This window comes from Mesorhizobium sp. B2-4-15 (genome assembly GCF_006658505.1).
Taxonomy (GTDB): domain Bacteria; phylum Pseudomonadota; class Alphaproteobacteria; order Rhizobiales; family Rhizobiaceae; genus Mesorhizobium.
Window position 1 is genome coordinate 1 of the sequence record NZ_VFUZ01000022.1, and the last position, 100,737, is coordinate 100,737.

Here is a 100,737-nt window from a genome sequence, read left to right on the forward strand (position 1 = left end):
AACCGACCAGAGCTTCGCAGCCATCATCCTTCTCGCAGCCGCCGTCATCAACTCGCGATGAATCTCAACAAGCCTTAAAGCGCGTCGCGTCGAAACGGATTCATGCGACGCGCTTTAGGTCTTTGTTGATGCATGTCGTTCTCCCAAAACCGAGGTCACTTTTGGGGGACTTGCTTCAAACCACAGCCATGATCACATGTGCCTGAATTTTGGCGGCAACCTCGCCGCTGCCATGTCTGTCCGCAATCGCGGATGCGGCATAATCCGTTGCAGCGTCCAGTTTCCCCGGATCCCTGGCCTCGATTTCGGTGCGAAGAACAGTTCCCTGGCAATAGGCAACGGCCGGAAGGCGCGGCGAGGATGCACGGCTTTGTTCGGCTCTCGTCTCGATCACCACTTGGGAAAAACCGGCGTCCTCCAGCTCACTGCGGATGAGTGCCTTATCGTGGTAGCCGTGTGGCGTGCGTGCCAGAAAGCGCGGCGGATCGTCGGGAAAAATCCCTGCCAGCGCATTGGTGACATCATCGGCAAACACATTCTCCTCGATGCGATCCCAGACATTGAACAGAAAATACCCACCGGGCTTCAGGACCCGCTTGGCCTCGCGATAGGCAGACAGGCGGTTGGGGAAGAACATCGCGCCGAACTGGCAACAGACGAGATCGAAAGCCGCATTTTCAAACGGCAGCGCCAGCGCATCGGCCTGGCGCCAGTGGATACGGCCGTCGGGAGCCTGTCGCGAAGCGGCATAGTCTAGCATCGGCTGGTTGAGGTCGGTCACGACATAGCTCGCGCCAGGGGGCAGTTTTGGCGCCAATGCGCGGGTGACGACCCCGGTGCCCGCCGCGACTTCCAGAACGGCGCTGGGTGACAAGGAGGCCGCTCGTCGTGCAAGGTCCGTGGCGAACGGCTCGAAAATCAACGGCACCATGTAGCGGTCGTAGTTTTCCGGAATCGAGCCGGAAAAGAGCTTGTCGGCTTCGTGCATGACGATCACCCACCATGTCTATGGCGCACAGCCTAGCACATGCTTGCAGGTCCTTGGACACGATTTCCGAAAAGAGCGGCTACCGCTCTTCCGCGATCGTGGTGACCTTGAATTCCGGCAGCCAGTGCAGGGCCGAGCGATGCCATATCTGTTGTGTCGGGACGAGATCCTCGCGTTGCCGCGCGGTTCCCGCCCTGATCCCATACACCTTCGGACCGTCGCCGACCGACGTCGCGTAAAGATGCGAACCGCAGTCGCCGCAAAAGGCCTGGGCGCGCTTGGCGCCACTTGCTCCGGTCTTGATATAGATTCTTGGCTTGCCCCGAGTGATCCGGTAGTGATCCTCGGGTGCGGGAACGGTGACGCGAAAGGCGGTCCCGGTCAGTTGCTGGCAGTCCGTGCAGTGGCAGATCGAGGTCTTCTCCGGGTCGACCTCCGCTTCATAGGTGATGGCGCCGCAATGGCACCCGCCGTCGATCCTCATCGTTGCTCCTCCAAAATTCATCCACTGATCTTAGCGGAGCAGGGCGGTGGGGCAACGGCGGAATGCTGGTGTAAGGCCAATGTCGCCCAGAACTGACCTCGGCTTTGGGAGAACGACCAGGCATGAAAACAAGGAATCTAAAGCGTGTCGCAGAATCCGTTTCCACGCGACGCGCTTTAGTCGGACGCGGATTCGATCACCTTGCGCCGCTGCTCCCAGGTGCCGGTGGTCTGCGGTTTGACGAACAGCCGCGTGATCTCCGGCATCTCCTTCTTCAGCCGCGCCTCGATGCGTTCGACACAGGCTTCGATCTCGGGTGCGGTCAGATGGTCCTCGAACTCGATGCTGAGGCCAGCCACGATCTCTTCCGGCCCCATGTGGACGGTCAGGACTCCGTTCGCCCGTTGCACCGCCTGGTCCTGCTGGACGATCTCCAGCACGCGTCTCTGCACTTCGGGTGAAGCCGGCTCGCCGATGAGCAGCCCCTTGCTTTCACGGGCCAGGAAAATCGCCGTCGCGCCGAGGATAAGCGCGATGCCGATCGAAGCCACGCCGTCGAGTTCCGGCATCTCCAGCAGCTCCGCCGCCAATATGCCGGCAAAGGCGACGGTCAGGCCGAGAAGGGCAGCGCTGTCCTCGAACAGAACGGTATAGACGCTCGGATCCTTGCTCGATTGCGCGGCCTCCAGCCAGCCTTCTCCGCCCTTGTGCCGGCGAAATTCCCTCAGCGCCACCAGCCAGGAGGTGCCCTCGAACAGGAAGGACAGGCCGAGAACGATATAGTTCACCTTGACGTTGGCGGCAGGCTCGGGCGCCATGATGTGGATGATGCCCTCGTAGAGCGAAACGCCGGCGCCCAGCGCGAAGACGAGAAGAGCGACGATGAAGCTCCAGAAATAGAGCTCGCGGCCATGTCCGAGCGGATGCGTGCGGTCGGCCGGGCGCGCGGCACGGTGCATGCCGTAGAGCAGGAGGCCGCCATTGCCGGTATCGACCAGTGAATGGACGCCTTCCGATAGCATCGCCGAACTGCCGGTGAAGAAGGCGGCGCCGAATTTGGTCAGCGCGATGGCCAGATTGCCGGCCAGCGCCGCATAGATGACCGTTTTTGAGCCGCCGTGCCCGGCCATCGTTTCCTCGCGGTTGCCGATGCCTGAGCTTAGCTCCCCGTCCGCCGAAGCTCCACACTATCCTGAACGCACGAACAGCCGATGCGTTCAGGCCGCCCGTCGCCGGGCCTCTCAAACCGGTTGACAGGCATCCGCGGGGCGCAAGGCCGCAAACAGCCCTCTTGCTTAGAGGCGTTTCTCTTGTTTCACTTCACTTCCCACAATTGGAGGAACGAATCATGGCTAAAGGTGCGATGAAGGCGGGCAAGGAAGCCCGCAAGCCGAAAAAGGACGCCAAGAAACCCGCAGCCGCTCCGGCCCTCAAGGCGCCGCCGGTCAAGGCGATGCGGATCAAGGAAAAGTAGGTCTCGGCCAGCCGGCGCGGCGAGATCTCGCCGGCGGTATTCGACGATGCCGCCGGGCAGATGTTGATCGGGCGTCTGGACAACCCTATGTTTCCGGCGCGGGGACGACCCCGCGCCTCTCCGAAAATTCGGTCGGGACGACCCGCCCATTGTTTGATTGAGCATCCGAGGCAGGACTCTGTTTCCCGCCTAGTGCTCTGATGGAGGGTCTCCGATGTCCTGGACTTTTCTGTTTTTCGCCGGCCTGTTCGAAATCGGTTGGGCGATCGGCCTCAAATACACCGACGGCTTCACCAGGCTCGTTCCGACCGTGCTCACGGTCGCGTCGATGATCGTCAGCCTCACCCTACTCGGCCTGGCGCTGAAGGCGCTGCCCGTCGGCACCGCCTATGCGGTGTGGACCGGCATCGGCACCGTCGGCACGGCGCTGCTCGGCATCTGGCTGCTCGGCGAGCCGGCCACCGCGATCCGGCTCGCCTGCATCGCGCTGATCGTCTGCGGCATCATGGGGCTGAAATTCGCGGCCTGAGGGTGTTCCCTCGCCTCAGGGCCTGGCTCGAAAGTGAACTCGCCTGACATAGATGCCGGGCGACAGGATCGACAAACGCGAAAAAGGGCCGCGCCGTGGCGCGTCCCTTTTCCAGTGTACCTCGAGGCGATGCCGCGCTTAGCGGCCGGTAAAGCCGGGGGGGGCCCTGCCGGTGCGCGCCTTGCGCGCCGCGTAACGCGCGTCGCGCTTGGCCTTGCGTTCGGCCTCGTCGGCGAGCAGCCGGGCGATGCGCTCGGTCTCCTCGGCTTCGCGGATCTTCGCTTCAGCCGCGGCGGCTTCCTCGGCGGCGATGCGCGCCGCTTCGGCCGTGGCCTCGCGTTCAGCCTTCTCGGCCGCTTCGCGCGCCAGCTTTTCCTGCTTCAGCCGGGCCTTCTCGGCCTCACGTATTTCACGGGCCGCAAGGATCGCCTTGCGTTCGGCCTGTCGCGCCAGCACCGCGGGATCGTCTGCTGCCGGCTTTGACTTGAAGCGCTCCAGAAGCGCCTTCTTTGCCTCGTTCGCGGCATTGCGCCGCTCGAAAATATCTTTTTCCCTGTAGATAGCCAAGTCCACTTCCCTGAAGTCAATTCGCGAGGCTTACATACGCGCGAAAACCGAGAGTTCAAGCGCCAAATCGGTATGGCAGCCATGAATTTCTGGGCTGTTGCGCGCGGGAGACGCCTTTCCTTCGGAAATCGGCATGCACTGTTCATCGTCCGCCCTCTGGCGACGGGGCTGGCGGATCGCTACCTCTGAAGCGAAACGGAAAGCGGCGCGGTGGTTCTCTTCCCACGCCGCTTGCACTCTCGCGAACTCCGAATTCGCCGAACCAGGATGACATTGACATGGAACTCGGTCTTTACACTTTTGCCGACGTCAGTCCGCAGTCCGGCCCGGGCGCCATCGGACCACATGAGCGCTTGCGCAATCTGATCGAGGAGGTCGAACTGGCCGACCAGGTCGGTCTCGACGTATTTGGTCTTGGTGAGCATCACCGGCCAGATTATGCCACGTCCGCGCCGGTCGTCGCCTTGGCGGCGGCTGCCGAGCACTCCAAACGCATCAAGCTCACCAGCGCTGTCACGGTGCTGTCTTCCGATGATCCGGTGCGCGTCTTCCAGCAATTTGCCACGCTCGATCTTCTCTCGGGCGGCCGCGCCGAGATCATGGCCGGGCGCGGTTCGTTCATCGAATCCTTCCCGCTGTTCGGCTACAATCTGGAGGATTACGACGAGCTCTTCGCCGAAAAGCTCGATCTGCTGCTTGCCATCCGCGATCAGGTGAAGGTCACCTGGTCCGGCAATCTGCGCGCGCCGATCAACGATCGCGGCGTCTACCCACGGCCCTTTCAGGACAAGTTGCCCGTGTGGATCGCCATCGGCGGCACGCCGCAGTCCGCCGCGCGCGCGGGCGCGCTCGGCCTGCCCCTGGCGCTTGCCATCATCGGTGGCGAGCCGGCGCGGTTCGCGCCGCTGTTCGACCTCTACCGTGAGGCTGCCAGGCGTGCCGGCAGTGATCCGGCGGGCCTTGCCACCAGCATCAACGTGCATGGCTTCGTCGCGGACACGACCGAGCAGGCGGCCGATGATTTTTACGGTCCGCAGGCCGAAGTCATGAACCGCATCGGCCGCGAGCGCGGCTGGGGCCCGACATCGCGGGCGCATTTCGACCAGTCGCGCGGAACGAACGGCGCGCTTTTCGTCGGCAATCCCGAGCAGGTAGCCGAGAAAATCGTCGCCCAGCACAAGATCTTCAACAATGACCGCTTCTTGTTGCAGATGGCGATCGGCACCATGCCGCATGCCAAGATCATGAAGGCGATCGAGCTCTACGGCACCAGGGTGGCGCCAATCGTGCGCAAGGAAACGGCGAAATCAACGCCGGCGGTGGCGTCGCCCGTCGCCTGAACCCGCCAACTCTCGCCCGGGTGGCGCCCCGCTTCGCTTGGACCCTACGCGGTTGTCGCGCGACGATCTCGCGGCCATCCGAAGCCGGCTTATGGAACCTTGCCCGCAACTCCGCGTTTTGGCAGCGCCCGCCATGCGTCCATTGCCGGGTGGCAGGCAAGGGGAAATATGAAGACCGAGTCCGCCGCTTCGGGCGCAGGCACAGCCGCATCAGATGATCCGCGCGTCGAGGCCCGCGCCGACACGCATCTGATGCGATCGCTGCTTGTCGGCATCTTCATTTTCATGACCGTCTATGCGCTTTATTTCGCCCGCGCCTTCTTCATGCCCGTCATTCTGGCCTTCCTGCTGGCGCTGACGCTGACGCCGATCGTCCGGCTTTTGCGCAAGCACGGCATTCCCGAGGTGGCCTCGGCGACCCTTCTGGTGCTGCTCTCGATCTGCGTCTTCGCCAGCGCCGGTTACCTGCTGTCCAGCCCGATCATCGACCTCATCAACAACACCTCGTCCATCGGTCAGCAACTGGCCGAACGGCTGGCGCAGTTGCGCCGTCCATTCGAAAAAGTCATGCAGATCTCGCATCAGATCGAGCAATTGACCGAGACTTCCCAGGAACCCGACATACAAAAGGTCGCGGTCGCCCAGTCCGGCATTCTGTCGTCCGCCGCCAGCAACATCCTGTCGGCGGGAACCAGCCTCACCATCATCTTCGTCCTGTCGTTGTTCCTGCTCGCCTCGGGGACCATGTTCTACGAGAAGATCATCCAGTCTTTCGCCAGCCTCACCGAGAAGAAGCGGGCGCTGCGCGTCGTCTATGACGTCGAGCGCGAAATCTCGCACTATCTGCTCACCGTCACCATCATCAACGGGGGTCTCGGCACCGTCATCGGCCTTGGCCTGTGGGCACTCGGCATGCCCAACCCGCTGGTCTGGGGCGTCGCGGCGGCGCTGCTCAACTTCCTGCCCTATGTCGGTGCGCTGCTGACCATCGTGCTGGTCGCGGTGATGGCGCTGATCAGCTTCGACAGCATTTCCTACGCGCTTCTGGCGCCGGCCTTCGTGCTGCTCTGCGACATCGTCGAAGGCCAGTTCGTGACGCCGATGGTGGTCGGCCGGCGTCTGGAGATCAACGCGGTGGCGATCTTCATCGCGATTGCCTTCTGGTCGTGGCTGTGGGGCTTCGTTGGCGCCCTGATGGCTGTACCGCTGCTGGTGGTCATCAAGGTGTTCTGCGATCATTTCGAGGGGCTCGGTCATGTCGGCAATTTTCTCGCCGCGCAACAGACCGCCGTGGTGGAGGACGAACCCGAGGAGGAGGACAGCAAGGCCGCTGCATGAGCGGCACGCTGTGTTTGCGGCATCCTGACTGAATGCCTATATCCGCTCTGACAATGGCCGGTGCCCTTCCGATGAGTGATGTTTCCTTCGACCTCGACGCCTATTTCGCACGCATCGGCCATGCCGGGTCCAGGGATGTCTCGCTGGACACGTTGAAGACGCTCCATTTCCTCCACCCGCAGGCAATCCCCTTCGAGAACATCGATCCGTTTCTTGGCCGCCCGGTCCGTCTGGATCTTGCAGCGCTGCAGGACAAGATCGTCGTTGGCGGGCGCGGCGGCTATTGTTTCGAGCACAATCTCCTCTTCATGCATGCCCTGAAGGCGCTGGGTTTCGAGGTCGGCGGGCTAGCGGCGCGCGTGCTCTGGGGTCAGAACGAGGACGCCATCACGGCGCGCGGCCATATGCTTTTGCGGGTCCAGCTTGCTGGCAAGACCTACATCGCCGATGTCGGCTTCGGTGGCCTGACCCTGACGGCGCCCCTGCTGCTGGATCACGGCACGGAACAGAAAACCCCGCATGAGACGTTCCGCATCGCCGAAGCGGACGATCATTTCCGATTGCAGGCCGCCATAGGCGGCGACTGGCGCTCGCTCTACCGCTTCGATCTGCAGCCGCAATACGAGGTCGACTATTCCGTCACCAACTACTTCCTGTCGACCAACCCGACATCGCATTTCCTCACCTCCGTCATGGCGGCGCGCGCCGCGCCCGACCGGCGTTTTGCGTTGCGCGGTGCCAAGCTGTCGATCCATCACATTGACGGCCGCAGCGAGCAGAAGGACATCGCCACCGCCGCCGAACTCGCCGACACGCTGGAAGGCCAGCTCGGCATCATCATTCCCGACCGCGCGGTCTTCGAGGCCAGGGTGCGCAAGAAGAAGATCGTGGAGACCTCTGCATGACCGCACTGTCCGTTCTCGACCTGTCGCCGATCGTCGAAGGCAGCGATGCCTCGCACTCGCTGGCCAACTCGCTCGATCTCGCCCGTCATGCCGAGCGGCTGGGCTACAAGCGCTACTGGCTGGCGGAACATCACAACATGCCGGGCATCGCCAGTGCCGCCACCGCCGTGGTCATCGCCCACATCGCCGGTGGCACTAGGGCCATCCGCGTCGGCGCTGGCGGCATCATGCTGCCCAACCATGCGCCGCTGGTCATCGCCGAGCAGTTCGGCACGCTGGCCGCCTTGTTTCCCGGCCGCATCGATCTCGGTCTTGGCCGGGCGCCCGGCACCGATATGAATACGGCGCGCGCCTTGCGCCGCAATCTCGAGGCCGGCGTCGACAATTTCCCGCAGGATGTCGTCGAGCTTATGGGCTATTTCCTGCCTGCCGAGGAAGGCCAGCGCCTCAGGGCGGTGCCTGGCGAAGGCCAGAACGTGCCGATCTGGATTCTCGGATCGAGTCTCTACGGCGCGCAACTCGCCGCCATGCTCGGCCTGCCCTACGCCTTCGCTTCGCATTTCGCGCCGGCGGAGCTCGATCACGCACTGGACATCTACCGTTCGCGCTTCCAGCCGTCGGAGCAGCTCGACAAGCCGCATGTCATGCTCGGCCTCAACGTCTTTGCAGCGCCCACCGACGCGGAGGCACGATTGCTGTTCACCTCGCTGCAACAGGCCTTCGTCAATCTGCGCACCGGCCGGCCGGGAAGATTGCCGCCGCCGGTCGAGAACTATGACCGCGATCTCGACCCGATGGCCAAGACCATGCTCGGCCAGGCGCTGTCCTGCGCCGTCGTCGGCTCGCCCGAAACGGTCCGGCAAGGCATCGATGCGTTCGTGCGCCGCACCGGTGCCGACGAACTGATGGTCACCGCGCAGATCTTCGATCATGCCGCTCGCCTGCGGTCGTTCGAGATCCTGGCCGACGCCCACAAATCCTTGTCGCAGGCGGCCTGACTCCTTGTTTTCGTGCAATTCCGGACGGGAGCAATTGCACTGTTTTCCCGGAATTGTTCTTGGACACTTTTGCGGACGGCATTCTTTTGCTAAGGCGGGCCGTCTCCCTCAGGATCGAGCGTCGCCCCGTGAAAAATGACCATGACGCGCGAATGCAATTCGCCATCGAGCTGGCGCGTCGCGCGGGCGAACTTGGCCTCAAATATTTCCGCGATCTGGAAAGCCTGACCATCGAAAGCAAGGGCCATCAGGACCTGGTCTCGCAAGCCGACCGCGAGGTCGAACTGTTCATCCGCGCCGCCATTGCCGCCGACTATCCGCAAGACGGCATCGTCGGCGAGGAGCATGCCCCGGTCGACGGCGCGACAGGCTACGTCTGGGTGATCGACCCCATCGACGGTACCGCCAATTTCGTGCGCGGCATTCCGGCCTGGTGCGTGGTGATCGCCTGCGCCCGAGACGGAGAGACGGTTGTCGGCGTCATCCACGAGCCTTCGACCGGCGAGACGTTTCACGGAAAGCTCGGCGGCGGCGCCTTCGTCAACGGCAGGCCGATCAGGACGAGCCTGGCGACCAGCCTGGAGGAAGGGTCCGTGGGGGCCGGCTTCTCGAATCGGGCCGAGGCCGAGAACATCGCCGTGCTGATCAAGAAGATCCTCGCCGAAGGCGGCGTTTTCTTCCGCAACGCGTCCGGCGCCCTGATGCTTGCCTATGTGGCGTCGGGCCGGCTGCTTGGCTATGTGGAAGAACACATGAACGCTTGGGACTGTCTGGCTGGCATGCTGTTGATCGAGGAGGCCGGCGGCACGGTTCTGAAGGCGGATCCGAAGACGGTGCTGCGGAGCGGAACGCAGATCATCACGGGCGGCAAGGGCGTCTTTTCGAAGCTGCAGGCACTTTGTTCCGGCGTCTTCTAGCCCGATGCGCTGACGTTCGTTCAGGCACTCACGCTCTGCACAACCGCCCCCAGTGGCCGGCACGAATTGCGGATCATCAGCCGGCCCTTGAGCACCAGTTTGCGCGGCGGTGCGTCACGGTTGCCGGCGAGACGGTCAAGCAGCAGATTGGCCGCCTGTTCGCCTATCGCCTGCACGGGCTGCGCCACCGTGGTCAGCTGCGGCTGGAACACATCGGACCACGGAAAATCGTCAAAGCAGGCAACCGAAATGTCCTCGGGGCAGGAGAGGCCGATGTCACGGATCGCCTTCATGGTGCCGATCACCATCGGGTTGTTGGCCGAGAAGATCGCGCTCGGCCGGTCGTGCAGCGAAAGCAGCTGCATGGTCGCGTTATAGCCGTCGATCTCGTGGAAATTGCCGGAGCGGACCAGCTCTTCGGCCACCGGCAGTCCGGCGGCCTCGAGCGCCCCACGGTATCCCGTCATGCGGTCGTGCATGGGCGAAATGTCCGAAGTGCCGGTGATGTAGCCGATGCGCCGGTGACCGAGATCGATGAGATAGGTGATGGCGTCGAACACCGCGCGCTCGTTGTCGAGCACCACCGTATCGGTATCGACGCCCTCGCAGATGCGGTCCAGAAGCACCACCGGCACCTTGGCGTCGTCGACGATCCCCTTGAGGATCGCGCCGTCGCCGACACGCGCCACGATCAGCCCATCGACCATGCGGTCGAGCAACAGCCTGATCTGGTCGTCCTGGGTGTTCAAATCCTCGTCGGTGCAACACAGCATGACCGCATAGCCGGCGCGGTCGAAGGCCTGCTGGATGACCGAGACGACATCGGTGAAGAACGGGTTGGTGATGTGCGGCACGGTCAGCCCGATGGTGCGCGTCGTGCCCATCTTGAGGCTGCGGGCGATCGCATTGCGCTTGTAGCCGATATCGCGGATCGCCTGTTCGATGCGCTGGCTGAGCTCCGGGCTGACGGTCGCCGTGCCGTTGATCAGTGCCGAAACGGTGGCGACCGAGACACGCGCGGCTTCCGCCACGTGCAGCATCGTCGGTGCCGTGGATTTCCGCTGCCGCGTCCGCTTGGATGATGCCATTTTTCGAAACGTTTCGCCCGTGCCTGTTCGCTATACCTACGGAGTATCAAGGTTTTTCGCAAGAATTGAAAGGAGTCAATCCTGCCTTGTCAGATAGCGGCTTGACATGATCGAAACGTTTAGATTAGCGTTCGGGTCGAATTTGACGAAGACGGAAGGGAGGCCGCCATTGTCATGGAGCACAGCAGTTCCCTTTCCCCCGGGCATAACGCGCCAGCGGACCAGCCAGATACGGTTCTGAGCGCGGAGCATATTTCCAAGAGCTTCGGCGGTATTGCAGCGCTTAGCGACGTCCGCTTCGACCTGCGCGGCGGCGAGGTCCACGCCTTGATGGGCGAAAACGGCGCCGGCAAGTCGACGCTGATGAAAATCCTCTCCGGCGTCTATACCGGCTATGAAGGCACGGTCAGCATCGATGGCCGGCCGGTCGGCTTCGCCGGCGTGCGCGACGCCGAGGATGCCGGCATCGCCATCATTCACCAGGAGCTCAACCTGGTGCCGGAGCTCAGCGTCGCCGACAACATCTTTCTCGGCCGCGAGAAGCTGATCGCCGGGTTGATCGTCGACCGCAAGGCGAGCAGCCGTGCCGCCGGCGCCCTGTTGCAGCGGCTCGGCATCGAACTCGATCCCGAAGCCCGCGTCGGCGCCTTGCGCGTCGGTGAACAGCAGCTGGTCGAGATCGCCAAGGCACTGTCAATGTCGGCGCGCATCCTGATCATGGACGAGCCGACCTCCGCGCTGTCGCAGGCCGAATGCCAGCGGCTGTTCCGCATCATCCGCCAGCTTGCCGACAGCGGCGTCGCCATCGTCTACATCTCGCACCGCATCGACGAGGTCATGCATCTGGCCAGCCGGGTCACCGTCTTCCGCGACGGACGCCATGTGCTGACCAGGCCGATGGCCGAGCTTGACGAGAATGCCATCATTTCGGCGATGGTCGGCAGGGACCTGCTCGCATCCTCCCAAGAGGAGCGGGATATCGGCGGCGGGACTGTGCTTTCGGTCAGCGATCTGTCGCTGTCGAAGCCCGACCGCCAGGGCTGGCGGCAGGTGATCGACGGCGTCAGCTTCGATCTTGCCGCAGGCGAAATCCTCGGCATTGGCGGTCTGCTGGGCTCCGGCCGCACCGAGATCATGGAGGCGATTTTTGGTTCGGGCGATGGCCGGACCGGCGGCGAAATCCGGCTCGACGGCGCCCCCGTGAACATCCGCTCGCCGCGCGACGCAAGGCGGCTGGGCATCGCGCTTGTGACCGAGGATCGCAAGACGCAAGGCCTGCACCTGCAGGCCTCGATCACTGACAATGTGGCGCTGCCGCTGGTCGGATCGCTGGCGCGCTTCGGCATCCGCTCGCTGGCCGGCGAACAGGGGCTGGCGCGGCAGGCGGTCAAGGCGCTCGGCATCCGCTGCCAGGATATCGACCAGCCGGCCGGCACGCTGTCAGGCGGCAATCAGCAGAAGGTCGTCATCGGCAAGTGGCTGGCGACCAGGCCACGCGTGCTTTTGCTGGACGAACCGACGCGCGGCATCGATGTCGGCGCCAAGCGCGAAATCTATGACCTGATCTTCAGGCTGGCGCGCGAAGGCCTAGCCATCGCCGTCATCAGCTCCGAGCTGCCGGAACTGCTGCATCTCTCGGATCGTATCCTGGTGATGGCCGACGGCCGCCAGACCGGCATTCTTTCCCGCGAGGCGGCAAGCGAGGAGGCCATCATGCGCCTCGCTGCGCCGCGCCGTGCCATTTCGAGACCAGCCGCATGACTGCCCTGAAGCTCCTGTCCCGGACCAAGCTCTACTGGGGCTTGATCGCTATCTTCCTGATCGGCGTGCTGGGCTCGCCGGTGAGTTCCAAGGGCAACAACATCTTCCTGTCCTACGGCAACCTGCTCGACGTGCTGCGCCAGGTGTCGACCACCGGGCTGATCGCCACCGGCATGACGGCGGTGATCATCACCGGCGGCATCGATCTTTCCGTCGGCTCGCTGATGGCCATCTGCTCGGTGGTTTGCGCCATGCTGCTGACGGTTCCGGGCGTGACGCCGGGTGTCGTGCTTGGCGTGCCGACCGTTGCCCTGGTGGCGCTTTGCCTTGGCTTCGTCATCACCCGCTTCATCTTCCTCAACCTGGAAAAGTCCCGCGCCGGTCCGGATGCCGCCGCGCGCGATATCCGACTGAACAGCGCTCGGGGGCTGGTCACGCCGGCCATCGTCGGCATCGTGCTGTGCTGCTTGTCCCTTTGGTATCTGCTGTCGCAGATCGAGCCCAGATTCGGCGTGCTCGGCGTGCTGCTGGTGGCGCCCTGCGTCGGCCTGCTGTTTGGCGCCGTCAACGGCTTCATTATCGTTGGCGGGCGCCTGCAGCCCTTCATCGTCACCCTGGCGATGATGGTGACGGCACTCGGCATCGCCCGGCTCACCGCCGGCCAGAACAATGCGGTGCTGCCGGTCTATACCGGCTCGAACGCCACCGCGGATTTCGAAATGCTGCGCTCGCTGGTGTTCGGCGTCATCCCTATGCCCGGCCTGTTCTTCCTGGGCGCGATCCTGATCTACGGCGCGGTGCTGCGCTTCACGCCGTTCGGCCGCTATGTCTATGCCATCGGCGGCAATGAGGAGGCGGCCCGGCTCTCCGGCATCGCCGCCGGGCGCGTCAAGATCGCCACCTATGCAGTTTCCGGCCTGCTCGCCGGCATCGCCGCCGTGCTCTATGTGGCGCAGTACCGGCAAGGCAAGCCGGATGCCGGCGCCGGGCTGGAGCTCGACGCCATCGCCGCCGTGGTCATCGGCGGCACCAGCCTGATGGGCGGCCGCGGCAGTCTGACCGGCACCTTCTGCGGCGTGCTGATTTTCGGGCTGCTCTCCAACATATTGCAGCTCCACAATATCAACTCGAACCTTCAGCTGGTGCTGAAGGGAATGATCATCATTGGCACCGTGCTCGTCCAGGAGCGAAATGCCGGTGATCTCCTGGCCTATCTGCGCCTCGTACCTGCGTCCGTCAGGCGCGGGCAACCGGCGCGCAAGGAAATGGCCGCGGTCAAGCGGCCGTCGCAAGAGACCCCGTCTCTCAATCTCGGAGGAAACAAGAAATGAAACGACGTGACATGCTGAAGCTTGCCGCCCTCGGCGCGGCAATGCTGACCACCACCGCGCTGCTCTCCACCGGCCATGCCTTCTCCCAGGACAAGAAGTGGAAGATCGGCTTCTCGCAAGTGACGACCATCGAGCCCTGGCGCGCCCAGTTCAACAAGGACATCCTGGCCGAAGCCGCCAAGCATCCGGACGTCGAGCTGATCGTCACCGATGGCGAGGACAAGACCGAGAAGCAGGTCGCCGATGTCGAGAATCTGATCCGCCAGGAAGTCGACGCGCTGCTGGTGTCGCCGAAGGAATCCGCCGGCTTGACGGGCGTCGTGCAGCAGGCCATCGGCGCCAAGATCCCGGTCTTCGTGCTCGACCGCAATGTCGACACCAAGGACTACACCCAGTTCGTCGGCGGCGACAATAAGCTGATCGGCCGCGCGGCCGGCGAATATGCCGTCGAGCTGCTCGGCGGCAAGGGCAAGGCGGCGGGCAATGTCGTCGAGATCTGGGGCGGCATGGGCACCCAGCCGGCGCATGACCGCCATGACGGCTTCCACGAATTCACCGACAAGGAGCCGGGCATCAAGTATCTGCTCGACCAGCAGTCGGGCGACTGGAAGCAGGACCAGGCCTACAACATCATGGCGACCGCGCTGCGCAACAACGAGAAGATCGACCTCGTCTACGGTCACAACGATCCGATGGCCTACGGCGCCTATCTCGCCGCCAAGGACGCCGGCCGCGAGAAGGACATCAAGTTCATCGGCATTGACGGTCTGCCCAATGAAGGCGTGCAGCTGGTCAACAAGGGCGAGCTGACGGCGACCTTCACCTATGTGACTCCCGGCGCCGAAGGCCTGCGCCAGGCGATCAAGTTCCTCAAAGGCGAGAAGGTCGAAAAGACCATCACGCTGCCCACCGAGAAGATCACCAAGGAAAACGCCGCCAAGGTGCTGAAGGATAACGGCCTCTGAGGACTTGTGTGATGGGTTGGCGCTGCCCTCATCCACCTGCCGGGTGTTCGTCGTTCGAAAAGCCAAGCAATTGGCTTTTCGTCCGCTGCGCGGACCACTTTCTCAACTCCCCCGTCACCATACGGGGAGAAGTGTCCGGTGTCCGACCGGAAACATAGGTAACAGAATAGACCGATTGCATGGGTGCACGGACGCCGACAGCATGACGCGGATGCGCCAACTGCCTCGTCCAACCAACCTCTGCAGCCTGTAAGTCTGCTCTCAAGCCAGTTTCGCCAGCAGCTTCATGAATATGGCGATCTCCTTTGCCGAGAGCGGCGCCAGCGTTTCCCTGGTGATCTCGCGGGCCAACGGGATCAGGCGATCGATCGCGTCGCGTCCTTCCGCGGTCAGGTTGACCAGCAGCCGCCTTTTGTCGACCTCATGCTTGGAGAGTTCGACCAGGCCGCGCGCCTTCAGCCGGTCGATGACGCCCTTCACCGTCGCCGCATCCATGGCGATCAGCGTGCCGAGCTGGTTCTGCGAGGTCTCGCCGACATCGCGCAGCTTGGCCAGTGCCGCGAATTGCGGCGGCGTCAGGTCCGCGATATGCGCGGCGAAGATCGAGACGTGCCGCTGATGCGCCTTGCGCAGGATGAAGCCGACCTGCTCCTGCAGGCGGTAATCGTGATCGTCGGCCTCTTCGACCTCGACCAGCTTGAGCAGATTGTCCTCGCCGCTCACCGCAGCCCGTCCCAGGCCTTGATGTCTTCGGCCGCCAAGCCTCCCATACGATCGTGGACGCGCGGGCCGCAGGTCATGGCGAGGCAGAACAGGATTTCGTCGGGGCGCGGCCCGTCGCTGACGCCGACCTCCATGGCGTCGAAATGGCTGCGCACATAGGCGGCGTTGATATGGCCGAGCGGCACGTCGAGCCTTGACCCGAAGGCGCCGACCTTCTTGGCCGACGGCACGATCGCCTTCGCGTCGCCGAGCCGCTCGCGCATGGCGTAGCCGCCCGGCACATGCCAGAGCGCGCCGTGTTCCAGTTCGCCCGCGGTGCCGACAATCGCCCCCTTGCCGTAGCCGTCGATCTGTTTCACGTCGCCGCCGAGGGCTGCGATCAGCCGATCGGCGAGCAGCAGCCCAAGCGGCTTCAGATCGTCCATGGCGCTCTGCAAATCCTCGACATAACGCCCGGCGAACGGGTTCTTGACCACGGCCATTGCCGCGGCACGCCGGCGCGGCACTTCGGCCACCGGCCCGCCATCATGAAAGATCTCCTCGCTCAGCACCGCGATCTTGCGGACTGGAAACTCAGGCATGGGCAACTTCCTTCCGTTCATCCTTGTTGGGTGCGGCTAGCGCGACGGAGCCAGCGATACGGGCCTCACCGCCAAGAAAAAGCGCCGATCCGGCAATCAGGCCGCGCCGGCGAAAATCTTCGGCGACGGCAAGACCACTGTCCAGCGCCCGCGCCACCTCGCCAGGTGCAAGCGCGCCGACGCCTTGCGTCACCAGCCGCGCGCCAAGATCGCTGTCGGGCGACAGTTCACGTGCGGGCACGCGGCTGATGGCAGGATTGCCCGGCAGGTCCACCGCGTTGGCAATGAGCGTCGCCGCCGCATCGGCCTCGGCGCCGGTCCGCGCGAGCACTGTGACGGCGTCGGCAATGCCGAGCGAGAAGGAACGACCGCGCCAGCCACTGGTGGCGACGCCGTGAACGCCATCTTCCGCGCGAATGGTGATCCGGTCGGCCATGCCATTGCCGGTGCCGGCGACGGCCAAGCCCATAGACCGGCCCTTGCGGATGTGGAGAGCGCTGTCCCCGCCATTGTTGACATAGGCGCGATCGAGCCTGCGGCCGGCAAGCAGTGCGGCGAGCATTTCGTCGGCTACCGATCCTGCAACGGCGGCCATCGGTGTTATGAAGCACTCCGCCAAGGGTATCACGGCCGCTTCCATGCGGCGCGCCGTCGGACCATCAAAGGCGCGTGGCCGCAGGAAGAAGGCCGGAAGCCGCAATTCGGGAAGCTCTCTGACCAGCTCGATCAGGATCGTCTGGAAACGCGCGACGGCCTGCTCATAGGCCAGGCGGCATTCCTGCGCCTCACCAAACGCCTCGACGATCAGGTCGATCGGTCCATGGTGGAGATGCAGCCGCTTGCCGTCCTGCAGCCAATGCGCTTGCGGACCGTCCATCATCCGGCCCCGTTCGACGCGGCGCGCCGCAATTGCGCCAGTGGCGGCCAGGGATTGCTGCCCGGCGCGCCGGTGCCACGCCGGGGATTGAGATACTCGCCGCCCTTGGCGACGATATCCTCGACACTGCGGATTTCGGCCTCGTAGCCGCCGAGCCTGATGTAATCGTCACGGCGCAAGGTGAACTCGATCGGCGCCACCAGCGCCGGTGTCGGCACATAGCCGAAGGCGCCTTCGGGCACCCTGGTGACATCGACCATCAGCGTGATGCCGCCGCCAGGCCAGACATAGACCGGCGCGCCGCCGACCGTCACATAAGTCTTCAGGCCTTGCACCGAGCGGGTGAGGTTGACCGGGTTTTCGGTGACGCCGGCGCGCAGCGAACCGCCGGCGCCGCCAATGAACAGGACGGTGCACAGCGCCGGTTCGCAATTGTCCTCGATCAGCTCGACCGACTTCCGCAGTCGTTCGGGAAACGGTTTTTCGACCGGCTTCAGATCGTCGTCGAGTTCGTAATAGGCGAACTGCTCGCCGGTGGTCGAAACCATCAGCAGCGACAGGCCCGGCCGTGCGCCCTTCTTGCCGTTCCACGCGCCGAGGATCGACAGCGGGTCGGAAATGCTGGTGCCGCCCCAGCCGAGACCGGGCTCGGAGACCTTGAAGTAGCGGCCGGGCGTCGAACGGCGGCCGATGATCTTTATCCCGGTATCCTGCCAGCCCAGCACCTTGCCGGCCTGGTGCTCGGAAACGACGCCGGTGATGTGGTCGTCGACCACCACAACCTCGTCGACCAGCCCGCGCCACTGCGTGGCGAACATGCCGATGGTGGCCGAGCCGCAGCCGACGCGCATGCGGTGTTCCTGCTTGCCGTCGATGACAGGTGGTCTGCCGGCTTCGACGATGATGGTGGCGCCGCCGTCGATGGTGAGTTCCACCGGTTTGCGGTTGCACAGATTGAGCAGCGCGTCACACGTGGCGCGGCCCTCCGCTTTGGAGCCGCCGGTCAAATGATGCACGCCGCCCAGCGACAGCATCTGCGAGCCGTATTCGCCCGTGGTGACATGGCCGATCGCCTCGCCTTCGGCCCGAACAGTCGCGGTTTCCGGCCCGATATGCCGGTCGGTGTCGATCTTCACCTTGACGCCGCAGTACGAAAAAATGCCTTCGGTGACGACGGTGACAAGGTCGACGCCCTCGACCTCCTGGCTGACGATGAAGGGGGCCGGCTTGTAGTCGGGATAGGTGGTGCCGGCGCCGATTGCGGTGACGAAGCGGCGGCCGGTGTTGAGCAACTCGCCATTCCATGCTTCGCCCTCGGCGACGAACGGAACCATGGCGCCGCCGATCTCCGCCGCATGGTCGAGGATGGTCAGCGGGTCCATGCGCAGGATGCGGCCGCCGACATTGCCGTAGCGATCGCAGGCGCCGGTGCGGCCATCCGCGATGTAGCACATGACCGGGCAGGCATCGCAGCGGATCTTCTCCGCCACCTGCTTCTCGCCGGGATCATGGGTTTCGAAGCGTTCGGCAAGCTCGCTCATGGGCGTGCCTCCTTTTCGCGGATGGCGGCGCGGATACGCGTCGGCGTCGCCGGAATTTTTGTAACCAGAACGCCGGTGGCGTGGCGGATGGCGTTCAGGATCGCCGGCGCCGTCGGGATCAGCACATGCTCGCCTAGGCCCTTGGCGCCGAACGGCCCTTCGGGATCGGGGACCTCGACCAGGATGGTCTCGATCGGTGGCACGTCGCCGATCGTCGGGATGAGATAATCGTGGAGGTTCTCGGTGCGGCCGGGAATGTATTCCTCCATCAGCGCCATGCCGATGCCTTGCGCGATGCCGCCCTCGATCTGGCCTTCGACCAGCAGCGGGTTGATCGCCTTGCCGACGTCGTGCGCGGCGGTGATGTTGATCAGCTTCACCGTGCCGAGCTTGAGGTCGACCTCGAGCTCGGCGATCTGCGCGCCATAGCCGTAGACGGCATAGGGCTTGCCCTGGCCCTTGGCATCCAGCGGCAGTGTTGGCGGATCGTAAGTTTCCTCGGCGCGGAAGACGAAGCTATCGGCATCGACGTCGAGGGAGGCGAGGTCGATACGGCGGGCGGCGTCACCCTCGAGGATGAGGATGGCGGACCCGTCCAACTGGAGCGAAGCGTTTTCGGAGACATTGGCGTAGCGCAAAATGGTTTCGCGCAAGGCGCGGCCAGCCTTTTCGGCCGCCTTGCCGGTGACGAAAGTCTGGCGCGAGGCTGAAGTCTTGCCGGCGTCGGGGCTGATCGCCGTGTCTGCGCCCTTAAGCCGGAATTTTTCCAGCGGCAGTCCAAGCGCGTCGGCGCAGATCTGCGTGATGACGGTGTTCGAGCCCTGGCCGATGTCGACGGCGCCCTGGTGCAGGATCACATCGCCCGAAGCCGCGATGCCGACCCGGATCGTCGACGGATTGGGCAGCGAGGTGTTGCCGCAGCCATACCAGCAGGACGCCAAGCCAACGCCGCGCTTAATGTCCGCGTGGGTAGTGTTGAAGGCGTCCGCGTCCGCCGTCGCACGCCGCCAGTGGGGCCGCAGCGCCTCGAGGCATTCGGCGATACCGACACCGGACTCCAACCTCTGTCCGGTAACCGTTTCGGAGCCGTTCCGAAGGCAGTTTATCAAACGAAAATCGAGCCGGTCGACGCCGAGCTTGCCGGCCAGCTCATCATAGAGCGTCTCCTGCATGATGGTCGCCTGCGGCACGCCGAAGCCACGGAAGGCGCCCGAGATCGGACCATGCGTATGGATGGCGCGGCCCTCGGCCCGGTAGTTCGGCGTCGCATAGGGGCCGGATGCATGCACGGGCACGCGGTTGGCGACGGTCGGCCCCCAGCTTGCATAAGGGCCGGTGTTGAAATCGCCGGCAAAGACCATGCCGGTGACATGACCATCGGTGTCGGCGCCTATGGTCGCTTTCATCTCGGCCGGATGGCGCTTGGTGGTCGACATCATCGATTCGTTGCGGGTGTAGGCCAAGGCTGCCGGGCGTCCCGTCTTCAATGCGACAAGGCCGATCAGCGGCTGCAGCGAAACGTCGAGTTTCGAGCCGAAGCCACCGCCGGTCGCGGTCGGCACGATGCGCACCTTGTCGACGGCAAGGCCAAGCACCTTCGCGGTATCGTCGCGGTCCATGTAGGGCGCCTGCGTGCAGGCGACGACGACCAGCGTGTCGTCGTCCATATAGGCATGGCCGGCCTCCGGCTCAATATAGGCGTGCTCGACATAGGAAGTGTCGATCGCGCCCGACACGGTGACGGCTGCATTGGCGAGTGCGGCTTCGGGATCGCCGCGTTCGACGAAGCCCTTGGTCAACAGGTTGGCGGGGCGGTTGTCATGGATCAGCACCGCACCTTCGGCTTGCGCTTCGCCGACATGCAGCACATGCGGCAGCTCGGTCCAACGGATGGGGAAATCCGACAGGTCGAGATCGAGGATCGCCTCGCGCTCGCCCGCGACCAGCGCCACCGCCTCGCCGCGCAGCCGGGCAAAGCCTTCGGCCAGGGCCGGCTGGTCGGCGAACGGGCCAATCACACCGAAACAGTTCTTTCCCGGAATATCGGCAGCCGTGAAGACACCGACGACGCCGGGATGGCTCTTTGCCCAGCCATCGAGATCGCCGAAGACGAAGCTGGCATGATAATGCGGCGAACGGACCACCAGAACGGCAAGCGCATCGGCAGGGAATGAATCGCCGCCGAATTTTTCGTCTCCAGTGACTTTCGGCACACCGTCGAGCCGGATCGGCGAGGAGCCGACGGCCTTGCCCGAGGCCGGCATCCTGCGATCGAGGGCGAGATCCAACGATTGCTGTTGGCGCTGCCCCTCACCCTTACCCTCTCCCCGTGAAAAACGGGGAGAGGGGGTCGCCAGCGATGCGGCCATTCCCTTCTCCCCGTCACTTGACGGGGAGAAGGTGCCGGCAGGCGGATGAGGGGCAGCGCCTGCATTCGAAAACTGTTCAGCATTCATTACCGCCGCGATGATCTTCCGGTATCCGGTGCAGCGGCACAAAATGCCGCCCAGCGCGTCCTGCACCTCGGTCTCGGTCGGTCTGGGTTTCGTCTCCAGCAGCGCCGTCGCCGCGACCAGCAGCGCCGGCGTGCAGATGCCGCACTGCGCCGCGCCATGCACGAGGAAAGATGATTGCAGCGCCGACAGCCGGTCATTGGCGAGGCCTTCGACCGTGGTCACCGCCGTGCCGGCGACGGATGCCGCCGGCATCAGGCAGGCGCAGACCGGATCGCCGTCGACCAGCACAGTGCAGGCGCCGCAATCGCCGGCGTCGCAACCGACCTTGGTGCCCGTCAGGTGCAATTCGTCGCGCAGCACCAGGGATAGTCGGCGCAATGGGGGAACATTGACAGAGACGGCAGCGCCATTGACCGCGAAGGCGATGTCGGAGCGTTCAAGGCCGAGGCCCGGTGGAACTCCGCCCGGATCGGTCCGGGTTTCGCTGACGTCAGGCAGGACCTGGCTCATGTCAGGCTGAGCTTGTCTCATGCCGCCGCCACCATGTGGCCGCCCATCGGTCCGGCTGCCGTCAGCACGGCCCGCGCGACGATCTCACGTACCGCTTCGATCCGATACTCGGCGCTGCCGCGCACATCGGCGATCGGCGACAGCTCAGTCATCGGCGCGGACTGCACCGCAGCCGCAAGCCCGTCATCGGCCCGTCGACCACGCAAGGCCTGCTCAACACCGGCAAGGCGCTTGGCAACCGCTGAACAGGAGCCAACGGCGACCGCTGCTTCCGTGACCGTACCGTCTTCAACGACCAGGCGCGCCGCCGCCATGGCAATGGAAATGACGAGATAGCGCCGTGCGCCCAGCTTGACGAAAGCTGACGTGCCGGCCGGTTTCGGCACGCGGATGGCCGTTACCATTTCGTCAGGTTTCAGAGCGATGCGGCGGTTGCCAAGAATGAAATCCGGCAGGGGCAGATGACGCGTCGCGGCTGTCGAACTGAGCTCGACCTCGGCGTCGAGGATCAGCAGGCCGGGTACGCCGTCGGCGGCCGGCGAGGCGTTGCAGAGATTGCCGGCGACGGAGGCAACATTCTGGATCTGTGGCGAACCGACCTCGCGCGCGGCCTGTTTCAGCGCGTCGAAGGCCGACGGCAAGGGATGGTGGATGATGTCGGTCCATGTCGTGCGTGCGCCGATGACGAAGTGGTCATCCGTTTCAAAGATACCGCGCAACGAAGTGAGACCGTTGATGTCGAGGACATTGTCGCGGAACGGTTTGGCGCCCTGTGCCGGATAGAAATCCGTGCCACCGGCCAGGATACGCCACGCACCCTCGCCAAGCAAAGCGAGAGCCTCGTCGACCGTGGTGGGTTTCGCGTAACGGATCACGCTTTGCCTTCCCAGAGAATGAGCCTTCCCGAATTTGGCCCGCCCAGGGTGTCTTGCCTGGAGTTTCTTGCCGGTTTCCGAAACCGGAAATTCATTCGTATGCAAATGATATCAAGCCGGTGGAAATTGTCAAAGCCAGAGTTTGCACCGTTGCCGGCGCCGGGTGAGCCGAAACGCATTTGTTATGGCATGGGAGGTTGACGCGGCCGGCCATCTGGTCAAGTTTCTGCGTCCAGTCGCGTCAGCGGCATCTTTCTGCTGTAGCCTGAGCCACATGACAGAGAAGAAGGAGGCCCCATGGCCGACGAAGCGCTTGTTGTCATCGACCTGCAAAATGACTTTTGCCCGGGCGGCGCGCTGGCCGTGACCGGTGGCGACGAGATCGTGCCGCTGGTCAACGATCTGATCCGGCGAGCCGACCATGTCGTGCTGACGCAGGACTGGCATCCCGCCGGCCATTCGAGCTTCGCCTTCAGCCATCCGGGCGCACAGCCCTTCACGATGATCGACATGCCCTATGGCCCGCAGACGCTGTGGCCGGACCATTGCATCCAGGGCAGCCTGGGTTCGGATTTCCACTCCGGCCTTGCCTGGACCAAGGCCGAGTTGGTTGTCCGTAAGGGATTTCGCCCTGACATCGACAGCTATTCGGCCTTCTTCGAGAATGACCATACGACGCCCACCGGTCTCGCCGGCTATCTCAGGGAACGGGGCATCGACACGCTGACCCTGGTCGGCCTGGCGACCGATTTCTGTGTCGGCTTCTCGGCCCTGGATGCTGTCAGCCAGGGGTTCAAGACCACCGTCCGGCTCGATGCCTGTCGCGGTATCGACCTCAACGGATCCCTCGACGCGATGCTGCAGCGCATGCGCGAAGCCGGCGTGGCGCTTGAAGACAGTTTGACGGACTGAACAGTGGGACATCGTGGGGACTTTTTGCGGATCACCGCAGGCGTGATGACGGGTGCGGCCATCGCCATGACGGTGATGATCCCGGGCGCGGCCTTCGCGGCCGAGGCACACGGATTGCCGGGTGAAGTGATGTCGTTGTGGTGGGTGCTGCCATTCGCCGGCCTGCTGCTGTCGATTGCCACCGGACCGCTGCTGTTCCACCATGTCTGGGACCCACACTACGGCAAGATCGCGGCCCTCTGGGCCGCCCTTGCGGTCGTACCGCTGGCGCTTGCCTTCGGCGTCCCATCGGCGACCGAGGCAGTGCTGCATGCGCTGCTCACCGAATACATGCCGTTCATCATCCTGCTGTTCGCGCTGTTCACCATTTCGGGCGGCATTCTGGTCGCCGGCAACATCCACGGCACGCCGCTGGTCAATGCCGGATTGCTGCTCACCGGCGCGCTGCTCGCTTCGGTCATCGGCACGACGGGCGCCTCGATGATCCTGATCCGGCCGGTCATCCGCGCCAACGACGCCAGGCCGTTCAACGCCCATGTCGTCGTCTTCTTTATCTTCCTGGTGTCCAACATCGGCGGCTCGCTGACGCCGCTCGGCGACCCGCCGCTGTTCGTCGGCTTCCTGCGCGGCGTCGACTTCTTCTGGACGACCACGAACTTGTACCGGGAGACGCTGTTTACCGGCGGTGTCGTGCTTGCGGTATTTCTCGCCATCGACATCATCCTGCATCGGCGCGAGGCCGGGGCGCCGAAGATCAAGGACCCGACACCGGATTCGAAGGTGCGCATTCGCGGCCTGCCCAACATTCCGCTGCTGGCCGGCGTCATCGGCGCCATCCTGCTGTCGGCCAGCTGGAATCCCGGAGTGAGCATCTCCATTCAAGGGGTGACCCTTGAGCTGCAGAACCTGGTCCGCGACGCCATCATCCTGATCTTCGCCTTCGTTTCGCTTGCCGTCTCGCGCAAGGAGTACCGCCAAGCGAACGGCTTCAACTGGGGGCCGATCGCGGAGGTGGCAAAATTGTTTGCCGGCATCTTCATCTGCATCGTGCCGGTCGTCGCCATCCTGAGAGCCGGCCACGACGGCGCGCTGGCGCCGTTGGTCGCGCTCGTCACCTCGGGCCATGGCACGCCCAACGATCTCGCCTATTTCTGGCTGACCGGAGCATTGTCGTCCTTCCTGGACAATGCGCCGACCTATCTCGTGTTCTTCGAGCTTGCCGGCGGCGATCCACGACACCTGATGACCGAGCTTGCCTCGACGCTCGCCGCGATTTCGGCCGGCGCGGTGTTCATGGGCGCCAACACCTATGTCGGCAATGCGCCCAACTTCATGGTCTATGCCATCGCCCGGCAGCACGGTGTGAAGATGCCTGGCTTTTTTGGCTACATGCTTTGGTCAGGGCTGGTGTTGATCCCGATCTTTTTGGCCGCGGGCTTTTTGTTCTTTGGTGGGTGAATTGGTGCTTTTTGAATCGTACCGTTTGCGCCGCCCTTCATCGCCCTGCCGGGCACTTCTCCCCGTATGGTGACGGGGAGGAGAGCGCCTTTGCCAATGGTTTCGCCAATCATCAACGTTGTCGGAAGGGCGCCGTCGTTGCTGCCCTCTCCCTTCTCCCCGTCACCATACGGGAAGAAGGTGCCGGCAGGCGGATGAGGGGCTGCGTTATCGTTTGCAAAGTGTCATTGCCGTTGCAGTCTCAGCCCACGCCCACATAGCGCCTCACCGCCGACGGGTCGGCACGCAGGTGCTCGACATCCACCGTCTCGCGGTTGCGGCCGTTTTCGATGAACGAGACGCGGTCGGCCACCGACAGCACCGCATCGACGCGCTGCTCGACCAGGATGGTGGAGACGCCCAACTCGCGCAGCGTCGACACGGTCTCGCGGATTTTTGCGATCATCGACGGCATCAGGCCCTCGGTCGGCTCGTCGAGCAAGAGCACCCGCGGCTCGAGGCACAGCGCGCGGGCCATCGCCAGCATCTGCTGTTCGCCGCCCGACAAGGTGCCCGAGCGCTGCCGCAGCCGCTGGCGCAGCAGCGGGAAGAGGTCGAGCACGCGCTCTCGCGTCGCCTTGCCCTTGCCGCGCGCCATCAGCCCGATCTCGATGTTTTCCGCCACCGTCATCTCGGCGAACAGCCGCCTTCCTTGCGGCACATAGGCGACACCTGCCCTCGGCACTTCATGCGCCGGCAAACCGGTCAATTCCTGGTCCCCGAGCCGGATCGAACCGGCGCTGGCTGGAATCAGGCCCATGATCGCCTTGAGCGTCGTCGTCTTGCCGGCGCCGTTGCGGCCGAACAGGCACAGCACCTCGCCCTTGTTCAGCACGAGATCGAGCCCGTAGAGCACTTGGACCTCGCCATGGAAGCAGTCCAGCCCCGAGACCGCCAGGGCTTGCGTCTTGCCTATGTCCGTCATGGGGCGGTCCCCAGATAGGCGTCCTGCACCGCCGCATTGTCGCGGATCGCCTCGGGCGTGCCTTCGGCCAGGATCTTGCCGGCGTTGAAGATCGTGATGCGGTCGGCAAGCTGCATGACGACAGGCATATTGTGCTCGATCAAAAGCACCGTGGCGTTCGTGGCGATGTCACGCACCAGCTCCACGAAATTGTCGATCTCGCTGTCGGCCAGCCCCTGCGTCGGCTCGTCGAGGATCAGCAGACGCGGCTTCAGGGCCAGGCCCATGGCGACCTCCAGCAGGCGCTGGTGACCATAGGACAATTGCCCGGCTGGCATATGGGCGCGGTCGGCCAGGCCGGTGTGTTCGAGTGCCGCCATGACCGCGGCCTGTATCGCGCTCTTGGAATGGCCATGCCGCAGCGTCAGCTGCACGGGCAGCGCGACGTTGGCGTAGACGGTGAGGTTGGCATAGATGCTGGTGATCTGGAACGTATAGGCTATACCCTGGCGGACGCGGGCATAGGCCGGCAGGTCAGTGATGTCGGCGCCGTCGAAGATGATCGTGCCGGATGTCGGCCGGATGCGACCGCTGACCAAGCTGACAAAGGTGGTCTTGCCGGCGCCGTTGGGGCCGATGACGGCGCGGATTTCTCCGGGCATCAAGGTGAAGTCGACGCTGTCGACGGCGCGCAGGCCGCCAAAGCTGCGCGATAGGCCTTTCGTCGTCAGCAGTGGCGTCATGGCAGCCATCCAAGCCAGCGCTGGCGAATGGTGCCGAGAATGCCCTTGGGAAAGAACAGCACCAAAAGGATGAGTGCGATCCCGACGATCAGCAGATAGGCCGATGTGTAGCCGCTGGTGACGTCGATGACATAATACATGAACAGCGTGCCGAGCAGCGGCCCGAGCGTCGTGGCGGCACCCCCGAGCAGCACCCACAGCAGCGGCAGGATCGAATATTGCACCGAAGCGAAGCTCGAGCCGACATAGCCGAACAGCAGCGCATAGGCGGCGCCCGAGGCCGCGCAGATCGCGCCGGACACGACGACGGCCATGAGCTTGTTGGAGAAGGTGTCGTAACCCAGCATCTTGGTCCGCTCCTCGTTCTCGCGGATGGCGACCAGCACGCGGCCATATCGGGAGCGGACGATGGCTAAAGTGATCAGCAGCACGATCGTGAATAGCGCCAGCGCACTCATGTAGCGCACGGTCGGGTTGGTGAGATCGAGCGAGGTCGCGCCGAATTCGAGAACGCGCGCCGGCTGCGGCACGACCTGGCCCTGATCGCCCCCGGTCCACGTCGCGAAGTAGAGGATGAGCAGATAAAAGACCTGCGCGAACATCATCGTGACGATCATGAAGGCGACACCCGTGGTGCGCAGCGCCAGCAGGCCAATGATCAGGGAAACAACAACACCGCAGCCGAGGCCAGCCGCGAATGCCGCCGGCACGCTCCAGCCGAGTTGGATGATGGCGAGCCCGGCGCCATAGAGCCCGGCGCCGAAGAACATGGCGTGGCCGAGGCTGAGCAGGCCGGCATAGCCGAACAGCATATTGTAGCCCATGGCGAACACCGCCAGCACCATGATGCGGGCGAGCAGGCCGTGATAGTAACCCGGCAGCACGAAACTCAGCGCGAGAAGCAGCGCGATGACGCCGAGATGCAGCGCGTAGGCCTTTGCCGGCGAAGCTTCGCTCATCGCGATGCCGTTCCAAACAGGCCCTGCGGCCGGAACACCAGCACCATGGCGACCAGCAGCGTGGCGATGATCTTGGCCAAGGTCGGCGAGAAGAACATCGAGATGATGCCGTCCGACAGGCCGATCAGCACGGCGGCGACCACGGTGCCGCGCAGCGAGCCGAGGCCGCCAATGATGACGACGATGAAGGAGAGCAGCAGCGGATCCTGTCCCATCAGATAGTGCGCCTGGCTGATCGGCACGATCAGCACAGCGGCGATGGCCGCCAGCATGGCGCCGAGCGCGAAGACGCCGCCATAGACGCGGTCGACGGGGATGCCGAAGGCCTGCGCCGTTTCGCTGTCATACTGCGTGGCGCGCATGATGAGGCCGATTTTCGTGCGCGTCAGCACCAGCCATGTGGTGATGAGCAGCAACGCGGAAGCAGCGATAACAGACAGTTTGTAGCCGGAATAGCCGAACCAGGGCAGCAGGATACGGTAGCTGAACGGCGGCTCGACGGGCCGAGCCTCGGGGCCGTAGAAGGTCAGCGCCAACTGCTGGATGATATAGAGCATGCCGATGGTTGCGACGATCGTGGCTTCCGGATTGTAATTGAGCCGGCGCAGCACCAGCCGCTCGGCAATCAGCGCAATGGCGCCGACGATCAGCGGCGCGATCACCAGTGCCGCCAGGAAGCCGAGCGCCGGGTGGCCCGATATCGCCGTCGAGATCGCCCAGGCCAGCACGGCGCCCAGCATGAAGAACTCGCCATGCGCGACATTGACGACGCGCATGACGCCAAACACCAGGGATAGGCCCAGAGCCGTCAGCGCCAGCACGGCGGAGGTGACGAGCCCTTCGAGGGCGGCGAGGAGGAGATGCGGACCGAAGTGCATGGACTAGACGCCTGCGGATGCGCGAGGCACCCCCCTCTGGCCTGCCGGCCATCTCCCCCGCAAGGGGGGAGATTGGATGTCGCCACCGGTTTCGCTAGATGCCGAGGCTGGCGAATAGATGCCGTCGCACGAACTGCCGATCTCCCCCCTTGCGGGGGAGATGTCCGGCAGGACAGAGGGGGGTGGCTGGGCGCTCACGCTGCTAAGCTAAAGCGCCTGGGTCGTGTAATCCCCTTCAGCCTCGTATAGCCCATCCTCGATCTTGGTCTTGTGCACGACCTTGAGCTTGCCGCCCTCGACCTTGGAGATGTTCTGGATGCCGAAACACTGGTGGATCTTGCCGTTGAAGGTTTTTGGACCCTGCGGATGCTCAGGTCCCTCGGCGAAGGCGGTAAGTGCCTCGGTTGCCTCGACCAGCTTGGCGCGGTCTTCCGGCCCCTTATAGCCGGCGTCCTCCATCGCCTTCTTGACGACGTAGAGCGTTTCCCAGCAGCCGAACATATGCGCGGCGGTGGATACGTCCTTGGGGTCGCCGACGGCCGCGCCATTGTCGTCGATGCCGACGGCGGCGCGGTAGGCTTTCTGCGCGGCGGAATCATCGGGTTGCGCATAGCGCGGCGAGCCTTCCCAAAAATGGCTGCCGTCGAGGAATTCGAGCCCGGGGCTGTTGATGTCGACGGCTTCCAACGAATCGATAAAGCCGAACAGCTGCGGCCGGTTGGAGCCGTAGAATTCGCCGAGTTCCTTGACGAAGGTAAGCACCGCCGGGCCGACCATGACGTGGTAGATCACCTCGGTCTCGGCCGGGATCTGCGGGAAGTACTTGGTGAAGGAGGATTCCGTGGGTGGGATGGCGATCTGCGCGATCACCTCGGCGCCTTGCGCCTTCAGCGCCGGCGGCAGGTAATCGCGGTGGTCGTAGCCGAAGGCGAAATCGGGGAAGATCTGCGTCACCTTCTTGCCGGCATTGGCCGCGATCCACGGCGCCATCGACTGGATCTGGCTCTTCACATCGGTGATGCCGGGCTGGAAGACATAGCGGTTGAGCTTGGTCGAGGCGACGTGGTGGCCTTCGCTGACGACGAAATAAGGCATCTTGGCTTCGCCGGCGGCGGGAGCCGAGCCGATGACGACATGCGAAAACAGCGTGCCGAAGACGATGTCGGTCTTGTGCTGGGTGGCGAACTTGCCGACCACTTCGGCGCCTCGGCCGGGATCGGTGCCGTCATCCTCGATGATGACCTCGACCGGACGGCCATTGATGCCGCCGGCGGCGTTGATCGCCTTGATCGCCGCGGCGGTGGTCTTCTCGTACCAGCGGCCATAGGCAGCGCCAATGCCGGTGCGGTGCGACTGGAAGCCGATCTTGATCGGCGCCGAACTCTGCGCCTGGGAATAGCGGACGAAACCTGGCGCCATGGCGAGGCCGGCGCCACCGGCCAGACCTTTCAGCGCCGTGCGGCGGCTGAGACCGGTTCTCGGGAGGTTGAAGGTCTTGCTCTTGTCCATATGCCGTTCCCCTTGTTCAGCGTTAGGAGCGCGAAGTCCGCTCATGTCCGGAAGTCGAAAAATTGCATGTGTACAAACTAAATCACCAAAGTCCGGACACGGCAATGCCGCTTCCCTAGGGGAATCCCGGTTTATTTTCCAGCGCCAATGGCTTCAAGGCATGTCGCCCGAAGGTGGTACGCACCTAACCGACCGTCGGCGTCGCGAGCAGCCAGAGGCCGAAGACGGTGTAAGCGATCATCAGCACGGTCAGCGGGAACTGGCCGAGCGCGGCGCGGGCAGGTCGCGGATGCAGGCGCCAGGCGCAGCCATGGGCGACGAGAACGGCGAGCACATGGCCTGTTATGATGGCGCCGGCCTGGATATTCCACAGCCACCAGGCTGAGCTGGCTCCGGCAACGATCCCGGCCTCGATCTGCATGTCGGCGGTGCCGAACAGGTTCCAGCCCAGCGCGAACGGATCGGAGAGGGAGGCCAGCGCATACTGGCCGTCGACCAGCAACGCCGTCAGATAGTGCGCGACATGATAGGCGAGTGCGATCGGCACGATCGACCACACCAGAAGGCCAATTGCCTGGCTGAAGCGCTGATCGCCGCCGGCAAGGCGCTGGCCGAGGAAAACGGCGAAAAGAAACACCGCCGCCAGCAGCACGAATGTCAGCACCAGTCCGAAAGTGCCGCTGCCGATCACGGTGGTGCGTCCCGGGAATTCGAGCGGATTGACGCCGAACAGGCCGAGCCAGAAAAAGGTTTTCGACAGGCCATCGAACGAGACCGAGGACAGCGCCAGCAGCAGGAAGGCCACGCCGCTGGGCGGCAATGGCTCGGCCGTCAGCAGCTTGGCCCCTGGCCAGCACAGAGCAAGCCGGCCTTCGCCGTCGCGCTCGACCGGCGCGAAGCGCGCCACCATCGAGAAGAAGACCGTCAGGAACTCGCCGCCGCGGCTCCACTCCCGATAGCCGAACACCAGCATGGCGAGGAAGGCGAGCAGCCAGTAGAGGCCGGCGGCCCAAGCGAGACGAGCCGGGTCGTCGGGAGCCGGATCGATGAGTTCGAACCAGGCAAAGGCCAGGAACAGGATGACGGCCGGCCAGCGGCCGAGCCATCGGGGGAGGCGCCACGGTCCCTTGTCGCTCATGCTGAACAAGCGCGAGACCAGGCGCCACGCCCCGTGCCAGGGGTTGAGCCATGACCAGAGGTCGCCGAAGAGGCCCTGCAGCAGCGTGACGCCGGCCCACAGCAGCGTCCAGACCACGAGCGGCAACGGGTTGGAGAGTGGGTCGCGGCTGCCAAAAAGGCCGGCGGCGATGAGGATTGAAAAGCCGGCAAAGGAGATCAGACTGATGGCCGTGCGAGCGCCGTCGCCGAAGACGAAAAGCGGCAGGCGCCGGCGCCAGAATTTGTCCAGAGCCGCCGGCGGCAGCAGCGCCAGCACGAGGAAGCTGACAGACACGGCGAAAGCGCCGCCAGCCAGGTAGTAGCCGGTCGGGAGAAGCAGGACGTGGCCACGGTCGGAGGCATGGGCGAATGCGGTGGTGGGCGAGGCGCAGATGAGGGCCAAAAGAATGAGGACGGGAGCACATTTTCGCCAGTCGAGATACTTCCCACCCCCCTCTGTCCTGCCGGACGTCTCCCCCGCAAGGGGGGAGATCGGATGTCGCCGCGGCTTTCGCCAAACTTCTACGCCGCAGAATAAGGTGGCACGACAGAAGCTGCCAATCTCCCTCCCTGCGGGGGAGATGTCCGGCAGGACAGAGGGGGGCGCGAAGGAACTCATACTTGTCAAAGAGTCCCCCGCCACCTCTCACACCTTGACCAGCTGCTCCACGCGATCCTTCTCGCCAAAGATCCGCAGATAACGCTGGATCTCCTTCTCGTCGCCGGTCGCCTTGGCTGGATTATCGGAGAGCTTGACCGCCGGCCGGCCATTGGCCTCGGTGACCTTGCAGACCAGCGATATGGCATCCAGGCTGTTGGTTTCCGTTGGCGCGCAGCCTTCGAAATCGTTGGTCAGATTGGTGCCCCAGCCGAAGGACATGCGCACCTTGCCCTTGAAGTGGCGGTACGTCTCCTCGATGGTTTCCACTTCGAGCCCATCGGAGAAGATCAGCAGCTTCTGCTTGGGGTCCTTGCCCTTCTCGCGCCACCACGACAGGATCTTTTCGCCGCCCTCGATCGGCGGCGCGCTGTCGGGGCGGAAGCCGGTCCAGTCGGCCACCCAGTCCGGCGCGTCGCGCAGGAACGACGCCGTGCCGAAGGCGTCAGGCAGCACGATCAGCAGATTACCGCCATAATAGCGCTGCCAATCCTGCAGCACTTTGTAGGGCGCTTGCCGCAATTCCTTTTCCGAGTTTGCGAGGGCCGCGAACACCATCGGCAATTCATGTGCGTTGGTGCCGAGCGCTTCGAGGTCGTTGTCCATGGCCAGCAGCACGTTGGAGGTGCCGGTGAAGGCCTCGCCGATGCCTTCCTTCAGCGCTTCGACGCACCAGCGCTGCCACAGGAAGGAATGCCGCCGGCGCGTGCCGAAGTCGGAAATGCGGATGCCGGGCAGCGCCTTCAGCCGCTCGGTCTTGTCCCACATCTTGGCCTTGGCGCGGGCATAGAGCACGTCGAGCGTGAACGGCCCGAACGCCCGCATCGCGGCCCGCGAACGCAATTCGTTGATGATGGCGAGCGCGGGAATTTCCCACAGCGTGGTGTACATCCATGGGCCGGGAAAGGTCAGTTCGTACTGCCCGTCATGCTTGGCAAGCTCGTAGTCGGGCAACCTGAAGCCTTCCAGCCAGGCGAGGAATTCCGGCTCGAAAATCTGCTTGCGGCCATAGAAATTGTTGCCGCCGAGCCAGATCATCTCCTTCTTGGAGAAGCGCAAGGTGCGGGCATGATCGAGTTGTTCGCGCAACTCGCCCTCGTCGATCTCGTCGGCAAGCCGCACCGAGGTGGTGCGGTTGATCAGCGAGAAGGTGGCGTCGACCTTGGGGTACATGCCCCAGATCATCTGCAACATCAAAAGCTTGTAGAAGTCGGTATCGAGCAGGCTGCGCACGATCGGGTCGAGCTTCCAGGTATGGTTGTAGACGCGCCGCGCAATATCGGTCCTGGCCATGTCTCGTTGTCGCCTTCGCTGCCTGCCATCCACAATCGCGACAGGCCTCATAGCATCGAATTAGCCAAAACGCTGCCCGCTTTCAGGCTGGCCCGACAAAAAGAAGGGCCTGCATGCGGCCGGGCCTAGGCTGCATCAGCTCGCGGGTTTGCCGCCCACCACCTTGAGCGCCGGACGTTTGCGTCGGGTCACGAGGCGGCCCGCGACCGGGGCGTCGGCGCGGCTGTCATCCTCGGCCTTCTCGGCGAACAGCCAGTCGATAAACACCTGTACGATCGGCGTCGTCCGCATCTCGTTGCGGCAGACGACATAGAAATCATCGACCGCCGGCACCGACAGGCTGAACGGCGCGACCAGCATACCCCTGGCCAGCAACGCGCTTGCCGTCACGGAATCGCCCAGCGCCACGCCGTGACCGTGCACCGCGGCCTCGGCCGCCATGCGCGCATCACCCAGATGATGGCGGCGGCCGCGTTCGAGGTCCAGCGCATCGGCTGCCGCCAGCCAGGTGTGCCATTCGCGGCCGTCGTCGCCATGCAGGAACACATGGTAGGCGAGGTCGCGAACAGTGCGGATCGGGCGATTGTTGATCAGTGTCGGGCTGACCACCGGGAACAGTTCGAGGCCCGACCATTTGCGCATCCAGCAATCGGTCCAGCTGCCATTGCCATAGTGCACGCAGACATCGATATGCGGCGCCCGGATATCCCTGGGATCGTTGGAAGGGATGAGCGTCAGCTGAATGTCGGGATACTGCGCGGTGAAGCTGCCGAGCCTTGGCGTCATCCACAAAAGCAGCAACGCCGGCACGCAGGACACCGAAAGCGCGCCGCTGCTTGCCGGCCGCGTCAGCCGCTGCGTGGCGGCGGCGATGCCGTCGAAAGCCGTTGACACCGCCGGCAAAAGCTCCGCGCCATGCGGCGTCAGCTTGACCCGCTGGCCAGATCGTTCGAACAGCCTGACGCCGAGCGACTGCTCCAGCGCCTTGATCTGGTGGCTGACGGCGCCATGCGTGACATTGAGCTCACTCGCCGCCTTGGTCAGCGAGCCATGGCGCGCCGTTGCCTCGAAGGCGCGCAACGGGTTCAGAGGGGGCAGGCGCTTGGCCATGGACGCTCGGCTCACTGTGAGATTTTCTCACAGAAAACATCCTAACAATATCAATTGCTTTTTCAATGCGGCTGCCGGACACTTTGCCTGCAATCGCATCGAGACCTGAAATCTGCGGGCAGCGAGCGGGACAGGCGACCCGGCCGGATGATGGTCGGTTCGCCCGAGGTCCCGCTGGTCGGCGACACCATCGAGGAGGAATGGATATGGGTTATAACAGCGGCAAGCTCGACGCGTTGCGTCGCAAATATGGCGAGAGCCATGGCGGCGAGATGTTCGACCCGAAATTCCGCAAGGTCGCCGACAAGATCTTCTCCAAGAGCGGCACAAGGCTGGCGCCCTATTCCGGCATCCCGACCTTCCTCGCCGCGCCCTACCGCGAAATATCAGCGGAGAACCCGGATTTCGGCGACCTGCAGGTGGCCATGATCGGCGTGCCCATGGACCTAGGCGTCACCAACCGGCCGGGCTCGCGCTTTGGGCCGAGGGCGCTGCGCGCCATCGAGCGCATCGGCCCCTACAATCATGTGCTGGAATGCGCGCCGACGCACGAGCTGCGCGTGGCCGACATCGGCGACACGCCGTTCCGCAGCCGCTACCGGCTGGAGACCAGCCATGAGGACATCGAGCGCCGCGCCAACCAGATCGTCGATGCCGGTGTCATCCCGCTCTCGGTCGGCGGCGACCATTCGATCAGCCATCCGATCCTGAAGGCCGTCGGCAAGAAGGCTCCGGTGGGGCTGATCCACATCGATGCCCATTGCGACACCAGCGGTCTATTCGACATGACCAAGTTCCACCACGGCGGGCCGTTCCGCAACGCGGTGCTCGATGGCGTGCTCGACCCGACGCGCACCATCCAGATCGGCATCCGCGGCTCGGCCGAATATCTCTGGGAGTTCACCTACGAGTCAGGGATGACCGTGGTGCATGCAGAGGAGGTGACCGGGCTCGGCATTCCAGCCATTATTGAAAAGGCGCGCAGAATAGTCGGCGACGGCCCGACCTATGTGTCCTTCGACATCGACAGCGTCGACCCGGCCTTTGCCCCAGGCACCGGAACGCCGGAGGTCGGCGGTCTGACGACGCGCGAAGTGCTCGAACTGCTGCGCGGCCTCAAGGGTCTCAACATCGTCGGCGGCGACGTCGTCGAGGTGGCACCGCAATATGACGCGACCACCAACACCGCGCATGCCGGCGCCCAGGTGCTGTTCGAGATACTGAGCCTGATGGTGTTCAGCCCGGCCGTGATCGGCAAGGGAGCCTGACGCCTGAAATCCAAGGCGGCCGCCGCGCTGGAGCCGGCGACCGCCTCAAACAATCAAAAGCTTCCAGAAGGGGAACGACAATGACAATCCACTCGACACTGAAATCATCGATCGCCGCCGTCCTGATGCTGGGCGCGGGTCTTGGCATTGCCACGCAGGCCGCCAGCGCCGACGCGCTTGCCGATATCACCAAGGCCGGCACCATCAATGTCGGCGTCTTCGCCGACTTCCCGCCCTTCTCCTCGGCCAGCGCCGATATGAGCCTCAAGGGCTATGATATGGATGTTGCGCAATACATCGCAGATACGCTCAAGGTGAAGCTCAATCCCGTCGCCGTCACCGGCCAGAACCGCATTCCCTATCTGAACGACCATCGCGTCGATATCCTGATGAGCGTCGGCTACTCGAAGGAGCGCGAACAGGTGATCGACTTCGCCGCCGCCTATGCGCCCTACTACATCGCGGTGATCGGCCCCGCCGCAATGTCGGTCAAAGGCAAGGAAGACCTTGCCGGCAAGTCGATCGCCGTCAATCGCGGCACGCTCGAGGATACCTCGCTCACCGAGGCGGCACCGGCGTCGGCCGACATCAAGCGCTTCGACAACTACAATGCCGTGATCCAGGCCTTCATTTCCGGCCAGACCCAGCTGATGGTCGTCGGCAATGATGTCGGCGCGCAGGTGCTGGCACGCCAGGAAGCGCTCAAGCCCGAGCAGAAGTTCCAGCTTCTGACTTCGCCCTCGCATATCGGCCTCAACAAGAACGAGGACGGCCTGAAGAAGGCGGTCAACGACGCCATCGCCAAGATGCTGGCCGACGGCAAGCTGGACGAAAGCTCGAAAGCCTGGCTGAAGACGCCGCTCAACCCCGACAACCTCAAGGATTGAGCTCCCGTGGCCTTCGGCTGGCTTCCGGGTGCCCTGGGCGATATCGCGCACGGCGCGGCCACGACGATCCTGCTGATCGCCGTGACCACGCTGGCGGGAACGCTGCTCAGCATCCTGGGTGCCGCGGGACGGCGAAACGGCCCTGTGCTGCTTCGCCGGGCCATCGCCTGGTATGTCGAGGTGATGCGCAACACGCCGTTCCTGGTGCAGCTGTTCTTCATCTTCTTCGGCCTGCCGAGCCTCGGGGTCAGGCTCGACCCGATCCTGGCCGCCATGCTGGCGATGACGCTCAACATGGCGGCTTATACGATCGAGATCGTCGGCGCCGGGCTTGATGCCGTCCCGCTCGGGCAGACGGAAGCCGCCCTGGCACTCGGGTTGCGGCCACGCCAGGTGTTCATCAAGATCGTGCTGCCGCAAGCGCTAAAAATTATCTATCCCGCGCTCACCAGCCAGATCGTCATCATGATGCTGGAGTCCGCCGTGGTCTCGCAGATCGCGGTGCGCGAGCTCACCTATGAGGCCGACATGCTGCAGGCGCGCACGTTCCGGTCCTTCGAGACCTATTTCGTCGTGACGCTGGTCTATCTCCTGATGTCGATGGCCTTGCGCCGGCTTCTGGTCACCGGTGGGCGCCGCGCGCTTGGGGCTGGCGTGTCATGATCGAGTTCACCCTCTGGGATATCGTGCGCAACCTCCTGCTGGCCACACGCTGGACGGTGCTGTTGTCATTGGCCGCCTTCGTCGGCGGCGCGGTGGTTGGAATGGCGGTGCTGTTCTTCAGGATCGCCAAGAATAAGTGGAGCCGGCGTCTTGCCTCCGGCTACATCGCCCTGTTTCAGGGAACGCCGCTGTTGATGCAGCTCTTCCTGATGTTCTTTGGCCTGCCGATGCTGGGCCTGCGTATCGAGCCCTGGACCGCGGCGGTGCTCGGCCTCACCTTCTTCGCCAGCGCCTACCTCGCCGAGATCTGGCGTTCCGGCGTCGATGCCCTGCCGCTCGGCCAATGGGATGCCGGCGCCAGCCTCGGCCTGCACTATCTGCAGGAGCTGCGTCTGATCATCCTGCCGCAGGCGTTCTCGATCACCCGCGCGCCGACGGTCGGCTTCCTGGTGCAGCTGATCAAGTCGACCGCGCTGACCTCGATCATCGGCTTCGAGGAACTGGTGCGGACCTCCAACGCCATCAACAATGCCACTTTCGAGCCTTTCAAGGTCTACGGGCTGGTGGCGCTGATCTTCTTCCTCATGTGCTTTCCGCTGACGCAATACGCCCGCCGGTTGGAAAAGCGCGCGGCAGCTCATTGAGAGCCGAAAGCGGTCCTGACCGTCCACCGTCTGGTCTTGTTATCTCCAAGTTTATATGATGAATAATCTCACTCCCCGAGTGAGCGCTCGCTTGGAAAGTCAGGCGTGACCGCAGAATGTGTGAGGGAGGCGAGATATCTGCGTGATCCTGCTCACAAGGATGACCGTGTGAAGCGCGCTGTACTCTGGATAGGGGTTGTCGGCGTCTGACTCTAGCGTAGAAAACAGTCTTACGAGTTGGGCGAACGCACATCCGCTGGTGGCGCCAAGCAGACCTGTGCTCCAAGCACGATTTTAGAAATCAATAGGCACAACAATGACATAGCGGTGCCCAGTTTCATCTCCTCCGGCGCGCCATTCAACACAGAACTCCGAACGTCGCCGATTTCAAAGCTTGACGTGAAACGAGGGTTCGCGGCGGTTCTGGCTTGCCGGCATGAGAAACTGTCCGCCGCTCCGCGCCTTGCACGCCTTCGAGGCCGGCGCCCGGCACGGCAGCTTCAAGGCGGCAGCAGCGGAGCTCGGCGTGACACCGGCGATCAGCCATCAGATCCGCTCGTTGGAAGAAATATGCGGCCGCAAGCTGTTCCAGCGCCGGCCGCGTCCGCTCGTGCTGACGAGTGCGGGAGCGCGACTGTTTCCTATCCTTCGCAACGGCTTTGATCTTCTCGCAGGCTCTCTTGCCGCGGTAGCCGAGCCGGATGTTCAATCGCCATTGCGGGTGACGAGCCCGAACGCTTTCGCAAGCCGATGGCTGGTGCCCCGGTTGCCGAAATGGCGAGTGGCCAACCCGGCCGTGCCACTGGGGATCATCGGGACGGACGCGGTACTCGACCTTCGTGCCGGCGCCGCGGATGTTGCGATCCGCTACACGCGCCGCCCGCCTTTGGGCGTTGCCGCTCAGGAAGTGTGCCTCGATTCCTTCTTTCCCATCTGCAGTCCCCGATTGTTGGCGAGCGACGGACGGGCGATCGTGCGTGCCGCCGATCTCCTGCGGTATCCCCTGATCCATTTTGACTGGATGAACCGGTATCCGGACGCTCCCACCTGGCCCCGGTGGCTGGCGACGGCCCGTTCGATCGATCCGGACCTGGTCCCGGACAAAGCCTGGGATTTGAGCTTCCGCGAGGAACTGCACGCGATCGATGCGGTCGTCGCCGGGCAAGGCATCGCGATCTGCAGTGACGTTGTGGTCGGCCGTGAACTGGAGAACGGCTCGCTCGTCAAGGCGCATCCATTGTCCTTGCCGAGCTACAGCTTTTATGTCGTCTGGATGCATCACGGTCCGCGATCCACGATCATGGAGCCATTCCTGGCATGGATGAGAACCGTTACGTGAGTGCTTGCCTGTGACCGTCCTCCCGGAGCCACTTCCGGACGACAGGGATCAGAAATGCCAGATGTGCCGCTGCTTCCACATATCCATCGGCGCCCGCCAAAGCCTGTATCTGGCGGCCTGCTCGATCTGCTGGCCCACGCCAAGGTGGCCATAGCCGGCAAAGAAGGCTTCGAGCCGTCGTCGGGCAAAGAGCTTCTTTCCCCTGGTGGTATAGTTTCGGATCGGCAGCCGGTGCGGCGTTATCCTGCATCCATCCCTGGCCAACGCGACACCGATGCAGAATTGTTCCGGCGTATGCGCCCTTACGACACCGATCAGTTGCTCGATTGCATGATAGGCGTCGCTCAGTGCGGGAAGGGCAGCATTGTGGACACCCAGGACCCCGCTGCTCCACATCGGCTCGCTTCCGGTCAGCATTTTCTCGCCAAGCATGAAATGCCTGCCTTCGAGGGCACGGTAGGGGGGCTTTGGCCGGCCCTCGCACCTGTTCATGACGGAATGCGAGGGGGAAATCTGGCCGAAACAGCCCGAAATGTCGCCAATCGGATACATGTCCGTATCCATGAGGAACAGGCGCTCGCAGGACCCCAGCAGATCGATGATGCCGGCGGCCTTGATGCCGAACCGGTATCGGCCGCCAAATGACATTTCGGCCATCCGGCTCGCCGTAAGCTCCATCGTCCCGATGGGATAGCCGTCGAAAATGTGCGGCCTGTCGGTGAGGACAGTGACCTTCGCGTCCGGGCAATAGTGCAGCAGCCTCAGCGCGCTGAAGAGCGCGCCGCGCGCGTATAGCTCGTCATCGCCGAACGCGATGTATCCGAAACTGTCGCTCATTTCCGGCCCCGGCAGCAGCGCCGCGCCCTGACCTTTGCTCGAATCGCCGGAGGAGTCCATAAGCTTCAGCTTATGCAGCCTTCCCCAATCATCGAAGAGATGATTGCAACTGCTGCCTTGGTTGTTGCGTGTCCCCCGCATGTCAAAAATGTCGTCCTTCGCACGGAGGGCGCGGACCCGTTGGCGCGGGGATAGACGCGTTCGGATCGCGTTCTCTTGCGCCAACATTCTTGTTACGTCGGATTGCGGGCGGGCCGGTAAACCGGCAAACCAATCCAATCGAAAATGATGCCAGCCCCAAGGAGCCCGCATGGCCGCGACCACCAGCAAGATCAGACGCGCCTTGATTACCGGCGCGGGAGCGGCGGACGGAATCGGCTTCGCCATCGCCCGTCACCTCGGCAAAGCCGGGCACGCCGTTTTCCTGACCGGGGCCAGTGCACGTGTGATGGATCGCGCCGCGGAGCTTCGCGGCGAAGGCATCGATGCCACTGCCGCGGTTGCCGATCTCACCATGGCTGCCGATGTCGCGCGGCTGCGGGCGGCCGCCGGCGCGGTCGATATCCTGGTCAACAATGCCGGCATGGGCTCGCTGGCATCGCCCTCGGCCGACAAGGCGTTTGTCTCGATGACCGAGGCCGACTGGGATCAAGGAATCGACGTCAGCCTGAAGACCGCGTTCCTCGTCACAAGGGCGTTTCTGCCGGCGATGGTCGAAGCGGGCTACGGACGCGTCGTCAATGTGGCGTCGGTCACCGGGCCGATCGTGTCTTTCGAAGGCACATCAGCCTATTCCGCCGCCAAGGCCGGCATGGTCGGCCTGACACGCGCACTGGCGCTGGAAATGGCAAAGGACGGCATCACGGTCAACGCGGTCGCGCCCGGCTGGATCGAAACCGGCGCGTCGAGCGCGATGGAGCTGACAGCGGCCCTGCATACGCCGCCGGCACGGGCCGGCCGGCCCGATGAAGTGGCCGCGGCGGTCGTGTTCCTGGCATCGGAGGGCGCCAGCTATGTCAATGGCGCCGTGCTGGTGGTTGACGGCGGCAACAGCCTTCAGGAACGCAAGGGCTGACGGCGCGCCGGTCCCAACCCGCTCAGGACGCCTTGGCGAGAAAGCTCTGGTAATCGGACTTGGCCTGCAGCAGGCGCAACACGTTCTCGCGCGAGCCGCGCACATGGGCGCGCGCCAGCATGCCGGCCCGGCCGGCGTCGCCGGCGCAGATGGCCTCGACGATCTCGGCATGCTCGTCGCGGGCGATCTTCCATTCGTCGAGCCACAACAGTTCGGTCCAGACATAGTGCTGGCACTTGTCGAGGATGCCGCACAGCATGCCGTGCAGCATGGCGTTGCCGCTGATCTGCGCGATGACGCGGTGCAGGTCGATGCCGACCTCCAGTTCCTGGAATTTTTCTTTTGTGGTGCGATCGGGAATGGCGGCAAGCCGCTCGCATTCGGACAGCATGGCACGCAGCCGCGCCTTATCCTTCTCGGTCGCGGCGACGGCCGCGAGTTCCGTGGCATGGCCGTCGAGCAGTTCGCGGATGTCGAAGGCCTCGCGGAACATGTTGATGTCGAACTCGGTGACGGCATAGCCCTGGCGCGGCCGGCCGGTGACAAGCCCGTCGCGCTCCAGCCGGTTGAAGGCCTCGCGCACCGGCGTGCGGCTGACATTGAGCTTCGCCGCGATGTCGCTCTCGGTGACGCGGGCGCCAGGCGGAATCTGGCCGGTCACGATCATCGCCTTGAGCGAGGTGTAGACCGAGTCGCGCAGCGTGTTTTTCGTTTCCTTGGCCAAGATCCGCTTCCAGTCCTCCAGCACTCAGGCCGGACATTGCCCCGTTTGTAGTCGTTGTCGGTCCAATTTGCCACGCGGGTGGTGGCGTCTCTCACAGGCTTGTCCGGCTCGAATAGATCGCGCCGGCCGGTGTTGACAACACCGATCCCTCGGCTACATTCAAAATTGTATACAAAATCGCATGCCAAATCAAAAATAAATGGGAACACCGGTTGGAGAACCGAAATGAACAGGACCAGCAGCTTTAAAGCCTTTGCCATAGCCGGCCTCGCAGCCTCCGTGGCAGTGCCCGCCGTCGCCGCCGACACGATCACCGTCGCCTCATGGGGCGGCACCTATCAGGAGGCGCAGACAAAGGCGTTCTTCAAGCCGACCGCCGACGCGCTCGGCATCACCATCAAGGAAGACACCACCAACGGCCTTGACGACGTGCGACTGCAAGTAACCGGCAACGCGGTGAAGTGGGACATCACCGAACTCGGCGCCGACGAATGCGCGCGCGGCTCGAAGGAAGGGCTGTTCGAAAAGCTCGATTACGGCATTATCGACAAGAGCGGCATCAACCCGAAGCTTGTCCATGACGACTGGGTCGGCATCTCCTACACCTCCGTCGTGCTGATCTACCGCACCGACGTCTTCGGCGACAAAGGCCCGAAGACGTGGGCGGATTTCTGGAACGTGGAAAAATTTCCGGGGCGGCGCGCGCTGAGCAGCAGCCAGTCGACGGAGACGCTGAGCGTCGCCGCGCTCGCTTCGGGCCTGCCGATCGACAAGGTCTATCCGGTCGACATCGACGGGGCGCTGAAATCGGTCGACAAGATCCGTGGTCATATCGATGCCTGGTGGACGTCAGGCGCCCAGGCCATGCAACTGGTCAAGGACGGCGAAGTCGACATGGCGAGCATCTGGAACGGCCGCGCCGGCACACTGAAGAAGGAAGGCGCGCCGGTCTCCTTCTCCTTCGATCAGGGTGTGCTCACGGCCGACTGCATGGTGATCCCCAAGGGCGCCAAGAACAAGGAAGCCGCCATGAAGGCGCTGGCCATGTTCGTCAGCCCGCAATTGCAGGCCAATCTGCCGCTCTATGTCGACAATGGGCCGGTCAACGAGAAGGCCTTCGAGACCGGCAAGATCCCACAGGAGCGCATCAAGGACATCAACTCGTCGCCCGAAAACGTCAAGAAGCAGGTGCTGCAGGACGCCGGGTTCTGGCGCGACAATCTGGTCGAGGCGACGGAGAAGTTCAACAATCTGATCCAGCAATAGGCTGCTGATGCGGCAGGGCGGCACCGGTGTCGCCCTGCCTCCGCCGTCTTATGTTTTGCCGGCTAGGGAGAAAGTGATCTTGTCCATTGCGCCATCCGCGCTGCCGATCGGCATGCGCGCGATCGAGAAACGATTTGGCTCCGTCTCGGTGCTGCGTGATCTGAACCTCGATGTCGCGGCCGGCGAATTTCTGACGCTGCTTGGTCCTTCCGGATCGGGAAAGACGACGCTGCTGATGATCCTGGCCGGTTTCATCAGGGCCAATGCCGGTTCCATCAAGGTGGGCGACGACGAGATCATCACCACGCCGCCGCACAAGCGTAACATCGGCATGGTGTTCCAGAATTATGCGCTGTTCCCGCATATGAATGTCTTCCACAACATCGCCTTTCCGCTGAAGCAGCGTGGCGTGGCGACGGCAGAGACGGCGCAGCGTGTCGAAAAGGCGCTGGAGCTGGTGAAGCTGCAGGGCCTGGGCGAACGGCGGGTCGACCAGCTTTCCGGCGGCCAGCGCCAGCGCGTAGCGCTGGCGCGCGCCATCGTCTTCGAGCCGCGCATCGTGCTGATGGACGAACCCTTGTCGGCGCTCGACAAGGGCTTGCGGGAGCACATGCAGATCGAACTGCGCGCCCTGCACCGGCGGCTTGGCATGACGACGGTCTATGTCACGCACGACCAGCGCGAAGCCATCACCATGTCGGACCGCATCGCGGTGATGAATGCCGGCCGCATCGAACAACTCGACAAACCCGAAACGCTCTACGCCGCGCCGAAGACGCAATTCGTAGCCGGCTTCATCGGCGAATCGAATTTCATGCCCGTCGAATGCCACGACGGGACGGTCTGGTACGAGGACAGACGCATCCACACAGCAACGCCGGCCCCGGCCGCGGGCCGGCACCTGATGGTGGTGCGGCCGGAAAAGCTGCGGTTGGTCACTCCAACGGAGCCGTCGAACGGGATCAATGTCTTCGATGCCACGGTCGCTGACATTATCTATCAGGGCGACAGTTTCGTCTGCTACGTCTCACTGCGCGATGGCCGCCAGCTGACGTTGCGCGACTATTGCCGCGGTGATGTGCTGGCGCGGTTGCCGGCGCCCGGCCAGCCGATCCGCCTCGGCCTCGAGGCGCAGGACACGATCCTGGTGGCGTCAGAGGGATGAGCGCGCAATCCGCCCTCCTCGAGGAGACTGCCGGCGGCGTCGGCGAGCACCTGAATGCGCAGGCGTTGCGCGCCGACGCGCGGCGCGAGTCGCTGCGGCTGCTGGCGCTGCTGTCGCCCAGCCTCTTCCTCGTCTGCGCCATCATCATCGTGCCGATCGGCTGGCTGTTCTGGCTGTCGCTGTTCGACGAGACCGGCGCCTTGAGCGCGTCCAATTATGCGCGCTTCTTCGAGCAGGCGTCCTACATCAAGACCTTCGTCACGACCTTCAAGGTCGCCTTCATCGTTACCGGGGCCTGCGTGCTGCTTGGCTATCCGCTGGCCTACATGCTGTCGCAACTGCCGCGCCGGGCGGCGTCGATCTGCCTGATCTTCGTCATCCTGCCGTTCTGGACATCGGTGCTGGTGCGCACCTATGCCTGGCTGGTGATCCTGCAGCGCAAGGGCCTGATCAACAGCTGGCTGATCGACCTCGGCGTCATCAGTCAGCCGCTGTCGCTTGCCAACAACCTGTCGGGCGTGGTCGTCGGCATGACGCACATCCTCCTGCCGTTCCTCGTCCTGCCGCTCTACGCCTCGATGAAGACCATCGACACCGACTGCCTGCGCGCCGGCATGAACCTCGGCGCCGGTCCCGTCGCCACCTTCCGACAGATCTTCTTTCCGTTATCGCTGCCCGGCCTCGCCTCCGGCGTGGTCATCGTCTTCGTGCTGTGTCTCGGCTTCTTCGTGACTCCGGCGCTGATGGGCGGCGGCAAGGTGGTCATGTGGGCGATGCGCATGGAACAGACCACCAGCCTCTATTCCAACTGGGGCGCGGGTGCCGCGCTCGGCGTGGTGCTGCTGGTCGTCACGCTGGCGCTGCTCGGCCTGTTCCGGTGGCTGCTCGGCGCGCGCGCCACCGGCGTATGGAGTTCGCGATGAACGGGAGCCTGCCGATTTCGCACTGGCAACGCCTGTGGCTTTATGCGCTGAGCGGCCTTGTGCTTTTGTTCCTGATCGCGCCGTCGGTCATCATCGTCATCATGTCGTTCTCGGATTCGACTCTGCTGCAGTTTCCGCCACGGCAATGGTCGCTGCGCTGGTACCAGACCTATTTCCAGTCGCTGGAATGGCGCGACGCCACGATGGTTTCGGTGAAGGTGGCACTCATGACCGTTCTGGTGGCGACGCCGCTCGGCACCGCGGCCGCCTATGCCATCAACCGGGGCACGCTGCGCTTCAATGGCACCATCAACGGGCTGCTCACGGCGTCGCTGATCATCCCGGTGATCCTGATCGGCATCGGCACCTTTTTCCTCTATGCCCGCATCGGGCTCAACAACACGCTGACCGGCCTGGTCATCGCGCACACGGTGCAAGCCTTGCCGCTTGTGGTGCTGACCGTGCTGTCCGGGCTGCGGTCCTACGACATGAACCAGGAGCGGGTGGCGCGCAGCCTGGGCGCCGGGCGCATCGCGGCGTTCTGGCAGGTGACCATGCCGCAGATCCGCTTCTCGATCGTCTCTGGCGCGCTGTTCGCCTTCATCACCTCCTTCGACGAGGTGGTGGTTTCGCTGTTCATTTCGGGCGGCGAGACGACGACGTTGACGCGCCGCATGTTCAACGCGTTGCGTGATCAGATCGACCCGACAATCGCCGCCATCTCCACCTGCCTGATCGTGCTGTCGGTCGTGCTTTTGGCAATCGCGCAGGTCTTCGGCCGCCGTTCTTGATTTCATCGGACCAATTCGCTTCAAGTGACCAGGGGATATCCAGATAGAATGCGCGACTTCCAGTTCCCAGGCCGCTCGCCGGTTCGTGCCACCGAGGCCATGGCCGCCACCTCGCACCCGCTGGCGACGCTTGCCGCCATCGACATGCTGCGCGCCGGCGGCAACGCCATGGACGCGGCGGTCTGCGCGGCCGCCGTGCAAGGCGTGGTCGAGCCGCAATCGACCGGCATCGGCGGCGATTGTTTCGTGCTCTACTGTCCGGCCGGACAAGGCAATGTGCTGGCCTTCAACGGCTCCGGCCGCGCGCCGGCGGGCGCGACCGTCGACTGGTATCTGGAGAAGGGTTTTGGCGAGTTGCCGAAGCAAGGCCCGCATGCGGTGACAGTACCGGGCGCCATCGACGCCTGGTGCCGGCTGCTGGAGGACCATGGCCGCAAGGGCATCGCCGAAGTGCTGGCGCCGGCCATCCACTATGCCGAGAATGGCTATGTCGTGCACGACCGCGTCGCCTTCGACTGGGCCGAGCCGGAGACCGACCTGTCGGCGGATGAGCATGCATCGCGCATCTTCCTGCCGGGCGGCAAGGCGCCGGAAGCCGGCGATGTCCATCGCCAGCCGGAACTCGCCGCCACGTTGCGGGTGATCGCCAAGCATGGCCGCGCCGGATTCTACGAAGGCGCCGTCGCCGACGACATGGTGCGCCGGCTCAATGAACTGGGCGGGCTTCATTCGCATCAGGATTTCGCCGCGACCAAAGGCGACTATGTGGCGCCGGTCAGCACCTCCTATGGCGGCTATGACATCCACCAGATGCCGCCGAACAACCAGGGGCTGACGGCGCTTTTGATGCTGAACGTGCTGTCAGGGTTCAAGCTTGGCGGGCTCGATCCCAATGGCGCCGAACGCCTGCATCTGGAGATCGAGGCCGGGCGGTTGGCCTACCAGGACCGCGACACTTTTCTGGGCGATCAGGACCATGTGACGGTACCGGTGGAGCAGCTTCTGTCCGCCGCCTATGCCGACCGGCTGCGGGCCGAGATCGACAGCGAGCGCGCCATGACGCATCCGCCGCGCGTCGACCTGCCGGGCAGCGACACCGTCTACATCTCGATCGTCGACCGCGACCGCAACGCGGTCTCCTTCATCAACTCGACCTATTATTCCTTCGGCAGCGGCGTCGTCGGCCCGAAGACCGGCGTGGTGCTGCAGAACCGTGGCTCGAGCTTCCGCCTCGACCCGGCGCATCCCAACGCGATCGCGCCCGGCAAGCGGCCGATGCACACGATCATGCCCGGCATGGCGACCCGGAATGGCCGCGTGGTGATGCCGTTCGGCGTGATGGGCGGCGGCTACCAGCCGTTCGGCCATGTCCATCTTTTGACCAATATGGTCGATTTCGGCATGGATCCGCAGCAGGCGGTGGATGCGCCACGGGTGTTCTACAATGATGGTGTGGTGGAGGCCGAGCGCAGCGTGCCCGCCGAGGCGGTTGCGGGACTGCGCCGGCGCGGCCATGAGGTCATGGAGCCGCCCCACCCGCTCGGCGGCGGCCAAGTGGTGCTGATCGACTGGGAAAAGGGAACGCTGACCGGCGCGTCGGATCCGCGCAAGGATGGTTTGGCGCTTGGCTATTGAGGGTGATTGGCGCAGGGACGGCGGACAATTTCCGGACGCTGGCGCCGCCCCTCATTGCCCTGCCGGGCATTTCTCCCCGTATAGGGACGGGGAGAAAGGGCTGGCCGCAACGTCGGCGGCTATCTCTCTTCTCCCTGTGATTATACGGGGAGAAGGTGCCGGCAGGCGGATGAGGGGCGGCGCCGACTTCGACAAGCGCTCTGAAGCGATTGCTGGATTCTCGATCGTCAACTGGACTCCTCACAACCCGTCGTTTGAAACATAGCCGGTGACCATGACCCACACAAACCTCTCCCGCCGCCTCGTTGCCGGCGCCGACGACGCCCCGGCCATCCTGGCGCCCGACCGGCCGACGCTGACCCATGGCAAGCTGCGCGCGCTGATCGCGGCCACGGCCAGCCGGCTGCACGCGCTCGGCATCGGCCGGGGCGACCGGGTGGCGATCGTGCTGCCGAACGGGCCGGAGATGGCGACAGCCTTCGTCGCCGTGGCGGCCGCCGCCTCGACAGCACCGCTCAATCCCGCCTACCGGGCGGACGAACTCGATTTCTACCTCACCGACATCGGCGCCAAGGCGATCCTTGTCGCGGAGACCGAGGCCGGGCCGGCCGTGACGGTCGCCGAACGGCTCGGCATCGGCGTGCTGCGGCTTGTCGTGCAGCCTGGCACTCCCGCCGGCAGCTTTACCATCGAAGGCGCGGCGGTCGGGCCACAGGCGGCGCTCGACATGGCTGGAGATGGCGACGTCGCGCTTCTGCTGCACACGTCGGGCACCACGTCGCGGCCCAAGCTGGTGCCGCTCAGCCACGCCAACATAGCGGCTTCCGCCTCCCATATCGGCGCAACGCTCGGCCTGACGGCCGATGACCGCTGTCTCAACATCATGCCGCTGTTCCACATCCATGGGCTGATCGCGGCGGTGCTGTCGTCGCTGGCTTCGGGCGGCAGCATCTACTGCACGCCGGGCTTCAACGCGCTGCGCTTCTTCCAGTGGCTGGGCGACGCCAGACCCAGCTGGTACACGGCGGTGCCGACCATGCATCAGGCGATCCTGCCGCGCGCGGCCCGCAACGGGGAGGTGCTGGCGGCGGCGCGTCTGCGCTTCATCCGCTCGTCCTCGGCATCGCTGCCGGCGCAAGTGATGGCCGAACTGGAGACCACCTTCGGCTGCCCGGTGATCGAATCCTATGGGATGACCGAGGCCGCGCACCAGATGGCCTCGAACCGGTTGCCCCCCGGCGAGCGCAAGCCGGGCAGTGTCGGCGCATCGGCCGGACCCGACGTGGCGGTGATGGCGCCGGACGGGCGGCTGCTCGAAGCCGGCGAGACCGGCGAGATCGTCATTCGCGGGCCCAATGTCACTGGCGGCTACGAGAAGAACCCGGACGCCAATGCGACGGCCTTCGCGCATGGCTGGTTCCACACCGGCGACCAGGGCGTGCTCGACGAGGACGGCTATCTCCGGGTCACCGGCCGGCTGAAAGAGATCATCAACCGGGGCGGCGAAAAGATCTCGCCGCTCGAGGTCGACGACGTGCTGATGGACCATCCGGCGGTGGCGCAAGTGGTGACCTTCGCCATGCCACACGACAAGCTCGGCGAGGAGGTGGCGGCGGCAGTGGTTCTGCGCGAAGGCATGAGCGCCACGGAGAGCGATATCCGCAACCATGCCGCTACGCGGCTCGCCGACTTCAAGGTGCCGCGCAAGGTGCTGATCCTGGAGGAGATCCCCAAAGGCGCGACCGGCAAGCTGCAGCGCATCGGCCTTGCCGCCAAACTCGGGCTTTGACGATGAAGATCACCATTTTCGGCGCCGGGGCAATCGGCGGCTATCTCGCCGCCAAGCTGGCGATCGCCGGCCGCACCGATCTTTCGATCGTGGCGCGCGGCGCCCATCTCGAAGCGATCAAGGCAGACGGCCTGCGCCTGATCGAGGACGGCAAGGAGACGGTCGCGCCCGTGCGCGCTGCCGCCAGGGCCGAGGAACTCGGCGTGCAGGATTACGTGGTGCTGGCGCTGAAGGCGCACTCGCTCACCCCGGCGCTGGACCAGATCGCGCCGCTGCTCGGGGACAACACATCGGTCGTCACCATGCAGAACGGCGTGCCGTGGTGGTACTTTCACAAGGTCGGCGGGCCGCTCGAAGGCACGAGGCTGGGCGCGGTCGATCCGGGCGGCGCGATCTGGCAGCGGATCGGGCCGGAGCGCGTCATCGGCTCGGTCGTCTACCCCGCCGTCGAGGTCGATGCGCCCGGCCTCATCCGCCATGTCGAGGGCAAGCGCTTCTCGCTCGGCGAACCCTCCGGCGAGCGCAGCGAGCGGGTGACGGCATTGGCGCAGGAGATGGTCAAGGCCGGCCTGCAGGCGCCGGTGCGCGACGACATACGCTCGGAGATCTGGGTGAAGCTGTGGGGCAACCTCTCCTTCAACCCGATCTCGGCGTTGACCGGCAGCACGCTTGCCGCGATCGTCGCCGACGAAGGCACCCGCCAGCTTGCCCGCACCATGATGCTGGAAGCCCAGGCGATCGGCGAAAGCCTCGGCGTGCGCTTCGCCATAGGGGTCGACCGCCGCATCAAGGGCGCCGGCGATGTCGGCGAGCACAAGACCTCGATGCTGCAGGATCTGGAACGCGGCCGCCCGATGGAGATCGACGCGCTGGTGGGCGCCGTGCGGGAGCTTGGGCGACTGACGGGGACGCCGACGCCGGCCATCGATGGGGTGCTGGCGCTGGTGCGGCGGCTGGCGGTGGAGCGGGGGTGCTATGGGTGATGGTAAAAGTCTGGGCGTTGCGACTATGTCCTTACTCAGCGAGACGCGGCGGTTGACTGTTGATCTAAGGCATCCGCTCTCTATAACCGCGTTCACCCATCGTAACCTTAATGTCCGCGCTACGAATGGCAGCAACGCGCCTTCAATGGCGGTCATTCCTACGGTCCCGTCGATTCACCAAAAGCGGGCATCCGGCTGTGGCCGCTATCAAAAGAGGTACAAGGGCGACACCAATCGGAACTCGTGCATTTGTTGCTAGTCCAAGAGACGAAAAAGGAACGCACGAATCGGCTTGAGCCAGGGGGATTCCGGCTTGCGGGCAGGATATTTGTCTGACATATTTCCTGTTTCCCGAGTTTTGCACTCTGGCGATTGAGGCGTGAGGATGGCTAAGGACTCTTCGAATGCCGCTTCTTCGGCAAATAAAGCGGACGCAAATCTGATAGGTAATGCAGCCGAAAACGGGCTGAATTTCATGGCGGCCCAGGTTCGCGAGAGCGGGGTCTCCGGCGAGGCTGTAGGTGTCGACAAGATACGTGATCTGCTGTTCGGCAACCAGATGCAGGACTATGACCGCCGCTTTTCCAAGCTTGAAGAACGGTTCTTGCAGCGCTTCAAGGATGTCGAATCCGAGGCCAAGCGCAATCTTGAGATGTACGAGTCAAATGCAAAGAAGCAGGTCGATTCACTTGCGGGGCAATTGCGCAACGAAAAAGACGCACGAGCCGATGCCGACAAGGAGATTGACCGGAATCTTCGCGAGCAAAATCAGGCACTTGAAAAGCAGGTGCGCTCGTTGTCGGATCAATTGAGCGAGCTTGAGCGCGAAGTTTCGGATCGGATAAATCGAAGCGACCATTCGCTGCGTGAGGAAATCAAGCAGAAGAATGAAAGCGTTCAGATGCTAATGGAGAAATTCTTTTCCGATCTCAGCAACGTCAAGACCGACCGAAATCTTTTGGCTGGCCTGTTTATCGAGGTTGCGAAGTGTCTGAATCAGGATCCCATCGGCAGCAAGGGCAACTCGGAACGCAGCTGGAAAGTGAGTTGATCGGAACTTGAGGTCGACCGTCGACCCAATCAACCCTTCTGAAAGAGCCGCTGCGAACGATACCGAGATTGATCGCGAGGCTCTGGCTCGGCTTTTGGTCGAAATTGCCCGGAACGTTGATCCGGACCACGGTGCGCTTTTCGACGGAATTCCAACCGCCGATCATCGCATGGAAACGCTTCGCCAGCTGCTGGTCGGCCGCGAAATTTCGGAGCTTTCAAGAGTTGCGCACCTGCTTGACGAACCTGAGCAGCTTGCGGCAGCAGTGGGGAGCGTTCTCCCCGATGCGGCCGCACGTGCGTCTCATGCGCAACTCGGCGAGGCATTCGCGCCGATTGTCGAGAGGGCCGCGCAAAGGTCCATCCAGAAGAACCCGCGCACGCTGACGGATATACTGTACCCGGTGTTTCTGCCGGCTATTCGCAAGTCGATCGGCGAAAAGATCGACCAGACCTTTCAGTCGCTGAATGAATCTTTAAGACATATATTTACCTGGCATGGACTTAAGTGGAGATTTGAAGCTTGGAGAACGGGTGCAAGCTTCTCAGAAGTTGTTCTTAATCATTCTCTTGTCTATCGTGTTGAACATGTCTTTCTTATCGACCGCAGTTCCGGGCTTTTGATTGCACATGTAACTGCCGAAAATGCTATGAGCGAGGATCCTCAGCTCATTTCTTCGATGCTCAGCGCAATTCAAGATTTTGTAAGGGACTCATTTAACGAGAAAGAACAGAGCGGCCTGGACACTATCCGTTTTGGGGAGCTTCGTCTCTGGTCGGAGGTTGGACCGTTTGCGACACTGGTTTCGGTGATCAGGGGCAATCCGCCGGAAGAACTACACGAAATAATTCGCGACGTATTGCTCCGCATCCATGATGAATACTCACAGGCTTTGGAGCATTTCGACGGCGACAGTTCGCAACTGGCCAGCGTAGAGACGCAGTTGCAAACCTGTGTTGAACTGAAGCACGAGGAATCAAACGAGGGATTTCCGTGGCTGGTGGTGGCCGCGGTCCTGCTGGTTTTGATTCCGACGGGCATTTGGTTCTTTCTTTCCTGGCAATCCGGGCAGCGCTGGCAGGCCTATGTGTCACGAGTGGCGAGCCAGCCTGGCATCATTGTTGCCGAGCAAACGGCGCGCGATGGCCAATTCTATATAGCCGGCCTGAGAGACCCGCTTGCCGCCGACCCGCAGTCGCTGTTGTCCGGAACGCAGGTCGATCCCGCCCGCGTTCATGCGAACTGGCAATTCTATCAGAGCCTTGAGCCGGAGTTCGTGTTGAAGCGGCTGACGGCATCGCTGGCTCCGCCGGATTCGGTGCGACTTTCGGTCGTCAAGGATCGCATCGTTGCCGAGGGCGAGGCTAACGCCACGTGGATCAGCCGGGCGCAGGCCGCCGCCCAGCAGCTTTCTGCAGGCGGACCGGTATTCGATATCTCCAGGGTCCGTGATGTGAGCCCCGAAGCACGCGCGGCAGAGCACTGGCAGGCCTATGTGTCGCGACTGGGGACCCAGCCGGGCATCATCGTTGCCGAACAAAAGATCCGCGATGGCCAATTCTATATTGCCGGCCTGCGAGACCCGCTTGCCGCCGACCCGCAGTCGCTGCTGTCGGGAACGCAGGTCGATCCCGGCAGGGTCCATTCGCAGTGGCAATTCTATCAAAGCCTTGAACCGGAGTTCGTGTTGAAGCGGCTGACGGCGTCGCTGTACCCGCTGAAATCGGTTCGGCTTTCGATCGTCGACAATCGCATCGTTGCCGAGGGTGAGGCTCCCGACACCTGGATAGATCGGGCGCGCGCCGCGGCCCGACTGCTTTCGGCAGGCGGACCGGAATTCGACATCTCCAAGGTTCGTGATGTGAGCCCCGAAGCACGCGAGGCGGAGCACTGGCAGTATTATGTGTCGCGACTCGAGGCCCAACCGGGAATCATCGTCGCCCAACAAACGGAGAGGGGAGGCCAATTCTACATTTCCGGCCTGAGAGACCCGCTTGCCGCCGACCCGAAAGCTCTGCTGTCCGGAACGCAGGTTGATCCTGCCCGCGTTCATTCACAGTGGCAATTCTTTCAGAGCCTTGATCCAAAGTTCGTGGTGAAGCGGCTGACGGCGTCGCTGTCCCCGCCGAAATCGGTTCAGCTTTCGATCATCCAAGGTCGCATCCTAGTCGTGGGGGAGGCTCCTGCCGGCTGGATCAGCCGGGCACAGGCCGCCGCCGAACAACTTTCGGCGGACGGAGTGGTTCTGGACGTCTCGCAGCTGCGCGAGCTGAACCTTGCAGAACTTAATCATTTGAGAGAGGCCATCCAGACGACCGATATTTTCTTCTCTTCCGGTAGAGTTGTCCCGGGACCGGAGCAGTCGCCGGTGCTCGACAGATTGGCTGATCAATTGAAGGAATTCGCCGAAAATGCCCGCAAGGCAGGCGTGACAGCGCGGTTCATGTTGACCGGCCATTCAGACACAACGGGCCGTGAGACGGCCAACGCGTCGATCAGTGCCGCCCGCGCCGAGACAGTTCGCGCGCTTCTCAACAAGCGCGGCGTCGCTCCGGAACTGCTGCTGGTTCGGGGCGCCGGCACCTTTGAGCCAGCGGTGCCCGAAAATGAAAATAGTCGAACTGGGAACTCCACCAATCGCCGGGTTTCGGTTACGGTAAACCTGGAGTAGTCGGAGCCCGGGATGCTGCAAAAAAAGATATGCATGTTGGGCGGGTTTGCTGTCGGCAAGACGAGCCTGGTGCGCAGGTTCGTCCAAAGCATCTTCTCGGAAACCTACCTGACCACGGTTGGCGTGAAAATCGACAAGAAGAGTGTCGCGTTTCCGGATAAAACCGTGGATCTGATTTTGTGGGATCTGGCCGGCGAAGACGATATCGGCTCATTCCGCGTCAGCTATGTGCGAGGAGCGACCGGGCTCGTGCTCGTCGTCGATGGAACCCGGCCCGCTACTCTGGCCGTGGCGCTCACGCTGCGCGAGCGGGTCGAGGCCGAATTCGGCGCTATGCCGTTCGTATTGCTGTTCAACAAATCCGATCTCGCCGATCGATGGGCGATACCGGATGGTGAGATCGACGAACTGAGGCAGCTTGGATGGCAAATCTATCTGACAAGTGCGCTTTCGGGTGCATATGTCGAAGATGCGTTTCGCCAGCTTGCCTCGATGGTCGCCAAATAGATCATGCATGGATTGCCAAGAGAAGTCAGAAGCTGGATTTTCAATTTCTTCTACAATGAGCACGCTGTCGCATATCTGAAAATTGACGCCCAGCTTTGCATAGCCGCGAAGGGCGGCAACGTTAAACATTACGGACTCTCATCGCTTCGCACTGGCAAGCCTGTTGCCGATCAGCTTGACTTCATGGAAGGTTTGCTGCCTTGCCCGGAGCTTCCATATCATATGGCCATGGTGGAACTGCCCAGCGGGCGTGTCGCGGACCTTCATCTTTTTGCTGCTGACAATGCCTGCGTGTGGCTGCTCTTTCTTGACGCCACTGCCGAACGCGACAACAGGCAGCGACTTCAACAGAAGGCTTATGAAATGACGCTCCTGCAAGAGAGGGAGCGTCAACTCAACGAGAAACTGCAATCGACGAACGAGGCACTGAGGGAGAGCCAGGAGGGATTGTCGCGTGAATACCAGCGCGCCGAAACCCTTCTCCTCAACATTCTTCCGGCGTCGATCGCGCAGCGGTTAAAGGCGCAAGAACAAATTGCGGACAACCATGCAGAGGTGAGTGTGCTTTTCGCCGACATCGTCGGCTTTACGGAAAGAGCGCTGAGCGTTGGAGCCGTGACGACGCTCGCGATCTTGAATTACTTCTTCAAGGCGGCGGATCTGCTCTCAGAAGAATACGGCTGCGAAAAGATCAAGACAATCGGCGACTGTGTGATGGTGGTGGCCGGCCTGCCCGTCGCGCGGTCCGATCATGCAGAAGCCCTTGCGCACTATGCACTTGAGCTGCGGGAGGTGGGTAGGCGCGAACGCTTCGCGGGAGAACCGCTGAGACTGAGAATTGGAATCCACTCAGGACCAATCGTGGCGGGCGTCATAGGCAACAGGCGCTTTGCCTATGACCTGTGGGGCGACACCGTCAATCTCGCCGCACGTATTCAAAAGTCCGCGGAGCCCGATGAGATACGTATTTCGGATGCAACTCACAAACTGCTTGGACCAAATTTTGCTCGCGACCCACTCGGGGAAACGGAATTGCGTGGTACAGGTCGTGTGCGAATGTGGCGGCTCCGGGCCTGATTTGCCGCTTGGCAGTGCCGACCCTGAAGCGCATTGCATCTCAAGCTAATCCAACATCATCGTGTCGAATGTCCGCAGAGGTGCAAGAAGCAGTCGACCACCGAGCGACCGCCAAAAGGTCCGTCCCGGGGCACTCAGGACATCGGTCCTGAGATTTAGCGCCCGCCATCATTCTTCCCTGCACCACAAGCGGGCCTACTGCTGGTGATGCGCGACGGCTCCGGTTCGATGATCGGGACATCGTGTCCAGTCCCAATGAACTGTACGTCCGATTGTTCGCCTTGCAGCTATTTCCAAAACAAAAACATGAGTGGAACTATGATGGCGGTCAAAAGACCATTCAAGCCGATTCCGACCGCGGCAAATGCAGCGCCAAGTTCATTGCGTGCCGCGACCTGGGCGGCCGCGACGCCACTACCAGCAACACCCGCTGCCAGTCCGTGTGCGCGCCAGTCTCGAATGTTCAATCGATGCAGCATTTCCTGGCCCAGAATAGCCGCCAGAATTCCGCCGAGGATGGCGAGCGCGGCCGTCAGTGCGGGTACGCCTCCAATCTCAATTGAGACTGCCATGGCAATAGGCGTTGTGACGCTCTTTGGCGCCATGGAGAGGGCAACATCTTTCGTTCCACCGAGGACCCAAACGATAAGGACGCCACTGATGATCGAGGTCAGCGAACCGGCGATCAACGCGATGCCGATGCTGTGAAGGTTGTGTCGAACAAGATCAATGTTCTTGGCAAGCGGAACGGCTAAGGCAATCGTCGCAGGCCCGAGAAGGAAGTTGATGAACTGGGCGCCCGCGAAATACGACTGGTAAGTTGTTCGCGTCAGCAGCACGATCGCAGAGACGACTGCGATTGAAATCAGGACGGGACTAGCAAGGGCTGAACCCGAGAACCACTTCTGGATCACGAGACCAAACACGTAGGCGCCGAGCGTGACGGCAAGCCAAAGCAAGGGTGTCGCGGAGAGAGGGATCCAGACATGTTGGAAGACATTGTTGCTCATAACGTCCTCTCACTGTTGATAAGGGCCACTTTTGTATGACGGGTCCGGCTCGTCCAATGCATTACGAAGCCGGTGATGGCGACACTCAGGATCGTCGATCCAACTAGCCCAACAAGGATTGGTAGCCATTCGGCTCTGAGCAGGCCGCCTTGCGAAATTACACCAACACCGGCGGGTACGAACAGGAGGCCCATGTAACGGATGAAGGTCTCTGCCGTGCGTTCGACCTCGACCGGGATGTTCCGATTTGTTCCGGTTTTCTGCCAACAGACCAACAACGCGCCGAGGAAAAACATGCCTATTACGGGACCAGGGATAGGCAGCGAAAGAAGCTCTCGCAGAACCTCCCCGGTCAACTGGCAGCCTACAAATAGAAAAATTGCGGCGAGCATATTCGTTCCTTAGACATCGCATCTCCAGGCTCACACTCGGAGGCCCATGTCGTGCTTTTTTTTAGAAGACATGCAAAGATAGGCGTGTGGGGCTGCCTCTGAAATCACCTTTTGGGCAAAAGACTATTGCAGAGGGGGAGGGTTTCGCATGGACTATTTTGCGGCAATGGGAGCGTTTGTGCGATCCGTCGAGCTCGGCAGTTTCTCGAAGGTGGCGGCCGAGAGCGGCATGAAGATCTCGACCGTGTCGCGGTACATCGCGGCGCTCGAATCCGACCTCGGCGCCGCGCTATTCAACAGGACCACGCGACGGCTGAAGCTGACAGAGGCGGGACGCACCTTTTATGAAAAGGCGGTCCAGGTTCTGATCGATCTCGATGATGCAAGGCAGATGACATCGGCGCTGAACAGCAAACCTCAGGGCGTTCTGCGGATCAATATCCCAAGTGTATTTGGCAGGCGCCACGTAATGCCGCATATGAAGGACTTTCTCGCCCAATATCCCGACATTACCCTCGATGCGACCTTGACGGACCTGACAGTCGATCTCGTCGAGACAGCGACCGATGTCGCTGTTCGGATTGGAGCGCTGAACGACTCGACCCTGATTGCGAAAAGACTTGCCGCTCAGAAGCGCATGCTCGTTGCCGGGCCGGACTATTTTAACAACGGGAAGATGCCGACAGATCCGACTGACCTCACTCGTTACGAGTGTCTTCCATTCACGCTGAGGCAACCAGCTCACTGGTACTATCGGCCCGTCGCCGCCCCAGGCGCCGAAATGTCAGAAATTTCCATCAGCGGTCATTTGCGGACGAATGATTCAGAGACGCTGCGCGATGCAGTACTGTCAAATCAGGGCATCGCTCTTCTGCCAACGTGGCTGGTGGGCGAGGATATCGGTGCCGGACGTTTGGTCACACTTTTGGAGGCTTGGGAATGGAATATTGTCCCGGAGTTCAATTCGATAATCTGGGGAATCTATCCGCCCAAAAAGGTTGTTTCCCCCAAAGTTCGCGTATTCATCGATTTCATTGCTGGCCGTTTCGGCTCTCCGCCCTATTGGGAAAGAACGTAACAATCGCTGACGCTGTAGCTTCCAAAACCATGACCCCGGTGTCCTATCCGGATTGTCGCATTAGCGTGCGGTCTTCCGTCTGTGATCACCCGTTCATTAGCGAGAGAATGTCGCGCCATTTGGACCTGAATGCCTCGACACAGGCGGGATCGAAATGGCTGCCGCTGCAGCGAACAATTTCCTCGTAGGCTTGCTCAGCCAGCCAAGCCGGCTTGTAGGGTCGCTCCGAGCACAAGGCGTCGAAGACGTCAGCCACGCTAACGATACGTCCTTCCAACGGGATATCGTCTCCAGCCAAGCCGTAAGGATAGCCGCTCCCGTCCCACCTTTCGTGATGCGTGCCGGCGATGATGGCGGCCACCCGTGTAAGATCCGTGCAGCCGTCCTCCAGTATCCACATGCCATGCTGAACATGCCTGCGCATGATCTGCACTTCTTCGTCACCAAGGCGTCCGGGCTTTTGAAGAATCTTGTCCGGGATTGCGATCTTCCCGACATCGTGAAGGGGCGCAGCCAGATAGATGATCCGCGCACGATCCTCACCGAGACCCAGGCCCAGGGCGATGAGTCGGGCGATTTCAGCCACACGGGAAATATGACTACTGGTTGTACCATCGCGCAACTCCATCGCCCGGGCAAGCCGCCAAACGATCTCTTCCTCTCTCCTCGCCAGATTGAAAGTGATGGTGTGGACTTCAGACGCCAGATGCCGGGCTATCTTAGTGAGTTCGATTTGCGCTCGGCGCAGCGCAAGCAAATTGCGTGCGCGCGCCTGAAGTTCGACCCGGTCGAACGGCTTGGTGAGGAGATCGGTCGTGCCGACCTTGATGGCCTGGACGCGAAGCGCGGCTTCGGTCAACGGAGTGATCATGATGATGGGAACGAGCCGGTAGGGCTCCATCTCCCGGAGCGCCGCGACCAACTCAATCCCATTCATCTTCGGCACGGCGTAGTCGATGATGATGAGATCGAATTGTTCCGTTTGGCATTGCTGCATTGTCTCTCGCGAATGCAAGCAGCCGTGAACGGTACAGCCGATTGCCTTCATCGCGTTCATTATCGCGGCAAGACTCGACCTGCTGTCGCCGACTACAAGTAAGTTCACGGCATCCCCCAACAGAAGGTCCGCAAACACGGAACGGCACCTTTCGCATCAAAGATATAGATTGTCGGGGAGTCCCGCGTTTGTCCGCCCCAATGCTGAAGGCTCTTCGAACTTCGTGACATGTCGGCCCGCGCTTTTATCGTCTGTCCTGTGCGAGCCGGTTCCGGCCCATACTCGGTAATCAGGTATTAGGACCCGCGAGGAGGGGTCGCGGTCCACGGGAGCCTGATGATCTGCGACATGGCGGGGACCGAGTTCCAAACCAACGGCCGGCTCCGTTCTCGCCCGGATCGAACCGGCACAACATCCTGCTGCGCCGGCCTTAATCCTGGTTACTCCGCGCCGACATCGACGAGCAGCAGCGTCCGTGCCGAGCTCGGCGGGTCAGAAGCTAAATTCCCGCAGGGCTCAGCGACTGCTTCGTGGCAGGCCGCAGTAGATTATCAATTGCCAACCTGCCAGGGCCGGCGAAGGCGAGATAGAGGAAGATGAAGCAGAACATAATGGCGAGTTCCCCCGTATTCAGCGCAGGCCAGAAGCCTTGCGGCGCATGTGCCATCCAATAGGCGGCGGCCATCTCGCCGGAGGCGACAAAGGCGGCAATGCGGGTATAGAGGCCCAAGGTCATCAGCAATCCAGTGACGATTTCGATTGCGCCGGCGACGAGCATGATGGTCGGCAGCGGGTAGGAGACGCCGGAAATTGCTGCCGGGAACTGGAAGAACTTCATCGTGGCGTGTTCGAGGAACAGCAGTGCGGTCACGATCCGCAGAACGGCAAGAACGTAGACTCCCCAATTCTCTGTGTTTGGCATTGTGTTTTCTCCAATGGCTATTGATATTGGTCAGGCGGCCGGAGCCTTTTCCAAGTTTCGTCCTTGGCTTGAATGGGCCTTCAACATAGCTTGAGGATCGGCATATTCTCGCGCTTCTAAAACCGCCCGGCCGGCGGGAACGCGATGACCTCATCGGATACGATAACAACCCCGCTCAGGTCGGGCAGGAAGCTCACCCGTCGAGGTGCCCGCCGAGTTGGCATGACCTCGTCTCCCGTATCGAGCCGGGCTCGGACTCAATATTCCTCTACCTCTTCCATCATGTCGACTTTCGAGCAACAACTGCTTCTTTAGGCAGACCGGGACCTAGACAATCGTGTTCGACCTATGTCGCTCATGGTTTCTCCTTGGAATGAGACAGTTTCGGGCGCGTTGCCAAAGCGAAAACTGGAAGCAGTCAGCCCTCCCGCAAAGTCCGTCTGGTGGTAGGTGACGGCACCTGGTTCGTCCCTGGCCGCGCCGACTGCCACCATCAGCGGGATGAGATGGTCCTCGCGCGGATGTGCCGCTCGAGCGAAGGGGACTTTGTCCCATGCCAGCAGCTGCTGGACACGCTCATCGGGCGAGGAGTCAATCAGGGTCTGCCGCAACCAGGCGTCGAACTGGCGAGACGGCTCATGCCCGCTGTGGTCCCGCATCGCTCCCAGATTGTGATAGCTGAGGCCACTCCCAATGATCAAAACCCCATCGTCGCGCAGGGGTGCCAGAGCTCGCCCAGCCTCAAGGTGCAGCGCCGGGTCATAGCTAGCATCGAGTGAGAGCTGGACAATCGGGATATCCTCATCCGGATAAAGCGGTTTCATGATGCTGAAGGTCCCGTGGTCAAAGCCGCGGGTCGGATCAAGCCTCGCCTCGATATCATGTGCGTGCAATAAATCCTGCACGTGCTTCGCAAGATCGGGCGAACCGGGTGCGTCATATCTAATGTGATAGAGATATTCCGGGAACCCCTGATAGTCGTAAACCATTCCCGGTTTGGCACCTGAGGATATGGCAAACCCCTGCTGCTCCCAGTGACCCGAAACCATTAGGATCGCCGCTGGCGCGTTGCCGACCTCGGCCCGCATTTCGATCAGCGATCGCTCAAGCCTGTCGAAATTGCGGCGAAATTCGCCCTCCATAAACGGCCAAGGGCCACCGCCATGACTGACGAAATACGTTGGAAGGCGAGGTCTGTTCATCACATTATGTCCTTGCCGAGCGTGCCAGCGAGGCGGGTGGGAAAACTCACCTCTTGGGATGAAGATGAGCTTTTCACAGATGTTGATCAACGGGTCTTCTGTTGATGCAACGCTTCTTGTATGTTGATGATGGATGGATACGTTAACGAGCCTGCGGGTCTTCTGCTCGGTGGCGGAGCTTAAGAGCTTCACCGCTGCCGCCCATCGTCTTGGCCTCTCGTCAGCAATGGCGAGCAAGCATGTGATGCATCTGGAAAATCGACTGGGAACCCGACTGCTGAACCGAACCAGCCGTCACGTCAGCATGACGGAAACGGGCATGCTTTATTTCAATCAAGTCCGACAAATGCTCGATGGGCTCGACGAGGTGGAAGCCGTCGCGAGCAACGCCACCGTCATCCCGCGTGGAACCCTAAAACTCAGCGCACCCGTTTGGATCGCCAATATTCTCGTCGCCCGCATGATTGCTGATTATCATCAGCTATATCCCGATGTGCGCTTCGACATGGATCTTAGCGGGCGGATCGTTAATCTTGTCGACGAAGGCTTCGATCTCGCCCTGCGGGCGACGGCACCCGAGCGGCTGGATCCCAATCTGATCGCACGACCGTTGACGGAGGTCGTCTTTAATCTCGTAGCGTCTCCGGCCTACCTGTCGCGCGCCGGCAATCCAAGCGAATTGGCGGATCTTAATGGCCACTCGCTTTTGCTCTATAGCGGCATGAATCCCACGGGCAGTGTGACGTTACCTGCGCCTAACGGTCCGGAGATGGTGGATTTCCGTCCCGTTCTGCAGACAGAAAACGAGACGATATTATATTTGGCCGCACTTGAAGGCATGGGTCTAGTCTTCCTCCCCCTATGGATGACGCAAACTGACCTCGCCGAGGGTCGGCTGGTAGTGGTTTTACCCGAGGTGATCAAATTCAGATCGACCCTTCACGCCGTTTATCCCAGCAGAAGATATCTTTCTGCCAAAGTTCGCACCTTCATTGACTTCTTGGCTTCGCGCAAAGATCTCAGTACGTGAGGCGACTTCTATGAGCCCTCTTTGATTGGAGTGATTGAGTCAGATGTGGCGGGGAAGGTTCCATTATGAGACTCCTCGGGATTAACTCTGCACCTGTCGAACCATTTGCTCAGGCTGATGCCAGTCATGAATCATGCGCCGTCCACGTCAGCCGGCGGATCCCGACCGATTCCGCGACATGCAGATCAAGCAGTACGGATGGTCGGCTCAGGACGCCGATCAGTGGATCGAGGATTCGAGGACGATCGGTCCCGAAAGTCTACAAGATCGTCGTTCTGCGATTGAATGCGTTATCGCTTCATGGGGATTGATGATCCGGACAGCCAGCCCTGGAGCGTCCGGCATTGTAGATGCCGGGTGTCGCCGCGATCCAATGGCGGCCGTCGTAGCTTGCGACGTGCCGCTGGGGAACGGTGGACGACTCCGCAAATGAAGCGTGCAGATGATCACAGTAGTGTCCGGTATGGGTCAATCCGAGACGTTAGCCCTATCGATTTGAACGTCGCTATTCGCTTCTCGGACGCTACAAGCTGCCAGTCTGTTATCGGCCCCCGATAAAGACGTTCCTACACAGGACAACGCGCCTGCGCGATCCGATCAATCGCATCCAGTCGATCTGGAGCTAGTCACCCCTTCCGCGCCCGCTTCATCACCCGCGCATAAACCTCCCCCACAATGCCGCGCCGAAACACCAGCACGCAGACCATGAAGATCAGCCCGGTGGCGATGGTGACCGGGAAGCCGGAGGTGGCGAGCGTGTTTTCCAGCCCGACGACGAGGCTGGCGCCGATGATCGGGCCGACCATCGTGCCGATGCCGCCGAGGAGCGTCATCAGGATCACTTCGCCCGACATCTGCCAGGTGACGTCGGTGAGCGTGGCGAACTGGAAGACGATGGCCTTGACCGCGCCGGCCAGCCCGGCCAGCGCCGCCGACATGACGAAGGCCGCGAGCTTGTAGTTGGCCACGGAATAGCCCAGCGAAATGGCGCGATTCTCGTTTTCGCGGATCGAGCGCAGGATCATGCCGAAGGGCGAATTGACGATGCGCCAGATGGCGAAGACGCCGATCAGGAACACCGCCAGCACGAAATAGTAGATGTTCAGCGGAACGTTCAGGTCGAGAAAACCAAGCAGCGTGCCGCGCGGCACGCCCTGAATGCCGTCCTCGCCCTGGGTGAACGGCGCCTGGACGCAGAAGAAGAAGAACATCTGCGACAGGGCCAGCGTGATCATGGCAAAATAGATGCCTTGCCGGCGAATGGCGAAGAAGCCCATGACGAGGCCGAGCAGGGCCGCGCCCGCAGTGCCGAGCAGGATGCCCGCTTCCGGCGGCCAGCCCCACACCTTGACCGCATGCGCGGTGAAGTAGGCGGCGCCGCCGAAGAAGGTGGCGTGGCCGAACGACAGAAGCCCGGTATAGCCAAGCAGCAGATTGAACGCGCAGGCGAACAGCGCGAAACACAGCATCTTCATCAGGAAGATCGGATAGACGAAGAAGGGTGCTGCCAGCAGCGCCAGGATGCCGAGCCCGATCAGTGTCCATTCAAGCCATGCCGGGGTTCTGGCGGCCGTTTCGCGAAGTGTCAGGTCGGCCATGTCAGGCGTCCCTTCCGACAGGTCAGGCGTGTCCCTTCCGCCATGTCAGGCGTCCCTTCCGAACAGGCCGGCCGGCCGCACCAGCAGCACGATGGCCATGATGATGAAGACCACGAGGTTGGAGGCTTCGGGATAGAAGACCTTGGTCAGCCCTTCGGCGAGGCCGAGCATGTAGCCGGTGACGATCGCACCGAGGATCGACCCCATGCCGCCGACCACGACGACCGCGAAGACGACGATGATGAGATCCGACCCCATCAGCGGGCTCACCTGATAGATCGGCGCCGCCAGGATCCCCGCCAGCCCGGCAAGGGCCGAACCGAGGCCGTAGGTAAGGGTCAGCAGCAACGGCACGTTGACGCCGAAGGCCTGGACGAGGCGGGGATTTTCGGTCGCGGCGCGCAGATAGGAGCCGAGCCTGGTCTTCTCGATCAGCGCCCAGGTTCCGAAACAGACGATCAGCGAGGCGACCACGACCCAGCCGCGATAGTTGGGCAGGAACATGAAGCCGAGATTGGTGCCTCCCGAAAGCAGCGGCGGCACGGCGTAGGGATTTCCCGACACGCCGTAATAGTAGCGGAAGATGCCCTCGATCACGAGCGCGAGGCCGAAGGTGAAGAGCAGGCCGTAGAGCGGATCGGTATCGTAAAGCCGCGACAGCGCCAGGCGCTCGACCACGATACCGAACAGGCCGACGGTCAACGGCGCAAGGACGAGCGCGGGCCAATAGCCGATGCCGAGACGCGTGAGCAGCAGATAGCCGATGAAAGCGCCGAGCATGTACTGGGCGCCATGGGCGAAATTGATGACGCGCAGCAGGCCGAAAATGACGGCAAGGCCGAGGCTCAGCATGGCGTAGAACGAGCCGTTGATCAGTCCGACCAGCAACTGGCCGAGGAATGCCTGGACGGGGATACCGAAGATCATCGTCATGGCGCCATCATACACCCAGAATTTCGTGGAGCAGCGTCATGCGGCCGGCCAGTTCGCCGACCGGAAAGCCGGCCACGACCTTGCCGTGCTCCATCAGGTAGAAACGGTCGGCGACGCGACTGGCGAAGCGGAAATTCTGCTCGACCAGCAGGATCGTCATGCCCCGGCTTTTCATCGTCACCAGCAGCTCGCCGATGCGCTGCACGATCACGGGAGCGAGGCCTTCGGTCGGCTCGTCGAGAAGCAGCATCTTGACGCCGGTCCGCAGCATGCGCGCTATCGCCAGCATCTGCTGTTCGCCGCCCGACAGCCTGGTGCCGGACGTGTTGCGCCGTTCCTTCAGATTGGGAAAGAGATCGAATATCTCCTCGACGCTCATGCCGCCTTCGGCGACGACCGGCGGCAGCGTCAGGTTCTCGTCCACGGTCAGTGTCGCGAAGATGCCGCGCTCCTCGGGCACGAAGCCGATGCCTTGATGGGCGGTGCGGTGCAGCGGCAGCCGCATCAGGTCCGCGCCATCGAAAACGATTTCGCCCGTCCGCCGGCGGATCAGCCCCATGATGGCGCGCAGCGTCGTCGTCTTGCCGACGCCGTTGCGGCCCAGCAATGTGACCGTCTCGCCGCGAAACACCTCGAGATCGACGCCGTGAAGCGCGTGGCTCTCGCCATACCAGGCGTTGAGGCCGCGGACCGCGAGCAGGGGCGCGGCGCTAGTCATCGGCGGTGCCCATATAGGCGACCCGCACGCGTTCGTCGCGGCTGACCGTGGCATAGTCGCCGGCCGCCAGCACTTCGCCGCGCTGCATGACCGTTATCCAGTCGCAGAGATCGGCCACGACAGTCAGATTGTGCTCGACCATCAGGATGGCACGCTCGCTCGCCACCGAACGAATGATGGCGGAAACCGTGGCCACGTCCTCATGCCCCATGCCGGCCATCGGCTCGTCCAGAAGCAGCACTTTCGGGTCGAGCGCCAGGGTGGTGGCGATTTCGAGCACGCGTTTCCTGCCATAGGAAAGATCGCCGGCTAACCTGTTCCTGGCATCGTCGAGACCGACGGAACGCAGCAGTTCGACCGCGCGCGGCGTCAGCCGGTCGAGCGCGGCCAGGGAGCGCCAGAACTGGACGCCGAGCCCGCCCGGCCGCTGCAGCGCGACGCGCACATTGTCGAGCACGCTGAGGTGCGGAAAGATCGCCGATATCTGGAACGAGCGCACCAGCCCCATCCGCGCGACTTTCGCCGGCGGTGTGCGGGTGATGTCGTGGCCGAGCAGTTCGATCCTGCCGCTGGTCGGCGCCAGGAACTTGGTGAGCAGGTTGAAAACGGTCGTCTTGCCGGCGCCGTTGGGTCCGATCAGGGCATGGATGTTGCGGTGGCGGACATCGAGGTCGACATTCCTGACGGCGACGAAGCCGGCGAAGTCGCGTCGCAGCCCGCGGGCGGACAACACCACCCGCGGCTCGTCCGTGGTCAGGTCGGGCGGCACCGTGGCCGCGCCGGTCACTGGGCCGCCGTCGGGCAGCCGCTTTCCTTCTCGCTCAGGAAGGCTTCATTGCCGGGAATGGTGGCGAGATATTTGTAGTAGTCCCAATCCTTGGTGCTCTCGCTGGGCGACTTGACCTGGTAGAGATACATGTCGTGCACCATGTTGCCGTCGGCCTGGACCTTGCCGTTGGCGGTAAAGACGTCGTTCACCGGCATTGAATGCAATTGCTTGGCGACGGCCTCGGTCTCGTCGGTGCCGGCCTTGTCGATCGCCTTCAGGTATTGCGTCACCGCCGAATAGGTCGCGGCCTGGATCATGTTCGGCATGCGGTTTGTGCGCTTGAAAAAGCGCTGCGCGAATTCGCGGCTCTTGTCGTCGCGATCCCAATAGAAGCCCTCGGTCAGCACGACGCCTTGCGCCGCCTGCAGGCCCAGCCCATGCACCTCGGCCAGCGTGAACAGAAGCGCTGCAAGACGCTGGCCGCCCTGGACGATGCCGAATTCGGCCGCCTGCTTGATGGAATTGGAGGTGTCCAGGCCGGCATTGGCCAGCCCGATGACCTTCGCGCCCGACGATTGCGCCTGCAGCAGGAAGGATGAATAGTCGGTCGAGCCCAGGGGATAACGCACCTCGCCCAGCACCTTGCCGCCGTGGCTCTCGACGAACTTGGCAGTCTGCTCCTTCAGCGAATAGCCGAACGCATAGTCGACGGTGAGAAAGAACCAGCTGTCGCCGCCCTGCTGCACCAGCGAGCCGCCGGTTCCCACCGCTTGCGAGTGGGTGTCATAGGCCCAGTGGAAACCGTAGGGCGAGCACTGCTTGCCGGTCAGGTCCGTGGTCGCGGCACCGGTAACGATGTCGATCTTCTTCTTTTCCTTGGAAATCCCCTGGACGGCGAGCGCGACCGAAGAGGTCGTCAGCTCCATGATGGCGTCGACCTGTTCGGTGTCGTACCACTGCCGTGCGATATTGGAGGCGATATCCGGCTTGTTCTGGTGATCGGCGCTGATGATCTCGATCGGCGCTCCCTGGACCTTGCCGCCGAAATCCTCGACCGCCATCTTGGCCGCTTCGACCGACCATTTGCCGCCGAAATCGGCATAGACGCCGGACTGGTCGTTGAGGATACCGATCTTGACCTTGCCATCGGAAATTTCGGCGGCCGAGGCGGGAATTGAGGCCGCGGCAAGAAGCGCGGCGGAAACGAAATAGCATGCCTTCATAGTCTACTTCCTCCCATTACGATGAATCCGGCCGCCCCCCAACGATCGATCATCTGCAAGCACTCTGAACATGAGGAAAATGGGGATGAACGACAAGGGGCCGTTGCGGATTTCATTTTCGATCGGCCGCAAGCATTGCTCGCTTCCTCATGCGTGGAATGCCTTCGACTGGAAAACATCGAACAGTTTGGCCACCCCCTTGTCGATCGCCTCGACGGCCATCGAGGCGTATCCAAAAATGAAGCCGGCACGCGGGTCGCCCTTGGCCGCGAACAGCCGCGAGACCGGATAAATTCCGACATCATTTTTCCGGGCCGCTTCGGCGAAAAGCTCCTCCTCGTCGGACCGCAGGCTGTTGAACCAGACCACGACATGAAGGCCCGCCGATGTTCCGACGATTTCGATCTCGCCGCCGAATGCTTCCCGCATCGCGGTCAGGAAAGCGGTTCGCCTTTCGGCATTGCGTCTCCTCATCCTGCGCACATGGCGCTCATACGCGCCTGTCTCGATCATGGTCGCGAGAGCGTCCTGCTCGAAGCTCGAACTGTGGCGGTCGGCAATTTGTTTGCCCAGGATGAGGGGTTCGACCAGCGGACCGGGAACAACCATGTATCCCAGCCGAAGTGTCGGAGACAGCGTCTTGGATACCGTGCCGACATAGATGACCTTATCTCGGCCTGACAGATACAGAGGCGGGATCGGGCTGACGTCATAGCGGTACTCGCCATCATAGTCGTCCTCGATGACGTAGGCGTTCCCCAGGCTTGCCCATTCGATCAAGGCCTGGCGGCGGCCAACCGACAGAACACCTCCCAGCGGAAACTGATGGCTTGGGGTCACATAGGCAAGCGCGATCCGGCCTGGATCGGGAAGCCGCGCGGTATCCATTCCATCGTTGTCGCAGGCAAGCTCGACAGGTTTGGCGCCTATGGCAAGCATGACGTTTCGAGCCATCGCGTAGCATGGCTCCTCGACGACGACGCTGTCTCCCGGATTCACGAGCACTCTCGCACACAGGTCCAGAGCCTGCTGGGACCCGCTGACGATGATCATCCGCGCCGCCTCGCACCTTATGCCGCGCGCTCGCCAGAGGTAGCCTTCCAAGGCCTGGCGGAGTCGTGGATTGCCCGCGGGATGCTCATAGGCCAGGCGTTCGCGATAGGTCAGAATGGCTGTGTTCAAGGCTCTCCGCCAAAGGAGTTTTGGAAAATCCGCCGATGCGATATCGCCATAGCGGAAGTCGTGTTTCAGCGGCGCCAGCCCGGCACTGGTGTGCGAAGGCAACGCCATGACACGTCTTGCGTAATCGGAAAGCTTAGGGGTTGCCTTCGGCTCCAGCTGGGGTTGACGGACGCGGGAGGGACGTCCGGTGGAGGCCACGGTGGCTTTCGACCCCTGCCGGACCTGGACATAGCCTTCTGAAATCAGCTGATCGAAAGCCGCGGTTACCGTCGTCCTCGACACGCCAAGCTCCTCGGCCAGCGAGCGGCTGGACGGAAGCTTCGCTCCGGCCTTGTAGATGCCGGATTCGATTTGCTCGCGCAGGGAGAGATAGATGCGGCGGGTGATGCCCGTTCCGCGCGGTCGCCGTTCAAAGTGGCCCAATGAAACTCTCCCGAACTGGCTGCATATCTTGGACCAGTTGAGTGGAATGATGCGTTCAAATCAAGGACCGTAAATGTACACCCCAACCGCCTTCACAGTGGCCGACACGGCCGAGATTTACGACATGATGCGGCAATGTCGCCTGGCAAGCTTCATCACGGCGACATCCGACGGCCCCATGGCCACTCCGCTGCCGATGTTTCTTGACGAGAACGAGGGAGAAAGAGGCGTTCTCTATGCGCATCTGGCGCGGGCGAACCCCCAGTGGCAAGCTGCCGTCATCGGTCATGCACTGGCCGTTTTCATGGGTCCTGACGCTTATGTGACGCCGTCCTGGTACGCATCCAAGGCCGAACATGGAAAGGTCGTCCCCACCTGGAACTACACGGCTGTCCAAGCCAGCGGACCGGTCGAGTTCTTTAGCGATACCGAGCGGCTGCGCGATGTCGTAACCCGGCTCACCGCCCTTCATGAAAGCGGCCGCCGGGCACCCTGGGCGCCGACCGACGCGCCGGAAGCCTATATCGACGCCCAACTGCGCGGCATCGTCGGTATCCGCATGCCGATCGTTTCCCTGCAGGGAAAACGCAAGATGAGCCAAAATCGCCCGGAGGCCGACCGCAGGGGCGTGAAAGAGGGGCTGGCAGCGAGCAGCCGGGCAACCGACCACATCGTTTCGGAACTCATCCCGATCTCGTGAAGCGGTAACTTCCCTCATCGCTCATCGGCGGCTGGTCGCGGCCGCCACACCGCACGTCGGCCACCTGCGCCGAGGCATAGGCGGAGGCCTCGATGGCGGAGCCGGTGCTGATCGTGCGCGGAAAAAATGCGGCGCGCGGGTTCGGCTTCTCGCAGCATGCTAGCCGAAACAGGATGCGGGCCGCGCGCCCGCATCCGCCAGCCAGCTCGGACTCAGTGCGCTTCCAACTGCCTCCGGCGCCAGGCGGCGGGCGCCTCGCCCATCCGTTCACGAAAGAAGCGTGAGAAATAAGCCGGATCGTCGAAGCCGATCTCGTAGGCGATGTCCTCGACCGTACGCACGGTGAACAGCAGCAGCCGCTTGGCTTCCAGCAGCCGCCGCTCGCTGACGACCCGCTTGACGCCGGTGCCCAGCACGGCGCGGCTGGCCTTGTCGAGAAGATGCGGTGTCGTGGCGAGCGCCTCGATGTAGCGGTCGACCGGCCAGTTGTCGCGGAAATGCGCATCGACAAGCCGGCGCAGGCCGAAGGCCAGCGACATATCGGAAGACGGTGGAGCGGCGATTGTCGCCGGCGCGAGGCGCGCGATGTGGCAGAGCGCGACGGCGATCAGCGCCGGCAAGGTCTTGTCATTGCCGGCTTGGGCTTCGGCGTACTCGGCGGCGATCATCTCCAGCACCGCCGCCAGCCTCTGCCATGCGGCATGCTGCGGCAGGCCGTCGGTAAAGACCGGCCGATCGAGTGGCAGCAGGCTTTGACCGGCAAGGGCGGCGAGCGCATCGTCGGCGACCGAGACCACGATGGCATCGGTGCCAGGGCCGATCGAGAAGCCATGCACGACATTGCTCGGCACGAAGCTGACGGCTGGCGCCGAAAAGTCCCAGGACTGATCCTCGATGCGGTAGGTGCCGGAGCCACTGGTCCAGTAGGTGATCTGACCCATCTGCGGATGCTTGTGCGCGGCGACCTCGCCGAGATGAATACTGCCGCGCGCAAGGACCGTCTCGACATGCAGGAAACCGATGTCGAGCGGCCGCGCCGGCTCGCCATAGACGAAGAAATCGGGAATGGAGTTCTGGCTCATGACGCCGGAAAAAGTCCAATCGGTTTTGCCGTTCCGTCCATAACCGATCCACGTCCAAGGCGCTAGGGTTGCAATATTAAGTGGAGGAGCATCATGCGGTCAGAAGATTTTCGTGCCGATAAAGCGAGCCCGTTCACCGGGGCCGAGTATCTGGAGAGCCTGCGCGACGGCCGCGAGGTCTATATCAACGGCGAACGCATCGCCGACGTCACCGCTCATCCGGCGATGCGCAATTCGGCGCGGTCGCTGGCCCGGCTCTACGATGCGCTGCATGACGCCAAGCGGCGCGAGACGCTGACCTCGGCCACAGACACCGGCTCGGGCGGCTACACCCACAAATATTTCCGCGTCGCCAAATCTTCCGGCGAACTCGCCGCCCAGCAGACGGCGATCGCCGAATGGTCGCGCATGTCCTATGGCTGGATGGGCCGCACCCCAGACTACAAGGCGGCGCTGATGAACACGCTCGGCGCCAACGCCGAGTGGTACGGGCCGTTCAAGGAGAACGCGTTGTCCTGGCACAAGCGTGCCCAGGAAGCCGTGCTGTTCATGAACCACGCCATCGTCAATCCTCCCATCGACCGCCACAAGCCGGCCGAACAGGTGAAGGACGTCTTCGTGCACATCACCAAGGAGACGGATGCCGGCATTTTCGTTTCCGGCGCCAAGGTGGTGGCGACGTCCTCGGCGCTGACGCATTACAATTTCCTGGCGCAGAGTTCGGCGACGGTCACCGAGGATCCGTCGCTGTCGGTGATGTTCATCGTGCCGATGAACGCGCCGGGAATAAAGATGTTCTGCCGCGTCTCCTACGAGCAGACGGCCAATTCCGTGGCCGCGCCCTTCGACTATCCGCTGTCGTCGCGCTTCGACGAGAACGACGCGATCCTGGTGCTCGACAATGTTTTCATCCCCTGGGAGGACGTGCTGGTGCTGCGCGACGCGCAGAAGATCCTGTCCTTCCATCCGGCATCCGGCTTCATGCATGGCTATTGCTTCCAGGGCTGCACGCGCTTCGCCGTCAAGCTCGATTTCCTTGCCGGCCTGCTGGCCAAGGCGTTGCGCGCCACTGGCGGCGATGCCTTCCGCGGCAACCAGGCGGCACTTGGCGAGGTGATCGCGCTCAGGCACATGTTCTGGAGCTTTTCCAACGCCATGGCCTATAACCCCATCCCGTGGGCGAACGGCGCCGTGCTGCCCAATCTGGAAGCAGCATTGGCCTACCGCACCTTCATGTCGGAAGCCTATCCGCGCGTCATCGACACGGTGCGCCGGGTGATCGCCTCCGGCCTGATCTACCTGCCGTCGTCGGTGCGTGACTTCAACAACCCCGAGATCGACAAATACCTCGCTCAATATGTGCGCGGCTCCAACGACATGGGCCATGTCGAGCGCATCAAGATCATGAAGCTGTTGTGGGACGCGACCGGCACCGAGTTCGGCGGCCGGCACGCTCTCTACGAGCTCAACTATGCCGGCGCGCCGGAAGAGGTACGGCTGCAAGTGTTGAAGGGCGCCGAGCGCGGCGGACGGCTGAAGGCGATGGAGGAGTTGGTCGATACCTGCATGGCCGATTATGACGAGAATGGCTGGACAGGCGACACCTGGCTCCCGCCGCTGGCTTCGACGGCTGGATGAACCGCGATGGCCGCGCAGATTTCGAAGACCGATTTCCGCGACGCGATGGCAAGGGTCTGCGCGCCGGTCAACATCGTCACCACCGACGGGCCGGCCGGACGTGGCGGCTTCACCGCCACCGCCATGTGCAGCGTCTCGGATGAGCCGCCGACGCTCCTGGTATGCATGAACGGACGCTCGACGCAGGCCGCCATGTTCCTTGCCAACCGGCGCTTCTGCGTCAACGTGCTGACGCATGACCACATGCATCTGGCGGGAAAGTTCGCCGGCGCGACCAAGGACATGGAGGCGCGCTATTCGGCGGCGCGCTGGCAGACGCTGACGTCGGGCACGCCGGCGCTGTCGGACGCCATCGTCAATTTCGACTGCGAGATCGAGGATGTGCATGTCGTCGGCACGCACAACGTCATGATCGGCCGCGTCATCGACGTGCGCCACGGCAGCGGCGGCTCGGCGCTGCTCTATGTCGACCGCAACTACACGCAGCCGACGCGGCTGGGGAGTTTTGGGGGGTGAACAACCGCTGGTGGGGCTGGGGCGATTCAGAACCCTCTGTCGAGTTTCTTCCCACCCCCCTCTGTCCTGCCGGACATCTCCCCCGCAAGGAGGGAGATTGGCAGTTCCGCTGCTGTGCCTCTTCTGCAACGTTGAAAATTGGCGAAAGCCTTCGCGACGTCCGATCTCTCCCCTTGCGGGGGAGATGGCCGGCAGGCCAGAGGGGGGTGCTGTCCCGCCAACATCTCGAAGAAGCCGGTGTTCAGCTCTCGCCGTCGATCAGGTTTTCCAGCAGGTCGAGCAGTTGTTCCAGCCGCTCGTGCCCGAACCGCTTTTCGATGTCGTCATAGATGACGCGGCGTTCGGGCGACAGGGCATCGATCAGGGCGGCGCCGGCCGGGGCGATGGTCAGGACGACGCGGCGGCCGTCGCCTTCCGCCTTGTTGCGGGTGATGAAGTTTCGAGCCTCGAGCGCTTTGATGATGCGGGTCAGGCTGGGCGGCAGCACCGAGGCCCGATCGGCGAGCTCCGTCGCCTCGACCGGGCCTGCCTCGCTCAGCACGCGCAGCACGCGCCATTGCTGTTCGGTCACGTCATGCGCGGCGAGCATGGGGCGAAACCGCGCCATCACCGCTTCGCGGGCATGAAGCAGTGCCATCGGCAGGGAACGACGCGTGTTTTCCGGCAGCAAGTGAAATTCTCTCCAGCGCTGGCTCGCGATCGGCGGCAAGCCTTGCCCAGCAGCGCTGGCCCGCAAGCCCGTCACCGTCATCCCGTATCGTCGTGCCACGCCCGACGCAAGACTTGACTTCGGCGGCACCTCATGTAATTAACGCGTTAAGTACAGCAATGCAACAACCCAGGGAACGGGACGCGGTGCCTCACTTCTCTATCGAGTATTCGGCCAATCTCGATGCCAAGGTCGACATGGACGAACTGTGCGCGCTGGTGTTGCGTACGGTGCTGGACACCGGGCTGTTCGAGACTGGCGCGGTGCGGGTTCGGGCCTTTCGAGCCACCGCCTACGCCATTGCCGACAACCTGCCGGAAAACGCCTTTCTCGACATGTCGTTTCGCATCGGCACCGGCCGCAGCGGCGAAGACAAGAAACGGACCGGCGAGGCCGTGTTCGCGGCGGTGAGCCAACACCTGGCCTCACTGTTCGAGGTCCCGCATTTCGCTTTGTCGCTGGAGATCAGGGAAATCGATCCGGTGCTGAGCTGGAAGAAGAACGCAATCCACCCGCGGCTGCGCGGCAAGTGACGGAAACCGACATGTCAGACCTCGAAGGCAATCTGAAAAAGGCCGAAGCCTATCTCGCCCGTTTCAAGAGCGACGGCGTGCTGAACCAGATCGGCGGCGAAGCGGTGCCGACCGCCGACGGCTCGACCTTCGAGACACTGTCGCCTGTCGATCTCAAGCCGCTGGCCAAGGTCGCGCGCGGCGGCGCCGCGGACATCGACCGTGCCGCGAAGGCGGCCAAGGCGGCGTTCCCGGCCTGGGCCGCCATATCAGGCGAAGCGCGCAAGAGGCTGCTGCACAGGATAGCCGACGCGATCGAGGCGCGCGCCGAGGAGATCGCCTTCGTCGAGTGCATGGACACCGGCCAGGCGCTGAAATTCATGGCCAAGGCCGCCCTGCGCGGTGCGGAGAACTTCCGCTTCTTCGCCGACCGCGCGCCCGAAGCGCGCGACGGCGAAACCTTGCGCACACCCGGCCAGATCAACCTGACGACGCGGGTGCCGATCGGGCCGGTCGGTATCATCACGCCGTGGAATACGCCGTTCATGCTGTCGACCTGGAAGATCGCTCCAGCGCTGGCGGCCGGCTGCACGGTGGTTCATAAGCCGGCTGAATTCTCGCCACTGACGGCGCGGCTGCTGGTCGAGATCGCCGAAAAGGCCGGCCTGCCGAAAGGTGTGTGGAACTTGGTCAACGGCCTTGGCGAGCACGCCGGCAAGGCACTGACCGAGCATCCCGACATCAAGGCGATCGGCTTCGTCGGCGAAAGCCGCACCGGCTCGATGATCATGCGCCAGGGCGCCGACACGCTGAAGCGTGTCCACTTCGAGCTCGGCGGCAAGAACCCGGTGATCGTCTTCGCGGATGCCGATCTCGAGCGCGCCGCGGATGCGGCGGTGTTCATGATCTACTCGCTCAACGGCGAACGCTGCACCTCGTCGTCGCGGCTTCTGGTGGAAGCCTCGATCTACGACCAGTTCACCGATCTGGTGGCGGAGAAGGCAAAGCGCATCAGGATCGGCCATCCGCTCGACCCCAAAACCGTGGTCGGGCCGCTGATCCATCCGGTGCATGAGGAAAAGGTGCTGTCCTATATCGAGATCGGCAAATCCGAAGGCGCGGTGGTCGCCGCCGGCGGCGGCAAGTTCGCCGGGCCGGGTGGCGGCTGCTATGTCAGCCCGACGCTGTTCATCGGCGCCACCAACAGGATGCGCATTGCCCAGGAAGAGATCTTCGGGCCGGTTTTGACTGCCATTGCCTTCAAGGACGAGGCCGAAGCGCTGGCGCTGGCCAACGACACGCAATATGGGCTGACCGGCTATCTCTGGACCTCCGACGTGACCCGCGCCTTCCGTTTCACCGATGCGCTGGAGGCCGGCATGATCTGGGTCAATTCGGAGAATGTGCGCCATTTGCCGACGCCGTTCGGCGGCGTCAAGAACTCCGGCATCGGCCGCGACGGCGGCGACCATTCCTTCGATTTCTACATGGAGACCAAGAACATCGCCTTCGCCACGTCAGCGCACGCGATCCAGAAACTCGGCGGCTGACCGGAGGACATCAGATGCCCTTGCCCAAACCCAACCTCTATCCCGCCTTCAACATCGTGCGCCTCAGCCATGTCGAGCTGGCGGTGACCGACCTTGCCAGATCCCGCGCCTTCTATGTCGACACGCTTGGCCTGCAGGTCACCGACGAGACATCGGGCGCCATCTACCTGCGCGCCATGGAGGAGCGCGGCCATCACTGCATCGTGCTGAAGAAGACGACCACGCCGGAAGCGCGCGACCTCGGCTTCAAGGTGTTTTCCGAAGAGGACCTCGACAGGGCCGAGCACTTCTTCAAGGGCAGAGGCCTGCCGGTGGAATGGGTCGAGCGGCCCTACCAGTCGCGCACCTTCCGCACGCGCGACCCGCACGGCATCCCGCTGGAATTCTATGCCCAGATGGAGCGGCTGCCGCCGATCCACCAGAAATACGCGCTCTACAAGGGCGTGAAGCCGCTGCGCATCGACCATTTCAACTGCTTCTCGCCCAATGTCGACGAGTCCGTCGCCTTCTACAACGAGCTGGGCTTTCGCGTCACCGAATACACCGAGGACGCCGGCAGCGGGAAGCTGTGGGCGGCCTGGACGCACCGCAAGGGCGGCGTGCACGACATCGCCTTCACCAACGGCGTCGGGCCGCGCCTGCACCACGTCGCCTTCTGGGTGCCGACGCCGCTCAACATCATCGACCTGCTCGACCTGATGGCGACGACTGGCTATCTGCCGAACATCGAACGCGGCCCCGGCCGGCACGGCATTTCCAACGCCTTCTTCCTTTACGTGCGCGATCCGGACAACCACCGCATCGAGATCTACTGTTCGGATTACCAGACGGTCGATCCCGACCTCGAGCCGATCAAATGGGATTTGAAGGACCCGCAGCGGCAGACGCTGTGGGGCGCGCCGGCGCCGAAAAGCTGGTTCGAGGAAGGCAGCAGCTTTGCCGGCGCAGCGGTGCGCCAGCCGGACCTGACGGCTTCGCCGATCATCGCGCCGTGACCATGGGTATGGATCTAACGAGGAGACCTCGATGACTGCGCATGGGCGCCTCGCCACCTTCACCGCCGGCGGCAGGACGCGCTACGGCGCGGTCACCGGCAAGGGCGTTGTCGACCTGTCGTCCCGGTACGGCCAATGGCCGACATTGCGCGAGGTGATCGAGGCCGGCGCCTTGCGGCGGCTGGCGGAAGAGGCCGAGGCCTTTGCCGTCGATTTCCCGCTCGACGCCATCGCTTACGAAATCCCGGTGCCGTCGCCGGAAAAGATCATCTGCGTCGGCGTCAACTATCCGGACCGCAACGAGGAATACAAGGACGGCCAGGCGGCACCCGCCAATCCGTCGCTGTTCATCCGCTTTGCCAGGTCCTTCGTCGGCCATGGCGCGCCGCTGGTGCGGCCGCCGGACTCGCCGCAGCTCGATTATGAGGGCGAGGTCGTCATCGTCATCGGCAAAGGCGGGCGGCGCATCACGCAAGCCGACGCGCTCGATCACATCGCGGCGCTGTCGCTGTGCAACGAGGGCACCATCCGCGACTGGGTGCGGCACGCCAAGTTCAACGTCACGCAAGGCAAGAATTTCGACCGCATCGGTTCGATCGGCCCGTGGCTGGTGCCGTTCACGGACGAGGCGCAGATCGCCGACATCGCGCTGACCACCCGCGTCAATGGCGAGGTGCGCCAGCAGGACCGTACGAGCCGGATGATCTTTCCGTTCCGCAAGATCATCAACTACATCTCGACCTTCACCACGCTGGTGCCTGGCGATATCATCGTCACCGGAACACCGACCGGCGCCGGCGCCCGCTTCGAGCCGCCGGTCTGGCTGAAGCCGGGCGATGTGGTCGAGGTGGAAGCCGACGGCATCGGCGTGCTCCGGAACGGCGTCGTCGACGAGGCGGCAGCATGACTCCAAGCCAAGTCGAAGACGCCGCCAACCGGCTGTTCGAAGCCGAGCGCTCGCGCCGCCAGATCCGCCTGCTCAGCCTCGATTTTCCCGAGGCGACGATGGAGGATGCCTACCGCGTCCAGGCCGCGCTGGTGGCGCGCAAGATCGATGCCGGTCTGAAGCCGAAGGGCTGGAAGATCGGCCTGACCTCCAAGGCGATGCAATATGCGCTTGCCATCGACACGCCGGATTCGGGCGTGCTGTTCGACGACATGTTCTTCAACGACGGCGCGACGGTTCCCGCCGGCCGCTTCATCCAGCCGCGCGTCGAGGCCGAGATCGCCTTCGTCATGAAGGCGCCGCTGAAGGGTCCGGGTGTGACCCTCTTCGACGTGCTCAACGCCACCGACTACATCACGCCGGCACTGGAAATCCTCGACACGCGCATCGAGCGTGTCAATGCCGAGACCAAAAAGGCGCGCACCTTCTTCGACACGATCGCCGACAACGCCGCCAATGCCGGCATCGTCATCGGCGGCCGGCCGCAACGGCCTGATGAGGCCGACATGCGCTGGATCGGCGCCATCGTTTCGCGCAATGCCGAGGTCGAGGAGACCGGCCTCGGCGCCGGCGTGCTCAATCATCCGGCGATGGGCATAGCCTGGCTGGCGGACCGGCTCGCGCGCTACGGCATGTCTATCGCGGCGGGCGAGGTCGTGCTGTCGGGTTCCTTCGTGCGGCCGGTCGAGGCGCGGCCAGGCGACACGATCGTCGCCGATTTCGGCGGTTCGGGCACGGTCAGCATCCACTTCGCCTGAAGCGCCAAGCCTGCCTAGAGCGATTCAGCGTTTGATGGAATCGTTGACTCGCTCTAACTCTTTGTTTTTACGCAATCCCGGACGGAAAACCGCTACGCACTTTTCCTGGAATTGCTGTAGGCCTTGCCGCACCCGCCGCGCTACGCGCAGCGGAGATAGGCAATCACCACATCGGCGGCGATGTTTGACATGCGCAGCCCGACATCCCTGGTGATGTCGCCCTCGACGCGGCTCTGTACCCAGCCGAGGAAAGCGAAGGCGCGCAACGCGGAGAACAACGGCAGCGCGCCGACGTCCTCACGAGTCAAGTCCCGCTCCTGCCGGTAGCCGCCGAGGAGAGCGGCCTCGATCAGGGGATAAATCGGCTCGTCCCGGTTCTGGTAGAGGGCGACTGCAAGGTCGTACATGTGCCAGCCATGGCCGCAATCGTCGAAGTCGATGATGCGGACGGCATCCTCATGGATGAGCACGTTCTCGCGCACGAGATCGGCGTGGATGAGCCCGAAATTACGGGCGCTGCGTTCATGATTCGAGAGCGCTTTCACCGCCTTTTCCCGCGCTTGCAGAACCAGTTCGCGGCGGGAGAGATCGAGAAAAGGCGAGGTCTCGAAACGTCCCCATGTCGGGTTCGCGCCGAAGAAACCATCGAAATCCCAGGCATGGCGGGCAAAGCCGGTGGGTGGTGCCCAGGCGGCGGTGATAGTGTGCATGTGAGCCATGTTTCGCCCGATCGCGGTAAAAATTCGCTTTGCCTGTTCGGGTGAGTAGTCCAGCGGCACGCCACGCGCGCCAACGGGGCGGCCTTCCAGCCAGCTCAGGCAATCGGCTTGACGGGGCTGCGTCGAAGCCGCCGTGTCGACCAGCACGAATGGTTCACCGCTCAGCGTCGCGACCGGTGATGGCGTGGCGACACCGGCGGATTGCAGGAAGGCCATCCATTGCAGTTCCGAGCGCAGCGCGGCATCCGTGTGATAGCCAAGCCGGTGGATGCGCATGGCCGCCGGGCGGCCATCCGGCAAACAGACCCGGAACACCGCATTCTCGCGGTACTTCAGCAGCTCCGGTTCACAATCGCGGACGCCCCAATGCTCGAGTGCCTGCCGGGCAAGCGCCGTGACTTCGGCCGCCGTTTCAGGCTCGGATCGCGTGGAAACCGCGTTCACGCCGCCACCCCGCCGACTTCGCCCATCACCTCGTCGAGCGTGTCGATCAGAAGATCTGCATTCTCCCGGGAGAAAGGCATTGGCGGGCGGATCTTGAGCACATTGCCGTGAATGCCGGTCTTGCCCATCAGCACGCCACGGTCGCGCATTGCGTTGATGACGCGCCCGGCGATGTCGGGCGCGGGCTCGCGCGTCTCGCGGTCGTGGACCAGCTCGGCGCCGAAGAACAGCCCGGCGCCCCTGACCTCGCCAATGGATTCGTGACGGTCGGCCAGCGGCCGCAACAGATCGAGCGCGTAGGCGCCGACATCGCGCGCATTGACGACAAGGTTCTCCTGTTCCAGGACATCGAGGACCGCGTTGGCAACCGCACAGGAAACGGGGTTGCCGCCAAAGGTGTTGAAGTAGCGGAAGGCGTCGCGGAAGGTCGCCAGGATTTCCGTGGTGGTAACGACGGCGGCGACCGGATGACCATTGCCCATCGGCTTGCCCATGGTGACGATGTCGGGCACGAAACTGGCACGCTGATGGCCCCAGAAATGGCTGCCGGTGCGGCCGAAGCCGGGTTGCACCTCATCGGCTATCACCAGACCGCCGGCTTCGCGCACCGCCGATATAGCGTCGTCGAAGAATCCGCTGGGCAATGCAGGGAAGCCTTCATTGGCGAGTAGCGGGCACAGGATCATGCCGGAAAGGCCGATACCGTCCTTCGCCAGCGAAGCGATCGCCTCGCGCACGGCGTCGCCGAAAGCCTTGCCGTTGGCCATGGCGTCGGGATGGCGAAAGCTGTCGGGTGCCGGCACCAGCCTGACATGACGGGCACGGCCGCCGACCGGCGGCATCCGCGTCGAGAGCTGCGAAACCGCCGTGGTGTTGCCGTGATAGGTGGCGTCGGTGGCGATGATGCCCATCTGGCCCGAAGTCGCCTGCGCCATGCGCAACGCGATGTCGTTGGCCTCGCTGCCGGTGCAGGTCAGGATGGCGGTGGACAGGCTGGCGTCGAAGGTCGCGGTCAGCCGCTCGACATAGTCGAGAATGGCGGTGTGCAGGTAACGGGTGTGGGTGTTGAGCAGCCTTGCCTGCCGGCACAGGGCCTCGACCACATGCGGGTGGCAGTGGCCTACATGGGCGACATTGTTGTAGGCGTCGAGATATTTGCGGCCATCCGCGTCCTGGAGCCAGACGCCTTCACCGCGCACCAGATGCACGGGTTCGTCATAGAACAATTGCGATTTCGCACCGAGCAGTCGCGAGCGCCTGCTCACCAGCGTTCCTTGAGCCGGCTTTTGGTGTGCCGGATTTTCCCGCGAAAGAGCCATTTCCTGCCGATCCTCCGTTGCGTGCTCAGACCTTCGACAGGCCGGCGTCGATCGCCTCGCCCATCTTGGCCACATCGGTGGCGCTGATGATCAATGGCGGCGACAGGATGATGTTGTTGCCCGAAACGCGCAGCATGACGCCGGCCTCGTAGGCTGCCTCGGAAACCACGCCCATCGTCTTCTTGTCGGCGGGCTTTTTCGTCGCGCGGTCGGACACCAGTTCCAGCGCCGCCATCAGCCCCTTGTACCTGACGTCGCCAACGATGGCATGCTTGGCCTTCAGTCCTTCCAGCACCGCCGCGAGTTCGAGACCACGCGCGGCCGCGTTCTCGTTCAGGCGCAGCCGTTTGGTCTCGGCAAGCGCCGCCAGCCCCGCGGCACAGCCGACCGGGTGGCCGGAATAGGTATAACCATGGCCGATGGCGCCGAAACTGGTCTTGTCGGTCTCGAAGACGTCGGCGACCTTGGCACCGATCAATGTAGCGCCAAGCGGGAAATAGCCCGAGGTGATCGCTTTGGCGATGGTCATGAAATCCGGCTTCACGCCAGATAGCCGAGAACCGGACCATGCGCCGGTGCGGCCGAAGCCGGTGACGACCTCGTCGGCGATCAGCAGGATCTCGTGGCGGTCGCAGATCTCGCGTACCAGCGGCATGAAGCTTTCATGCGGAACGATGACACCGCCTGCACCCAGCACCGGCTCCATGATGAAAGCGGCGATGGTGTCGCCGCCCTGGAAGGCGATCTCGTCCTCCAGCGCCTTGGCGCATAGCTTCGCCAGCCGCGCCGGGTCGGTTTCGTCGAACGGGTTGCGGAAGGTCCAGGGGGCGGGGATGTGGAAGACACCGGGCAGCAGCGGCTCGTAGTTGCGGCGGAAATTGGCGTTGCCATTGACCGACGCGCCGCCGAAATGGGTGCCGTGATAACCCTTCTTCAAGGCGAGGAACTTGGTGCGGTCGCCCTGGCCACGGATTTTCCAGTATTGCCGGGCGAGCCGCAGCGCCGTCTCCACGGAATCCGAGCCGCCCGAGGTGAAGAAGGTTCGCACCATGCCCTCCGGCGCGAACCAATCAGCGAGTTCATGGGCGAGCTCGATCGACGGCCCGGTCGAGGTGCCGCGAAAGCCGGAATAATAGGGCAGCGCGCCGAGCTGGTCGGCGATCGCCTTCTTGATCGGATCGCAGCTGTAGCCGAGATTGACGTTCCACAGGCCGCCGACGGCGTCGAGCACGGTGTTACCGGCGATATCGGTGACCATCACGCCCTCGCCCTTCATGATCACCTTCGGCGGGTTGGCCCGCATCTCGGCCGGATGCGCCATCGGATGCCAGATCGGCTTGGCGTTCGTCTCGGTGAGGAAATTGATGTCGCGCATGAAAGGCTCCGCAGTAATCAGGCAGTTGGGACAAGGTCGAAATGGGCGAGGGCTTCGGCGTAGGATTGTGCCGGTCGGGCAACGTCGAAATGAACCGTGCGCATGCCGGCTTTGCTGCCGCCATCGACATTGCGCTGCTGGTCGTCAACGAAGACGCAGGCGGCGGCAGGCAGGCCAAGCGCGTCGGTGACGAAGGCATAGGCACGACGGTCGGGCTTGAGGATGCCAGTGTGGGTGGCGTCGACGATGACGTCGAACAGGCCGAGCAGCGGCAACCGATGGCGAAAGTCGGCACCGTAGAACAGGTCGAGCTCGTTGGACAGGATCGCCAAGCGAAATCCCGCCGCATGGACGGCGCGAATGGCGCGGTCGGCTTCGGGGCGCACCACCTTTTCCGGCTCGGCACCACGGGCGCGCCGGACGAAGGTCTCCATGGCCTGCCAATCCTCACCGAGGAGCCGGCCGACCTCGCTGGTGCGGGTGCGCCAATAGTCGCGCTCGCTGATCTCGTCGGCCTGCATCGAGCGCCAGAGCGGATCGCTCTCCGGATCGAACGGCCCGCGCCATTGCAGCGTGCCGGGCTTCAGGCCAAGCGCCTGTTCGGTCAAGGCATGGGTCTCGAAGAGCGTCCGGGTGACGACGCCACCGAAATCGAGGACAAGCGCCTGGGCCGACGGAGCGCTCACGCGGCCACTCCCTTGGCCGGCATGCCGCGCGGGACGATGCCTTCCTCGACCCAGCGGTCGAAGATCTCGAGCGCCTTGCCGACAAAGTCGTCGCTGTTGATATGAGCGTCGATCTCGTGGAACTCGACGCTTGCGGGGACTGCCTTGCGCATTTCATCGACGAAGGCGGCAAGGGCTTCCGGTTCATAGAGCGGCTCGCCCTGCACGTCCCATTCCTGGATGCCCCGGGACGGCAGGATGAGGGCGGAGCGGCCTTTTGCCATGGCGAGCTTTCCGGCAATGGTTCTGGCGACCTGGCGGCGGTCATCCGCGTCGACGGTGACCGAGGCGATCAGCCGGTTGTGGGCATGAAACGGTCTCTCGGAGAACTTAGCCGGCAAATCCTGCCAGGTCGGCAGGTCTACCATGTCCACCGCGCCCGGCGCCGCGATCTGCGGGATGCCGCGAGCGCCGGCATTCTCCAGCCGGTCCACTCCCGAGCTGACGACGGAGCCGGCCAGATGATTGGTGATTTCCTGCAGGCTGAAGTCGAAGACGGCGCAGAAGTGGTCCTGGCCGGCGATCGATTCGAAGGCGCGGCCGCCCATTCCGGTGGTGTGAAAGACGGCGACGTCATAGCCGCGCCGCTCCAACGCCGGCTTCAGCGTCTTCATGTAGCGCAAGCAGCTGGAGCCGAGCGAGGTCATGCCGACTGTCGGGCCGTGCGCCGGAGCCGACGCACGCGACGCAAGCACGATTTTCGCCGCGCCGACCACGGCGCCGCAGGCCTGCGACAGGACCAACTTGCAGATAGTGTTGAGGCCGTATAGCCCACCGGCCCAGAGGATCATCATCAGGTCCGGCGCGACCCGCTCCGGTGGGATGAGGTGCGAATAGGCGATGGTGGAGACGACGAATTTCGGCACGCCAAGCGGCAGGCTGAGCGCGATGTCGAGCGCCAGATCGGTGCCCATGGAGCCGCCTATGGCGATGAAGGCGTCGATCTCTCCGGCCTGGTGAAGCCTGCGCACCAATTGCACGGCGCCGCCGGCCATCAGCGTCATGGCGGTGTTCTCGTCGCCGCTCGCGACGATCTCGGCTATTGTCACATCGACGGCCCGCGCCACGGCATGCTTATCGTGGTCAGGGCTATAGGGCGGATCGCCCAGCACGCTGACATCCATCATCACGGCGCTGCCGCCCGATGCCTCTATGCATGCCTTCATGAACAGCAGTTCGTCGGCCTTGGTGTCGCCCGTGCCGATGACCAGGATGCGAGGCACTGTCGCGATCTGCTTGGACATCAGGCCTGCCTCCTCAGCGTTTGCAGATTGTCGCCATTGAGGCGCATCGAAATCTCCCGTGCCGCGGCCATCACCGCAAGTCCTCGTTGCGCGATGTCGGCCGTCGTCGTTCTTGCCTTCGGCGCCGCCACCGCAATGGTGCCGATCGCGAAGCCGTCCGCCGCCAGGATCGCCGCCGCGACGGAGATGACGCCTTCTTCCAGGCCCTGGTCGCAGATCGAATAGCCGCGATCGCGCGCCTCACCGATGGAGCGGGAGATGGCGGCCGGCTCGACCAGCGTGTGCGCCGTGAAGGCATCGAGCGGGCCCGCCAGGCATGCCTTGACGGTCTCACCCCTGGCAAAGGCCAGATAGGCGATGCCCGACGCGGTCGAATGCAGCGGCAGAAGCTGGCCGATATCGATGTTAACCCGATTTGCCCAGGCCGGATGCTCGACATGGACGGTGACCAGCCTGTCGGTGCCGAATTCCGACAGATGCACGGTCTCGGCCGTCGCGCCGGCCAGATCCCGCACCAGCGGCACCGCGGTCTGCAGGAAAGGAAAGCGGGCCTCGCGGATGCGTGCCAGCCGCGACAGGCCGGCGCCGAGCCTGTAGTGCCGTGTGGCGGCGTCCTGCTCGACGAAGCCATTGTCGGTCAGAGCCAACAGCAGCCGACGTGTCGTCGCCTTGTCGAAGCCCGCCCGGCGCGCCAGCTCGGTCAGCCCGAGCTCGGGCTCGGCCACGGTGAACAGCTCCAGAAGTGAAATCGCCTTGCCGACCGTACCCAACGCATCCTCCGGCCAATGTGCATCCCCAAGGGCGCAATCATTTAACGTGTGAATTAACTTGACAGGAAGCGGCTTTGTTTGCAAGTCTATATTCAAAATAACGGTTCAAATAATGAACCATCATCCAGAGCGCGTGGACAGGCCAGTCGGCCGGCGAACTCCAAGGTTCGCAATCAGGAGGGACCAATGACAGCAGTTTCGGAACAGGCGCCGGCCAACAGGCTGCGCAAGAACAGTCTTGGCGTCGGCGCCATCACCTTCATGGTGATCTCGGCGGCGGCTCCGCTCACGGCGGTCGCCGGCGGCACGCCGCTCGGCATGCTGATGGGCAATGGCGCGGGCTTTGCCGGCACCTATCTGATCGTCACGGTGCTGCTGCTCCTGTTCGCGGTCGGCTATGTCGCCATGTCGCGCCATGTCGGCAATGCCGGCGCCTTCTATGCCTATGCCGCGCGCGGCCTCGGCGGCCTTGCCGGCGGCGCCACGGCGCTGATCGCGATCCTGTCCTACAATGCCATGCAGATCGGCGTCATGGGGCTTCTGGGGGCGGCGACCTCCGGCCTGTTCGCCGGCTGGGGCGTCAACCTGCCCTGGTGGGTATGGAGCTTCATCGCCATCGCCATCGTCGCCGTGCTCGGTTACCGCCAGGTCGACCTGTCGGCCAAGATCCTGACGGTGCTGGTGCTGTGCGAATACGCCGTGGTGCTTGTCCTTGACCTGGCCATCCTCAAGACCGGCGGCGACAGCGGCCTTTCGGCGGCACCGTTCAGCTGGAGCCAGATCACCTCAGGCGCACCGGCCATCGCCATCCTGTTCTGTTTTGCCGCCTTCATCGGCTTCGAGGCGACGACGATCTATGCCGAGGAAGCCCGCGACCCCAAGGTCACGATTCCGCAGGCGACCTACTTCTCGGTGCTGCTGATCGGCCTCTTCTACATGGTCACGGCCTGGCTGATGGCGGTGGGCGCCGGCATCGACAAATTGCTGCCGGCCCTGCAGGGCCTGCAGGACCCGACGACCTTCCTGTTCGGCCTGTCCGACCGTTATGCGGGGACGCTGCTTACCCATGCGATGAGCATCGTGTTCGTATCGAGCCTGTTCGCCGGCGTGCTGGCTTTCCACAACGCGGTCGCCCGCTACATCTACGTCTCCGGCCGCGAGAAGCTCTTGCCGCAGTCGATCGGTGTGACGCATTCGGCGCACCAGAGCCCGCATGTCGCCTCGGTGATCCAGAGCGTGCTTGCGGCCGTCGTCGTCGGGCTGTTCGCCGTGCTCGGCCTAGATCCGGTGCTGGCGCTGTTTTCCTGGCTGACCAATGTCGCGACGCTCGGCGTCATCGTGATGATGGCTGTCGCCTCGCTCGCCGTGGTGATGTACTTCCGCGCCAACCCGTCGGCGCAGGAGAATGCCGTGAAGACCACCATCCTGCCGGGGCTGACCTTCATCGCCTTCGCCATCATCATCTATCTGATCGTCATCAATTTCGGCAGCCTGTCGGGAGCCGGCGGCTTCCTCGGCGTGTTCCTGCCGGGATTGGTGCTGATCGCGGCGGTGATCGGCCTGTTGCTGGCGGGTGCGTTGAAGGGCCGGGATCCGGTCGCTTTCAAAAACCTCGGCGTGCCCCTGAAGGATTGAATTGGAGTATCGGGGCGGCGTATCACGCCGCCCTTTGGTGCATCTCCTCGAAGTGAGACCGTAATGATCAGTCAAAATACCATCGACACGCTGCGCAAGGCCGAAATCGGCGCGCGCGGCCTGTTCATCGATGGCGCTCAAGTTGAGGCAACAAGCGGTGCGACGCTGCAGGTGGTCTCACCGATCGACGGCCGGCCTTTCGCCAGCATCGCCGACGGCAATGCCGCCGATGTCGATCGCGCGGTCCGCTCGGCGCGCAAGGCGTTCGAGAACGGTTCGTGGTCGCGCGCCGCACCCGCCTTGCGCAAGAAAGTGCTGACCAAATTCGCCGAGCTGATCGAAAGGCATGCCGACGAACTGGCCGTGCTCGGCGTACGCGACAATGGGACCGAGATCGGCATGGCCTACAAGGCCGAGCCGCTGTCGGCCGCCGGGACCATCCGCTATTACGCCGAGGCGATCGACAAGGTCTATGGCGAGATCGCGCCGACGGCCGAGAACGTGCTGGGTCTGATCCACAAGGAACCGCTCGGCGTCGTCGGCGTCATCGTTCCCTGGAACTTCCCGCTGATGATCGGCACCTGGAAGATCGCGCCGGCCCTTGCCGCCGGCAATTGCGTGGTGGTCAAGCCGCCGGAGATCGCGTCGCTGACGCTGCTGCGGCTGGCGGAACTGGCTGCCGAAGCAGGACTGCCCGCCGGCGTGCTCAATGTCGTGACCGGCCGGGGCGCCGTTACCGGTGAGGCGCTGGGCCTGCATATGGATGTCGATGCCATCGCCTTCACAGGGTCGGGACCGGTTGGCCGGCGGCTGCTCGACTATTCCGCCCGTTCCAATTTGAAGCGTATCTTCCTGGAACTCGGCGGCAAGTCGCCCAACATCGTCTTTGCCGATGCGCCTGACCTGAAGCAGGCGGCAGTCGTCTCCGCCAACGGCATCTTCCGCAACTCCGGCCAGGTCTGCGTCGCCGGCTCGCGCCTGCTCGTGCAATCCTCGGTCTATGACCGCTTCATGGACGAACTTCTCCAGGCGACTACGCGGCTGAGGGTCGGCGATCCGCTCGATCTCGGAAGCGACATCGGCGCGGTGTCGAGCGCGGAGCAGCTGGAGAAGAATCTCGGCTTCGTTGCCAAGGCCAGGGAAGAAGGCGCGAGGCTGGTCACCGGAGGCGAAAGGATACTGGCCGAAACCGGCGGCAGCTACATGGCGCCGACGATCTTCGAGAATGTGACGCAGGACATGCAGCTTGCTCGCGAGGAGGTGTTCGGCCCGGTGCTCGGCGTCATGCGCTTCGACACCGAGGAGGAAGCGGTGCGGCTTGCCAATTCGACCGTCTACGGGCTTGCCTCGGCGGTGTGGACATCAAACCTTTCCACCGCGCACCGCATGGTGCGCGCCATCAATGCCGGCGTCGTCCACGTCAACACCTATGGCGGCGCCGACATCACCGTGCCGCTCGGCGGCGTCAAGCAGTCCGGCTTCGGCCGCGACAAGTCGCTGCACGCGCTGGAGAAATATATGGAGCTGAAGACGGCATGGATCGCGCTTTGAGCCAGCGACAGAGCAAGGTCGCCCACTAAAATACATGATGCGCCGACTAACTAACTAAGGCAACTACATCTTCGATGAGCGCTTGCAGTGGCGCTTCGGAGCCGTTGAAACTGTCAATCATGGCCTGGATCACCCGATCGCGGGCTAGCATATCGGCATTGAAAGCAAAGCCCGATGCTCGGCGAGCATGGCGAGGAATGCGAGCTGGGTGCGGCCGTTGCCCTCGCGAAACGGATGCACGGCATTCAGCTCGGCGATGACGTGCGCCAAGTGCTTCGCGAAGTCGGTAGTGTTAAAGTCAGCCAGGTGGTCGGGATTGCCGAGTTCATGGAAGACCCGCCCCATCTCGCTGGCAATGTGTTCGGGATAGCAGAACCAATTGCCACCCTTGCCGATGCGAATGGTACGCACCTGGCCGGCCCAGGCGTATACGTCCTGGAAAAGGTGTCGGTGTAAGCTGAGATAGTGGGGATAGTCCAGTTCGCCTGCCGGTAAAGGCTCGTCGGCGCGAGTTAGGAAGAGAGCGAGTTCGACCTCTTCAAGTTCGGCCTGGTCGCGCATATCCAGCAGGTTGATGAGCACCGTTGTGCCGGGATAGCAGAGCGGATCGGACTCGGCTGCGTAGACCAACGTCTATTTCTTCTTGCGGATTTCTTCCTTGATGAGCGAGCGGCGCTCATCACCGGACAGTCCGTGCCGGGCACCTTGACTGAGCACTTCGCTCATGCGGGGCGACAGTTTCATGCCTTCCACGGCGCTGATTTTCTCGCCGCGCGCCCTGGTCAGAACGAATTGGCCTGTTTTGGCCGAATGGCCGGGTCTCGAAGTTGGGGATTTCATCTGCAAATCATACCATGAATTCAAAGGGCGGACAAAACCGATTTCCGAAGCAAGCCATGTGCCGTCGGTCCACTCCTAAGCCCGCAGCCTTGTCCCCTCCGGATCGAAGAACGGCATCGGCGCCACCACCGCGCGTGTCGGCTTGCCGTCGATGTCGATGCTGAGTTCGGTGCCGACAGAAGTGAAGGGCAACCGCAGATGTGCCGTCGCCAGCACCTTGCCCAGCGTATAGCCGTGGTCGCTGTAGGTGACGATGCCGACGTCCTCGCCATCGGCCAAGACCCTGGCATCTGTCGCGGCGGGCTTGTCGCCGTCGAGGATCAGGCCGGTCCAGCGTTCGTCGAGGCCGTTGTCGCGGATCTTGAGCAGCGCTTCGCGGCCGATGAAATCGCCCTTGTCGAACTTGATCCAGCGGTCGAGGCCGACATGGAACGGCGTGCGGGTCTCGTCCATGTCGATGCCGTGCGCCGGATAGGCCTTTTCCAGGCCGAGCGTGAACATCGCCAGCACGCCATAGGGTTTGAGGCCAAAGTCCCGGCCGGCCTTCATCAGCGCGTCCCAGACCGAAACCGCCTCGTCGGCCGGCACGAAGAGTTCGAAGCCGAGTTCGCCGGTCACGCCGGTGCGCGAGATCAGCACCTTGGTCTCGCCGACGCGCCCAGAGGTGAACGCCCAGCGCTTGAGCCCGTCCAAATCGGCATCCGAAAGCAGCGCCTTCAAGAGTTCGCGCGAGCGCGGACCCTGGATGGTCGGGAAAGCAACCGCGGCGGTGATGTCGGTGACATAGGCCCTGCGTCCTTCGGCGTGACGTTGGAGCCAGGGCAGCATCTTCAGTCGGTTGACCGAGCCGGTCACCAGCATGAAATGCTCCGGCCCTAGCCGGAACACGGTGAGGTCATCCATGATGCCGCCATCCTCGCGGCAGACCGTGGAGTAGCGCACATTGCCTGGCTTCATCGCCGCGGCATCGTTGACGATGACATGGTTGACCAGCGCCTCGGCATCCGGACCCCTGATGTCCATCTTGCCCATGGTGCCGAGATCCTGCACGCCGACATTGGCGCGAGTGTTCAGATGCTCGTCGGCAATGCCGGAATAATATTTAGCCGAGATGAAATCGCCGCCGACACGACCCATGGTCGCGCCCAGCCCGACGATGCTGCTGTAGAAAGGGGATCGCCGCTCGGCCAAGACTGCCTCCATCGCTTGTCGATGGAAAATACGAGCTTTTGCATCGCCGGCGGAGACGGAAACGACATGCCTTGTCGATCCCGGCGGACGGCAAACTTCGCGTCTACGTGCAGTGGATCAGCTATCCCGCATTTTATCCGTCGCCGCTCGGTCTACGGCGAGCCCGTCCGCTGAAATCACGACGCCGAATTTCTCGGCCGCTTGCCGAGGCGTGTAATAGCCGAGCGTCACGTCTTTCAGCACCTGCTCCGCGTCGCGCCGACGCGGTTCGCCATAGCCGCCGCCGCCCGGCGTGCCGACGCGCACGCGGTCGCCTGCCTTCAGCGCGATATCCTGTTCCTTCGACAGATGCGGGGGCACATGTTCCTCGCCGTTGCGGAACACGGTGACGCTGTTGGGCTCGCCATCCTTGCCGCCCAGCGCGCCCTGCGGGCCGAAGCGGCCATGGTCCATGACGAAGGAGGCGCGGGCGTCGCCGCGCAGGATCTCCACCTCATAGGCTAGGCCGAAGCCGCCGCGATGCTTGCCGGCGCCGCCCGAACCTTCGCGCAAGGCATAGTGGCGATAGAGCACCGGAAAGGCCTGCTCCATGATCTCGACCGGCGGCGATTTCGAGATGCCGATGGTCGAGCAGCCATTGGTCAGGCCATCATGGCCTGAATTGCCGCCATAACCACCGCCTGAAATCTGGTACATGACATAGTCGCGGCCGCGCGCCGGATCGTTGCCGCCGAGCGCGAAATTGCCGCTGGAGCCGGCGGGAGCGGCCGTTACCTTTTCCGGGAGCGCCTGCACCATGGCGGCGAACACCGCCTCGGCGATGCGCTGCGAGACTTCCGCCGCGCAGCCCGAAACGGGACGGGGATATTTCGCGTCGAGGAACGTGCCGTCAGGCCGCTTGACGATCAGCGGCTCGAAGGCGCCGGCGCTGATCGGCACATCCGGGAAGATATGGCGCATGGCGAGATAGACCGAGGACAAGGTCGTCGCCAGCACGCTGTTCATCGGTCCGGCGCAGGGCTTCGACGAGCCCGCGAAATCGAAGGTCAGCGTGTCGCCTTTTTTCTCGACGGCGAGCGCGATGGTCAGCGGCTCGTTGACCACCCCGTCGGAATCGACAAAGGCCTGCGAACTATAGGTGCCATCCGGGATGGCCGCTATGTTGGCACGCATCTGCTCTGCGGCGCGGCGGCGCAGCTCGGCGATTGCCTCGACAACGGTTTCGTCTCCGTAACGATCTAGGATTTCGTTGAGCCGGTCTTGCCCGATCAGCAGTGCGGCGGCCTGCGCCCTGATGTCGCCGATGCGCTGGTCGGCGACACGGATGTTGGAGCAGATGATGGCGTAGATCTCCGGATCGAGCACGCCCTTCTTGAACAGTTTTACCGGCGGCAGCCGCAGGCCTTCCTGTTCGACGGCGGTCGCCGAAGCCGAGAAACCGCCGGGCACCGAGCCGCCAATATCAGGCCAATGGCCGGTGTTGGACAGCCAGCAGAAGATTTTCTCGCTCCGGTAGACCGGCATGACGAAGCGCACATCCATCAGATGCGTGCCGCCGAGATAGGGATCGTTGACGATGTAGATGTCGCCCGGCTCCGGTGCCAGGCAGCGGCCATCGGCGATCATCTCGATCACCGTCCTGGTCGAATACTGCATGACGCCGACGAAGACCGGCAGGCCCTGGCTGCCCTGCGCGATCAGCGAGCCGTCGACAGCGGAATAGATGCCGTCGGAGCGGTCGTTGGCCTCGGCGATGACAGGCGAGAACGCGGCGCGGGAAAAGGTCAGGTCCATCTCGTCGCAGACCTGCTGCAACGCTGCCTGGAGGACCGAAAGCGTGATGGTGTCGAGCTTTGCCCCTTTTAAAGCCGGCATTGTCAGGCCTCGCCGATGTCGATGATGATGTTGCCGTCGACGTCCGAGCGTGCGCGGTCGCCGGGCTCGAGCACTGTGGTGGCGTCCATTTGTTCGAGGATCGCCGGGCCCTCGATGCTAGCCTCGAGCGGCAGTCTTTCGCGCGCATAGACCGGCGTGTCGTGCCAGTGGCCTGCATACCAGACCGGCCTGATCTCGCGCCGCGCCTCGTCGAGCGTTTTTGCCCGCCCGGCCGGGTCGATCAGGTGCGACAGGTCGATCGCGGGGCGCACGCCGGTGACCGAGGTGTTGAGGTTGACGAGGTTGGCGCGGATCTCCGGCAGTTCGACCTTGAAGCGGGCGAAATAGGCTTTTTCGAACAGCGCTTGCAGCGTCGCGCGGGTCACCGATGAAGACGGCAGCGGCACATTGATGATGTGGGTCTGGCCGACGAACTGCATGTCGGCGGAATGGGTGACGCGGATCGTTTCCGGCTTCACCGCCTCCTTGCCGATCAGTTCCTCGCCTTCGTTTCGGTGCCGTTGCAAGACAGCATGAAGCTGGGCTTCGTCGAGCATAGCCACGGGCTGGTTGATGGTGTTGACAAAGTCGTGGCGCAAATCGGCGACGACGCAGCCGAGCGCGTTGGTGATGCCTGGCCGCGCCGGCACCAGCACACGGGGCAGGCCAAGTTCGCGCGCCAGGGCAGTCGCATGCAGCGGCCCGGCGCCGCCGAAGGCGAACAGCGCGAAATCGCGCGGGTCATGGCCGCGCGACACCGAGACCATGCGGATGGCGCCCGCCATCTTCATGTTGCCGAGCCTAAGCACCGCCCCGGCCGCCTCGACGCCGGACAGGCCGGTCGCCTCGCCGATCTTTTCGGCGAAAATATCCGTAACGCGCTCTGACGTGACCGGATTGTCGACGGCAAGCAGCTTCTTCGGCGCCAGCCGGCCAAGCACCAGATTGGCGTCGGTGATGGTCGGCTCCAGGCCGCCGCGCCCGTAGCAGATCGGGCCGGGATTGGCGCCCGCGCTTTCCGGGCCGATCTGGATCAGCCCCGCCGCGTCGACGCGGGCGATCGAGCCGCCGCCGGCGCCGACCGTGTGCACCGCCACCATCGGCACATGGATGGGCATGGCGTATTCGATTTCGATCTCGTTCGAGACAGCCGGCTCGGCGTTGCGGATCAGCGCCACGTCGGTCGAAGTGCCGCCCATGTCGTAGGTGACGAGGTTTTCGAAGCCGGCGCGTTTGCCCGTATAGGCGGCGGCGATGACTCCGGAGGCGGGGCCCGACATGACGGTCTTGGCCGATTCACGTGTGACGAAGCGGGCCGATATCATGCCGCCATTGCCGTTCATGATCAGGAAATCGCGGGCATAGCCCTTCTCGGCCAATTCCTTGCGCAGGCGCTCGACATAGCGCTCGAGGATCGGCTGCACCGAAGCGTTGACCGAAGCGGTCACGCCGCGCTCGAATTCGCGTGCTTCCGACAGCAACGCATGGCCCGTGGTGATGTAGCCATTCGGCCAGAGCTCGGCGGCGATCTCGGCGGCGCGCCGCTCATGGGCGGGGTTGGCGTAGGAATGCAGGAAATGGATGACCAGGGATTCGCAGCCGGCGGCGACCAGCGCCTTGACCGCTTCGCGCATCCCGGCCTCATCGAGCGGGGTGCGTATGGCGCCCGAGGCTTCGACCCGCTCGGAGACTTCGAGCCGCAGATTGCGCGGGATGATCGGCACAAAGGTGCCGGTCATGCCATAGGCTTGAGGCCGCGTGCGCCGGCCCAGTTCGATGACATCACGAAAGCCGCGCGTGGTGATCATGCCGGTCTTGGCCAGCCGGCGCTCCAGCACCGCGTTGGTGGTGGTGGTGGTGCCATGCACGATGAGGTCGATGCCGTCGACCGGGAAGCCGGTGGCGCCGAGCGCCGAAACCACGCCGAAAGCCTGATTGTCGACCGTGGTGGGCGTCTTGGCGATATGGACCTTGCCGCCGTCCCTGCCGTCGATCAGAAGCAGGTCGGTGAAGGTTCCGCCAACATCGATGCCGGCAACGACGCTGCCCAGGGAATCCGACGGTTGCACCGAAAAATTCTCTTTCATTGTCGAAACCCGAAATGCTGGGACTACGAATATGTCACAGTTTGGAAAGGTGTTTTACGGCGCCATCTTGACGCAAATATCGTTTGTATACTAATAAATTCCGGACACAAGAGCTTACCGCTTTGGAGTGTGTGAGCAGCACGCCGGGACCTGAACGGTCCGGGCGCGCAGAAAAAAGTTTGGCGCCCGCGTCCCCGGCTGGGCCAGAAAGTTGGTTTGATGAACACCACCTCCGCGTTCAACACCGCCGGCGCCCGCCCGCTGCAGTTCCCGATTCCGGCCAATGTCTATGCCGAAACCGTCGTCTCGGTGAAGCATTACACCGACCGGCTGTTCTCGTTCCGCATCACCCGGCCGCAGTCGCTGCGCTTCCGCTCCGGCGAGTTCGTCATGATCGGCCTGCCCAATGCCGAAAAGCCGGTGTTCCGCGCCTATTCGGTGGCGAGCCCGGCCTGGGACGAAGAACTGGAATTCTTTTCCATCAAGGTGCCGGATGGCCCGTTGACCTCGGAACTGCAGAAGATCCAGGTCGGCGACACCGTCATCATGCGCCAGAAGTCGACCGGCACGCTGGTGGTGGACGCGCTGACCCCGGCCAAGCGGCTGTTCATGATCTCGACCGGCACCGGCATCGCCCCCTTCGCCAGCCTGCTGCGCGACCCCGACACCTACGAGAAATTCGATCAGCTGATCCTGACCCATACCTGCCGCGACAATGCCGAACTGATCTACGGTCAGGAGCTGGTGGCGGCACTCGAGAACGACCCGCTGACCGGCGAACTGACCACCGGCCGCGTCACGCTCTACAATTCGACGACTCGCGAGGAATCGGCATGCATGGGCCGCATCACCGCGCTGATCGGCTCGGGCAAGTTCTACACCGACCTCGGCATCGAGAAGCTCAATCCCGAGACCGACCGCATCATGATCTGCGGCTCGATGCACATGCTGAAGGACGTCAAGGAGATGGCCGAAAGCCTCGGCTTCCAGGAAGGCTCGCTCAGCCATCCCTCGACCTTCGTCGTCGAACGCGCCTTCGTCGGCTGAGGCCGGCGCTTCTTCCAAGAACTGCTTGGCAAGAATCTGCTTTTGACCTTCCGGTCAAAAATCAGCTGCTTTCGCAGCCTTTTTCGGCTATCCATCGCTTGAGGACTCGTGAAGCGCGGCTTCGCGGGCTATCTTCTTGCGTGTCGTCCAAACGTATCGAGCGGTTTGGGACAACGACACGCACCAAGACATAAGCGCATGTCGCTGAATGAAAGGGCAGGAGATGAGCAGCACAATCCGCGAAGCCGACCTGGGCGGCAAGGTCACGCCGCTGCCCGCGCGTGCCGCCGCGAACACGGCTGTGCCGCTGGACCGCACCGCGCGCAACCCCGGAATGAAGCTCGATCTCGGCTTCATGGAATCGGTGCGCAGCGTCAATCGCTCGGCGCTGGAGCGACGCGTCGCCAGCCTGACCAAGCGGCGCTCGATCAAGGCCGACAACCAGGCCGCCTGGCTGCTGCGGGCGATAAGCTGCATGGATTTGACGACGCTGAATTCCAACGACACCGAGGAGCGCGTGCGCCGGCTCTGCGCCAAGGCGATCAACCCGCTGCGCCGCGACATTGTCGAGGGCCTCGGCATTGCGGGTGAAACCATTCGGCCGGCGGCGGTCTGCGTCTACCATCCCTTTGTCGCCACCGCCGTCGATGCCGTGCGCGGCACCGGTATCCATGTCGCCGCGGTCTCCACCGCTTTCCCGCACGGCCTGGCGCCGCTGTCGACCCGGCTGCAGGAGATCGAGGCCTCGGTGCGCGACGGCGCCGATGAGATCGACGTCGTCATTCCGCGCGGCCTGGTGTTCGGGGCGAAGTGGCGGGAGCTTTACAACGAGATCGTATCGATGCGCGCGGCCTGCGGCGACGCGCATCTGAAGGTCATTCTCGGTACCGGCGACCTCGCCACGCTGCGCAATGTCATGCTGGCCTCGATGGTGGCGATGATGGCGGGCGCCGATTTCATCAAGACCTCGACCGGCAAGGAGAGCGTGAACGCGACACTGCCCGTCGGCCTCGCCATGATGCGCGCCATCAGGGCCTATTTCGAGGAGACCGGCTACCTCATCGGCTTCAAGCCGGCCGGCGGCATCTCCACCGCCAAGGTGTCGCTCGACTGGCTGGTGCTGATGAAGGAGGAACTTGGCCGGCCTTGGCTGGAGCCGACCCTGTTCCGCTTCGGCGCGTCGAGCCTGTTGACAGACATCGAGCGACAGCTCGAGCACCATTTGACCGGGCATTATTCGGCCAATCACCGGCACGCAATGGCGTAGCGGTAGAGTTGCAACGTGAAGTTCCTTCGCGCCCCCCTCTGTCCTGCCGGACATCTCCCCCACAGGTGGGGAGATTGGCTGTCATCGATGACTTCACCAATCGTTGACATTGCAGAACGGCAGCCGACAGGAGCGAGGGCTGATCTCCCCCCAAGTGGGGAGATGTCCGGCAGGACACAGGGGGGCGCGACAGAGCGCCTGCCAAGACAATTATCTGGAGCGCCCCATGAACATCCTTGAACGCTATCACGCCATGGAATACGGCCCGGCGCCGGAGGCTCGCAACGAGGCCGATGCATGGCTGGCCGGCCGCGATTTCAGCAAAGCCCTGTTCATCGGCGGCGACTGGAAGGCAGCAGGCGGCGGCAAGACCTTCGAGACCAGCGAACCGTCTTCCGGCAAGCTGCTGGCCAAGGTGTCCGATGCCAATGCCGCCGATATCGACGCGGCGGTTGCGGCCGCGACGAAGGCGCTGCCGAAATGGTCCGCGTCCTCAGGCTATGTCAGGGCCAAAGTGCTTTACGCCATCGGCCGCGCCATGCAGCGGCATCAGCGCCTTTTCGCGGTGCTGGAATCGATAGACAATGGCAAGCCGATTCGTGAAAGCCGCGACATCGACGTGCCCTTGGCGATCCGCCATTTCATCCACCATGCCGGCTGGGCGCAGGCGCTGGACAGGGATTTCCCCGGCCAAAAGGGTATCGGTGTCGTCGGCCAGATCATCCCGTGGAATTTTCCGCTGCTGATGCTGGCCTGGAAGATCGCGCCGGCGCTTGCAGCGGGCTGCACAGTGGTGCTCAAGCCGGCCGAGTTCACGCCGCTCACGGCGATCCTGTTCGCCGAAATCTGCGAGCGCGCCGGCGTGCCCAAGGGCGTCGTCAACATCGTCCAGGGCGGTCCGGAGGCGGGCGCGGCGATCGTCAACCATCCCGGCATCCAGAAGATCGCCTTCACCGGTTCGTCCGAGGTCGGCAAGATCATCCGCAAGGCGACTGCCGGCTCGGGCAAGAAACTGTCGCTGGAGCTTGGCGGCAAATCGGCCTTCATCGTCTTCGAGGACGCCGATCTCGACAGCGCCGTCGAAGGGCTGGTCGACGGCATCTGGTTCAACCAGGGCCAGGTCTGCTGCGCCGGTTCGCGGCTGCTGGTGCAGGAAGGCATCGCCGATGCTTTCATCGCCAAGGTCAAGACGCGGATGAGCCGGCTGCGCGTCGGCAGCCCACTCGACAAGAACACCGATATCGGCCCGCTCGTCGATCTGACGCAGCTCGACCGCGTCAGGGGCCTGATCGCCGAGGGCGCCAGGCAAGGTGCCGTCTGCTGGCAGCCGGATGCGGCGCTGCCGTCCTCCGGCTACTACCACCTGCCGACGCTCGCCACTGGTGTTTCGCCGGCTAATGTCTTGGCGCAGGAGGAGGTGTTCGGGCCGGTGCTTGCCACGATGACCTTCCGCAACACCGAGGAAGCGATCGAGCTTGCCAACAACACCCGCTACGGGCTGGCCGCGTCGGTGTGGAGCGAGAATGTCAATCTCGCCCTGCACGTCGCGCCGCAGCTGAAGGCCGGTGTCGTCTGGGTCAACGGCACCAACATGTTCGACGCCGCTTGCGGCTTCGGCGGCTATCGCGAAAGCGGCTTCGGCCGCGAGGGCGGGCGCGAGGGCATGTTCGAGTATCTCACGGCAAAGCTGCCGCTCGGTCCGATCATCAAGCCGGCGACGGCGTCGGTGCAGCCTGTCGAACAGGCCGAGAGTTCGGCCATCGACCGTACGGCGAAGCTGTTCATCGGCGGCAAGCAGGTGCGGCCGGACGGCAATTATTCGCTCGCCGTCGCCACCGCCAAGGGCAAGCTCGCCGGCGAGGTCGGGCTCGGCAACCGCAAGGACATACGTGACGCGGTTGCCGCCGCTCGCGCTGCCAAGGCATGGCCGGAAGCGACCGCCTACAACCGCTCGCAGGTGCTTTATTACCTGGCCGAGAACCTTTCGGGCCGCGCGGATGAATTCGCTGCCCGGCTTGTCCAGCTGACCGGCCTGCCCGCCAAAGCCGCGCGCGAGGAGGTCGACCAGTCGATCGAGCGTCTGTTCCTCTATGCCGGTCTTGCCGACAAGTTCGAGGGCCGCGTGCACCAGCCGCCGGCTCGTGCCGTCACGCTGGCGCTGCATGAGCCGGTCGGGGTGCTAGGCATCGTCGCCCCCGACAATCAGCCGCTGCTCGGCTTCATCTCGCTCATCGCGCCGGCACTCGCCATGGGCAACACCGTGGTCGCCGTGCCTTCCGAGCGCTATCCGCTGCTGGCCACCGATCTCTACCAGGTCATCGAATATTCCGACGTGCCCGCCGGCGTCATCAACATCGTCACCGGCCGCAGCGCCGAGCTTGCGGGCGTGCTGGCCAAGCATGACGATGTCGACGGGCTCTGGCTGTTCGCCGACGCCGACACTTGCGCCAAGGCGGAAGCCGACTCCATCGGCAACCTCAAGCGCGTCTGGAGCGGCAACGGGCGCAGCCTGGACTGGGCGTCGGAAGAGGCCGCCGGCGACGCCCTGCTGCGTCGCGCCATTGAGGTGAAGAATGTCTGGGTGCCCTATGGCGACTGACACCGCCATACTGCCGCAATGATGATCGTGTTCGGGCTTGACGCCCGAACGCATGTTCTTTAACCAGAAAAAACACCTTTATCTGTGACCCGGCTAGGCCGCACAATCGAGCTGACTGGTACATGACCTGTCGGCCGGCCACCGATAGAGCGGATGCATCAGGCAGGCGAGGAGAAGAGCATGGCGGATCTGGCAGGCAAGGTCGTTGTCGTCACGGCAGCGGCACAAGGCATCGGCAAGGCAAGCGCGCTGGCCTTTGCTAAGGCCGGAGCCACTGTCTACGCCACCGACATCAATGAGGTGCTGCTGGCGGAGCTCGCCAAGACTTCCGGCGTCAAGACCCGCAAACTGGACGTGCTGAACGACGAGGCGGTCAAGTCAGCCTTCGCCGAGATCGGCCGCGTCGACGTGTTGTTCAACTGCGCCGGTTTCGTTCATTCGGGATCGATCCTGGAGATGAAGGACGCCGATCTCGACTTCGCGTTCAATCTCAACGTGCGCGCCATGGTCCGCACCATCCGTGCGGTGCTTCCGGGCATGCTGGAGCGTGGCGACGGGTCGATCATCAACATGGCCTCGCTGGCGAGCTCGCAGAAGGGTGTGCCGAACCGTTTCGCCTATGGGGTTACCAAGGCTGCGGTGATCGGCCTGACCAAGGCGGTTGCCGCCGACTATGTCGGCAAGGGTATACGCTGCAACGCCATCTGCCCCGGCACGGTCGAGAGCCCGTCGTTGCAGGACCGCATGCATGCGCAAGGCGACTATGACGCCGCCCGCGCCGCCTTCATCGCGCGCCAGCCGATGGGCCGGCTCGGCACGCCGGAGGAAATCGCCGATCTCGCGGTTTATTTCGCCGGTGCGAGCTACACATCCGGGCAGGCCTATAATATCGACGGTGGCTGGTCGATCTGAACCAATCTGACTGAGGAGAGAACTGCATGAAACTGCTGCGCTATGGCGAGGTGGGGAGCGAACGTCCCGGCCTGCTCGATGCGGATGGAACGATCCGCGATCTCTCCGCCCATGTCGCCGACATTGCCGGCACGGTGCTGCATCCGGCCTCGCTGGAGATGCTGTCCAAGCTTGATCCGAAGTCGCTGCCGGCCGTTTCCGGCAAGCCCCGGCTCGGCGCCTGCGTGGCCGGCACCGGCAAGTTCATCTGCATCGGCCTCAACTATTCCGACCACGCCGCCGAAACCGGTGCCAAAGTGCCGCCGGAGCCGATCATCTTCATGAAGGCAAGCTCGGCCATCGTCGGACCGGATGACGACGTGCTGATCCCGCGCGGCTCGGAAAAGACCGACTGGGAGGTCGAGCTCGGCGTCGTCATCGGCAAGACAGCCAAATATGTCAGCGAAGCCGACGCGCTCGACTATGTCGCCGGCTACTGCGTCGCCCACGACGTGTCCGAGCGCGCCTTCCAGGCCGAGCGCCAGGGCCAGTGGACCAAGGGCAAGAGCTGCGACACGTTCGGCCCCACGGGCCCGTGGCTGGTGACCAAGGACGAGGTATCAGACCCGCAGAATCTCAAAATGTGGCTGACCGTCAACGGCAAGACCATGCAGGACGGCTCGACCAGGACCATGGTCTACGGCGTCAAATACCTGGTGTCCTATCTCAGCCAGTTCATGTCGCTGCATCCCGGCGACATTATTTCGACAGGCACCCCGCCCGGTGTTGGCCTTGGCATGAAGCCGCCGGTGTTCCTGAAAGCGGGCGACGTGGTGGAGCTCGGCATCGAAGGGCTCGGCCAGCAGAAGCAGACTTTCAGGGCGGACGTGTAGCTCGATGGCTTTCCCTTCTCCCCTTGTGGGAGAAGGTGGCCTCGCGAAGCGAGGTCGGATGAGGGGTGTTGGAAGGATTGCGGTTTTGCAGAAGTAAGCGCTCGGAACCTTTCGATCTTTTCACGCCGCACTCCGCTGGAGCACCCCTCATCCGTCTCGGCGCTGCGCGCCGATCCACCTTCTCCCACAAGGGGAGAAGGTCAGGCTCTACTTTATCG

91 protein-coding genes are annotated in these 100,737 nt (G+C 63.3%); 46 read left to right on the top strand and 45 right to left on the bottom strand.

Annotation, left to right across the window (positions count from 1 at the left end):
* Positions 1 to 175 precede the first annotated feature (175 nt).
* The 3 genes from FJ930_RS22725 to FJ930_RS22735 form a co-directional block, all read right to left on the bottom strand.
* Positions 176 to 988 carry a class I SAM-dependent methyltransferase gene (locus tag FJ930_RS22725; protein WP_141840188.1) on the bottom strand — a complete coding sequence of 271 codons (813 nt, stop codon included), beginning with the start codon at positions 986 to 988 and terminating at the stop codon, positions 176 to 178.
* A gap of 79 nt (positions 989 to 1,067) precedes the next feature.
* Complete coding sequence (locus FJ930_RS22730; RefSeq protein ID WP_141840189.1) at positions 1,068 to 1,472, bottom strand: GFA family protein; 405 nt, start codon at positions 1,470 to 1,472, stop codon at positions 1,068 to 1,070.
* A 176-nt stretch (positions 1,473 to 1,648) separates the two neighbouring features.
* Positions 1,649 to 2,602, bottom strand: coding sequence for a cation diffusion facilitator family transporter (locus FJ930_RS22735; RefSeq protein ID WP_141840190.1), 954 nt, complete (start codon positions 2,600 to 2,602; stop codon positions 1,649 to 1,651).
* A 218-nt stretch (positions 2,603 to 2,820) separates the two neighbouring features.
* Between FJ930_RS22735 and FJ930_RS30770 the strand changes: the two genes are divergently transcribed.
* Both FJ930_RS30770 and sugE read left to right on the top strand, forming a co-directional pair.
* Complete coding sequence (locus tag FJ930_RS30770) at positions 2,821 to 2,946, top strand: hypothetical protein (protein WP_081294138.1); 126 nt, start codon at positions 2,821 to 2,823, stop codon at positions 2,944 to 2,946.
* A gap of 214 nt (positions 2,947 to 3,160) precedes the next feature.
* On the top strand, positions 3,161 to 3,475 hold the full coding sequence (gene sugE / locus FJ930_RS22745; protein WP_010912766.1) for a quaternary ammonium compound efflux SMR transporter SugE: 315 nt from the start codon (positions 3,161 to 3,163) through the stop codon (positions 3,473 to 3,475).
* 138 nt (positions 3,476 to 3,613) lie between these two features.
* On the opposite strand, the gene FJ930_RS22750 is transcribed toward sugE, so the two are convergent.
* Complete coding sequence (locus tag FJ930_RS22750; protein WP_141840191.1) at positions 3,614 to 4,042, bottom strand: DUF6481 family protein; 429 nt, start codon at positions 4,040 to 4,042, stop codon at positions 3,614 to 3,616.
* 278 nt (positions 4,043 to 4,320) lie between these two features.
* Between FJ930_RS22750 and FJ930_RS22755 the strand changes: the two genes are divergently transcribed.
* From FJ930_RS22755 to FJ930_RS22775, 5 genes are all read left to right on the top strand, one after another.
* Positions 4,321 to 5,382 (top strand): LLM class flavin-dependent oxidoreductase, encoded by a 1,062-nt coding sequence (locus FJ930_RS22755; protein WP_141840192.1) that lies wholly within the window; start codon positions 4,321 to 4,323, stop codon positions 5,380 to 5,382.
* A 168-nt stretch (positions 5,383 to 5,550) separates the two neighbouring features.
* The gene (locus FJ930_RS22760; protein ID WP_140743974.1) at positions 5,551 to 6,720 is read left to right on the top strand and encodes an AI-2E family transporter; all 1,170 of its coding nucleotides are present in this window, start codon (positions 5,551 to 5,553) and stop codon (positions 6,718 to 6,720) included.
* A gap of 71 nt (positions 6,721 to 6,791) precedes the next feature.
* On the top strand, positions 6,792 to 7,625 hold the full coding sequence (locus FJ930_RS22765) for an arylamine N-acetyltransferase (protein ID WP_140743976.1): 834 nt from the start codon (positions 6,792 to 6,794) through the stop codon (positions 7,623 to 7,625).
* The gene (locus tag FJ930_RS22770; protein ID WP_141840193.1) at positions 7,622 to 8,623 is read left to right on the top strand and encodes an LLM class flavin-dependent oxidoreductase; all 1,002 of its coding nucleotides are present in this window, start codon (positions 7,622 to 7,624) and stop codon (positions 8,621 to 8,623) included. The genes FJ930_RS22765 and FJ930_RS22770 overlap by 4 nt, the downstream gene beginning before the upstream one ends.
* Positions 8,624 to 8,751: 128 nt before the next feature.
* Positions 8,752 to 9,540, top strand: a complete 789-nt coding sequence (locus tag FJ930_RS22775; RefSeq protein ID WP_141840194.1) for an inositol monophosphatase family protein — start codon at positions 8,752 to 8,754, stop codon at positions 9,538 to 9,540.
* A 20-nt stretch (positions 9,541 to 9,560) separates the two neighbouring features.
* On the opposite strand, the gene FJ930_RS22780 is transcribed toward FJ930_RS22775, so the two are convergent.
* Complete coding sequence (locus tag FJ930_RS22780) at positions 9,561 to 10,580, bottom strand: LacI family DNA-binding transcriptional regulator (RefSeq protein WP_141840195.1); 1,020 nt, start codon at positions 10,578 to 10,580, stop codon at positions 9,561 to 9,563.
* A gap of 222 nt (positions 10,581 to 10,802) precedes the next feature.
* On the opposite strand from FJ930_RS22780, the gene FJ930_RS22785 reads away from it, so the two are divergent.
* From FJ930_RS22785 to FJ930_RS22795, 3 genes are read left to right on the top strand one after another with little or no spacing between them, the layout of a single operon-like run.
* Positions 10,803 to 12,389 carry a sugar ABC transporter ATP-binding protein gene (locus tag FJ930_RS22785; protein ID WP_141840196.1) on the top strand — a complete coding sequence of 529 codons (1,587 nt, stop codon included), beginning with the start codon at positions 10,803 to 10,805 and terminating at the stop codon, positions 12,387 to 12,389.
* Complete coding sequence (locus FJ930_RS22790; RefSeq protein ID WP_141840197.1) at positions 12,386 to 13,720, top strand: ABC transporter permease; 1,335 nt, start codon at positions 12,386 to 12,388, stop codon at positions 13,718 to 13,720. Before FJ930_RS22785 ends, FJ930_RS22790 begins: the two co-directional genes overlap by 4 nt.
* On the top strand, positions 13,717 to 14,685 hold the full coding sequence (locus FJ930_RS22795; RefSeq protein ID WP_141840198.1) for a substrate-binding domain-containing protein: 969 nt from the start codon (positions 13,717 to 13,719) through the stop codon (positions 14,683 to 14,685). The genes FJ930_RS22790 and FJ930_RS22795 overlap by 4 nt, the downstream gene beginning before the upstream one ends.
* Positions 14,686 to 14,946: 261 nt before the next feature.
* Here the strand turns inward: FJ930_RS22795 and FJ930_RS22800 are convergent, their stop codons facing one another.
* The 6 genes from FJ930_RS22800 to FJ930_RS22825 are packed head-to-tail and all read right to left on the bottom strand — an operon-like array spanning position 14,947 to position 22,248.
* Positions 14,947 to 15,408 carry a MarR family transcriptional regulator gene (locus tag FJ930_RS22800; RefSeq protein ID WP_140743988.1) on the bottom strand — a complete coding sequence of 154 codons (462 nt, stop codon included), beginning with the start codon at positions 15,406 to 15,408 and terminating at the stop codon, positions 14,947 to 14,949.
* Entirely contained in the window at positions 15,405 to 15,989 is a 585-nt protein-coding gene (locus FJ930_RS22805) for an amino acid synthesis family protein (protein WP_141840199.1), read from the bottom strand. The genes FJ930_RS22800 and FJ930_RS22805 overlap by 4 nt, the downstream gene beginning before the upstream one ends.
* A complete protein-coding gene (locus tag FJ930_RS22810) occupies positions 15,982 to 16,866 on the bottom strand; it encodes a UPF0280 family protein (protein WP_141840259.1) in 885 nt (294 codons plus the stop codon). The genes FJ930_RS22805 and FJ930_RS22810 overlap by 8 nt, the downstream gene beginning before the upstream one ends.
* Positions 16,866 to 18,407, bottom strand: a complete 1,542-nt coding sequence (locus FJ930_RS22815; protein ID WP_141840200.1) for a 6-hydroxynicotinate reductase — start codon at positions 18,405 to 18,407, stop codon at positions 16,866 to 16,868. The genes FJ930_RS22810 and FJ930_RS22815 overlap by 1 nt, the downstream gene beginning before the upstream one ends.
* Positions 18,404 to 21,373: a molybdopterin-dependent oxidoreductase gene (locus FJ930_RS22820; RefSeq protein ID WP_141840260.1), complete on the bottom strand. Its 2,970-nt coding sequence runs from the start codon at positions 21,371 to 21,373 to the stop codon at positions 18,404 to 18,406. The genes FJ930_RS22815 and FJ930_RS22820 overlap by 4 nt, the downstream gene beginning before the upstream one ends.
* Before the next feature lie 17 nt (positions 21,374 to 21,390).
* A complete protein-coding gene (locus tag FJ930_RS22825) occupies positions 21,391 to 22,248 on the bottom strand; it encodes a xanthine dehydrogenase family protein subunit M (RefSeq protein ID WP_141840201.1) in 858 nt (285 codons plus the stop codon).
* A 297-nt stretch (positions 22,249 to 22,545) separates the two neighbouring features.
* Between FJ930_RS22825 and pncA the strand changes: the two genes are divergently transcribed.
* Positions 22,546 to 23,160, top strand: a complete 615-nt coding sequence (pncA, locus tag FJ930_RS22830; protein WP_141840202.1) for a bifunctional nicotinamidase/pyrazinamidase — start codon at positions 22,546 to 22,548, stop codon at positions 23,158 to 23,160.
* A 45-nt stretch (positions 23,161 to 23,205) separates the two neighbouring features.
* Entirely contained in the window at positions 23,206 to 24,618 is a 1,413-nt protein-coding gene (locus FJ930_RS22835; protein WP_140744111.1) for a sodium:proton antiporter, read from the top strand.
* A 241-nt stretch (positions 24,619 to 24,859) separates the two neighbouring features.
* On the opposite strand, the gene FJ930_RS22845 is transcribed toward FJ930_RS22835, so the two are convergent.
* The 8 genes from FJ930_RS22845 to gcvA all read right to left on the bottom strand — a co-directional run bounded on the left by FJ930_RS22845 (position 24,860) and on the right by gcvA (position 33,869).
* Positions 24,860 to 25,582, bottom strand: a complete 723-nt coding sequence (locus FJ930_RS22845; protein WP_140744002.1) for an ABC transporter ATP-binding protein — start codon at positions 25,580 to 25,582, stop codon at positions 24,860 to 24,862.
* Positions 25,579 to 26,304, bottom strand: a complete 726-nt coding sequence (locus FJ930_RS22850) for an ABC transporter ATP-binding protein (RefSeq protein ID WP_141840204.1) — start codon at positions 26,302 to 26,304, stop codon at positions 25,579 to 25,581. The genes FJ930_RS22845 and FJ930_RS22850 overlap by 4 nt, the downstream gene beginning before the upstream one ends.
* Positions 26,301 to 27,263 carry a branched-chain amino acid ABC transporter permease gene (locus FJ930_RS22855; protein WP_141840205.1) on the bottom strand — a complete coding sequence of 321 codons (963 nt, stop codon included), beginning with the start codon at positions 27,261 to 27,263 and terminating at the stop codon, positions 26,301 to 26,303. Before FJ930_RS22855 ends, FJ930_RS22850 begins: the two co-directional genes overlap by 4 nt.
* Entirely contained in the window at positions 27,260 to 28,141 is an 882-nt protein-coding gene (locus FJ930_RS22860; protein WP_141840206.1) for a branched-chain amino acid ABC transporter permease, read from the bottom strand. Before FJ930_RS22860 ends, FJ930_RS22855 begins: the two co-directional genes overlap by 4 nt.
* A gap of 207 nt (positions 28,142 to 28,348) precedes the next feature.
* Positions 28,349 to 29,650 carry an ABC transporter substrate-binding protein gene (locus tag FJ930_RS22870; RefSeq protein WP_141840207.1) on the bottom strand — a complete coding sequence of 434 codons (1,302 nt, stop codon included), beginning with the start codon at positions 29,648 to 29,650 and terminating at the stop codon, positions 28,349 to 28,351.
* Positions 29,651 to 29,834: 184 nt separating this feature from the next.
* Entirely contained in the window at positions 29,835 to 31,427 is a 1,593-nt protein-coding gene (locus FJ930_RS22875) for a hypothetical protein (RefSeq protein ID WP_246676996.1), read from the bottom strand.
* A 27-nt stretch (positions 31,428 to 31,454) separates the two neighbouring features.
* Entirely contained in the window at positions 31,455 to 32,759 is a 1,305-nt protein-coding gene (gene pncB / locus FJ930_RS22880; protein ID WP_140744014.1) for a nicotinate phosphoribosyltransferase, read from the bottom strand.
* Positions 32,760 to 32,894: 135 nt separating this feature from the next.
* Positions 32,895 to 33,869 (bottom strand): transcriptional regulator GcvA, encoded by a 975-nt coding sequence (gcvA, locus tag FJ930_RS22885; protein ID WP_141840209.1) that lies wholly within the window; start codon positions 33,867 to 33,869, stop codon positions 32,895 to 32,897.
* A gap of 206 nt (positions 33,870 to 34,075) precedes the next feature.
* Here gcvA and speB point away from each other — a divergent pair, with 206 nt between their 5' ends.
* The 5 genes from speB (at position 34,076) to FJ930_RS22910 (ending at position 38,670) form a co-directional block, all read left to right on the top strand.
* Complete coding sequence (speB, locus tag FJ930_RS22890; RefSeq protein ID WP_141840210.1) at positions 34,076 to 35,137, top strand: agmatinase; 1,062 nt, start codon at positions 34,076 to 34,078, stop codon at positions 35,135 to 35,137.
* 80 nt (positions 35,138 to 35,217) lie between these two features.
* A complete protein-coding gene (locus FJ930_RS22895; protein WP_141840211.1) occupies positions 35,218 to 36,024 on the top strand; it encodes a transporter substrate-binding domain-containing protein in 807 nt (268 codons plus the stop codon).
* Positions 36,025 to 36,030: 6 nt separating this feature from the next.
* Complete coding sequence (locus FJ930_RS22900; RefSeq protein ID WP_140744022.1) at positions 36,031 to 36,687, top strand: amino acid ABC transporter permease; 657 nt, start codon at positions 36,031 to 36,033, stop codon at positions 36,685 to 36,687.
* The gene (locus tag FJ930_RS22905; RefSeq protein WP_141840212.1) at positions 36,684 to 37,331 is read left to right on the top strand and encodes an amino acid ABC transporter permease; all 648 of its coding nucleotides are present in this window, start codon (positions 36,684 to 36,686) and stop codon (positions 37,329 to 37,331) included. Before FJ930_RS22900 ends, FJ930_RS22905 begins: the two co-directional genes overlap by 4 nt.
* A gap of 463 nt (positions 37,332 to 37,794) precedes the next feature.
* Complete coding sequence (locus tag FJ930_RS22910) at positions 37,795 to 38,670, top strand: LysR substrate-binding domain-containing protein (protein WP_246676997.1); 876 nt, start codon at positions 37,795 to 37,797, stop codon at positions 38,668 to 38,670.
* A gap of 48 nt (positions 38,671 to 38,718) precedes the next feature.
* Here the strand turns inward: FJ930_RS22910 and FJ930_RS22915 are convergent, their stop codons facing one another.
* Complete coding sequence (locus tag FJ930_RS22915) at positions 38,719 to 39,837, bottom strand: hypothetical protein (RefSeq protein ID WP_246676998.1); 1,119 nt, start codon at positions 39,835 to 39,837, stop codon at positions 38,719 to 38,721.
* On the opposite strand from FJ930_RS22915, the gene FJ930_RS22920 reads away from it, so the two are divergent.
* Positions 39,818 to 40,582 (top strand): SDR family NAD(P)-dependent oxidoreductase, encoded by a 765-nt coding sequence (locus FJ930_RS22920; RefSeq protein ID WP_141840214.1) that lies wholly within the window; start codon positions 39,818 to 39,820, stop codon positions 40,580 to 40,582. The genes FJ930_RS22915 and FJ930_RS22920 overlap by 20 nt on opposite strands.
* Positions 40,583 to 40,604: 22 nt before the next feature.
* On the opposite strand, the gene FJ930_RS22925 is transcribed toward FJ930_RS22920, so the two are convergent.
* On the bottom strand, positions 40,605 to 41,306 hold the full coding sequence (locus FJ930_RS22925) for a GntR family transcriptional regulator (protein WP_181763453.1): 702 nt from the start codon (positions 41,304 to 41,306) through the stop codon (positions 40,605 to 40,607).
* A 225-nt stretch (positions 41,307 to 41,531) separates the two neighbouring features.
* Between FJ930_RS22925 and FJ930_RS22930 the strand changes: the two genes are divergently transcribed.
* The 11 genes from FJ930_RS22930 (at position 41,532) to FJ930_RS22985 (ending at position 55,164) form a co-directional block, all read left to right on the top strand.
* On the top strand, positions 41,532 to 42,572 hold the full coding sequence (locus tag FJ930_RS22930; RefSeq protein ID WP_141840216.1) for an ABC transporter substrate-binding protein: 1,041 nt from the start codon (positions 41,532 to 41,534) through the stop codon (positions 42,570 to 42,572).
* A gap of 79 nt (positions 42,573 to 42,651) precedes the next feature.
* Entirely contained in the window at positions 42,652 to 43,737 is a 1,086-nt protein-coding gene (locus FJ930_RS22935; protein WP_141840217.1) for an ABC transporter ATP-binding protein, read from the top strand.
* Entirely contained in the window at positions 43,734 to 44,660 is a 927-nt protein-coding gene (locus FJ930_RS22940) for an ABC transporter permease (protein WP_141840218.1), read from the top strand. Before FJ930_RS22935 ends, FJ930_RS22940 begins: the two co-directional genes overlap by 4 nt.
* Positions 44,657 to 45,451: an ABC transporter permease gene (locus FJ930_RS22945; RefSeq protein ID WP_140743874.1), complete on the top strand. Its 795-nt coding sequence runs from the start codon at positions 44,657 to 44,659 to the stop codon at positions 45,449 to 45,451. The genes FJ930_RS22940 and FJ930_RS22945 overlap by 4 nt, the downstream gene beginning before the upstream one ends.
* Before the next feature lie 48 nt (positions 45,452 to 45,499).
* Positions 45,500 to 47,086, top strand: a complete 1,587-nt coding sequence (gene ggt, locus FJ930_RS22950; protein WP_140743872.1) for a gamma-glutamyltransferase — start codon at positions 45,500 to 45,502, stop codon at positions 47,084 to 47,086.
* A gap of 274 nt (positions 47,087 to 47,360) precedes the next feature.
* Positions 47,361 to 48,875 (top strand): acyl--CoA ligase, encoded by a 1,515-nt coding sequence (locus tag FJ930_RS22960; RefSeq protein ID WP_141840219.1) that lies wholly within the window; start codon positions 47,361 to 47,363, stop codon positions 48,873 to 48,875.
* A 2-nt stretch (positions 48,876 to 48,877) separates the two neighbouring features.
* Positions 48,878 to 49,858, top strand: coding sequence for a 2-dehydropantoate 2-reductase (locus FJ930_RS22965; protein ID WP_141840220.1), 981 nt, complete (start codon positions 48,878 to 48,880; stop codon positions 49,856 to 49,858).
* A gap of 385 nt (positions 49,859 to 50,243) precedes the next feature.
* On the top strand, positions 50,244 to 50,909 hold the full coding sequence (locus tag FJ930_RS22970; protein ID WP_140743866.1) for a hypothetical protein: 666 nt from the start codon (positions 50,244 to 50,246) through the stop codon (positions 50,907 to 50,909).
* A gap of 7 nt (positions 50,910 to 50,916) precedes the next feature.
* Positions 50,917 to 53,580 carry an OmpA family protein gene (locus FJ930_RS22975; RefSeq protein WP_141840221.1) on the top strand — a complete coding sequence of 888 codons (2,664 nt, stop codon included), beginning with the start codon at positions 50,917 to 50,919 and terminating at the stop codon, positions 53,578 to 53,580.
* A 12-nt stretch (positions 53,581 to 53,592) separates the two neighbouring features.
* Positions 53,593 to 54,087: a Rab family GTPase gene (locus FJ930_RS22980; protein ID WP_140743862.1), complete on the top strand. Its 495-nt coding sequence runs from the start codon at positions 53,593 to 53,595 to the stop codon at positions 54,085 to 54,087.
* Positions 54,088 to 54,090: 3 nt separating this feature from the next.
* Positions 54,091 to 55,164 carry an adenylate/guanylate cyclase domain-containing protein gene (locus FJ930_RS22985; RefSeq protein ID WP_141840222.1) on the top strand — a complete coding sequence of 358 codons (1,074 nt, stop codon included), beginning with the start codon at positions 54,091 to 54,093 and terminating at the stop codon, positions 55,162 to 55,164.
* Positions 55,165 to 55,451: 287 nt separating this feature from the next.
* Here the strand turns inward: FJ930_RS22985 and FJ930_RS22990 are convergent, their stop codons facing one another.
* Both FJ930_RS22990 and FJ930_RS22995 read right to left on the bottom strand, forming a co-directional pair.
* Positions 55,452 to 56,174 (bottom strand): LrgB family protein, encoded by a 723-nt coding sequence (locus FJ930_RS22990; protein WP_141840223.1) that lies wholly within the window; start codon positions 56,172 to 56,174, stop codon positions 55,452 to 55,454.
* Positions 56,171 to 56,566, bottom strand: a complete 396-nt coding sequence (locus tag FJ930_RS22995; RefSeq protein ID WP_141840224.1) for a CidA/LrgA family protein — start codon at positions 56,564 to 56,566, stop codon at positions 56,171 to 56,173. Before FJ930_RS22995 ends, FJ930_RS22990 begins: the two co-directional genes overlap by 4 nt.
* 148 nt (positions 56,567 to 56,714) lie before the next feature.
* On the opposite strand from FJ930_RS22995, the gene FJ930_RS23000 reads away from it, so the two are divergent.
* The gene (locus FJ930_RS23000; protein WP_141840225.1) at positions 56,715 to 57,644 is read left to right on the top strand and encodes a LysR family transcriptional regulator; all 930 of its coding nucleotides are present in this window, start codon (positions 56,715 to 56,717) and stop codon (positions 57,642 to 57,644) included.
* 85 nt (positions 57,645 to 57,729) lie between these two features.
* Here the strand turns inward: FJ930_RS23000 and FJ930_RS23005 are convergent, their stop codons facing one another.
* The 3 genes from FJ930_RS23005 to FJ930_RS23015 form a co-directional block, all read right to left on the bottom strand.
* Entirely contained in the window at positions 57,730 to 58,779 is a 1,050-nt protein-coding gene (locus FJ930_RS23005; protein ID WP_348642745.1) for an HD domain-containing phosphohydrolase, read from the bottom strand.
* Positions 58,780 to 59,140: 361 nt separating this feature from the next.
* Entirely contained in the window at positions 59,141 to 59,563 is a 423-nt protein-coding gene (locus FJ930_RS23010; RefSeq protein WP_141840227.1) for a DoxX family protein, read from the bottom strand.
* A gap of 311 nt (positions 59,564 to 59,874) precedes the next feature.
* Positions 59,875 to 60,765 (bottom strand): class III extradiol ring-cleavage dioxygenase, encoded by an 891-nt coding sequence (locus FJ930_RS23015; protein WP_141840262.1) that lies wholly within the window; start codon positions 60,763 to 60,765, stop codon positions 59,875 to 59,877.
* Positions 60,766 to 60,898: 133 nt separating this feature from the next.
* Between FJ930_RS23015 and FJ930_RS23020 the strand changes: the two genes are divergently transcribed.
* The gene (locus FJ930_RS23020; protein ID WP_141840228.1) at positions 60,899 to 61,795 is read left to right on the top strand and encodes a LysR family transcriptional regulator; all 897 of its coding nucleotides are present in this window, start codon (positions 60,899 to 60,901) and stop codon (positions 61,793 to 61,795) included.
* 626 nt (positions 61,796 to 62,421) lie between these two features.
* Here the strand turns inward: FJ930_RS23020 and FJ930_RS23025 are convergent.
* From FJ930_RS23025 to FJ930_RS23050, 6 genes are all read right to left on the bottom strand, one after another.
* Positions 62,422 to 63,393 carry a branched-chain amino acid ABC transporter permease gene (locus tag FJ930_RS23025; RefSeq protein ID WP_141840229.1) on the bottom strand — a complete coding sequence of 324 codons (972 nt, stop codon included), beginning with the start codon at positions 63,391 to 63,393 and terminating at the stop codon, positions 62,422 to 62,424.
* Between the two features lie 45 nt (positions 63,394 to 63,438).
* Positions 63,439 to 64,326 (bottom strand): branched-chain amino acid ABC transporter permease, encoded by an 888-nt coding sequence (locus FJ930_RS23030; protein WP_140777524.1) that lies wholly within the window; start codon positions 64,324 to 64,326, stop codon positions 63,439 to 63,441.
* Between the two features lie 7 nt (positions 64,327 to 64,333).
* Positions 64,334 to 65,044 carry an ABC transporter ATP-binding protein gene (locus FJ930_RS23035; protein WP_141840230.1) on the bottom strand — a complete coding sequence of 237 codons (711 nt, stop codon included), beginning with the start codon at positions 65,042 to 65,044 and terminating at the stop codon, positions 64,334 to 64,336.
* The gene (locus FJ930_RS23040; protein WP_181176400.1) at positions 65,037 to 65,831 is read right to left on the bottom strand and encodes an ABC transporter ATP-binding protein; all 795 of its coding nucleotides are present in this window, start codon (positions 65,829 to 65,831) and stop codon (positions 65,037 to 65,039) included. The genes FJ930_RS23035 and FJ930_RS23040 overlap by 8 nt, the downstream gene beginning before the upstream one ends.
* Positions 65,828 to 67,036, bottom strand: a complete 1,209-nt coding sequence (locus tag FJ930_RS23045; protein WP_141840231.1) for an ABC transporter substrate-binding protein — start codon at positions 67,034 to 67,036, stop codon at positions 65,828 to 65,830. Before FJ930_RS23045 ends, FJ930_RS23040 begins: the two co-directional genes overlap by 4 nt.
* Positions 67,037 to 67,183: 147 nt before the next feature.
* The gene (locus FJ930_RS23050) at positions 67,184 to 68,641 is read right to left on the bottom strand and encodes a PLP-dependent aminotransferase family protein (protein ID WP_141840232.1); all 1,458 of its coding nucleotides are present in this window, start codon (positions 68,639 to 68,641) and stop codon (positions 67,184 to 67,186) included.
* Positions 68,642 to 68,714: 73 nt separating this feature from the next.
* Between FJ930_RS23050 and FJ930_RS23055 the strand changes: the two genes are divergently transcribed.
* A complete protein-coding gene (locus FJ930_RS23055; RefSeq protein WP_141840233.1) occupies positions 68,715 to 69,341 on the top strand; it encodes an FMN-binding negative transcriptional regulator in 627 nt (208 codons plus the stop codon).
* A gap of 212 nt (positions 69,342 to 69,553) precedes the next feature.
* Here the strand turns inward: FJ930_RS23055 and FJ930_RS23060 are convergent, their stop codons facing one another.
* Positions 69,554 to 70,423 carry a helix-turn-helix domain-containing protein gene (locus FJ930_RS23060; RefSeq protein WP_141840234.1) on the bottom strand — a complete coding sequence of 290 codons (870 nt, stop codon included), beginning with the start codon at positions 70,421 to 70,423 and terminating at the stop codon, positions 69,554 to 69,556.
* 93 nt (positions 70,424 to 70,516) lie between these two features.
* Between FJ930_RS23060 and FJ930_RS23065 the strand changes: the two genes are divergently transcribed.
* A complete protein-coding gene (locus FJ930_RS23065) occupies positions 70,517 to 72,061 on the top strand; it encodes a 4-hydroxyphenylacetate 3-hydroxylase N-terminal domain-containing protein (RefSeq protein ID WP_141840235.1) in 1,545 nt (514 codons plus the stop codon).
* A 6-nt stretch (positions 72,062 to 72,067) separates the two neighbouring features.
* On the top strand, positions 72,068 to 72,577 hold the full coding sequence (locus FJ930_RS23070; RefSeq protein ID WP_140743844.1) for a flavin reductase: 510 nt from the start codon (positions 72,068 to 72,070) through the stop codon (positions 72,575 to 72,577).
* A 241-nt stretch (positions 72,578 to 72,818) separates the two neighbouring features.
* Here the strand turns inward: FJ930_RS23070 and hpaR are convergent, their stop codons facing one another.
* The gene (hpaR, locus tag FJ930_RS23080; protein WP_246677000.1) at positions 72,819 to 73,214 is read right to left on the bottom strand and encodes a homoprotocatechuate degradation operon regulator HpaR; all 396 of its coding nucleotides are present in this window, start codon (positions 73,212 to 73,214) and stop codon (positions 72,819 to 72,821) included.
* Positions 73,215 to 73,432: 218 nt separating this feature from the next.
* Here hpaR and FJ930_RS23085 point away from each other — a divergent pair, with 218 nt between their 5' ends.
* The 5 genes from FJ930_RS23085 to hpaH are packed head-to-tail and all read left to right on the top strand — an operon-like array spanning position 73,433 to position 78,047.
* Positions 73,433 to 73,819: a 5-carboxymethyl-2-hydroxymuconate Delta-isomerase gene (locus FJ930_RS23085; RefSeq protein ID WP_141840237.1), complete on the top strand. Its 387-nt coding sequence runs from the start codon at positions 73,433 to 73,435 to the stop codon at positions 73,817 to 73,819.
* An 11-nt stretch (positions 73,820 to 73,830) separates the two neighbouring features.
* Positions 73,831 to 75,348, top strand: a complete 1,518-nt coding sequence (gene hpaE / locus FJ930_RS23090) for a 5-carboxymethyl-2-hydroxymuconate semialdehyde dehydrogenase (RefSeq protein WP_141840238.1) — start codon at positions 73,831 to 73,833, stop codon at positions 75,346 to 75,348.
* 14 nt (positions 75,349 to 75,362) lie between these two features.
* On the top strand, positions 75,363 to 76,343 hold the full coding sequence (gene hpaD, locus FJ930_RS23095) for a 3,4-dihydroxyphenylacetate 2,3-dioxygenase (RefSeq protein ID WP_141840239.1): 981 nt from the start codon (positions 75,363 to 75,365) through the stop codon (positions 76,341 to 76,343).
* A gap of 31 nt (positions 76,344 to 76,374) precedes the next feature.
* Entirely contained in the window at positions 76,375 to 77,250 is an 876-nt protein-coding gene (locus FJ930_RS23100) for a fumarylacetoacetate hydrolase family protein (protein ID WP_141840240.1), read from the top strand.
* Positions 77,247 to 78,047 (top strand): 2-oxo-hept-4-ene-1,7-dioate hydratase, encoded by an 801-nt coding sequence (gene hpaH / locus FJ930_RS23105; RefSeq protein WP_141840241.1) that lies wholly within the window; start codon positions 77,247 to 77,249, stop codon positions 78,045 to 78,047. Before FJ930_RS23100 ends, hpaH begins: the two co-directional genes overlap by 4 nt.
* Positions 78,048 to 78,187: 140 nt before the next feature.
* On the opposite strand, the gene FJ930_RS23110 is transcribed toward hpaH, so the two are convergent.
* The 6 genes from FJ930_RS23110 to FJ930_RS23135 are packed head-to-tail and all read right to left on the bottom strand — an operon-like array spanning position 78,188 to position 84,643.
* The gene (locus FJ930_RS23110) at positions 78,188 to 79,210 is read right to left on the bottom strand and encodes a phosphotransferase (RefSeq protein WP_141840242.1); all 1,023 of its coding nucleotides are present in this window, start codon (positions 79,208 to 79,210) and stop codon (positions 78,188 to 78,190) included.
* Complete coding sequence (locus FJ930_RS23115; RefSeq protein ID WP_141840243.1) at positions 79,207 to 80,529, bottom strand: aminotransferase class III-fold pyridoxal phosphate-dependent enzyme; 1,323 nt, start codon at positions 80,527 to 80,529, stop codon at positions 79,207 to 79,209. The genes FJ930_RS23110 and FJ930_RS23115 overlap by 4 nt, the downstream gene beginning before the upstream one ends.
* Positions 80,530 to 80,554: 25 nt before the next feature.
* Entirely contained in the window at positions 80,555 to 81,904 is a 1,350-nt protein-coding gene (locus FJ930_RS23120; protein ID WP_141840244.1) for an aminotransferase class III-fold pyridoxal phosphate-dependent enzyme, read from the bottom strand.
* A 17-nt stretch (positions 81,905 to 81,921) separates the two neighbouring features.
* The gene (locus FJ930_RS23125; RefSeq protein ID WP_141840245.1) at positions 81,922 to 82,590 is read right to left on the bottom strand and encodes an HAD-IA family hydrolase; all 669 of its coding nucleotides are present in this window, start codon (positions 82,588 to 82,590) and stop codon (positions 81,922 to 81,924) included.
* Positions 82,587 to 83,873 carry a Tm-1-like ATP-binding domain-containing protein gene (locus tag FJ930_RS23130; protein ID WP_141840246.1) on the bottom strand — a complete coding sequence of 429 codons (1,287 nt, stop codon included), beginning with the start codon at positions 83,871 to 83,873 and terminating at the stop codon, positions 82,587 to 82,589. Before FJ930_RS23130 ends, FJ930_RS23125 begins: the two co-directional genes overlap by 4 nt.
* Positions 83,873 to 84,643: an IclR family transcriptional regulator gene (locus tag FJ930_RS23135; RefSeq protein WP_141840247.1), complete on the bottom strand. Its 771-nt coding sequence runs from the start codon at positions 84,641 to 84,643 to the stop codon at positions 83,873 to 83,875. The genes FJ930_RS23130 and FJ930_RS23135 overlap by 1 nt, the downstream gene beginning before the upstream one ends.
* A gap of 186 nt (positions 84,644 to 84,829) precedes the next feature.
* Between FJ930_RS23135 and FJ930_RS23140 the strand changes: the two genes are divergently transcribed.
* Complete coding sequence (locus FJ930_RS23140; protein ID WP_141840248.1) at positions 84,830 to 86,278, top strand: APC family permease; 1,449 nt, start codon at positions 84,830 to 84,832, stop codon at positions 86,276 to 86,278.
* A 63-nt stretch (positions 86,279 to 86,341) separates the two neighbouring features.
* A complete protein-coding gene (locus FJ930_RS23145) occupies positions 86,342 to 87,829 on the top strand; it encodes an aldehyde dehydrogenase (protein ID WP_141840249.1) in 1,488 nt (495 codons plus the stop codon).
* 144 nt (positions 87,830 to 87,973) lie between these two features.
* On the opposite strand, the gene FJ930_RS23150 is transcribed toward FJ930_RS23145, so the two are convergent.
* From FJ930_RS23150 to FJ930_RS23170, 5 genes are all read right to left on the bottom strand, one after another.
* Positions 87,974 to 88,459, bottom strand: a complete 486-nt coding sequence (locus tag FJ930_RS23150) for a Fic family protein (protein WP_348642746.1) — start codon at positions 88,457 to 88,459, stop codon at positions 87,974 to 87,976.
* A 3-nt stretch (positions 88,460 to 88,462) separates the two neighbouring features.
* Positions 88,463 to 88,669 (bottom strand): hypothetical protein, encoded by a 207-nt coding sequence (locus tag FJ930_RS23155; protein WP_140743814.1) that lies wholly within the window; start codon positions 88,667 to 88,669, stop codon positions 88,463 to 88,465.
* A gap of 75 nt (positions 88,670 to 88,744) precedes the next feature.
* Positions 88,745 to 89,860 carry an aminomethyltransferase family protein gene (locus FJ930_RS23160; protein ID WP_246676999.1) on the bottom strand — a complete coding sequence of 372 codons (1,116 nt, stop codon included), beginning with the start codon at positions 89,858 to 89,860 and terminating at the stop codon, positions 88,745 to 88,747.
* A 117-nt stretch (positions 89,861 to 89,977) separates the two neighbouring features.
* Entirely contained in the window at positions 89,978 to 91,735 is a 1,758-nt protein-coding gene (locus FJ930_RS23165) for a hydantoinase B/oxoprolinase family protein (RefSeq protein ID WP_141840251.1), read from the bottom strand.
* A gap of 2 nt (positions 91,736 to 91,737) precedes the next feature.
* The gene (locus FJ930_RS23170; RefSeq protein ID WP_141840252.1) at positions 91,738 to 93,822 is read right to left on the bottom strand and encodes a hydantoinase/oxoprolinase family protein; all 2,085 of its coding nucleotides are present in this window, start codon (positions 93,820 to 93,822) and stop codon (positions 91,738 to 91,740) included.
* A 219-nt stretch (positions 93,823 to 94,041) separates the two neighbouring features.
* Here FJ930_RS23170 and FJ930_RS23175 point away from each other — a divergent pair, with 219 nt between their 5' ends.
* The 5 genes from FJ930_RS23175 to FJ930_RS23200 all read left to right on the top strand — a co-directional run bounded on the left by FJ930_RS23175 (position 94,042) and on the right by FJ930_RS23200 (position 100,519).
* Complete coding sequence (locus FJ930_RS23175) at positions 94,042 to 94,869, top strand: ferredoxin--NADP reductase (RefSeq protein ID WP_141840253.1); 828 nt, start codon at positions 94,042 to 94,044, stop codon at positions 94,867 to 94,869.
* A 223-nt stretch (positions 94,870 to 95,092) separates the two neighbouring features.
* On the top strand, positions 95,093 to 96,136 hold the full coding sequence (deoC, locus tag FJ930_RS23180; RefSeq protein WP_141840254.1) for a deoxyribose-phosphate aldolase: 1,044 nt from the start codon (positions 95,093 to 95,095) through the stop codon (positions 96,134 to 96,136).
* Positions 96,137 to 96,362: 226 nt separating this feature from the next.
* The gene (locus FJ930_RS23190; protein WP_141840256.1) at positions 96,363 to 98,735 is read left to right on the top strand and encodes an aldehyde dehydrogenase family protein; all 2,373 of its coding nucleotides are present in this window, start codon (positions 96,363 to 96,365) and stop codon (positions 98,733 to 98,735) included.
* A gap of 180 nt (positions 98,736 to 98,915) precedes the next feature.
* Entirely contained in the window at positions 98,916 to 99,647 is a 732-nt protein-coding gene (locus FJ930_RS23195) for an SDR family oxidoreductase (protein ID WP_141840257.1), read from the top strand.
* Between the two features lie 26 nt (positions 99,648 to 99,673).
* Positions 99,674 to 100,519, top strand: a complete 846-nt coding sequence (locus FJ930_RS23200; protein WP_141840258.1) for a fumarylacetoacetate hydrolase family protein — start codon at positions 99,674 to 99,676, stop codon at positions 100,517 to 100,519.
* Positions 100,520 to 100,737: the final 218 nt, after the last annotated feature.

Excerpts from the sequence above, each read along its gene's own strand:
- FJ930_RS22725 (WP_141840188.1), bottom strand. The coding sequence starts at position 988 with ATGCACGAAGCCGACAAGCTCTTTTCCGGCTCGATTCCGGAAAACTAC.
- FJ930_RS22730 (WP_141840189.1), bottom strand. The coding sequence starts at position 1,472 with ATGAGGATCGACGGCGGGTGCCATTGCGGCGCCATCACCTATGAAGCG.
- FJ930_RS22735 (WP_141840190.1), bottom strand. The coding sequence starts at position 2,602 with ATGGCCGGGCACGGCGGCTCAAAAACGGTCATCTATGCGGCGCTGGCC.
- FJ930_RS30770 (WP_081294138.1), top strand. The coding sequence starts at position 2,821 with ATGGCTAAAGGTGCGATGAAGGCGGGCAAGGAAGCCCGCAAGCCGAAA.
- sugE (WP_010912766.1), top strand. The coding sequence starts at position 3,161 with ATGTCCTGGACTTTTCTGTTTTTCGCCGGCCTGTTCGAAATCGGTTGG.
- FJ930_RS22755 (WP_141840192.1), top strand. The coding sequence starts at position 4,321 with ATGGAACTCGGTCTTTACACTTTTGCCGACGTCAGTCCGCAGTCCGGC.
- FJ930_RS22760 (WP_140743974.1), top strand. The coding sequence starts at position 5,551 with ATGAAGACCGAGTCCGCCGCTTCGGGCGCAGGCACAGCCGCATCAGAT.
- FJ930_RS22765 (WP_140743976.1), top strand. The coding sequence starts at position 6,792 with ATGAGTGATGTTTCCTTCGACCTCGACGCCTATTTCGCACGCATCGGC.
- FJ930_RS22770 (WP_141840193.1), top strand. The coding sequence starts at position 7,622 with ATGACCGCACTGTCCGTTCTCGACCTGTCGCCGATCGTCGAAGGCAGC.
- FJ930_RS22780 (WP_141840195.1), bottom strand. The coding sequence starts at position 10,580 with ATGCTGCACGTGGCGGAAGCCGCGCGTGTCTCGGTCGCCACCGTTTCG.
- FJ930_RS22785 (WP_141840196.1), top strand. The coding sequence starts at position 10,803 with ATGGAGCACAGCAGTTCCCTTTCCCCCGGGCATAACGCGCCAGCGGAC.
- FJ930_RS22790 (WP_141840197.1), top strand. The coding sequence starts at position 12,386 with ATGACTGCCCTGAAGCTCCTGTCCCGGACCAAGCTCTACTGGGGCTTG.
- FJ930_RS22795 (WP_141840198.1), top strand. The coding sequence starts at position 13,717 with ATGAAACGACGTGACATGCTGAAGCTTGCCGCCCTCGGCGCGGCAATG.
- FJ930_RS22805 (WP_141840199.1), bottom strand. The coding sequence starts at position 15,989 with ATGCCTGAGTTTCCAGTCCGCAAGATCGCGGTGCTGAGCGAGGAGATC.
- FJ930_RS22810 (WP_141840259.1), bottom strand. The coding sequence starts at position 16,866 with ATGGACGGTCCGCAAGCGCATTGGCTGCAGGACGGCAAGCGGCTGCAT.
- FJ930_RS22815 (WP_141840200.1), bottom strand. The coding sequence starts at position 18,407 with ATGAGCGAGCTTGCCGAACGCTTCGAAACCCATGATCCCGGCGAGAAG.
- FJ930_RS22820 (WP_141840260.1), bottom strand. The coding sequence starts at position 21,373 with ATGAGCCAGGTCCTGCCTGACGTCAGCGAAACCCGGACCGATCCGGGC.
- pncA (WP_141840202.1), top strand. The coding sequence starts at position 22,546 with ATGGCCGACGAAGCGCTTGTTGTCATCGACCTGCAAAATGACTTTTGC.
- FJ930_RS22835 (WP_140744111.1), top strand. The coding sequence starts at position 23,206 with ATGACGGGTGCGGCCATCGCCATGACGGTGATGATCCCGGGCGCGGCC.
- FJ930_RS22845 (WP_140744002.1), bottom strand. The coding sequence starts at position 25,582 with ATGACGGACATAGGCAAGACGCAAGCCCTGGCGGTCTCGGGGCTGGAC.
- FJ930_RS22850 (WP_141840204.1), bottom strand. The coding sequence starts at position 26,304 with ATGACGCCACTGCTGACGACGAAAGGCCTATCGCGCAGCTTTGGCGGC.
- FJ930_RS22855 (WP_141840205.1), bottom strand. The coding sequence starts at position 27,263 with ATGAGCGAAGCTTCGCCGGCAAAGGCCTACGCGCTGCATCTCGGCGTC.
- FJ930_RS22860 (WP_141840206.1), bottom strand. The coding sequence starts at position 28,141 with ATGCACTTCGGTCCGCATCTCCTCCTCGCCGCCCTCGAAGGGCTCGTC.
- FJ930_RS22870 (WP_141840207.1), bottom strand. The coding sequence starts at position 29,650 with ATGGACAAGAGCAAGACCTTCAACCTCCCGAGAACCGGTCTCAGCCGC.
- FJ930_RS22875 (WP_246676996.1), bottom strand. The coding sequence starts at position 31,427 with ATGAGTTCCTTCGCGCCCCCCTCTGTCCTGCCGGACATCTCCCCCGCA.
- pncB (WP_140744014.1), bottom strand. The coding sequence starts at position 32,759 with ATGGCCAGGACCGATATTGCGCGGCGCGTCTACAACCATACCTGGAAG.
- gcvA (WP_141840209.1), bottom strand. The coding sequence starts at position 33,869 with ATGGCCAAGCGCCTGCCCCCTCTGAACCCGTTGCGCGCCTTCGAGGCA.
- speB (WP_141840210.1), top strand. The coding sequence starts at position 34,076 with ATGGGTTATAACAGCGGCAAGCTCGACGCGTTGCGTCGCAAATATGGC.
- FJ930_RS22895 (WP_141840211.1), top strand. The coding sequence starts at position 35,218 with ATGACAATCCACTCGACACTGAAATCATCGATCGCCGCCGTCCTGATG.
- FJ930_RS22905 (WP_141840212.1), top strand. The coding sequence starts at position 36,684 with ATGATCGAGTTCACCCTCTGGGATATCGTGCGCAACCTCCTGCTGGCC.
- FJ930_RS22920 (WP_141840214.1), top strand. The coding sequence starts at position 39,818 with ATGGCCGCGACCACCAGCAAGATCAGACGCGCCTTGATTACCGGCGCG.
- FJ930_RS22930 (WP_141840216.1), top strand. The coding sequence starts at position 41,532 with ATGAACAGGACCAGCAGCTTTAAAGCCTTTGCCATAGCCGGCCTCGCA.
- FJ930_RS22940 (WP_141840218.1), top strand. The coding sequence starts at position 43,734 with ATGAGCGCGCAATCCGCCCTCCTCGAGGAGACTGCCGGCGGCGTCGGC.
- FJ930_RS22945 (WP_140743874.1), top strand. The coding sequence starts at position 44,657 with ATGAACGGGAGCCTGCCGATTTCGCACTGGCAACGCCTGTGGCTTTAT.
- ggt (WP_140743872.1), top strand. The coding sequence starts at position 45,500 with ATGCGCGACTTCCAGTTCCCAGGCCGCTCGCCGGTTCGTGCCACCGAG.
- FJ930_RS22960 (WP_141840219.1), top strand. The coding sequence starts at position 47,361 with ATGACCCACACAAACCTCTCCCGCCGCCTCGTTGCCGGCGCCGACGAC.
- FJ930_RS22965 (WP_141840220.1), top strand. The coding sequence starts at position 48,878 with ATGAAGATCACCATTTTCGGCGCCGGGGCAATCGGCGGCTATCTCGCC.
- FJ930_RS22970 (WP_140743866.1), top strand. The coding sequence starts at position 50,244 with ATGGCTAAGGACTCTTCGAATGCCGCTTCTTCGGCAAATAAAGCGGAC.
- FJ930_RS22980 (WP_140743862.1), top strand. The coding sequence starts at position 53,593 with ATGCTGCAAAAAAAGATATGCATGTTGGGCGGGTTTGCTGTCGGCAAG.
- FJ930_RS22985 (WP_141840222.1), top strand. The coding sequence starts at position 54,091 with ATGCATGGATTGCCAAGAGAAGTCAGAAGCTGGATTTTCAATTTCTTC.
- FJ930_RS22990 (WP_141840223.1), bottom strand. The coding sequence starts at position 56,174 with ATGAGCAACAATGTCTTCCAACATGTCTGGATCCCTCTCTCCGCGACA.
- FJ930_RS22995 (WP_141840224.1), bottom strand. The coding sequence starts at position 56,566 with ATGCTCGCCGCAATTTTTCTATTTGTAGGCTGCCAGTTGACCGGGGAG.
- FJ930_RS23000 (WP_141840225.1), top strand. The coding sequence starts at position 56,715 with ATGGACTATTTTGCGGCAATGGGAGCGTTTGTGCGATCCGTCGAGCTC.
- FJ930_RS23010 (WP_141840227.1), bottom strand. The coding sequence starts at position 59,563 with ATGCCAAACACAGAGAATTGGGGAGTCTACGTTCTTGCCGTTCTGCGG.
- FJ930_RS23015 (WP_141840262.1), bottom strand. The coding sequence starts at position 60,765 with ATGAACAGACCTCGCCTTCCAACGTATTTCGTCAGTCATGGCGGTGGC.
- FJ930_RS23020 (WP_141840228.1), top strand. The coding sequence starts at position 60,899 with ATGGATACGTTAACGAGCCTGCGGGTCTTCTGCTCGGTGGCGGAGCTT.
- FJ930_RS23025 (WP_141840229.1), bottom strand. The coding sequence starts at position 63,393 with ATGGCCGACCTGACACTTCGCGAAACGGCCGCCAGAACCCCGGCATGG.
- FJ930_RS23030 (WP_140777524.1), bottom strand. The coding sequence starts at position 64,326 with ATGACGATGATCTTCGGTATCCCCGTCCAGGCATTCCTCGGCCAGTTG.
- FJ930_RS23035 (WP_141840230.1), bottom strand. The coding sequence starts at position 65,044 with ATGACTAGCGCCGCGCCCCTGCTCGCGGTCCGCGGCCTCAACGCCTGG.
- FJ930_RS23045 (WP_141840231.1), bottom strand. The coding sequence starts at position 67,036 with ATGAAGGCATGCTATTTCGTTTCCGCCGCGCTTCTTGCCGCGGCCTCA.
- FJ930_RS23055 (WP_141840233.1), top strand. The coding sequence starts at position 68,715 with ATGTACACCCCAACCGCCTTCACAGTGGCCGACACGGCCGAGATTTAC.
- FJ930_RS23060 (WP_141840234.1), bottom strand. The coding sequence starts at position 70,423 with ATGAGCCAGAACTCCATTCCCGATTTCTTCGTCTATGGCGAGCCGGCG.
- FJ930_RS23065 (WP_141840235.1), top strand. The coding sequence starts at position 70,517 with ATGCGGTCAGAAGATTTTCGTGCCGATAAAGCGAGCCCGTTCACCGGG.
- FJ930_RS23070 (WP_140743844.1), top strand. The coding sequence starts at position 72,068 with ATGGCCGCGCAGATTTCGAAGACCGATTTCCGCGACGCGATGGCAAGG.
- hpaR (WP_246677000.1), bottom strand. The coding sequence starts at position 73,214 with ATGGCACTGCTTCATGCCCGCGAAGCGGTGATGGCGCGGTTTCGCCCC.
- hpaE (WP_141840238.1), top strand. The coding sequence starts at position 73,831 with ATGTCAGACCTCGAAGGCAATCTGAAAAAGGCCGAAGCCTATCTCGCC.
- hpaD (WP_141840239.1), top strand. The coding sequence starts at position 75,363 with ATGCCCTTGCCCAAACCCAACCTCTATCCCGCCTTCAACATCGTGCGC.
- FJ930_RS23100 (WP_141840240.1), top strand. The coding sequence starts at position 76,375 with ATGACTGCGCATGGGCGCCTCGCCACCTTCACCGCCGGCGGCAGGACG.
- hpaH (WP_141840241.1), top strand. The coding sequence starts at position 77,247 with ATGACTCCAAGCCAAGTCGAAGACGCCGCCAACCGGCTGTTCGAAGCC.
- FJ930_RS23115 (WP_141840243.1), bottom strand. The coding sequence starts at position 80,529 with ATGGCTCTTTCGCGGGAAAATCCGGCACACCAAAAGCCGGCTCAAGGA.
- FJ930_RS23120 (WP_141840244.1), bottom strand. The coding sequence starts at position 81,904 with ATGCGCGACATCAATTTCCTCACCGAGACGAACGCCAAGCCGATCTGG.
- FJ930_RS23130 (WP_141840246.1), bottom strand. The coding sequence starts at position 83,873 with ATGTCCAAGCAGATCGCGACAGTGCCTCGCATCCTGGTCATCGGCACG.
- FJ930_RS23140 (WP_141840248.1), top strand. The coding sequence starts at position 84,830 with ATGACAGCAGTTTCGGAACAGGCGCCGGCCAACAGGCTGCGCAAGAAC.
- FJ930_RS23145 (WP_141840249.1), top strand. The coding sequence starts at position 86,342 with ATGATCAGTCAAAATACCATCGACACGCTGCGCAAGGCCGAAATCGGC.
- FJ930_RS23155 (WP_140743814.1), bottom strand. The coding sequence starts at position 88,669 with ATGAAATCCCCAACTTCGAGACCCGGCCATTCGGCCAAAACAGGCCAA.
- FJ930_RS23165 (WP_141840251.1), bottom strand. The coding sequence starts at position 91,735 with ATGCCGGCTTTAAAAGGGGCAAAGCTCGACACCATCACGCTTTCGGTC.
- FJ930_RS23170 (WP_141840252.1), bottom strand. The coding sequence starts at position 93,822 with ATGAAAGAGAATTTTTCGGTGCAACCGTCGGATTCCCTGGGCAGCGTC.
- FJ930_RS23175 (WP_141840253.1), top strand. The coding sequence starts at position 94,042 with ATGAACACCACCTCCGCGTTCAACACCGCCGGCGCCCGCCCGCTGCAG.
- deoC (WP_141840254.1), top strand. The coding sequence starts at position 95,093 with ATGAGCAGCACAATCCGCGAAGCCGACCTGGGCGGCAAGGTCACGCCG.
- FJ930_RS23190 (WP_141840256.1), top strand. The coding sequence starts at position 96,363 with ATGAACATCCTTGAACGCTATCACGCCATGGAATACGGCCCGGCGCCG.
- FJ930_RS23195 (WP_141840257.1), top strand. The coding sequence starts at position 98,916 with ATGGCGGATCTGGCAGGCAAGGTCGTTGTCGTCACGGCAGCGGCACAA.
- FJ930_RS23200 (WP_141840258.1), top strand. The coding sequence starts at position 99,674 with ATGAAACTGCTGCGCTATGGCGAGGTGGGGAGCGAACGTCCCGGCCTG.